Genomic DNA, 115,343 nt, shown 5'->3' on the forward strand with positions numbered 1-115,343 from the left:
GTTTTCATTGTAAATCTACAAATAGATATTACAATAGATTTTCTTGAGTGTTTTGCTAAGAGTGACAGACCTAAAGGAAGAATTGAAAACCATATGATAAGAGAAATCGTAGACAATGACTCACTAACATATTGGGAAGGTATTGACGAGAACGAACCAGTAATAACAATTCCAGTCAAGAGAGGATAATACCTCTCTTTTTTGATTTCCATTAAATGTAAATCGTTGCTTATATTCCTAAGAAATATATACACCAATATAAAGGAGTTGTATAAATGAACAACCAATTAAATTCTTATAATTATCACAAAGCTATTCAACAATCGTTAGAGTATTTGCTACTAAATGAGTTAGACAGATCAAAGGGGAGAAACACCTCATTCATCATGACATTAAGAGACGCTTTGACTCATCACAATCGTATGATTAATCATTATCAACAACTATTAAGTGGGTAAGAGCTTTAAAAAGAATATAAACGCTAAAGGCTGAAAGCGCATCCTAGTGTTCTGAAAACAAAGTCGGTTCAAAAGTTTGAGTTTCCCTGTTGAAACTAGTCATGACAAGGGTTTACAGCATTTATAACATACAAAAATAACCGAAATAATGGGATTTAAATGTGAAAAACAATAAAAAACAATAAAAAACACATAAAAACTTCTGATTTATTCTATCATTCTACCAGTATTTTACAGTATATCATTATAATTCAGTATATGTATGAAACCTTCATACTCACTCCATTCCCTTCGTTTCATTCTCTCCTCTTAGATTTCACTATCTATTGTGATAGTGGGGTCAATAGAGTGGAGACACTCAATCATTTTCATTAAATACATAGCCGTTGTGAAATGGATATGGGCACACTCCTTTTTGTTTTTTAGTTGGTATCAATATAAGACCTCGAAAATTCCACTTTCACTTATATTGGTACCAATTATAAAGACAGATAAGGTTTACTAATTCTTCTTTCTGATCGTATAGAGGCGATTTACAAGAAACCTTCGTTTTGACCGAATTCAAACAAAAAGGAGAATTAAAAATGAACAAAAGTGTGAACTATGATTTTGACATTCAGATTAAATTAACACACAAGCACTACACTGAAATATTACCAGAGGAAAGAAGATTAGGACTCTCTCAGTTAGCCCAAACAATTGAGAATAAAATAAAACCGTTTATCCCCGAGATATATCATACCCAATTTCAACGTGGGAATATGGTCATGCACGACCAACTAAAAACATTTGCTTACAAATTAAATGTAGCTGGACAAGTATTTCACTTTGTTGCTACAGATCGTATGGGTGTTGGAAATATGGGATTTATTGACCATTTTATTTTTACGATTGAATTAGTAGATAAAGAAACTTACGAAAAACACTTACTCATTATGAATAAACAAATCGACCAAATCAAGAGAGTTGAGGAAAGAGAGCGTAAAAAAAAGCTCGAAATTCAACTTCAACAGGAGGAACGAATAAAAGAAATGCAAGAATTGCAATTGCAAGAACAATATCGAATTTATTACGATTCAGAAGGAAATATAGATTATCTAAAAACGCCAATCAGAGCGTTGGAAGCGAAGGGCTTGCTCTAAACGATTACTGGAGCAGAAAGGAAACTGACTTATAATGAATCAATTAAGAAATGGTAGATATATTGAAACACGTATAATAGAAACAAATAAACGAAAGTATTTAACTGATGATGAGATTGAAATGCTTATCAAAATAGAAAAACGTGAAGCTGCAAAGGTTATTCTGGAAAAATACCTCTCATTGAGTATCGAACAACGTATGGAGCTAGACATTGACCGTCAGTTAGATGGAAACACCTCAATTGAAAATCACTTAAATAAAGCTCTTGGAGGTAGATAATTATAGAAGCTTTCAACGGTCAACAAATTGTAAGAGTAACAGATTCTAATGGAACATCTGAACAAGTAGTTGTATTCGATAGTTATTCTTATCTTGAAGCAATGTACCAAGCGTGTGAAATCGGATATTGGATTGTAGAAGAGAACTGGAATGGGACAATTACAAACTGGTTTACCTACACTGGTAGAGGATACAACAAATTTAAGCAGACAAAGAGAAGACCTAGACCGTAAATGGTTTAGGTTATTTTTTTGCTATGCAATCCTTTTTAATAGATAGTTGAGATTTCAATCATTTATTGGAGATGATATTTATTATAAATTTATCTTTGATGAAGGGTGATAAAATGGAATTGGCAATTTTCATTGTAGGTATTGCTTGTGTTTTGTTTATAATCTTTTTTGGATGGATAATTCAAAAACTTGATGATTAAAAAAAGAGAAACCTTGGTAAGGAGTTTCTCTTTAAGTGGATAAAAAATGGTGATAGTAAGCAAAGAATGTGCTTCATACATTATATTAATTTATAAATAAATGTATTAGATTTTTGCCTTAGAATTAGTCTGTTTTTTAAGATTTATTTACAAACAAAAAAGACACCCAGTTATCGAGTGCCTTAATTGTCTGTTACTGTGTGGTGCCTCACAGTAATGAAAGATTAGTTAATAAATCTTTAGTAATTTGAACTAGAAAAAGAGATTCAAGTTACACCTTCAATTAATAATCGTCTTCACTTATATCACTCATTGCTCTCTCATGGTAAAATTCTTGCATTTCACGTTGCATTTCTTCATACTCAGCTTTTGTTAATTCAAATCGTTCAGCGTCTATTTTCCCCATTGTTCCTGGTATGTGTTTCTCAAAAAAATCAAGGGTATTATCATATAATGACTTTAAAATAGTGATGAACTTATGCTCATCATCTGGGGTTAAATTAATTGAGTGATGTGTCAAATCATTTCTATAATCATTTAATAAAAATGTTCCATTCTTAAAATCATCTGGGACATATATATCACATAAAAACTCTACTCTTTCTAATGCTACTTTTAGTGAAATTGTTTCCATTCTTTTATTACCTATTTTACTAGGAGGTACATCAAAAACAGTGGGTTTATATTTGTCTAAAAATGTTCCAAAGCCTTTTACTTTTGAAGGCATATGTTTTAATTGTTTTTTTGCATCTAAATATACTTTTAAATCAGTAAAAATAAGCGATTCATTTCTTTGAGAAAGAATATATTTTAATAATATTTCAATTCCATGATTTAAAAAAATAATGGCATCTTTAAGATGGTGATAACCATGATCCCTATGTAATTCTTCAAACTTTTCAATTGAATCTTTAGCTTTTCTTAAAGAGTCTGTTCCATTTTCTAATAATGTAAATTCCAATTAAGACACTCCTTACCATTTAAAATACACGTATAATTATAACATTCCTTTTTTAACCAATTAATAATTTTTTATATTAACTTTAACTTATTTTTAACTTATTTATTTAATCGGTTATACAACTCCAAACCCTCTGGACTCAGCCAACTTTGTTTAAACTCATCATTATAATACTCAAGAAAAGCTCTCTTTTGTTTCTCTTGATTATTAACAACGTCAATGTAGTGAGCTTGACAATAATACTTTGTTCTTCCAGTAAAGTCCCAACTCTCAACAGGAGCAACCATTGTTTCTTGGGAGCAGAACATACATATTCCCTTTTTGAGCATAAGATCACCTAGTTAATTTTCTATATTTATATTTTAACATACATACAATTGTCAGAATTGTTTATATTGGTCTGTCAGAGGTAATGAGTTTTGCTTTGATGAGTTATGATACATTAATTGTTTTCTGATGAATCTACAAATAGTCAGAAAAATGTCTTATACCCTGACCAGTACCTTGTCTCATTCCCTGTCCTATGAAAAAAGAGTGTTTGAAGAAATATAGTATAAAAAAAGAGTAATGAATTAATTATCATTACCCTTTCAATCTTTCATATTCAGATATAATAAAAGCTATTTGATTAGATACAGTTCTATGATTTTTTTCTGCTTCTTCTCTTAATTTATCAATAACTTCTTTATCTAATGAAATCGTAATAGCTCCTTTTGTTGATTTAATAGCCATTCTTTTCACCTCATTAAGTATTTACTTTTATTATAACACATTAATAGTATTGTTAATCTATTAAAAGTCTGGACTTATATGATAAGTTAGTATAGTATTAATAATATAATCAATGAAAGTGAGGTGAAACACGATGACAAATACTCTTACAGATGTTACTGAAATCTTTGAACAAGGAAATAGACACCTACAAACAAAATTACGTTACTTCTCCAAACAAGCTGGAATGATAGTAAAATACATCATTTCAAAACTACGCAAATATAAAGGCAAATTCTACGAAAGTTACTCCACTATTGCCACTGAATTAAATGTGTCTACTAAAACAGTACAAAGAACAGTTAAACGTATGCAAGAGTATGAAATCATTTGTGTATCATCTCAATTTATTGATGGTAGACGTTCTACTAATGTTATTCGTTTATTGCCTTATAAACCATTTGAAGTAATCAAGAATGTTGTTGAGGTTGTAGTTGAGGTGAGTAAGAAGGTTGTTGAGAAAGTTGTAGAAGGTGTTAAGAAAGCAAGTAATACAAAGCGACCTAGTCAGTCAAAAGGCTCTCAAAAGGCTTATAAAAAGCCATACAACAAGCCAATAAGAAAAGAGATTGAACCAGAGTGGCTAAATAAAAGTTACATAAAACCAGAGGAAACTGACCAAATCAGAAAGCAAAGAGAGGAGTTAGCTAGACAACTTGGAATAACCCTCTAATGTCTCAGTTCATACCAAAAAAGTGGACATAAAATTGATTCAAATTGCTTGTTTATGTCTTAGTACAGACCTATACTATTAAGATAGGTTAGTAATGTACAAAAAGAATAAAAGGTGTGTGAAACGTTGTGATATCAGAGAAATTAGTTGAAGTAAGATATGCAGAAACAGATGCAATGGGTGTAGTTTACCATGCAAATTATTTAGTTTGGTTCGAGATTGGACGGACTCAATTAATCAAAGACTTAGGCTTTAATTACGCAGAAATGGAATCACAAGGAGTGATTTCACCTGTTATTGATTTGAATGTATCGTATAAGAAAAGTCTACGATATGGACAGACTGCTAAAGTTAAAACAAAAGTAAAATCGCTTACACCACTTAAAGTTATATATGAATACGAAATTATAAACGAAGAAGGAGATCTATGCTGTGTCGGGAATTCGACACATGTCCTTGTTCATAAAGAAACATTTAGACCGATTAAATTTAAAAGAATGTTCCCTGATTGGTATGAAGCTTATGAGAAAGCTTTAGAGTAGGGTTAAAAGTAAATAAAGGTAGTAGAGCAATTGGGTTAGTTAAAAAAAGGTAAAATGGCAATGGTTAGGTAATGAAACGGATTTAGAAATATTTACGGTAAAGGGTAAATAAAAAAGATTAGAGATGAAAGGTGTTTAGACCTTTATTTCTCTAATCTTTGAGTTTTTCTTAAGCTTGTGATGAGCTTTTAGAATTTAACTTTTGGTTCAGTTTTGTCTTTGATTCTTTTAATATTTGCGCGATGTCTATATACGACAAAGATTGTTAATACGATTAGGATATAAGTTAGTATGTAGTCATCGCCTTTTTTAAATTCAATGATGAATGATAAAACTGTGGCAATTACTGCTGTTAACATTGAAGATAATGATACATATTTTGATATTTTTAAACTAATCCCGAAGATTATAATTATGGCAACAAAAAGGAGTGGGGATGCGTATAATAAGATCCCAGCTGAAGTCGCTACTGCTTTTCCACCTCTAAAACCGGCAAAAATCGGATACATATGTCCAATTACAGCGATTAGTCCAATGATTAGAGGGTTAATTCCATGATAATGGAATATTACAGGTAATGAAGCTGCTAGTGTTCCTTTTAAAATATCTCCAAGTGTTACAATAATACCTGCTTTTTTACCTAATGTGCGGAATGTATTTGTTGCACCTAAATTTCCACTACCGTGTTGACGAATATCTACTCCGTAAAATAATTTTCCAACTACTAAACCGAATGGTACAGATCCGATTAAATAGGCTAGTACTATAATGACCAAGCTCATGTTCTAGCTCCTTTTCAAACTAATATAAAATAGTGCAGTATCGTATCATTTTATCACAATTTTAAGCGAAATTATAGATAAATAAAATAGAATATTGACTTAAATAGCAGGATTAAGTGAAAGAAAAGGGAAGTAAGGTTATGTAAATCAAAGAAGAAACGCTTATGGCTAGAATCTGTCAATTTTAACACCATAATCCCTGATTCTGTCTTTAATATTATACTTAATGGAAGGAAAAAATTATGAATCCGACAGTTTTATTAATTGAAGATGAAAAAAGATTAAGAGAAATTGTAAAAGATTTTTTTGAAAACGATCAGTTTATCGTCATCGAAGCAGGTGATGGAGAAGAAGGAATTAAGAAGTTTAATGAAAACCAAGTGGATTTAATTATTTTAGATTTAATGCTACCTAAATTAGATGGGTGGAAAGTATGTAAGTTAATTAGGGAGCAATCTAATATACCTATTATTATGATTACTGCCCGCTCAGAAGAAGAGGATCAATTATTAGGATTTGAATTAGGTACTGATGAATATGTGACAAAGCCATTTAGTCCTAAAATACTTGTTGCGAAAGCAAAAAGTGTGCTTAGACGAACAACTGATCTAAAAGAAGACGATAAAGATACGAAAATGATTTGTGGAATTACAATAAACACTTCGTCAAGGACAGCTTCTATTAATAATGAAGCCTTGTTGCTTACAAATAAAGAATTCGAGTTATTGTGTTACTTAATTGATAATAAAGGCATTGTTTTAACAAGGGATCAACTTCTGAATAATATATGGGGTTTTGATTACTTTGGAGATGGTAGAACAGTTGATACGCATATAAAAAAACTGAGACATAAATTGGGAGATAAAGCAAAGCATATAGCTACAGTTATAAGAGTGGGCTATAAGTTTGAGGAGTAGATGATGAAAAAGAGTATTGTTCGTAAGCTTTTTTTATCCATAACTTTGTTGTTAATCATTTTTTTAATCATTGTTTTTGTAGGTCAGTCAGTCTTTATGCAATCCTTTTATACGAATAAAAAAGTAAATATTGTTTCACAAGAATTGACTAAATTTGCAATGGCGTATAAAGCAGGAAAGTATAACAATACCCAGTTTCAACAGGAATTATCTAAGCTTTATTCAAAATATAACACGACTTTAGCGGTATTGGATAAAAGAGGTGTTCTTAAAGCTGAGAATAATTTTGATTTAACGGTACGTACAGACGCAGGGAAAAAAGTATATGTTCCTTTAAATAATCTACTGTATTCTGACCAAATAGATAGTATTTTAAGATTAAATATTAAAGAGAATTCAAGTATTACAATTCGGGGTTTTGTTCAAGACGATTATTTTATTCCGCTTTATATAAAGACGAATATGGGGGTGTGGGAGGAGGAAAATCAACCTACTAATCCTATACAATTATCAACTAAAAACAGCATCCAGGAAATGGTAAATGTTGAAATTAAAGGGAAAGTTGTTACTTTACATCTACCTATTGCAAATCAATATACCTATTCTGCTCAAATGAATTCATTGATGGGTGCAATTACTGATTGGACCAAGAGTGATGAGGATTTTTCCGGCCACACACAAAACGATTATCCATTAATTTATCGCTATTTTGATAAGGCAAATGGATTAGAAAACAAAGTGTTTATTTACCCAATCAATACACATAAGGGGTCTAAGGAAGTTATTTTTGCGATTACATCTCTTCAGCCAGTAGATGAAGCAATGTATGTTTTAAAAGATTTTTATATTTATGCTTTTATTGTTGCTTTATTATTAATTGTGATCATTTCTTTTTACTATTCAAAACTGATTACAAAGCCTTTAATAAAAATGAACGCTGTTACAAATCAATTAGCAAAGCTCAACTTTAATGAGAAAATTGATATTGAATCAGAAGATGAAATTGGACAATTGTCAAAATCGATTAATTCATTATCAGAAAATTTGGCTAGCACAATCGACAATTTACAACAAGCAAATCATAAATTAATGCAGGATATTGAAAAAGAGAAACAGTTAGAAGAAATACGAAAAGAGTTTATAAGTGGTGTCTCACATGAGTTAAAAACTCCTTTAAGTATTGTACAAAGTTATGCAGAAGGTTTAAAAGATGGATTAAATATTGAAAAAAATGGTTATTATGCAGATGTAATCCTTGAAGAAGTTGATCGCATGAACGGTCTTGTAGTAGATATGTTAGAGCTTTCTAAACTTCAATCAGGTACATACACACTTAAAAGTGAACCTTTCTTAATTGTGGATTGCATAGAAAATGTAATTATTCGACTGTTTGAAAATAGTTCGAATGATAATCCGTATAAATTTGATTATAATCTTGATGAAGAAACGCTAGTAATTGGTGAAAAAAGAAAAATAGAACAAGTAATCATTAATATTCTTTCAAATGCAATCCATTATGGTAACCCGGGAAGTGTCATAAAAATAAATTTATTAAATGAAGGTGAATATGTAAAAATTTCAATATTTAATGAAGGCAATCATATTCCAGCTGATAAAATTGATAAAATTTGGGATCGCTTCTATCGAATTGATGAATCTAGAAATAGACAAAATGGTGGGACAGGGTTAGGTTTAGCAATCGTAAAAACAATTCTTGATTTACATCATTCAACTATTAAAGCTCATAATAAAGAAGATGGCGTTGAATTTACTTTTAATTTAAAAATTTATTCAAATTATGTTTAAAAGTTCACAGCAAATACACACGGGTGGGTTAAATTAATATCAATTAAAGATACTTACATATTGGAGGAAAGAATTATGGGATACTATGATGAAACAGATTTAAACAATGAAAATCCAAACAATCATAAAAGGCAAACGAGAAGTAGACGAGGTGGTTATCCGCTTGTAACGGGATTTATCGGAGCTATTATCGGTGCTGTGACGATCTCAATTGTTTCACCCGATGTTTTTAACTTAACAAATAAACCTGCAAATTTATCAAATGATACAAATACAGTACCAACACAAGTTATTAATGTCTCTCGTGAAGACTTAACAACTACAATTCAAAATGCACGCAAATTCGTTGTTGGTGTAAACAATTATCAATCTTCAAATCCATTCTCAATGGAAACTGAAGAAGCTGGATCTGGTTCAGGTGTTGTATATAAAAAAGTTGGAAATAAAGCATTAGTTGCTACAAATAATCACGTTGTAGCTGGTGCAAAACAGTTAAAAGTTAAAATGGCAGATGGGCAGTTAATTGATGCCAAACTTGTTGGTACAGATGAATTATTAGATTTAGCTGTAGTAGCAATTGATGCAAAATACGTAACAAATATCGCTAAATTAGGCGACTCAGAAAAAATTAATGTTGGTGAAACAGCCATTGCAATTGGTAATCCATTAGGATTTTTAGAAAGTACTGTAACAGAAGGTATTGTAAGTAGTAAAGCACGTGAAATACCACAAGATATTGATGGAGATGGAGTTGCTGATTATCAAACACAAGTAATTCAAACTGATGCAGCAATTAATCCTGGGAATAGTGGTGGTGCTTTAATTAATGCTAAAGGTGAAGTAATCGGTATAAATTCAAGTAAAATAGCAGAACAAGCTGTTGAAGGTATTGGATTTGCGATTCCGATTAATATTGCTAAACCGGCGCTAGATCAAATTGAAAAATTTGGTGAAGTAACTAGACCAGTTATGGGTGTTGGCTTAAAATCACTTGATGAAATTCCTCAATACAATATCGAAGAAACATTAAAATTACCGAAATCAGTTACTAAAGGAGCAGTTGTGACACATGTTGATCCAAACACACCTGCTGCAAAAGCTGGTATGAAACAATTAGATGTAATCGTTGCACTTGATGACAAACCAGTAACAGATGTAATCACAGTAAGAGAATACTTATATTCTCACAAAAAAGTAGGAGATCAATTGAAGATTACTTACTACCGAGATGGTAAGTTGAAAAATTCAACTTTAACATTAGCTTCTAGTCAATGATTGACAGATAAATGATTTTAGAAATATGATAAAAGAAGATTAAATAAGCGAAAAGTTGTTCTTTTCGCTTATTTATGTAAATTGTCAAATTGAAAGGGTGATTAGTATTGAGTAAATACCCATCAAGAGAAGAAATTGGACAGATTCTAAAATCAAGTAAAGTGATTGCAGTTGTTGGCTTATCAGGCGATTCATCAAAAACGTCTTATATGGTTAGTAAAGCGATGCAAGATGCTGGATATAAAATTATTCCAGTTAACCCTACCGTAGATACTGTGTTAGGAGAAAAAGCAGTAGCGAGTTTAACAGAAATAAACGAAAAAGTTGATATTGTAAATGTATTTAGAAGACCTGAACACCTGTTACCTGTTGCACAAGAGTTTTTGAAAATTGATTGTGATGTTTTCTTTGCACAGCTTGGCATTGAAAATGAAGAAGCATATCAATTGTTAAAAGAGAATGGTAAAACTGTCATAATGGATCGTTGTATTAAAGTAGAACATGCAATGACCAGATAGTCCGTTAAAAAAACTCACTGTAAAAGCAGTGAGTTTTTTTAACGGAAGGCATGGAGCAGGTATAGAAAGATTAAAGAAATTTTATAACTTCTTCTCCCGTTTTTTCACCAAGCTCTATAAATTTTTTTCGTGTTCGACTTGTAAGTTAGGAAAAAAACCATTAACATGAACGATTAGAAGAAACATTTTATTTATATTATGATATAATGGAACAGATGTTCTTATATAGGTTTTTAGTTAGAAAGGAGAAATGGTGTTGGCAAAGAATGAAACAACATATAATGAAGATGCGATACAGGTACTAGAAGGTTTAGAAGCTGTACGTAAACGACCTGGAATGTATATTGGCAGCACTGATAGTAGAGGTCTGCACCATTTAGTTTATGAAATCGTAGATAATTCTGTAGATGAAGCATTAGCTGGGCACGGGACTCAAATAGATGTGATTATTCATAAGGATCATAGCTTAAGTGTTAGAGACCATGGGCGTGGGATGCCTACTGGTATGCACAAAATGGGAAAACCGACTCCTGAAATTATTTTAACTGTTCTACACGCAGGCGGTAAATTCGGACAAGGTGGCTACAAAACTAGTGGTGGCCTACACGGGGTAGGTGCATCAGTTGTTAATGCGTTATCAGAATGGTTAACAGTAGAAATTCACCGTGAAGGAACAATTTTTAAACAGCGTTTTGAAGATGGTGGGAAACCTGCCACTTCACTAGAAATCGTTGGTAAGACGAAAAGAACTGGTACGACGATTCATTTTAAACCGGATCCAACAATTTTTAGTACGACAAATTTTAACTTTGATACTTTATGTGAAAGACTTAGAGAGTCTGCCTTTTTATTAAAAGGCTTAAAAATAACAATTAAAGATGAACGCCATGATACTTTCGAAGAGTTTTATTATGAAAACGGTATCGAAGCGTTCGTAGCGTATTTAAATGAAGAAAAGGAAGCACTACATCCAGTTGTATTCTTTGAAGGACTGCACCATAAAATTGAAGTTGAATTTTCGTTCCAATTTAATGACGGATATTCAGAAACGATGCTTTCTTTCGTAAATAATGTTCGTACAAAAGACGGTGGTACCCATGAAGTTGGTGCAAAAACAGCTTTAACAAGAGCATTTAATGAATATGCAAGAAAAGTTAATCTATTAAAAGAAAAAGATAAAAATTTAGATGGAGCGGATATCCGAGAAGGATTAGCTGCAATTGTATCTGTACGAATTCCTGAAGAAATCCTTCAATTTGAAGGACAAACAAAGGGTAAATTAGGTACTAGTGAAGCAAGGTCAGCAGTTGATTCAGTTGTGTCTGATCAATTAGCATATTTCCTTGAAGAAAATCCAGATATTGCGACTTCATTAGTTAAAAAATCTATAAAAGCTTATCAAGCTAGAGAAGCAGCAAGAAAAGCGCGCGAAGAAGCAAGAAGTGGTAAAAAGAGAAAGCGTTCAGAAACATCATTAAGTGGTAAGCTTACTCCTGCTCAGTCACGTAATCCACAGAAAAATGAATTATACTTAGTTGAGGGTGATTCAGCGGGTGGAAGTGCAAAACAAGGACGAGATCGCCGTTTCCAAGCAATTTTGCCTTTACGTGGTAAAGTAATCAATACTGAAAAAGCGAAATTAGCGGATATAATGAAAAATGAAGAGATTAATACAATTATTCATGCAATTGGAGCAGGAGTAGGTAGTGATTTTGAAATTGAAGATGTTAATTATGACAAAATTGTCATTATGACCGATGCTGATACAGATGGAGCGCATATACAAGTACTTTTATTAACATTCTTTTACCGTTATATGAAGCCATTAGTAGAAGCTGGTAAAGTTTATATTGCCTTACCTCCTTTGTTCAAAGTAAGTAGAGGTACTGGAAAAAAAGAAGTAATCGAGTATGCTTGGTCTGAAGTAGACCTACAAGATGCAATCAAAAAAGTTGGTAAAGGGTATATGATTCAACGGTACAAAGGTCTTGGTGAGATGAATGCTGACCAACTATGGGATACAACAATGGATCCAGAAACTAGAACGCTTATTCGAGTGAAAATTGATGATGCAGCAAGAGCGGATCGTCGTGTAACTACTCTAATGGGTGATAAAGTTGAACCAAGACGTAAATGGATTGAATCAAATGTAGTATTTGATTTAGATGAAGAGGATAAAATCTTAAACAATGAGCAAGTTGAGGTAGAATCAGAAGGGAGCAATGTCTGATGCAATCATCGGAAAAATTATATAATATCCCTTTAGAAGACATATTAGGTGACCGTTTTGGTCGTTATAGTAAATATATTATTCAAGAGAGGGCTTTACCTGATGCCCGTGACGGATTAAAGCCTGTACAAAGACGTATATTATATTCAATGCATGTTGAAGGTAACTTACAAGACAAACCATACCGTAAATCGGCTAAAACAGTCGGTAATGTTATTGGTAATTATCATCCGCATGGTGACACATCTGTATATGATGCAATGGTAAGACTCAGTCAAGATTGGAAATTAAGAAATGTTTTAGTCCAAATGCATGGAAATAACGGTAGTATTGATGGAGACCCACCAGCGGCTATGCGTTATACCGAAGCTAGATTATCAGCAATTGCAAGTGAATTGTTAAGAGATATTGATAAAGAAACAGTCGAATTTGTACCTAACTTTGATGACACGAGTATGGAACCAGTTGTTTTACCATCTATGTTTCCAAATTTACTAGTTAACGGTAGTACAGGAATTTCAGCCGGTTATGCAACTGAAATACCTTCGCACCATCTTGGTGAAGTAATCGATGCGACAATTATGCGTATTGAGAATAAAAACTGTTCAGTAGATGATTTAATGACCGTAATCCACGGACCTGATTTTGCTACTGGTGGTATTATTCAAGGTGTAGATGGGATTAAAAAAGCATACGAAACTGGAAAAGGTAAAATCATCATTCGTAGCCGTGTTCACACTGAAGATATTCGCGGTGGAAAACAAGCACTTATCATTACAGAAATTCCTTCAGAAGTTAATAAAGCGAATTTAGTAAAGAAAATGGATGAAGTTCGTCTTGATCGTAAAGTAGATGGAATTACTGAAGTGCGAGATGAAACAGATCGTACTGGTCTACGCATTGTTATCGAATTAAAGAAAGATGCAAATAATGAAGCAATTTTAAATTATTTATATAAAAATACGGAGCTTCAAATACCTTATAACTTTAATATGGTTGCGATTTATAATCGTACACCTAAACAAATGTCGTTACCTGCTATACTCGATGCTTATATTGAGCATCAAAAAGAAGTAATTACAAATCGTTCAAAGTTTGATTTGAAAAAGGCGAAAGCTCGTCAACATGTTGTAGAAGGTTTAATGAAGGCACTATCAATTTTAGATGAAGTTATTTCAACAATCCGTTCTGCAAATGACAAACGAGATGCAAAAGACAAGTTAATCGTTCAATTCGATTTTACTGAACTACAAGCTGAAGCAATTGTCATGTTACAGTTATACCGTTTAACAAATACTGATATTACTGCATTGCAAGAGGAAGCTGACGAGTTGGATAAGAAAATTAAACAACTTGAAGCAATTCTAAACAGTGAAACAAAGCTATTATCCGTTATAAAAACAGACTTAAAAAAAATCAAATTAAAATATGCAGACGACAGACGTTCTACAATTCAAGGAGCGATTGAAGAAATTAAAATTGCAAGAGAAGATATAATTGCTCAAGAAGATGTCATCGTAACAGTAACTAGCGAAGGATACGTTAAACGAACAAGCCCAAGATCTTTTTCTGCCTCAAATGGAAAAGATTACGGTATGAAAGAAGGCGACCGTTTAATATATCAAGTGGAAAGTACAACAACAGATACGCTGATTCTTTTTACTTCAAAAGGTAATTATTTATACTTACCAATTCATGAAATGCAAGATATCAGATGGAAAGATATGGGGCAACACGTTGCGAACATTATTCCAATTGAACGCGACGAATCAATACTTTCTGCAACAGTTGTGAATAATTTTGAAGAAAATAAAGAGTTTATTCTATTTGTAACAAAAAATGGAATTGTAAAACGTACAAGCATTCAACAGTTAAAAGTTCAACGCTACTCGAAACCACTAGTCGGAATGTCGATTAAATCCGATGATGCATTAATTTTTGCAGGAGTTACCTCGGAAACAAACCGTGTATTATTAGCGACTAGCGCTGGATACACATTGATATTTAATGTAGAAGAAATAAGTATTCAAGGCTTAAGAGCTGGCGGAGTTAAAGGAATTAACTTAAAAGAAAATGATATTGTTATATCAGCAGACATTATTAGTGAAGAAGTGAAAGAAATATTCTGTGCAACACATCGAGCAGCCATTAAAAAAATGAAACTCGATACAATTCCTCAAAGTTCAAGAGGTACACGAGGAGTAAAAGTTTTAAGAGACTTAAAAAACAATCCACATTTATTAATTGGCGTATACGCAGTTAATCAAAATGATATGTTTGCATTGTTAAGTAAGTCTGGACAATTTGAAACGATAGACCCAACTGATCTAAGAAACAGTGATCAGTATAGCAATGGATCATTCATTATGGATACAGATGATTCTGGTGATATAAAGACCATTATTCGCTACAAAAAAGAAGAAAATAATTAGATAAGAAGAGGATGTCCTAGAAGTGTTACTTTGGGACATCCTTTTTTTATTTGTAGATTCTATTTAAAGGAAGAGTAGATGACATAATGGTCGGAGTGCAAATAAAACTGTGAAAAGTGCAAATAAAATTAGCGAAACTGCAAATAAAATTAACAAAACTGCAAATAAAATTAGTGAAACTGCAATTAAATTGACTATCATCTCAAATATGATAAGAAATTACCTATACCGGTAAGGGTATTCTACCTTACAAATGCTTCAAATGCAGATGCACAAAATATAAAATTAATAAATTTGCTCTAATTTTTTCAAAACCGGATAAAAAAAGGAAGAAAACTATTAACTATTTAATGAAGTTGATCAGAAAATCTACTCTAAGTGAATCCCCCACTAAAATACCCCATTGCTGTTTATAGAGAGTTATAGACCAGCAATCTGCCTTAATTTAAAGAATGTGATCGCATATTTGTCAATTTTAATGACTACAAACTACTACTTTTTTTGTCGAATTTGTCGAAATATAGAAAATGATTTTAGAAAAACAATTTTATCTTAGTAAACTAGCAAAACACATTAAAGGCTTTTGATTTTACGTTATGAAAATAAGAAAAAATCAATTTTAATGAAATTTTAATGGTAATAATTGTCTAAAAAAATAGTTAATCGACAGAATTGTCGAAATATTTTGAATCAAAAGAACTTGTCTAACGAAAAAATATAGCTTACTATTTTCTTAAGTATTTTAAATTTTCAAAAAAATAGGTTATTAAGGGGGCGTACATATGGTTTTTAAGAAGGGTTTTGCAATTTTAGCTTCAGTTTCGTTAACGGCTGGTATTTTAGCAGGTTGTGGGAATAGTTCAAAGGATGGGAATCAGGTTATTAAAATTGCGACAAATACCCCATTATCTGGGAATAACGCAATTTTAGGGGAGTCTATTAAGCTTGGAGCTCAACTTGCTTTAGAGGATCAAAAAGCAGCTTTCAAAAAATTGGGCTTTGATTTAAAGATTGTTCCTTATGACGATCAAGGAGATCCAAAGAAAGGTGTAGCGAATGCAGAGCAGTTAGCTTCAGACAATCAAATCCTTGGTGTTGTTGGACACTTAAACTCGGGTGTAGCAATTCCATCTTCTTTAAAGTATGAGAAAGATCATATCGTAATGGTTTCACCTTCAAATACTGCAAATGAAGTAACTGACCGTGGATTAGGAGTAGTTAACCGAATTTGTGCTCGTGATGATTTCCAAGGTCCTGCTGGTGCAAATTTTGCTGTGAATACATTAAAAGCTAAAAATATTTTCATCATTCAAGATAAAACGCCTTATGGAACAGGTTTAGCAAATGAATTTAAAACTGCTGCTCAAAAATTAGGCGCGAAAATCTTAGGTGAAGAGGGTATCTCAGTTGGTGATAAAGATTTTAACGGTGTATTAAATAATGTGATTGCGAAAAAGCCTGATTTAGTATTCTTCGGTGGACTTTATGCTGAAGGAGGAATTTTATTAAAACAAGCTCGTGATAAAGGATTAAACATCCCATTCATGGGTGGCGATGGAATGGACTCTTCAGGTTTAGTTGATATTGCTGGAGATGCAGTTAAAAACTTCTATTATACTTCAGTAGCTGGTGACACGTTAAAAACAGATAAAGGGAAAGCATTTGCAGATGCTTATAAATCTAAATTTAATAAAAATATTGAATCTTTCTCATCATACGGATATGATTCTGCTGGCGTATTATTGGAAGGATTAAAAAATGCAATCAACGATAATAAAGGAAAAACTCCATCTCGCGAACAAGTTGAAAAAGCCGTACGTGCGATCCAAGATTATGATGGTGTAGTAACAAAGGTTGGTTTTGACGATAAAGGTGACAACAAATACGCGAAAGTATTTATCTATACGTTTAAAGAAGCTAAATATCCTGGTACTCAAGAAGGCGAAGTAACTAAACCATAATTAGTAACATAGCCTACTAATACTAGGGAAGCAAAGTGGTAAAAAAAAAGAAAAGAGTATCACGTTTTACGGGATACTCTTTTCTTCTCAATAAGATGAGAAAATTGTAAGATTTTGGAAGTTAATAAGAATTAAACTACATTATTTATAGGAGGTCTCATACATGAATGAAGTAATCCAAACACTCCCTCAAGTACTAATAGACGGTCTTGTTTTAGGAGCAGTTTACGCAACCGTTGCACTCGGTTATACGATGGTTTATGGGATATTAGAACTAATTAATTTTGCACATGGTGAAATATTCATGGCGGGTGCGTTTATTGGTACTGCGGTATTAATTACTTTTACTGGATTAGGTTTATTAAGTAGTTTACCTGCAATTATCGTATTAGCAATCGTTTTAATTATTGCATCTGTAGCAACTGGATTTCTAGGCATGGGGATCGAGAGAGTGGCGTATCGCCCATTACGAAAAGCACCAAAGTTAATTACATTAATTACAGCAATTGGTGTTTCATTTTTACTTCAAGATATCGTCCGTTTTATTGCTGAATTAAAAGAAGGAAATTACATTATTACTGGCCCATCACTATTTTCAGGACAACACCAAATTAAAACTAGCTCAATCTTTTCTTCATTTGGGAATGCACAAATTAAATCAGCATCAATCATTATTTTAGTCGTTGCAGTAGTAATGATGATTTCATTAGATTACTTCATCAATAAAACAAAATGGGGTACAGCAATGCGTGCAGTTGCTCAAGATCGTGAAACTGCATCATTAATGTCTGTAAACGTAAACAAAGTCATCTCGTTAACATTCTTTTTAGGTTCTGGATTGGGTGGTGCAACTGGTGTGTTATTCGCATTACAGTACAACACAATTGATCCGTATATCGGTTTTATTTTAGGTCTAAAAGCATTTACAGCAGCAGTATTAGGTGGTATTGGAAATATCCGTGGTGCAATGTTTGGTGGTTTATTAATCGGTGTAATCGAAGTATTTGCAGCAACAAATTTATCAACTTTGACACATGGCATTTTCCCATCAGAATATAAAGATGTATTTGCGTTTGGAATTTTAATTCTAGTTCTAATATTCAAGCCAGAAGGTTTATTAGGTAAACCTGTAGCTGAGAAAGTGTAGGTGAATTAGATGAAGAGCTTATTAGAAGGGTTAAAACAATCAAATAAACTACAAGGAATTTTCTTAGGAGCGTATATCGTTGTTACATCATTAGGACTTTACTTTTTGCAAGAATCCGTAACAGCATTTCTATTAATCCTGTTCTCACTTTATTTATTATATAAGACTAATTTTCCAGTCAAATTGAAGTGGAGCATTGGAATACTAGTATTAACTGTGATTATGCCATATGTTGCATCACAAGGTACAGCATTTGAATCATATATGGGTGTAGCCACTTTAGTTGGAATCTATGTTGCAATGGCACTCGGATTAAATATAGTAGTTGGTTTAGCAGGTTTATTAGATTTAGGATTCGTTGCATTCTTTGCAATCGGTTCATATACTTATGCAATTTTTTCTACAAAACAAGTAACGAATTTCTTACATTTTGATTTTCTTCCTTTTTCAGGAAATTCATTTTGGGTGTTCATTCTAATCGGCGGAATTATTGCAGCAATAGCGGGTGTATTATTAGGTATTCCTGTACTTCGAGTAAAAGGTGATTACTTAGCAATTGTAACACTTGGTTTTGGAGAAATTATTCGTATTGTATTTAATAACTTAGATCGACCAATAAATATTACTGGAGGAGCACAAGGTATATCTTCTATTCCAGCACCTACTATTTTTGGATTTGAGATTAATAATTCAGGACAATTTTATTATGTCGTACTAGTTGTCTTAGCAATCGTCATTTTAGCTGTTACTAGATTACAAGATTCTAAGCTTGGACGTTCTTGGAAAGCAGTACGTGAGAATGAAATCGCAGCACAAGCGTCTGGTATCCACTTAGTACGTACGAAATTAATTGCATTTGCAATTGGAGCATCTTTCTCAGGAATGATGGGTGTAGTATTCTCTGCAAAGCAAATGTTCATTGACCCTACAAGCTTTACATTACTTGAATCAATTACGATCCTAGTAATGGTAATTCTGGGCGGAATGGGTAGCGTTCCAGGCGTAATTCTTGGAGCAGCACTTGTTACAATTTTAAATCTACAAGTTTTAACAGAAGTTACAAACTATTTAAACCAATTAACATTAGATGGAGTAATTAACCTACCACCTGCTCTATCACCTTCTAAAATGCAACGCATGATTTTCGGGCTAATTTTAGTACTTGTAGCAATCTTTAGGCCTAAAGGATTATTACCTGCCAAAAATAAGATTGTTCCAAAAGAGGATGTAGTAGATCTAAATCAAAAAGTAGTCGAAGAAAATCAACGCTCAGTTTCATTTTAGGAAGGAGGTTATCAAATGTTAAAAACAACGAATTTAACGAAAAACTTTGGTGGTTTAACTGCTGTTAATAATGTAAATATTGATATAAAAGAGGGTTCAATAACAGCTGTAATCGGGCCAAATGGGGCTGGAAAAACAACATTTTTCAATATGATTACAGGTGTATATACTCCAACAAGTGGTGAAGTTTTGCTAGGTAATGAGAGTTTAGTAGGGTTAAAACCACATAAAGTAAATAAAAAAGGTATAGCTCGTACATTCCAAAATATTCGTTTGTTTAGTAGTATGACTGCTTTAGAAAATGTTATGGTCGGGATGCATCAGCATTTAAAATATGGTGTTTTTTCAACACTATTCCATTTACCTAGCTTTAAAAAAGCAGAAAAATCGGCGATGAAAGAAGCATATAAATGGTTAGAATACGTTGGATTGGCTGATGTTTATAATGAGGAAGCATCAAGTTTATCATACGGTGCACAAAGACGACTTGAAATTGCTCGTGCATTGGCATCTCAACCAAGAATCTTGCTTTTAGATGAGCCGGCTGCAGGTATGAATCCGAAAGAAACGAAAGAATTGACTGATTTAATTTATCAAATGAGAGATGATCTAAACTTAACAATCGTATTAATCGAGCATGATATGAAACTTGTTATGGAAATTTCGGAATATTTATTCGTACTTGATCATGGCGAAAAAATCGCTGAAGGCAAACCATTAGAAATTCGAAATAATCAAAAAGTAATTGAAGCTTATTTAGGAAAAAGTGCAGTGACTAATGCATAGTGAAAGGAGTAAAGAAAAAAATGACGCTATTACAATTAAAAGATATTAACTCTTTTTACGGTGGTATTCAAGCACTGAAAAATATTAACATAGAAGTAAATGAAGGTGAAATTGTAACATTAATCGGAAGTAACGGTGCTGGAAAATCTACTACTTTAAAAACAATATGTGGGCAAGTTAAACCAAAATCAGGAAATCTGATTTATAAAGGTGAAGAAATTGTAAAGCTACAATCTCATGAAATCGCTTTAAAGGGGATTGCACATGTACCAGAAGGAAGAAGAATCTTTTCTAAACTAACTGTAAAAGAAAATTTAGAAATGGGTGCCTTCTCAGTTAAAGACAAAAAACTAATCGCAGCCCGTATGGAAATGGTATTTGACTACTTCCCAAGACTCAAAGAACGCCTAAGTCAAAAAGGTGGTACGATGAGTGGTGGAGAACAACAAATGCTTGCAATTGGTAGGGGACTTATGATGGGACCATCATTACTAATGCTTGATGAACCTTCAATGGGCCTTGCACCAATTATCGTTGAACAAATATTTGAAATCATTGAGCAACTAAACAAACAAGGAATGACCATTTTACTTGTTGAACAAAATGCTTACCAAGCTTTACAAATCGCACATCGAGGCTACGTAATCCAAACAGGTGAGATTCAAATGGTTGGTGAAGGCAAGACATTAATGAATAATGAAGAAGTGAAAAAAGCTTATTTAGCTTGATAATAAGGTGAAATAGAAGGAAAAGGGGCTATCTCAGGTAAACTGATAAAGATAGCTCTTTTTTGTTTTGAAAATGAAACAATCATTTGTTGATAGTTTGAGTAAGTAGCGATCTAAACTAAAATTTAGTCGTTTTTATGAAAGTGTGGTTGTAAGTATGATATTTAATATTTGTATGCAAAAAAAGCGGTCATTTTGATAGAGAATGACCAGATGTTTATTTAATTTAGAAAGAATTATTGCCATTTCGCTAGTTTTCAATTAAAGTCTACCAATTTTGGATCAAATATAAGTGTTGAATACCACAACCGGTATGGGGAATGTTTTATTTTATTTGCGATTCTTAGGGTTTTAATTGCAGATTTACTAATTCTAATTGCAGTTCAAAGTTTATTTGCAGTTATATAAGTCTTATTTGCACTGCAGACATTATTAAACTCCAGCACATAATTGCAGTTTTTTGTTTTTACAGAAAAATAAAAAAGAGGATATCCTAAACATATCATGCTTAGGATATCCTCTTCTTACTATTAAATATTATTTGTTCGAAATAAATTCCGAAATTTTTAATTGATCTTCATTTGAAGCATTGTTAATTGAAGATTGAAGTGATTCCTCTAGTAAACTACGATTCTTGTAAAAATCTTCATGTTTACTATTATAATAGTACTTCACTGCTTCTAAATCTGAGAAAAACTCTTTTCCAAGCTTTAGAAGAAATGTTACTGGAAGTCCTTCGATCACTACATTACTTACATTTTCAGAAATTTCATTTACCGTACTGTTTGAAGTTGAAATCATTTCTTCGTTTAATTCTTTAACTAATAACTGTTCGAACCCTTTTATTTTGTTATTTCTTTTGTTCACGATTCGTTTTTTGTTCGTCTTTAATAAACGAATGGAATGATGTTTATCAAGCAATACTGCTGAACGTTTCTTTGTCTTTAGAAAAATGCTGCTACTCAAAACTAGCACTCCCTTCTGGTAGTATAGGTATATAAATAAAACAACTTTTCTATCATACCAATTATTGTTCATACTGTAAAGGTTTTATCTTTACATGAATATTCCTAAAAATATTCAAAAAATTCGACGTATTTTTTAATACTAAATTGATCATAATAATATTTGACTTACTAGTAGTCACTTTGTTAAAATAACAACATATTATTTATTACATATAACGTTGACGGAAAGAAGTAACTAAAGATTATTTTGCTTAGCGAATTGAGGATAGTGGGAGCTCAATCAAAACCTTTGGCGAAAGGCATTCCTGAGTTAATTCTTAAAGTGGACAATTTTTTTAATTGTCAACTAGGGTGGAACCGCGGGTGCATATACAGCTCTCGTCCCTAGGCTGAAAATGCCTAAGGATGAGAGCTTTTTTATTTCATTCTTACATTTTCAAAAAAACAATTGAAAAATGGAGGCAAATGAAATGTCAGAAAAATCGATGGATGTCGTAGTAAGTCATGCTAAACACAGAGGATTTGTATTCCCAGGTTCTGAAATTTATGGTGGCTTAGCAAATACGTGGGATTATGGTCCACTTGGTGTAGAATTAAAAAATAACGTAAAAAAAGCTTGGTGGAAAAAATTCGTTCAGCAAAGTCCATATAACGTTGGATTAGATGCTGCAATTTTAATGAATCCACGTACATGGGAAGCTTCAGGACATATTGGTAACTTTAATGATCCAATGATCGACTGTAAAAATTGTAAAGCTCGTCATCGTGCTGATAAATTAATTGAAAATGCACTTGATGAAAAAGGAATGGAAATTATCGTTGATGGTCTTCCATTTTCAGAAATGGCGAAGTTAATTGTAGAACATAAAATCGCATGTCCTGATTGCGGTAGCCATGACTTTACAGATATTCGTCAATTTAACTTAATGTTTAAAACATTCCAAGGTGTTACTGAATCTAGTACAAATGAAATTTTCTTACGTCCTGAAACAGCTCAAGGTATTTTCGTAAACTTTAAAAATGTTCAACGTACAATGAGAAAGAAAGTTCCATTTGGTATTGCTCAAATCGGTAAAAGCTTCCGTAACGAAATCACTCCAGGAAATTTCACGTTCCGTACTCGTGAATTTGAACAAATGGAGCTTGAATTCTTCTGTAAGCCTGGTGAAGAGCTAGAGTGGTATAACTATTGGAAAGAAACTGCTAATAATTGGCTTTTAGCTTTAGGTATGAATGAAGAAAACCTTCGTTTACGTGAACATAGTGCAGATGAATTATCACATTATAGTAATGCGACAACTGACTTTGAATATAAATTCCCATTTGGTTGGGGCGAACTATGGGGCATCGCGTCTCGTACAGATTATGATTTAAAACAACATATGGAATATTCAACTGAAGATTTCACTTATCATGATGCTATCACAAATGAAAAATACGTTCCATATTGTATCGAACCATCATTAGGTGCTGACCGTGTAACATTAGCATTCTTAATTGATGCTTATGAAGAAGAAGCATTAGAAGATGGTACGTCTCGTACAGTAATGCGTTTACATCCTGCATTAGCACCTTATAAAGCAGCGATTTTACCATTATCTAAAAAATTATCTGAAAATGCACAAGAAGTATTTGCTGCTTTAGCAGAAGACTTTAATGTTGACTTCGATGAAACTGGTTCAATTGGTAAACGCTATAGACGTCAAGATGAAATCGGTACTCCTTTCTGTATCACTTACGATTTCGAATCAATTGAAGATGGAAAAGTAACAGTTCGTGACCGTGACACAATGGAACAAACTCGTGTTGCAATTAGTGAACTACAATCATTCTTAGCAAATAAAGTTAAATTTTAATTTAATTAATTGAAATCTGATGTCCTTTTGGGCATCTTTTTTCATATATTTTACTAAAGCTTGTTTAAAGTTTAAGAAATTTACTAAAAATGGTAAAATAAAGGTATAAAATAAAGGAGGACTTTAAATGAGGAGTTCAAATCCTATCTTAAATTCTGAACGTTTATCAAAATCAAGATATTCAGCACAAGCAATGACACTAGGCGGGACAATTAGTAAAACAATCATTGCATTAGTATTATTAATCGCAACAGCTGGATACTCTTTTTATTTAACTTCTACAGGTACACTTAATTCAAAAGTGTTTATCGGTTGTTTAATCGTTGGACTAATACTTGGATTCGTAACATCTTTTTCACCAAGAATTGCGCCAATTACTACACCAATTTACGCAGCAGTTGAAGGAATATTAATTGGAAATATCTCAGCAGTCTATGAAGCAACTTACGGAATGATAGTATTACAAGCAGTCTTATTAACGATTGCGATCATTGCTGGAACGTTGATCTGTTACGCTACTGGACTTGTAAAAGTAACACATCGCTTTAGATCAATTGTATTTGGCCTAACGATTGGTGTTCTATTATTTTATTTAATGACAATGGTTCTACAGCTTTTCCATGTTCCGATTCCATATATCCAACAATCTGGACCAATTGGAATATTTGTAAGTTTAGCTATTCTTGTGATTGCTTCACTTAATTTATTTTTAGATTTTGATTTAATTACGAGTAGCGTTAAACAAGGTGCACCAAAAGAATTTGAATGGTACTGTGCATTTGGTTTATTAGTCACTGTAATTTGGGTTTATATTGAAGCACTCCGATTTATATCAAGGCTTCGCGATTAATTGTAGTCATATTAAACCTTACTCTCAAATGAAAGTAAGGTTTTTTACTATATTAAAAGTCTGATGTTTAATATGATAAGAAAGTAGGGAATTAAATGAGTAAGAAAAAATTTGAAGTATTTGAAAACGAAACAATTAATGATTGTATAGAAAGAATGCAAAAAGAAGGGTATACACCGGTTAAAAGAATGGAAGTTCCAATCTTTTCAGAGCAAATGGTAAATGGAAAAGTAGAAATTGAACCAACCGGAAGAAGAATCGTATTTGAAGGAAAATTAAGTGCAAATTAAAATGCATAAAAAAAGTAAATTATTGGAAAAGTAACCTTATATGAATAAAATATGAGGTGAAAAATATGCATAAATTAGCATGTCCACGCTGTAAAACAAACAAAAGTAGATTTTATTTAATCGAACAAAATCCAAAAGCAGTAAAATTAAATGCTCAAAGCGGAGACATTGAACAAGAAGAGTATATTTCAGGTGGACTTGATCCATTTTTTGTTCCATATAAAGGACCTGAGTATTTAGTTCAATGTGGAGCATGTGGTTTAATTGAGCAAAGTGTAATGTTTGAGAAAACTGCTGATTCACTGTAGTTAAATTGTAAAAATGACAAAACTTAAGTATCCTGAAGAAATTTCCTGCTTTTTAATAAAAATGCAAAAGAGTTATTCAGACTATTTAAGAAAAATGCCCTTGAAAAATTAAGCAATGATATAAAAGCTTCGCAAGTGAAGAAGAGGCTAGTAGATTTTACTTTTAATGTCGGCATGAGACAAGATTATTTAGATGTTTTAATGGCATCAATCAATGAGTAAAAGTAGACTTCAGCTTTAAAGTAAAAAGACGCAAGAATACTGTTAAGTCAGCATTCTTGCGTTTCTAATTTGATGATTTTTAATCAAATAGGGCTATTGAGACAGAACTCATTTCGTCATTTTTTTGGCTTAAACAATTGTGGATCGATAATAACGAAATAATCTAATCAACTATTTCAAAATCTCCTTCACCAAAACTTTTGCCATCTATTTTTATTCTTACTGAATACAGTCCTTTCTCCCACTTACGTATGTCATTATAGCCCCAACCATCAGCATACCAGGCATTGTCCCATCCTCTTTCTAAATTGAAGCTGGATTTCCCTCTAGCAAGTACGGTATTATCAGATTTTAGATAGTCAAATTCCAAGTCAATCCTTTTTCTCTTTGAAACCGTAGTCATAGAAAATTGTAATTCCCAGAATATAAAAGAAGCAGTTTCCCTTGAAAATTCCCTTTTGTAAATGCGATTCTTTTTTTCTACACCATCGATATTAGTATTGTAAAAGCGTAGTGAATTAAATGTAAGCGTTGGAAGGTTTACTACGTTTGTGTTTATTATTTCAAATTCTCTTTCACCAAAGATTTTACCATTAAGAAAAATTACCATTCTATATTTTCCACTTGCCCATCTTCCTTTTTTGCCGGATCCCCAATTTAATTCGAATTTTGAAGTATTTGAACCCTCTAATAATATTTTTTCGTGTTGTTCTTTTGCCAATACTTCACCATCTGAATAATAGATCAACTGCTCAATAATGACTCGCTTGTCTATTTCTAATGTTGGGTATGAGAAATCAATTTCACAAGTAATTCCACCTGTATCTAGTTGTGGGAATTGCGTTATATATTCCCTATTTTCTTTTTCAGTTAGATTAATAAAACTAGATTGAAATAATCGTATGGGAGTCATGTCCACTTTGTCTAAAAAATTTTCTTTAGGTTCTACTATTGAAAATGATTTTACTGCAATTTTTTTCTCATCTAAAAACATGACAACTTTATACTCACTATGTTTCCATCGATAAAATTTGTCTAATCCATTTCGAAACGACACGGTAACGGTACTTATCCCTTCTTTTAACTCTACTTTTAAATTCTTTTTATCAATGACCGTTCCATCTTGGGAGTGGTATTCATATTTTAAATTAACAAAACGAGTTTGATCTGTAATAGGGTACGTAAGTATAACATCTGCATAAACAAATCTAGTTTCATCAATTAAAAATTGTGATCGATACTGTTTATTTTTATTTGGTTTTGTAAATCCACCCTCATAAAATAGTATTGAATTAATATTTATTCCCGGTTTTACTAGTCTTAACATTACTGTTCACACCCATCTAGAAAATGAAAAAAGTCTTTACTATAAAAATATCATTAACTGACAAATTTGAATACAGCATTTACGACTGAATCTAAATCTAAAAATACAAGCGGTAGTTGCGTAAGATGAAAAAATGGGAAAGGAGTACCCAATGCGTTGGTTATTGTTTTTTATATTAATTTGACACTTTTTATTGAAGTTCATATTGAAACTGTAAAGTGGAGTATGTTTTAAGAACAGCTTATATTTCCAAGTAAAAGTAGAACTTTTTTAAAGATAGTGGGTTTAAGGGTAAAGTGGTAATACTTCAGGTAGATTTTCTTTTTGAATTACTACGCAGGTGCCAAGGGGATTAGGGAAGTCTTTAATATTGGTAGTCACTAAATAATCAGCTGCTTCTTTTATTGAAGAAACCATGATGTGTAAATCGTATATATCACCTTCGTTTCGATCAAATCTAGCAAGGTCTATTCCTTTGTTTCTTAAGTATTCCAGGCATTGCCGAATATCCATTTGATAAGCTGAATGTTTTACTTCTTGTAAAAGTTGGGTTTTATAAGTTGACGGATCATCCAATTTCGCTCCGTCCAATTTGTTCATATAATCTAAATTAAATATTTCTTTATAGACAGTAGCGATTTTCAATATCTCATGGTGTTCTAACACGAGAGGCACTTTAGTTCCGTTTTTTAGTTTCCTTTTCATACGACCTGAGCGTAATACGCCATAAATTTCGGCTTGTGTCGTTGTTGGTAGTGAGAGGGTAATGATATTCTTACTTTGCATATAAATCAAAGTATCGAGCCAATTAAATTTATTTTTTGATTTACTGCCATGTAGAATACACGGTGCAACAAAATTCGTATCTAGAGCAAATTTTGGATTTATCATTTTAGAAATACTCCTATTCGTCATCTAGTTCAAATTCTGCATCATCTTGTGCGTCATCAAATTTGTTGTTTAAGATTTCATCAACTATCGTATTTCGAGCTTCGCGTTGCGTTTTGAAAAACTCAAATGCATCACGAGGGATTTGAAACTTTCCTCTTGATCCAGCGATTTGTTGACCTGGAAGAATCTTTTTATGAATCCAATCCCGAACAGTTTCCGGTGTGATACCAAAATAGTTTGCGACTGTTTTTGTATCGACAAATTCACTTTCGTTCATATTCTGGATCGATTGAATGGGTTCGATTGAATCTTCTGGTAATAGAAAGACAAATTTCCCGTCTAATTCAGCAGTTCCTTTAATGGAATAAATAATTTTTTGAATAATTTCCTTTCCTTCGCCTTTAGATAACAAAGGATACGTTGCACTAATTTGTGCAATTAAGTCATCTTTTGTGAAATATACGTTTGACTGATTCGCTGGCATTGAAAACACCTCCTATTTTTATTATAGCTTGTTTATTACAAGTTAAACAAGATTTGCAAGATTGATTTCGTTATACAAATTTCGCGGTTCAAAGTAAGAAGTAAAAAAAGGGAATATAACCGTTTGGTTGGAAGATCGTATTCTTTGATACCTAGTTTACATTTAGATACACAAAAAAGATGAACTCTNNAGAGTTCATCTTTTTTGTGTTGGATAACCTTTTTCTAGAGTGTGGGGATAGCTTAAAACTTGCTTTTCGATCCCCTTTATGACCTTCTTAATAACCTCAAGCAAATCTTAGAACCAATCTTTTTTCTTAAACCACATCACTAATCCAATCACGATAATTAGCATGATTGCCCAACAGTAATAATAACCATATTTTAACTGAAGTTCAGGGATATGAATAAAATTCATACCGTAAACACCAACGATGAATGTTAATGGCATGAAAACAATTGAGACAGATGTTAACATTTTCATCGTTTTATTCATTTTGTGTGAGTTCGTGGAAATATAACTTTCTCTGATGTCATTTGCCATTTCTCTGTTATCTGAAATATCATCTAATAATTTCAATAAGTGATCGTAGACAATACGTAATTTCTTTGTCGTTTCTTTGTCTATTTCAACATGTGTTGAATTTAAAATACGGTAAATTAAATCCTTTGTTGGTTTAACAGTTTTTCTGACTTTAGATAATTTACTTACTTGTGTTTTGATTCCATCGATCATACTAAGGTCGGAATTTGTTCCTAATTCATCAATGTCTTCAATGTCATCCTCGATTTTTTGGACAATTGGAAAGAATTTATCTGCTATTTCATCGCAAATGTGGTATAGAATTTGTTCTGGCTTCAGTCCTTTTATACTCTTTAATCCTTTTATTTTGTTCCACACAATTTGCAATACACTTGTCGTTTCCCAACAAAATGAAACGATGTACTTGTGAGACAAAAAGAGATCAATTTCAGTTTGTTCCATGTTCTCGTTCAATGATTGTAGAACGATAAAACGATAGCCTTCATAATAGTCCATTTTTGGTCTTTCTTTATAGCTTACACAATGTTTAATTGCTATTTCATCGAAGTGGAATTTGGTTCGCAATAAGTCAATTTCTTCTGTTTTAGGATTTTCAAAATCGACCCAAACCCAATCAATTCGTTCGGAATTTAATTCTTCAATTGATACATCAAATGCAATTGTTCCGTCTTTATATACAGCCATTGTTTTGATCATATCTCGCACTCCCTATTTCTCGTTAACTTTCTCCAAAAACAGTTTAACACAATATTTCTGTTTCGTTTTGAAAAAAATTATGAAGAAGTTTTCACGATATAAACATGACAACTAAGTTTGAAATCAAGTAATTAGAAACAGCATAGAATAATTAAAAACAGTTTAAGATTGAACGTTATTTTAGCATTTTTAGCGTTCTCACATTAAAAAAGTATAAGAAAAGTTATATCAATGATCTAAAATAACCGAATTTGAATTAACTAAAAAATAAATTTAAGTAAACTTTGACTTTTTATTTGTCGATGGATATAATAAATAACAATAAAAGCACACAAATTAATTCAATGACGAGATAAGTAATTTTCGTAACTGTTCTACAGAGAGCTGGGGTAGCTGAAAACCGGTGAATAGTACTTAAATGAAGATCCTCTCCGAGAAGTCAAACTGAAATTAAAGTAGGTTTGAACGGGTGTCTACCGTTAAAAGGAACGCGTATGATTGTACGTGACTGAGTGCTATTGAAGAACGGACTTTTTCAATAGAATTAGGGTGGTATCGCGGTTAAACCCGTCCCTTACTATAGGGACGGGTTTTTTGTGTGCTTTAAAAAAATAAGAGAGGCGATATCAATTATGAAAGAATCAGTTCAAAATCGTGAAAAAAGAATCAGTGAATATTGGTCAAGAAATAACACATTTTTAAACTCAATTGAACAAAGAGAAGATCATCAATCATTTGTTTTTTATGAAGGCCCCCCAACTGCAAATGGCTTACCACATGTTGGTCATGCTTTAGGTCGTACAATTAAAGATGTTGTAGCTAGATATAAAACAATGGCTGGTTACCAAGTGATTCGTAAAGCCGGATGGGATACTCATGGATTACCGGTTGAACTTGGCGTTGAAAAGATGCTTGGAATTTCAGGGAAAGCAGAAATTGAACAATATGGAGTAGAAGCCTTTCTTGCTAAATGTAAAGAAAGTGTATTTACTTATGAGAAACAGTGGCGTGAATTTACTGAGCAATTAGGTTACTGGGTAGACATGGATGATCCTTACGTAACATTAGACAACTCATATATAGAAAGTGTTTGGAATATTCTTGGGACAATACACGAAAAAGGGTTATTAGTAAAAGGGCATCGTGTTTCTCCTTATTGCCCTAGCTGTCAAACTTCCCTTAGCTCACATGAAGTAGCGCAAGGTTATAAAGACGTGAAGGATTTATCAGCAACGGTTAAATTCAAATTGCTTAATGAGGAAAATGTCTCTTTTCTAGGTTGGACGACAACTCCTTGGACACTACCTGCTAATGTAGCATTAGCTGTTAATCCACAAATGGAATATGTCCGTGCCAAAAAAGGAGAAGAAGTATTTATTCTTGCTAAAGCTTTAGTAGAAAAGGTATTAAAAACTGATTATATGATCCTATCTGAATTTTTAGGAGCGGAATTAATCGGGATAGAATACTTAGCACCATTTAATTTTGTACGTGTTGAAGTCGGTCACAAAGTCATTAAAGCAGATTTTGTTACTGAAAATAGCGGTACTGGAATTGTTCATATCGCACCTGCATATGGAGAAGACGACTATAAAGTTGCTCAAGAAAATGGTTTATCATTTGTAAACGTAGTGAATGAAAAAGGTCAATATACTGAAGAAGTGACTAATTTCAAAGGAAGATTTGTGAAAGAATGTGATGTAGACATCGTAAGGTATTTAGCAGAAAATGAGCTTTTATTTAGTAAAGAAAAATATGAGCACAGCTATCCTCATTGCTGGCGATGTGATTCTCCATTACTTTATTATGCAAATGAAAGTTGGTTTATCAAAACTACAGCATTAAAGGATCAATTTATTAAAAATAATGAAGAAGTAACATGGCATCCAGATCATATTAAACATGGCAGATTCGGTAATTTTTTAGAACAAATGGTAGATTGGAACATTAGTCGTAAACGATATTGGGGTACTCCATTAAATGTTTGGGAATGCGATTCGTGTAATCATCAATTAGCACCAAAAAGTATAAATGAATTATGTAGCTATTCGGAAAAAGAAATTTCGGATTCAATTGAATTGCATAAACCTTATGTTGATGAAGTCAGTCTAAAATGTCCAAAATGCAGTGGCAAGATGAAAAGGACACCTGAAGTCATTGATGTCTGGTTCGATAGCGGATCAATGCCATTTGCTCAGTATCATTATCCATTTGAAAATCATGATAAATTTGAAAAACAATTCCCTGCTGATGTTGTAATTGAAGGTATCGATCAAACAAGAGGATGGTTTTATAGTTTATTAGCAGTATCTACTTTATTTACTGGTAAAGTACCATATAAACGTGTTTTATCTCTAGGTCATGTATTAGATGAAAATGGACAAAAAATGTCTAAGAGTAAAGGAAATGCACTAGATCCAGTAGAGTTAATTCAAAAATTTGGAGCAGATTCTTTAAGATGGGCTCTCTTAGTAGATAGTGCTCCTTGGAACCCTAAACGTTTTTCTGAAAGAGCTGTCCTAGAGGCAAAGTCAAAACTAATAGATACATTTGATAATGTAAATAGTTTTTACAATTTATATGCAAATTTAGACGGATTTGAAGCGAGTAAACAATATGAGTATGAAACAAATGCGTTAGATAAATGGATAATTTCACGTTTGCATAGCACAATTAAAAATGTAAATCACAATTTAGATGGATATCAATTTACAAATGCTGCCAGAGACATTGCTAAATTAGTAGATGAAATTAGTAATTGGTATGTAAGAAGATCACGAGAACGCTTTTGGTCAAATGGAATGAATAAAGAAAAGGCTGCTGCTTACTATACACTGTTTGAAGTTTTAACGAAAGTAAGTCAATTATTGGCTCCATTTACGCCATTCTTAGCTGAAGATGTTTATTTTAATTTAACAAACGAAAGTGTTCACTTATCTGATTTCCCAATTTTCAATGAAGCACTAATTGATCTCGAGCTAGAAAGAGAAATGGATGCCGTTTTAAAAGTTGTGGAGCTTGGAAGAAGCATTCGTAATACAAATTCATTAAAAATTAAACAGCCTTTATCAAGTTTAACTGTAGTAAGTAATAATGAAGAAATCGAATGGGATTTATATAAAGAAATTGTATTAGATGAGTTAAACGTAAAATCATTCCTACAAGTAAACAACGAAAACGAGTTTTCAACTTTAAAATTGAAATTAGATTTTAAAAAATCTGGTTCGAAATTTGGAAAGAACTCTAATCTAATTAATAAATCACTGCAAAAATTAACAAATGAAGAAGCGAAAAGTGTAATCGATAATGGAAGTGCTGATTTATTACTTGATTCAGGTGAAACGGTAAAGGTCGATGCAGAGGATATTTTAATCGAAAAAAGTGCAAAAGAGGGCTATGCATCTGCAACCAATGGTGAATTTACGGTTACTCTTGATACATTATTAACCGAAAATCTTGTTCAAGAAGGTACCGTAAGAGAATTTATTCGAGCAATTCAAGAATATCGAAAAGAATTAAATTTACCAATTAATATGCGAGTAGATATTGGAATAAAAGCCGATACAGAATTTATTGAAATCATTGAAAAGTTCAAAGGAATGCTTGAGGAAAACTTATTAATGAGGAATCTAGTTGTTAAAAATCAATTAAATGGAAAAGAAATTCAAGTTGGTGACAATAAAGCTGAAATTGAATTATTTGCTTCAAATTAACTTGATTTTTAGATGGTTTTTATAAGGTAAAAATTGATATGAAAAAATAAAGAAACCCCACAAAGTATGAAATTTACTTGTGGGGTTTTGTTTTGTAAAATAGTTAGCTCGATTCAAGTTCTAAGGAAGGATGTTTATCAGATTGCACCGTCATGTCGAATGGATTATGCAAAAAATGCATGTAAAATGACGCACTAATGTACTTCACGGACGAAAAAATTGGTTTATGAACAGAATAAAGTACTTTATGCACGAAAAAGATTAATTTATGAACATAACAGAGTACTTTACGCACAAAAAAGATTGTTAAATGATCAAAACTCTATGATTTACGCACAAGACCAAAAAATAAGGAATTCTAGTGGTTCATTGAATAGTCGCTTCAAATTTCAAGCTTTCAAATCCACGAAAAGCAACGTTTGCCCGTCGAGTCGGCTCCTCTATGAGAACAGGATTAATTAAATGTTTTGTCAGTTTTTCAAATGCAATTTGGCCTTCTAATCTAGCAAGCGGGGCACCTAAACAAAAGTGCGGGCCCGAGGAAAAGGATAAATGTTTTATATTCTTTCGAGTAATATCAAATGTTGCTGGATTTGTAGTGACTTTCGGATCGTAATTTGCTCCTCCTAAGGAAATCATAAAATAATCGCCTTTTTTAATCGAATTTCCAGCGAACTCAAAGTCTTCTCTAGCCCATCTAGACGTAAAAATAACAGGTGATTCATATCTTAATATCTCTTCAACTGCTGCAGGAATAAGCGATAAGTCATTTTTTAATAATTCAAATTGCTTTGGATGTTTTAATAATAAATAATATCCATTTGTAATTAAGTTGACGGTCGTTTCATGGCCAGCAATTAATAAAAGCAGGCAGCTTGCAATCATTTCATCTTCGCTTAATTTATCACCAGATTCCTCGGCAACTATTAAATTAGTGATTAAATCTTCTTTCGGTACAGTTCTTCTTTCAGTTATAAGATTTCTAAAATAATTAGACGCATCAACAATATGCTTCGTAACTAATTCTAAGTCCTCTATAGTCGTATTAAAATCAATGAATTTAATAAATGCATCAGACCAATTACGAAATAAGTCCCGATCTTCTTTAGGAACACCTAAAAAATCGGTTATGACAAATACAGGTAATAAATATGAAAAGTCACCTATTAGTTCATGGGTAGATTTTCCCTTCATTTTTTCGATTAAATAATCTGCAATTTCATTTACCGTAGCCCGTAAATTTTCAACCATTCTTGGAGAAAAGGCTTTGTTCACAAGATTTCTCAATCTTGTATGATCAGGTGCATCTCGAAAAAGCATCATTTTTCGATTTAAAGTAACTGCAGGCATAATACTTTCTGGTAATTTCTCAGGTGGTGTCACTTTCGTTTCTTCTTTAATAAAGCGGAGGTCTTTTAAAATTAGTTCAGCTTCTTTATAACCCGTCACTAACCAACCCGTCCTCTGAAAAAGCTCTGTGTAAAGTACAGGGCTTATTTTTCTGGCGTTACTAAAATACGAGTATGGGTCTTTGTAAAAATCCAGTGGATTAATTTTTAATTGATTGTTCATTTAATTATTCTCCCTTTTGTAAATGAGTCTATTTATTTCTATTACAGTGAAAATGGATTATTCCCAATTTCTGGATAGTACAAAAAAAGAATACTTTTGTTTAGAAAAGATTTCATGAGGAATACGTATAAAAGTCGAAGAGGTAAATCGAATGAATAGTAAGAAAAAAAGATTAGATTATGGTAAAATAAGGTATTTCAAATTATCGATATTAATTTGATTCACTTATAAAGAAAGGGGTAAGTTTATGGAATTTCCGATTTTAGAAACAGAACGATTATTTTTAGTACAAATTACACAAAAAAATGTGGATGAGATTTATTCAATCTTTTCCAATAAAGAGGTAATTAAATACTATGGTATGGACCCCTTTACTGAAAAGGACCAAGCGGTTAAAATGATCGACTCATTTCAAACTAGATTCGAAAACCAACAAGGAATGCGTTGGGGAATTGTTGAAAAAGAATCAAAAAAATTAATCGGAACAATTGGATTAAATAATTTAGTTTTACATGCTAGAAGAACTGAAATTGGATATGATTTATTACCAACTTTTTGGAGAAAAGGATATATGTCTGAAGCAATAAAAGAAATTACAGCTTATTGCTTTGATAAACTAGGACTTTATCGAATTGGAGCGAATATATTTCCGGATAATACAGGTTCATCAACTTTAGTTGAAAAGTTAGGCTTTAAAAAAGAAGGTTTACTTAGAGGGTACTTAGTACAAAATGAACAGTCACATGATTTAAACGTATTTTCTCTGATAAAACCTGATTGGGTAAATTGAAGATCCAAAACTAAAAATAACTTAAACTTAAAAAATTATAAATTAGTAAATTAAAAAGGAGAAATGGAATGATTAAAGCAGTAATATTTGATTTTGATGGATTAATAGTGGATACAGAGTCGGTTTGGTATGAAGCATATAAAGAAGTTTTAAATCGGTATAAAGTAGAGTTAACCCTTCAAAAGTTTTCGGAGGTAGTCGGAACGAGTGATGAAATTTTATTTGAATATATCAATTCAAATTTAAAAGAACCAATTGAAAAAGAAATCATCGAACAAATGGCTAAGGAACTAGTTGATGAAAAACTACTAGAACCAGTTCTAAGAGAAAGTGTAGAGGACTATTTAATTTCAGCCAAAAACGCGGGATTACAAATTGCTTTGGCTTCTAGCTCTTCAAGAGAATGGGTTCAAAGCTTCTTGGAAAAATTAAATATTTATGATTACTTTTCAGTTATTAAGACGAAAGACGATGTGGCGAAAGTGAAGCCAGATCCTGAATTATATTTAAAAGCAATTGAGGAAATAGGCGTTGATGTAACTGAGGCGATCGCATTTGAAGATTCACTAAACGGATTAATTGCTGCAACGAAAGCAGGCTTACAATGTGTAATTGTTCCAAATAGTGTAACTTCACATTTAGCGTTTGAGAATCATAGTTTAAGAATATCATCAATGGCTGAAAAGTCTTTAGAGGATGTAATTGAGCAATTATCAAAAAACTAGATTAGTTTTTTAGATTAAGTTAAAGAGGGGTATTTAAGTGACACCCTCTTTTTTATCGGGAAGGCAGAACTGCAACTATGGATTAGAGAATCCAAATAAACAGTATATCTGTGCATATAAACAGTGAACTGCAAATAAAATTCGAGAATAGCAAATAAAATTAGCCTAATCGCAATTATTTTTGTAAAACAGCAAATAAAATCTTAAGAATCGCAAATAAACTAAAATGATACCCATACCCGTTATGGTATTTTGGGGTAATATTGATAAATTCATACAATAATACTAGTAAAATATGCTTTAATTTATTTCAAACAGAAAAAAGTAGATGAAATTGGCTAATATTTCATAAAAAAGTTCAATTATTTCTACTAGAAATGAAAGAGATGTTGAGATACCCTCGATATGTAAGGGGAAGCGACCACCACGCTTTTTTCATGAACCGTTTATGATTCTAATCGTTTTTAATCTACAAGCATGTTCAAATTGTATATTAAAAAAAGGGCGTCCATCTGTCAGTTACCTGACCTATGAGACAGCCCTTTTTTAATTAAATAGAGGTTACTTCCTTAACTTCACTTGTTTCATCCTTCTTTATAAGAATCTCTTTTTTCAGACCCCAACAGATTAAAAATGTTAAAATTGCTAGAACAAGAGATACCCAATATAAATCTTGAAAAGCGTGAGTGAAGACTGTTTTTACTTTTTCAAGTAAAGTAGGCTCAAGATTAGTAGGAATCGTACCGTTTTGTACATTTTTTAATTGAAGTAATTGATCCATCGTAAGACTGCCAGATAGTGATTTCATCCCTGATGTAATTTTAGAGGCTAATAGAGAACCAAATAAACTAAAGCCAATTGTCATACCAATGGATTGAAATAGCATAACAGCAGATTGGGCAATTCCTACATTATCTTTTTCAACAGATTCCTGTACGATTAATGCATTGTTAAATAGTGCACCGAATCCAAGGCCAAGAATGATGAAATAAATAATAAATGTAGTAACTGAAGTGTGCGCCGATATACCTGTAAGTAAGTAGAAACCAATCATTGGAATGATAAATGAAACACCATAAATATTTCGATACGGGAATTTATTCATTACTCGACCAGCTATGACACTTGCACCGATTGCCCCAACCATAATTGGTAAATTTAAATAACCAGATTCAGTTGGTGTAAGACCCATTACGTTTTGTGAAAAGAATGGGAACGATGAAAGTGAACCCATGATCGCAAGAACGAATACAAATACTAGTGCGGAAATAACAACAAAATTTCTATTTTTAAATAAGTGTAAAGGTATAATAGGCTCTTTTGCTTTTGATTCTACAAATATAAATAAGCTAAGTAATATGGTTCCTAATATTAATAGTCCAATCATTTGAGGTTCACTCCATGCATATCCTTCAGTTTGATGTAGTACCGGAGTGAGTAGATAACTGATTAATGTTGTGACTAATAAAATTCCACCAAACCAGTCAATACTAATCTTTTTATCTACTTTCGTTTCGTTCAAGCCTAAAGCAAGTAAGATTGCCGCTAAAACGCCAACTGGAATATTGACTAAAAAGATCCAATGCCATGAAATATTCTGTACAAAATATCCACCAATTAATGGGCCCAGTAACTGAGGAATAAACATGACTGCTCCGAAGATTCCTTGTAGTTTAGCACGTTGTTCTACTGGGAAACTGTCGCCGAAAATAACCATCGCTAGTGGCATTAGACCACCTGCACCAATTCCTTGAATCCCACGACCAATTAAGAGAACTTCCATCGAATGGGCTGTACCACTAATAATGGAGCCCGCCATAAATAAGCCCATGCTAAATAAATATATTTTTTTTCGGCCATACAAATCCGCAAGCTTGCCGAGTATCGCCATAAAAGAGGTCATCGAAAGCATATAAACTCCACCAACCCAGCCGTAAAGAGCTAAACCTCCTAAATCCTTAATTATTGTTGGCATGGCTGTGGAAACGACTGTTTCATCTAGTTCTGAGAAAATGACACCAATCATTAGTCCTATTAAAATAAGAGTTTTGTTATTTTCTTTCATTCATTCTTTGCCTCCTTATGACCTTTCAATATTATTCAATTCATTCATTGAATACCTTTTCTTACTGAACATCTAAACTCTTGAATAACACTCAATAACCGAGCATAGTCTTTATAAATATGAATAACTTCATCATACTAATAAGCCCTTTTTTGATTTTTAATTTCTAAAATGAAGTAATGAAAAATGTTCTAAATAAATAGGCTATTTAATTAATTCTTTACTTCAATTAAAAATCCTTTAGGCAGTCAATATCTTCTTTGATTGTATGAAATATTTTAATGAATATTCACGAGCATGCATCAAATCGAAGTATTATAAAAAATTAATATTGTTTATTATTGAATATTCAGAATTTATCTTGTATTATCAAATTAACAAACATACCGACTGGTTAGTATCATCTAAATGTTGGTTAAATGATAGGTGAAGTTTAAGTAAAAATATCAATTTATAAATAATTACAAACTTTAGGAGGATTTTGCCATGCATGTAAAGGAATTATTTAATCTAACAGGAAAGGTTGCAATTGTAACTGGTGGGGGACGAGGTCTTGGTGAACAAATTGCAAAAGGATTCGCTGAAGCAGGAGCAAATGTTGTACTTTGTTCTCGGAATGTAGAAGCCTGTCAAGAAATAAGTGAAGAATTGAAAAGTTTAGGTGTCGATTCTTTGGCATTTAAGTGTGATGTGACTAATAAAGAAGATGTACAAAGAGTTGTAGACTTAACAAAAGAGAAATTTGATCGAATTGATATTTTAGTAAATAATAGTGGTGCTTCTTGGGGGGCTCTTGCTGAAGAGATGCCGTTAGAAGCATGGAATAAAGTGATGAATGTTAATGTAACAGGTACGTTTTTAATGACTCAAGCAGTAGGGAAAATCATGTTAGAACAAAGGTCCGGAAAAATTATTAATATTGCTTCAATTGCTGGTTTAGTTGGAACGAATCCAAAAGTGATGAATGCAGTTGGATATAGCGCAAGTAAAGGTGCAGTGATTAGTTTGACGAAAGATTTAGCTGCGAAATGGGGTTCTAGTGGTATTTATGTAAATGCATTAGCGCCTGGTTTTTTCCCTACTAAAATGTCTAAGGATGTTATTTCTCATGGAACGGATGAAATTTTAGATTCGATCCCATTAAAGAAATTTGGAAATGAGGACGAGCTAAAAGGAGCAGCTCTATTTTTAGCAGCACCTGCTTCTAATTATGTTACGGGTACTGTTTTAGTAGTAGATGGTGGAGCATCAAGCGTGTAATATTTCAAATTTTGCAATCAAAAAGGAGTTAAGTAGATGGGCAAACTTCATCTTTTGATGAAAAAAGAAGAAATTGATGATCAAAAATTAAACGATGAAAAGATAGTAATCGTTTTCGATGTATTACTTGCTACTTCAACAATTACAGCGGCCTTAGCCTTCGGTGCTAAAGAAGTTATACCTGTTATGAATGGACAAGATGCACTTCAATTCACAAATGAAAATAAGAAGAAAGAATATGTATTAATTGGCGAATATGAAGGAAATACAATTGAGGGTTTTTTAGCCCCAAATCCATTAAATTTAAAAGAAATTGTTGCGGGTCATTCGATTGTTTTATCAACAACAAATGGAACCGTCGCATTAAAAAAATCTCAAAATGCTAAGAGAGTATATGCTGCATCGATTTTAAATGCTAGTGCAGTTGCAAATCATTTAAGTCAATTCTATAAGGACGAGTCGATTATTTTAGTATGTTCGGGATCGTCAGGACAATTTAATATGGAAGATTTTTATGGAGCAGGTTATTTTATTGATTGTTTATTAGATGAATCATGCAATATTGAATTATCAGATGCAGCTAAATCTGCACATTATTTTTATTTAGGATTAAAAGAGAAATGTAATGTAGTACTTGAAGAATCAAATGTTGGTAAAATGTTAATTCGCTATGGTTTTGAAGAGGAATTAAAATTTGTATGTAATAAAAGTATCTTTCAAGTTGTACCAATTTTTGAAGAAGGTAAGAGCGTAGTAAATGCCACAATTTCTTTAGAAAGCTAGCTAATTAGTATACTAAAAAATAATTTACTTGCTAAATGAAAATTAAATAAGTGAAAGGGATGATTGGATGGATTTTTTATATTCTCCGAAAGTTCAAGAGCTTCAAGCTAAATTAACTAAATTTATGGAAGCTTATGTATATCCTAATGAACGAATTTATGAGGAACAATTGAATGCACAAGAAAATCGTTGGAGTGATGTTCCTCCAATTATGGAAGAATTAAAGCAAAAGGCAAAGCAAGCAAGATTATGGAATTTATTTTTACCTGAAAGTGATTTAGGAGCGGGATTAACCAATTTAGAATACGCTCCATTATGTGAAATTATGGGACGATCATTAATTGGACCTGAAGTATTTAATTGTAGTGCTCCAGATACAGGGAATATGGAAGTGCTAGAAAGATATGGTACGACGGAGCAGAAGGAAAAATGGTTAGTGCCACTTTTAAATGGAGAAATTCGCTCATGCTTTTCAATGACTGAACCAGATGTTGCTTCTTCTGATGCTACAAATATTGAAGCGAGTATTAAAAAAGACGGAGATTATTATATCATTAATGGACGGAAATGGTGGTCATCAGGAGCAGGCGATCCTAGATGTAAAATTGCTATATTTATGGGGAAAACAAACCCAGATGGACCAAAGTATGAACAGCAATCTATGATTCTAGTACCATTAAATACACCTGGCGTAAAAATTGAAAGAGTATTACCAGTTTTCGGCTACGATCATGCTCCACATGGACATGCAGAAATTACATTTACAAATGTAAGGGTACCTGCAACAAATATTATGTGGGGAGAAGGTAAAGGATTTGCCATTGCGCAAGGTAGACTAGGACCGGGGCGAATTCATCATTGTATGAGATTAATAGGTGCTGCTGAACGTGCTCTTGAAGAAATGTGTAAGCGTGTTCAAAGTCGAGAAGCATTTGGGAAACCGATTGCAAATCAAGGCGTTATTCAAGAATGGATTGCGAATTCTAGAATTGAAATTGAACAAGCTAGACTACTAACTTTAAAGGCAGCTTATATGATGGACACGGTTGGAAATAAAGAGGCAAAAGCTGAAATTGCAATGATAAAAGTAGTAGCACCGTCTATGGCTTTACGAGTAATTGATCGAGCTATTCAAGCTTTTGGTGCTGCGGGTGTTTCTAATGATTATTCATTAGCAGCACAATGGGCAAATGCCAGAACGTTAAGGTTAGCTGATGGTCCAGATGAAGTACATCGAGCACAATTAGCAAGATTAGAATTAAAAAAACATATAACGGAAGAATTCTCTACAATAAAAAACTAATGATATGAAATCATTTATAGATTGAGAGAGGATAAAAATGAGATTAAAAGAAAAAATCGCAATTATTACAGGCGGTGGTAGTGGTATTGGGCGAGCGACAGCGATTCGCTTTGCGAAAGAAGGCGCAAAAATTGTCATTGCTGATCTAAACGATAAAACGGGTGAAGAGGCACTAGGTTTAATAAAAGAACTAGGGGCAGAAGCAATTTTCGTTAAAACTAATGTTGCCGACAGTAAAAGTATTCAAAATTTAATAAACAAAACTGTTAATCATTTTGGCGGAATCGATATTTTATTTAATAATGCCGGTATTGGTAACTCAGAATTAAGAAGCGTTGATTTAGATGAAGCTGAATGGAATTCTGTTATCGATACAAATTTAAAAAGTGTATTTTTAGGGATTAAATATGCAATACCAGAGCTAATTAAATCAGGCAATGGAGTAATTATTAATACAGCTAGTTTACTAGGTTTAAAAGGCAAAAAGTTTGTTAGTGCTTATAATGCGTCAAAGGGTGGAGTAATCCTATTAACGCAAAATGCAGCACTTGAGTACGGTAAATATAATATTCGAGTAAATGCTATTGCTCCTGGCATAATTGATACAAATATTATTGAACGATGGAAAAATGATGAACGAAAATGGCCGATTATGTCTCGTGCAAATGCTCTAGGTAGAATAGGCAGTCCTGATGAAGTCGCATCAGTAGCTTTATTTTTAGCATCTGAAGAAGCATCATTTGTCACTGGAACAACTTTATCAGTAGATGGTGGAGGATTAATATTTTAATCAATTAAATTTAAAGAATAGTTTAACACAATATATATGATAAGAAATGGAGAGTTAATTATGTCAACAAATAAAGTTTGGTTATCTCACTATCCAGAATATATTGCAAAAGAACTATTAATCCCAGCAAAATCAATTCCAGAAATGTTCAACGAAGCTGTAGAAAGTTTCCCAAATCATAATTGTTTATCATTTTTTGGTAAAAAAAAGACATATAAAGAAGTTCACTCCGCGGTAACATGCTTAGCTTCTGCTTTACAGCTAAATGGAATTCAAAAAGGTGATCGAGTAGCAATTATGCTTCCAAACTGTCCACAATATGTTATTTCATTTTATGGAATACTTACAGTAGGAGGTATTGTAACGCAAGTAAATCCAATGTCTGTTGAAAGAGAGCTAAAAGATTTACTAAATGACTCTGGAGCAGAAACGATTATTGTTTTAAATAGCTTGTATCCTACAGTTAAATCAATAATGGATGAAACGAAGTTACAAAACATTATTGTGGTGAGTTTTACAGAATCACAAGAAAACTACGATTCTGGTATATCATTTGAAAAATTTTTACAAAGTGGTAGTCCAGATGTGAAGAAAGTAAATATTAACTGTGAAGAGGATGTTGCAATTCTACAATATACAGGTGGAACTACTGGGCGATCTAAAGGGGTAATGTTAACGCACAGAAATTTGTATGCAAATATTTTGCAGCAAAAAGAATTTTTTAAAGGTGCATTTGATCAAGGACGTGAGCGCGTCTTATCAATCATCCCATTTTTTCATGTTTATGGTATGACAGTATGTATAAATTTAAGCGTTTTCATGGGGAATGAAATGATTATTCTTCCTCGCTTTGAAGTACAAGAGGTATTAAACACAATAAAAAGTGAACAACCTACATTATTTCCTGGAGTTCCAACAATGTATGTTGCATTAATAAACCATCCAGATTCAGAAAAGTACGGGATCGATACAATGAAAATTTGTAATAGTGGTAGTGCACCAATGCCAGTAGAGTTAATGAAACAGTTTGAAAATAAAACAGGTGCGATGATTTTAGAAGGATACGGTCTATCTGAAGCGTCCCCAACAACACATTGTAATCCAGCGTTTGCAGTAAGAAAGCCAGGAACAGTTGGGATTCCATACCCATCGACTGATTCAAAAATCGTTGACCTAGCAAACGGTGTAGATGAAGTACCAGTTGGTGAAATTGGCGAATTAATTATCAAAGGCCCTCAAGTGATGAAAGGATATTGGAATTTACCAGAGGAAACAGCTAATACAATCAAAGATGGTTGGTTATATACAGGCGATATCGCAAGCGTCGATGAAGATGGATATGTCACGATTTTAGATCGAAAAAAAGATATGATCATAGCAAGTGGCTTTAATATATATCCTCGTGAAATAGAAGAAGTAATATACGAGCACCCCTTCGTGAAAGAGGCAGTTGTAATAGGTGTACCAGACAATTATAGAGGGGAAACTGTTAAAGCTGTAATTGTATTAAAAGACGGTATGAATGTTAGTTCAGTAGAAATGATCGAATACTGCAAAAGTAATTTAGCGGCTTATAAAGTTCCTCGAATGATTGAATTTAGAAATGAACTACCTAAAACAAATGTTGGAAAAATATTAAGAAGAGCGATTAGAGAAACCGAAAATCCGATTCACCAGCGGTAAGTAAGATCCCTGTTCAGAAATAATTAATATTTTTCTTTTTTTTAAGTTGACCCAAGCAAGGATACTCGACTTCAGGAGGCATAGAAGCTTAAAGGCCTCACAGGTGATCCAAAAAGATTCAAGTCCCGCCCCAAGAAAATCGAGTATCCTGTAATAGAAATTGGCAAACACATAGATTTATTAATTACTTTATTTAAAATCAATCATTTTTCTAAAGGAAGGTCTATATATTTTGTAAGATGAGATGTCCTTTTACTTAATTAATTAGATTATTATAAAATCTTCCTTTTAGCTATGATATAATTCTATTGAATTTTTAAGATTGCGAGGACATCTAATGAAACAAAAAATAAAGGAATATTCAATCCAGCTATTTGACCAAAAAGGATTTAAAAGTACATCTATTCAAGATATCGTCGAATCGATTGGCGTTACGAAAGGAACATTTTACTACTATTATACGAGTAAAGAACAGCTTCTAATGGATATTCATCTTCATTTTATTGATGAAGTGCTAAATGAGCAGGAAGAAGTTATTAATGATTCTGAAAAAAGCTTTTCTGATAAGCTTTTTGAAGTAATCTACTTAAGTTTATTAGATATTAAAAAACAAGGTGCCAGTGCAAAAGTGTTTTATAGAGAAATGAGACATTTAAGCCCTGAAAGTTTAACTGAAATTAAAGCCAAAAGGGATTTATATCGATTTAATATTGAAAAGCTTCTATATGATGGAATTAAAAATGGAGACTTAAGATCCGATTTCGACGTACCGATTGTCTCATTTGCTATATTAGGTGTGATGAACTGGAGCTATGAATGGTATAACCCAGAAGGTACAAAAAAAGCATTAGAAATAGCGAAGACATTTCAAGAAATGATTTTAAAAGGGATTAATTTAAAGTAAGGAGAATTAGTTTAACTCTCCTTACTAATTACATACCGACTAGTTAGTATATGTGAGCTGCAAAAATTTGAATCATAAAGGTAGGTAGTTCTATGATGAAATTCACAGTTACTCCAAGATTTTGTGAAACCGATGCATTAGGTCATATAAACAATACTAGTTACTTCATTTATTTAGAGGAAGCTCGAATAAAATTCTTCGAGTCACTTGGTTATTCTATGAATCTAGAAGACTGGAAGTTTATTTTGGCATCAACTAAGTGTGATTTTATTAATCAAGGTCGTTTTAACCAAAAATTGATTGTATCAAGTTATATTTCAAAGATTGGAAACAAAAGCTTTCATCTTGAACATGAAATATGCTGTGAAGAGACAAACAAAAAGATTGCTACTGGTAATGCAATAATTGTATTTTTTAATTTTAAAGAGCAAAAAAGTGAAGAAATTCCTGAATTATTTAGAGAACAGTTAGAGAGACATTTAGTTGTAAAATAAACTGAATTTTCATAATAAAGGAGGGGCAAAATGGCTGAAAAAATAGAATTAGAAACGAAACGAGTTCGCAAAGGTGAAGAGCTAGACCATCTCGTACTACATAAATTTTTAAAAGAAAATATAGTAGACCTCCCTGATGGAGAATTAATGATTCGCCAGTTCTTTGCAGGTCATTCAAATTTAACCTATTTACTAAAAATTGGGGAGTGGGAAGTTGTGTTAAGAAGACCACCACTTGGCCCAGTTGCTCCTAAAGCACATGATATGAAAAGAGAATTTCGTATTTTATCAGAAATACATCCTCATTTTTCAGCTGCACCAAAACCGATTTTATATTCACAAAACGAAGAAATCGTTGGTAGTCCATTTTTCATTATGGAAAGAAAAAATGGCGAAGTATTTGACTCATCATTCCCTCCACATTTAAACGTAACGGTTGAAGATCGAAGAAATATATCGAATGTAATGGTAAATAAGTTAGTTGAATTACATTCTATTGACTATTCAAAAACAGCACTCCTTGAAATAAGTAAACCTGAGAATTTTATGGAAAGACAAGTTAATGGTTGGATTGGACGATATAACAGAGCTAAGACTAGTGAAATTGCAGAAGTTGATTGCTTAATGAGTTGGTTAATAAATAATGTACCAAAAAAACATGACTCATCCATTATTCATTATGATTTTAAATTAAATAATTCAATGTTTAGCAGTGATTTAAAAGAGATGATTGGACTATTTGATTGGGAAATGACAACGATTGGTGATCCTTTAGCTGATTTAGGAGTTGCTTTAAGCTATTGGATTCAAAATGAAGATCCCGATTTATTAAAAAATGGATTAGGTAAGCCTCCAGTTACGATTCAAGAAGGATTTTTTACAAGACAACAATTTATTGAAGCATATGCAAAAAGAAGTGGAAGAGATTTATCAAATATAAACTATTATATGGCTTTTGCTTATTTTAAATTGGCTGTAATTGTTCAACAAATATTTTATCGATTCAAGGCTGGACAAACAAGTGACGAACGTTTTTCAAAATTTGATCAATTTACAGAAAATTTGATTAGGATTGGCCATAATTTAGCAGTTAAATAGATTCGCATAAAAGGAGTGGATTATATGAGTAATCAACACTTATTAGTGGAAGTTAAGGACCGAATTTTAACATTAACGTTAAATAGACCTGAAAGTCTTAATTCATTTAGTCATGAAATGTTAAATGGAATCGTTGAAGCACTTAATCAAGCTAGAAATAATCCGGAAATAAAAGTAATTGTATTATCTGGTGCAGGTCGTTCGTTTTCAGCAGGTGGAGACGTTAAGACGATGGGACAGGTTTCTCCAAATGATGTATACGAACATATTGGGGTATTAAATACAGTGATCAAATCGATTCGAGAACTAGAAAAGCCCGTCATTGCTTCTGTTCATGGTTTTGCTGCAGGGGCTGGCTTCAACTTAGCTTTAGCATGTGATTTATTGATAGCGGCTAATGACAGTAAGTTTGCATTAAGTTTTTCTCAAGTTGGTCTAATTTCAGACGGTGGAGGGTCGTATTTTTTACCGAGGTTAATCGGTCCGTATTTAGCAAAACAGTTTTTCTTTACTGCAGAGCCTGTATCAGCTGAACGAATGTATCAATTAGGGGTCGCGAATTCACTTGTACCCGTTGAAAATTTAGCAGAAGAAACAATGAAGTTTGCAAACAAAATTGCAGCAGGACCTGGCAAAGCAACTGGAATGATGAAAAAACTAATTGATCAGTCCTTTACGTCAACATTAGACGAAATGCTTGAACTAGAAAGAATTACACAGCCGTTAATGGTTGCAACTGAAGACCATCAAGAAGGCGTTACAGCTTTTAAAGAAAAAAGAAAAGCTATATTTACTGGAAAATAAAAATTGAAAGGAAGAATAGAATGAAATCAATTCAATTCAAACAATTTGGCGGACCAGAAGTACTAGAAAAGGTTGAATTAGAAAGACCTGTTCCAAAAGGGAAAGAAGTATTAATTGAAGTACATGCTGCTGGTGTTAACTATGCAGATACTGCACGACGAGAAAATCAATATGTTGTTAAGACCACTTTGCCTTATGTCCCTGGTGCTGAAGTAGCTGGAATAGTCGTTGAAATTGGAGAAGAAGTTACTTCGGTTAAAGTTGGAGATCGTGTAGTTTCAATGCTGGAATGTGGTGGTTACTCAGATTTTGCCATTACTGATGAGCGATCTATTATTCATTTACCAAAAAATATGGACTTTAAAATAGCTGCAGCATTACCCGTTCAAGGGCTAAGTGCTTACCATATTTTAAAAACAATGGGTATGTTAGAGCCTGGTGAAACGGTGTTAGTTCATGCTGCTGCAGGTGGGCTAGGTACTTTAGCTGTGCAACTAGCAAAACTTTTTGGAGCCGGAAAAGTGATTGCTACAGCAAGTACTACGGAAAAATTAAATTTAGCTAAAGAAATGGGTGCAGATGTACTCATTAATTATACAGAAGAAGGCTGGCATAAAAAAGTTATTGAAGCAACGAATGGTAAAGGGGTAGATGTTGCTCTGGAAATGGCTGGAGGAGATGTTTTTTATAAAACATTAGATTGTTTAGCATATTTTGGTAGATTAGTCATTTATGGTGTAGCAAGTGGTCAACAAAGTAAATTTTACCCTTCTTCCTTAATGGCCAAAAATCAATCTGTCATCGGATTTTTCTTACCACCGCTATTAAGAAGAAAAGCTTTAATTCAACAAAGCCTTGAAGAATTGTTCACATATCTAGCTGAAGGAAAATTGAAAATCACGATTGGAGAAGTTTTTCCATTAAGTGAAGCAGCGAATGTTCATACGATCCTACAATCAAGAAAGACAGTAGGTAAAGTGATTTTAGAGCCGAAAAACTAATCAACTTTAAAAGTGAAAATATTGATGATCGGGAAACTAAAAACGGGGGAGATTATATGCATTTACGCCTGACTGATGAACAAAAAATGATTCAAAAAACAATTCGAAAATTTGTTGAAAAAGAATTAATTCCGTTAGAGAATGATGTACTTCGAAATGAGCGTGAAGGTAGACCGAGTTTAGATCCTGCAGTTTTAGAAGAACTCCAATTAAAAGCTAAAAAAGCTGGGTTCTGGGGAATAAATACGCCTGCCGAATACGGTGGTGCTGATTTAGGACAGATGATGCTTGCGATTATTTACATGGAAATTTCAAAAACATTTGTTCCTTTTAAATTTGGAGGTTTTGCGGATAATATATTATTTTATTGTAATGAAGAACAAAAAAAGAAATATTTAATTCCAACAATTAATGGCGAAAAGAAATCATGTTTTGCCATGACAGAGCCTAATGCTGGTTCTGATACTCAAAATATTAAAATGACTGCTGTGAAGGATGGAAATGAATGGTTATTAAATGGTGAAAAAACATTTATTACAGGCGGAAATGAAGCGGATTTCGTAATGGCCATTGCAATTACCGATAAAGAAAAACATCAAAAAACAGGTGGTCGTGATGGGGTAACTTGTTTTATTGTCGATCGTGAAATGGGATGGAAATCTGAATATATTCATACAATGGGCGAATGGGGACCTGCTGGTTTAGTTTTTGATAATGTACGAGTACCTGAAGAAAATATTTTAGGTGAATTACATGGAGGATATAATTTAGGACTTGAATGGATTGGATTTGCAAGATGGATCGTTGGGGCAAATGCGGTTGGAGCAGCTGAGCGATTATTACAAATGGCAATTGACTATTCAAAAGAAAGAGAGACATTCGGAAAACCAATTGCCGAGCGACAGGCGATACAATGGCAAATTGCAGATTCAGCTGTCGAAATTGAAGCAGCAAAATGGCTCGTTTTAAATGCAGCATATACGCTTGATCAAGGAGAAGATAATAGACATTTAGCGTCGATGGCTAAACTATATGGTTCAAATATGGGCAATCGTGTCGTTGACCGTGTACTTCAAATTCACGGAGGTATTGGTTATACAAAAGAACTTCCAATCGAAAGATGGTACCGTGAAGCTAGACTTTGGAGAATTTATGATGGCACTGATGAAATTCAACGACTAATCATTTCACGTAATTTATTAAAAGGTCATGTGAAATTAGGCCAATTCGTATAAATTAGACAAAAAGGGGCGAGGAAAAATGGCTGGAAGATTTGAAGGAAGAGTAGCCTTTATTACAGGTGGTAGTCGTGGTATTGGAAAAGGAATCGTAGAATTATTTGCAACAGAAGGAGCAAAAGTAGCTATTATTGATGTAAATGAAGAAGCACTCAAGCAAACGGCTACAGAATTTAAGCAATATGAACTCTACACAAAAGTTGCCAACGTAACAAATGCGAATGAAGTTGAAACGGCGATGAAAGAGGTTAATGAGACTTTCGGTTCAATAGATATTGTCGTCAATAATGCTGGCGTTATTCGTGATAATTTACTATTTAAAATGACTGATTCAGACTGGGATACAGTCATGGATGTTCATTTAAAAGGTTCATTTAATGTCGTACGTGCTGCTCAAGTATTTATGGTAAAACAAAAATATGGAAGAATTATTAATATTTCTTCTACATCTGCACTTGGAAATCGTGGACAATCAAATTATGCAACTGCTAAAGCAGGGTTACAAGGATTAACGAAAACGCTAGCAATCGAGCTAGGTAAATATGGTATTACATCAAATGCTGTAGCACCAGGTTTTATCGAAACTGAAATGACAAAAGAAACAGCACAGCGGATCGGGATTACATTTGAGCAATTAGTTGAAGCAAGCTTAAGCCAGATACCTGCTGGAAGAACTGGCAAACCTGAAGATATCGCAAATGCTGTTGCATTTTTTGCTGATGAAAAATCATCTTATGTTAACGGTCAAGTTTTATATGTTGCTGGTGGTCCTAAATCTTAAAAAAATGAGGTGAATGATATGTTTCAAGCTTTTATTGGAAAAAGGTCTAAACATGTAAAAAATATTGTTGAGCGTGGTGCAGTAAAAAAATTCGCTGAAGCAATTGGAGATTTGCATCCAATCTATCTTGATGAAGACTATGGAATGAAATCGAGATTTGGACAAAATATTGCTCCACCTACATTTCCAAGAGTGTTTGATTATGGGAAAATAGAAAATTTTAACTTACCAAATGTCGGTTTGATTCATGGAGAACAGACGTTTGAATACAAAAGACCACTTTTAGTAGGTGAAACAATTAACTGTTATACAGAAATAAAGGATTATTATGAAAAACGTGGTGGTCAAGGATATATGGGTTTCTTAGTTCTTTCTGATCATGGTGAAGACCAATCTGGAAATAGTATATTTTCTGCTAAATCAGTTGTCATTATTACTGAAGAAGTTAGGAGAGTGTTGACTGTATGAGTGTTCTTTTAGACTTACAAACAGGTGATTCTCTAAAACCAGTTGTACTTGACCCAGTTTCACGAATTGATCTGATTAAATATGCTGGTGCTTCAGGAGATTTTAATCCGATTCATACAATAGATGATGAAGCGAAAAAAGCTGGCTTACCAGGCATAATCGCACATGGTATGTGGACTATGGGGAATTTAGCGAAACTTTTTTCGGATTATTATGAAGTTGGATTTATTGAAAATTACTCGATTCGATTTAAAAATATGGTATTTCTAAATGATGTGATTACATTAAGTTCAATTCTAGAAAAAACAGAAGAAAACAGCTTGTATTTTAAAGTAAATGCAAAAAATCAGAATGATGTAACAGTACTTACTGGTAAAATTTTATTTAAAATACATGAATGATAATAGTTGTAAAAGGGACTTCTAAGAGGAGTCCCTTTTATTTTTTGTTAAATTTACATTAAGGAGCAAATAGAAGCTTATGTTTTTAGATGATTTACACATAATAGTAAAAAACGAAATAGGTGAGGAAAATGGATCTTTCATTTGATAAATTATTAGAGCAATTTGATTTGAAAAAAAATGAACATCAAAAAAATATGCATAAAGTTAATAAAAGAATAGATGAAATTGAGTCTCATATGGAGAAGATCAAAAAGCAATTACATAATTTTGATCATCAAATTGTTAATATAGAAAAAGAACTTAAAACTACTTTATCGATGATTAATGAAAATGAATCAAATTCAAATCATCATGAAAATCACGAACGTCAAGAACACCAGGCACATCACGAGAATCAAGGCCATCATGAAAATCACGAAGGTCATGAACACCAAGTACACCAAGAACACCAAGAACATCCCGAGCAAAGTGAACAAAAAGAAAATAGAGAACATCATGACCATAATTACGCTCATAATTGGGCTCAAAATCTTTTAAATAATGTAGAAGAATTTTCAGCAAGTATTTTTGAAAGCAATCACAAAGAGCATGATCATAATGAACATGATCATAAAGGGCATAATCAAAATGAACATGATCATAAAGAACATAGAGATCATAAAGAAGAAAATGAACACGAAGAGGCAAATACGAAAAACTCTAGAGTTGCTGCGAATAGGAAAAAGTATAATAATCAAAACAATGATAAAATGGATCAGCTTACTGCTAGTGTAATCGATGAAAGTCAATCGCTATATTCCTCAGCAGATATAACGAGTTTAAATCAAAAAAATTATACAGAATTAGCGTCTTCAGATACACATAAACATGTAGCGGAACATCAACAATACGAACATGAAAACAACACTACGCAAAAAACATCTGAACAATTATTAGAAACAAATTTTTCAGATTTATCAATTGATGACTGGGAAGACAAGACGACAAATTTATCAATGTCAGAATGGTTTGAAGTCGACCCAAATAATGAGAGATAAATATCCTATATCAAAATGTAAATGCATTACTTCTGTAAAAAGAGGTAATGCATTTTTTATATGGTTTATACAATTTATTGATCGTGAAATTAGAAACACGATACTTTATCAAAATAAGCATTTTTTAACTAAAAAGAAACATAAAGATAGTTAGGAGATCTATCGAACGACGAATAAAAGAGGTGCAGAAATGATCATAAGAGAAGTGAAAGAAACAGATGTACAAGATCTATCTAGTCTTATGAACCAATTTGGTTATCCGACTACAGAACAGGAAATGAGAGTCCGATATGAGAAAATAAAGAATAATCCGCATTATTTTACTATTGTAGCTGAAGTAGATGATACAATAGTAGGGATTGTTGGATTATTTAGAGGGCATTTTTACGAAAGAAATGAAGTAAGTGTACGAATTGTTGCATTTGTTGTTGACGAGCGGTACAGGAAAATTGGAATCGGAAAACAATTAATCGCAAAAGCTGAAAAATGGGCTAAAGACGTTGGTGCTTTAGGAATTGGATTAACTAGCGGTAAAAGAGATGAAAGGGAAGTAGCTCATCGTTTTTATAAAAGGTTAGGATATGTAGATAGCAGTATTGGGTATGTAAAAAAATTTGACTAAGTTATTAGTAAATAAACGGACTTATTTACTAGATTGGAGTTATTATGTCTAAAGAAACGATTGTATTTACTGGTGGTGGCTCAGCTGGGCATGTAACACCTAATATTGCGATTATTAATGAATTGAGTAAAGATGAATGGGATATACGCTACATCGGATCTAAAAAAGGAATTGAAAAAGAGTTAATTAATAAAATTGATGTACCATATTATGGCATTTCAAGTGGTAAACTAAGAAGATATATTGATTTTGAAAATGTTGTTGATCTATTTCGTGTACTAAAAGGTTGCCTTGATGCTAGAAAAGTTTTAAAAAAACTGAAACCAAGTCTAGTTTTTTCAAAAGGTGGTTTTGTTTCTGTCCCCGTCATAATAGCAGCTAGTACATTGAAAATTCCAATTTATATACATGAAAGTGATATGACTCCAGGGCTTGCTAATAAAATATCACAACGATTTGCCACAAAGATTTTTACTTCATTTGAAGAAGCTAAAAATTATTTTCCAAAAAGCAAGACGACATCAATTGGTTCACCAATCCGAAAAGAACTTTTAAATGGTTCGCGAAAAAAAGGGATCGACTATCTCAATTTTAAAAGTTATCTACCCATTATAACGGTAATGGGTGGGAGCTTAGGTGCAAAAAAAATAAATGAAACTGTTAGAGATTCATTAAAGGAATTAACGAAAAATTATCAGATTGTTCATTTATGTGGTAAAGGTAATGTGGACGAAAGTTTACAAAATATTGAACGATATAAGCAGTTTGAATACGTTCATGATGAACTTGCAGACCTATTAGCAGCATCTCAAATGATTATTACTAGAGGTGGCTCAAATGCAATATTTGAATTTTTAGCATTACATAAACCTATGTTAATCATCCCCCTTACGAAAAATCAAAGTAGGGGTGATCAAATATTAAACGCTAAATCCTTTAAAGAAAAAGGCTATGCATTAATGTTAGAGGAAGAAGATTTAACAATAAAAACACTTCAACAATCAATTGAAGAACTTCAAAACAAAAGGGATGTCTTTATTAATAATCTGAAAACATCGAATCAAAGTAATGCTCTAGAAGTACTTCTTGAAGAAATAAAGAAAATTTAAAGGGCATTACTGGGAATCGAAAAAATTGTTGAATAATTGCTTTTGAAATAATTTAAGAAAAGGTGAAAAAAATTGATTACTGAAAAACAATTAATCGAAATTAAACATTTACAAGATGAATGCGAAAAATTTGAAGAAATAAATTTAAAGTTAAATTGGGAGATGCTAAGAAATCGGAAGAACGATTTAAAGGAAGATTTCTTTTATTATGATAAAGATCAACTAGTAGGGTTTGTAGCAACTTACTATTTTGGTGAAAAAGTTGAAATCTGTGGTATGGTTCACCCAAACTTTCGCCGAAAAGGAATATTTTCCAACTTAATAAATGAAGCTTTAAACAATTTAGCACCAGTTAGTACAATATTATTAAACGCTCCAGAAGTATCAAAAACAGCAAAAGAATTTATTAAAAAACAAGAAGATTGTACATATTCATTTTCTGAATATCAGATGGCTTGGAAAGAACAAGAACTAATAGAGTGTACACCGATTGTTAATTTCACTAAAGCAGTACAACAGGATTTTGCATTTATATCAAATTTAGATGTTGTATGTTTTGGATTTGAAAAAAATGATGCAGAAAAATATAATCAACGCATTTTAAATGAGCCTGATCGTGCACTATATATAATAGAAGTAAATAATGAAAAAATCGGTAAATTGAGCCTTTTACGTGAAAATAATGAAAGTTGGATTTATGGTTTTGCAATTCTTCCAGAATATCAAGGTAAAGGTTATGGTAAAAATGCATTACTTCAAATCATCGAAAAAGAAAATAAAATTGGAAACGAAATCCATCTAGAAGTAGCGCTTGAAAATAGTAATGCGAAGAAATTATATACAGGTTGTGGATTTAGACAATATAATACACAGGATTATTATGTGATTAAACGATAATAGCATTGCAAAAATGAATAACAGGTCCGGTGCTTTACCAAAAGGAGAGACTATTAAGGGCATGTGTATGGAGAAAAGACCATCCATTCCCTTCTTTTCCTTGAACCTGCTTAATTCTATGTTACACTAGTATTGGAATAAATGGTAAAGGGTGAAAGTATTGGAAAAAGTAAGAGGATTTGAAATAGCAAAAGGATTTGAAGACTGCGGAGTAAATTTACCAAAAAGAGCAACTACACATGCAGCTGGGTATGATATTGAAAGTATTGAAGAAACAATTATAAATCCTAATGAAATAAAATTAATTGCAACAGGACTAAAAGCATATATGCAAAGAGACGAATTCTTAGCATTATTTGTTCGATCGTCTACACCATTAAAAAAAGGATTAATGAAAGGAAATGGGGTAGGAGTGATCGATTCAGACTACTACAGTAATCCTTCAAACGATGGACATATCATGATGCAATTAATCAATGTGTCAAAAGAGGCTGTTATCATTCAAAAGGGAGAGAGAATTGGACAAGCAGTTTTCCAAAAGTTCTTATTAGCTGATGATGATATCGCAGGTGAAGACAGAGTAAGTGGTTTTGGTAGTACTGGTAAATAAAGAAAACTCCCCGATTGGCGAGCCCTTAGGCGAAGACAGAGGGGTAGTTGCACTTATACTTCTACGTCTTTTTTTCTTCTCCGCTGCCAATTTATACTTACTTAATGTATAAAAAAAAGCACTCGAATTTTCGAGTGCTTTTTAATTTTATTAATTAGTCTAACATTTTTGCAAGTTTTGGTGATAATGCAAGTAAGATTAAACCTGCTAAGATTGCAGCTCCACCTACTACTAAGAATACTTGTAACATACCTAAAGTTGTTGTAAATGCAGCTAATTGACCACCAACTAAGTTTGCAATGAAACTTGATGATAACCATACACCCATTAATAATGAAGCAAGTTTAACTGGTGCATAACGAGATACTGCTGATAAACCAACTGGTGAAAGTACTAATTCAGCAATTGTATGGAAGAAATATGTCATAACCATGAACATCATGTTTGCTTTTACAGTAATATGATTTGGATCTGAACCAGTTTTCATTACTGCCATAATTGTGAATGCGAAACCAACACCTAATAGGATAAGTCCCATTGCCATTTTCGCAGGAACACTAATGTTTTTACCACTTCTTGCTAATTTAATCCAGATAGCTGATACTACTGGAGCGAAAAGCATGATGAATAATGGGTTAACAGATTGGAACCATGCAGATGGTACATTGAAGCTACCAACTTTAAGATCCAAGAAGCGTTCAGTATAAAGTGTTAATGAAGAACCAGCTTGTTCAAATCCAGCCCAGAAAAATACTACGAATGCAGCTAAGATAAAGATAACTGTAGTACGTTGTTTTTCTTTCTTTGTAAGAGGAACATCCTTAACTGAAGCTTTGTTACCCTCTTTGATCACCTTAGCACTAGGTTTTGTACCTAAATCACCAAGATATTTTGAAGCTAATAAGTTGAAAATAATTTGTCCAATAATCATACCAATCGCAGCTGCTAAGAAACCATAACGGTAACCAAATATATCAGCACCAGCAGCATTTTTAGACACAAATAAAGTTTGAGCTAAATAACCAGTTACGAATGGCGCAAAGAAAGCACCTAAGTTGATTCCCATGTAGAAGATTGTGAATGCACCATCACGACGTGGGTCATCTCCTTCATAAAGTTCACCAACAATTGTTGAAATGTTTGGCTTGAAGAAACCATTACCGATAATCATTAAAATTAATCCAAGGTATAAACCAGTTGAAGAATGAATACCGAATAAAGCGATGTTACCAGCTGCCATAATAATACCACCAAGAGTAATAGCACGACGTTTGGCAAGGAAATTATCTGTAATCCAACCACCAATGATTGGAGTGAAATATACAAGTCCAGTAAATAATCCATAAAGTTGAAGTGCCCAAGCATCTTTAAATCCTAGTCCACCTTGAACAACAGTTGTTGTTAAATAAAGAACTAAAAGTGCACGCATTCCATAGTAACTAAAGCGCTCCCAAGCCTCTGTTGCAAATAATAGGTAAAGGCCAGGCGGGTGTTTCGTTTTCGGTTTTTGCTCGTTTGATGAAACGTTTTTTTGTTGTGTTGCTACGCTCATTCAAATTCCTCCCTCATAAGTGCTATTTTGTGTAATTCTCTGTATGAATATTTATTGTCGCAAATTCATGTACTATTCTGTCAATTTAGTCTAAAAATAAATTACAAATTCTACAAATTTCGACAATTTAAGTTAAAAAAATTTTAACTATTTTTCAACAGCGCAATTCTACTAAATTTATATATGATTCCTCAAAAAAAATCGCGGAATCAATTTACTATTTTAGTATAACACATAACAGCTTATCTCTGTAAAGTTTTTTATATTGTCAGACAAATCTTGCAATACTGATTTTTCTCATTAAATCAATATTTTAAAGACTGTGTCTAATGACCGGATTTTTTTGGGTCTAAACAAAAAGACCTATATTTAAATAATAATAAGTTTTTGAAATATTTCAAGGGTTTTTATTATTTTTTCTTTTAATATTATAAAAGTTTAATTAACCTAAAAATTGGTAATTGTCTAAATATGTCGAATCAAATAGAATGTTATGTCCTTTGCTAATATTCAATTAATTCATATGGACGATTTTCAAAATTTTGGATATACTGAAAGTACTATAAATGAAACGGAGTGATGAATTATGGGAAAGTTAACTAATTTATTTCAAAAACAGGTGAAAATGAAGGGACAAAAACTGAAGTAAATCTTCACTATTGTCCTTATATAATTGGAGGACATACATGAATTTAGAACAATTAGGTTGGAAAGAATCGTTCGGCGAAATGGATCAAAATACAGTTGTTGCTAGAGTAATATCTGAGCAAAGACAAATTTATAAGTTACATGATGGAGAAAATGAATTAACTGGAGAAGTATCAGGGAAATTTCAATTCCAAGCAAATGTAAAAAGTGATTATCCGTCAGTTGGAGATTGGGTTGTGATCGAACCTTTAAATGGCGAAAATAAAGCAATTATTCAAAAAGTGTTACCAAGATTAAGCCAATTTTCAAGACAATCTGCCGGTATTAAGATTGAAGAACAAGTAGTAGCTGCAAATATAGATTATGTGTTTTTAGTAATGGCATTAAATAACGATTTTAATATAAGAAGATTAGAACGATATTTACTTGTTGCATATGATAGTGGAGCAAGTCCAATTATCGTATTAACAAAAAAGGATTTATGCAATGATCTACCTGGTAAAATGGCAGAAGTAGAAGAGATTGCCTTTGGAGTTCCGATTTTCTCAGTTAATAGTACAAACGGTGAAGGAATTGAAGAACTGAAGCAATTGATTTCACTCGGAAAAACTGTTTCATTACTTGGTTCTTCTGGTGTCGGTAAATCTACATTATTAAACGCGTTAATTGGTGAGTTAAAGCAAATCACCCAAGATGTTCGTGAAGGTGATGACCGCGGTAAACATACTACAACACATCGTGAATTATTCTTCCTACCATCAGGCGGGATGGTAATCGATACACCAGGAATGCGAGAGTTACAACTTTGGGGTGGAGAAGAACATATTAGCTCAACATTTACAGATATCGAAGAACTAGCTAAATCATGTAAATTCTCAGACTGTACACATTCGAAAGAACCTGACTGTGCAGTAAATCGAGCAATTGAAAACGGCGATATAGAACCCGAAAGACTCACAAGCTACCGCAAACTTATGAAAGAACTAGCATACGCTGAACGCAAACAAGACGCATCACTCGCTAGACAAGAAAGAGAAAAGTGGAAAAAAGTTAGCAAAATGATGAATAGTAAGTCTTATAAATAAGAGGAGAAGAGTATTTATACTCTTCTTTTTCTTTGAGAAGTTTTTCTGTTTATTTTGAGTAGTGATAGGATGTTTTTATTATCACTTTTGAGATAGTTTTTTTGACAAAAAAGTAGATCGGAGCGGATATTGCGAAGACTAAAGGCCTTGCAGAAACGAATAGACTAATATCTCTCCATAGATATAAAGAGTATCCAGGAGAGGAAATAAACTTTACGTATACATAACAAACTTAAATATGTAGATTAGTAAGAAAAAATGAGGAAATCTCACTCATAAATGGTTTATGATTTAAATCTTACTAAGTTTAGATATAGTAAATTTGTAATCACTTGAAGCTGTAATTAATTTGTTTTTATCGTTAATAAGTTAGTGGAAAAAATATACAAATTTTTATTGATTGCACTTTTAGAATATAAAGAATTGAGATGCTAATTGTTTGAAGAACAAATTTAAATTTTAGTTTATAAGTAGACGATTTATCTAATTTAAGTAATATAATCGAATATTTAATTTCTATTTTTCTCTAATTAAAGGGGATTTATTGAGTTCTTTTTATATGCTTTTTTAATATGAAGAAGTTGATTGGAACGGAAGGATTCTCGACTCCTATGGGAAATGCGGGAAGGCTGAGACCCCGCAGGCGCGCCGCCGAGGAGGCTCAGGTCTCGCCCCATGGAAAGCGAGAATCCTGTAGTGGAAATCAACCACACACTGCTTCGTTTAAACTGATAATATAGCTGATTGATTGACAAGTTCTTTTTCAACACGTGAATCTCAGTCTTAAGACCGAGAAAAGACAATACTTAAGTTTGTGTCATAATTAAGAAAAAATAGATAAACTACATAGTAGAATAGTTAATAACAAAGGCTTCAATTGCTATTAACAAGTTAGTTTAGTGAATAGAGGAGAACTATATGAAGCGTCTTAGACGGTTGACTAGCAATGAATTAACCGGATTATTGTTCATAATCGCAGGAATAGGATTGTTATTTGATTTATTTATGAATCCTTTTGCGATAATTGCAGCTGCAGTAGGGATTTATTTATTCCAATACGGGGCTAAAAAACGCAAAGTTTACCCTTCTACATCAGCGAATATTGCATTTTTTGGTGGGATCATTTTATTCATCAGTAATGTTTTTCAATTAAAATCGATACTAGGAGTACTATCATTCATCATTATATATATTGGATACTTAATCTTTGTTAATTCGAAGTTTAATGAAAAAGTAATCGTACCAAATATTGTTGAAACTACAAATACAGGTGTTTTTCAAACAAATACGCTTATTTCAAATCGTTTTTTCTCAAATATTCATTTGAAAAATGACACGTTTGAATTGGACGATGTGGATTATTATTTTGGCATTGGAGATGTCACAATTGATCTTTCTGAGTCTTTTATTCCAGAAGGTGAAACAGTTTTAGTATTAAATGGGATCATAGGCAACATTAGTTTGTATGTACCTTATGACTTAGAAGTTTCAATTCACCATGCAACTTTATTTGGTAAAATTAATATACTTAAAAATGAAATAAGTGGATTTAATAAAAATTGTAAATTTACTTCTAATGATTATAAAGAAGCTTCTAGAAAGATTAAAATTGTTACTTCTTTAGCGATCGGAAATATAGAGGTGACAAATAAATGAAAATCGATAAAGGTATCTTTTTATCAATTTGTCTTGCCGCATTTACGTCTTGTATTTTAATTTGTGGAATCGTCTATTATTTCATTGATCATACTTTTCTAGATAAATTATTTTTGTATAAAATTGGAAATTTCCCTTTAATATTAATTATTTTTGTAGCAATTATTATTATATCAATTGTCTATAGTACAGCGGTTTTAAGTACAATACGTCATAATGAAAAAGCCTTATTAAAAGGATTAACAAAGGCAGAAAATGGAATTTATCATAAAGAAACTGAACAACCGATTCGTTCAATTGATAATGAAATCGAATTAAAGATTCAAAAAATTTCAAAACAAATTGAGGATTCAAGAAAGACTGTTCAAAAACTAGTTGATGAAAAGAAATTAATGGAATCTCAAACAATTGAAGATGTTGTAACGAAAGAAAGACATAGACTCGCTAGGGAATTACATGATTCTGTTAGCCAACAATTATTTGCGATTTCCATGATGATTTCAGCCATAAATGAACTTGGTGAAACAACGTTCAAAGAACAACTACAGTATATTGAAAAAATGGCCATTAATGCTCAATCAGAAATGCGTGCACTTTTACTACATCTAAGACCAGTTCAGTTAGAAGGGAAAAGTTTAAAAGAAGGTGTTGAAAAGCTTTTAACTGAACTAACAAATCGTCAAGCACTTCAACTAAAATGGAAAATTGATGATATTTCACTGTCAAAAGGTGTGGAAGATCATTTGTTTAGAATTATTCAAGAAGCTTTATCAAACACGTTGAGACATGCAAAGGCAAAAACATTTGAAATACGGATTAGAAAAATTGAGGATTTTGTGTTAGTACGAATGATTGATGATGGAATCGGATTTAACGTTGAAAATCGTAAAACTGGTTCATATGGATTGCAATCAATCAGTGAACGTTCTTCAGAAGTTGGAGGGACTGCAAAAATTGTTAGTATCCCAAATAGAGGAACACAAATTGAAGTGAAAATTCCGGTAATTGAATAGAGGTGTGCAAAATGATTAAAGTAGTATTAGTAGATGATCATGAAATGGTACGTATGGGTGTTTCTACATATTTAAGTACTCAATCTGATATTGAAGTTGTTGGTCAAGCTAGTAATGGAAAAGATGGTGTCGAACTTGTACTGGAAAAACGCCCTGATATCATATTAATGGACTTAGTGATGGAAGGAATGGACGGGATTGAAGCAACAAAGTCGATCATTTCTAAATGGCCTGAAGCGAAAATAATTATTGTCACAAGCTTTATAGATGATGAAAATGTATATCCAGCAATTGATGCAGGAGCAATTAGTTATATGCTAAAAACGTCAAGAGCTAGCGATATCGCAAACGCAATTCGAACAACTCATAAAGGTGGAGCGGTTTTAGAACCAGTCGTTACTGGGAAAATGATGAATCGAATGAGAAAGTCTGTTCAGCGTGAATTACATGATGATTTAACGGCTCGAGAACAAGAAGTGCTCCACTTAATGACAGAAGGTAAATCGAATCAAGAAATCGCAGATGCCTTATTTGTTTCTTTAAAAACAGTTAAAACACATGTGAGTAATATACTGACAAAATTAGAAGTAGTAGACCGAACACAGGCTGTTATTTATGCTTTTAGGCATGGAATTGTAGAACAAAAATAAGGATGATTACAAAAAGAAGTCATAAAAATGGCTTCTTTTTTTGTTTATTCAAAAGCAATTTTTTAGAAAAATAGACAATAAATGATAAAATAGATGTATTAGTTTAGCAAAAGAAAAGGAGCAATTGTTTGGATATATTGATTAGTCATAAAATAATTAAAGAACGATGCGGAATTGTCTCCTTCAAAAGGGGAGACTCTTTTTATCGCTCAAACAAAGTTTTCATCGAAAAATATACTAAAAATACATGTACAGCAAACGTAGAAGGATCTGAAAAGTTTACTGTTAATGTTATTAAAGAAGAAAATGGGAATTTTTATTGCACATGTACCTGCCCCAAACTAGCATCAATTAAAACAGATTGTCAGCACATAGCTGCTGTTCTCATTTCAATTTATGAGAACCAGAAAATAGATGTTTTTCCTGCAGATATTCAGAAAGAAAATAACAATATGAGTATGTCGAATGGTGTTTTAACTTTATTTAATGAAAAGATGGTTCGAAATACAAAACAACAAAGACATTTTGAAAATAGACAGATTGTTGATTTTGAATTCGTTTGTGAAGTAGTTGAGATTAAAAATGGCTTAAAAATGATTGGTATTTCAATGATTTCTAATACGAAAAAAGTAGAAAATATACGACAGTTTATATGGAGCATAAAAGAGGGAAAACCAAGTGAAGTATCAACTGAGTTTATATTTGATCCTCTTTTTCATTGTGTGAATGATGAAGTAAATTCGATATGGGAACAATTAATAAAATTATTAGATGATGAGATGATGTTTATTGATTCGTTATATATGAATAAAACGACAATATTTTCGAATGATTATATGATCATATCCCCATCCATTTTTAATCAATTAATCAATTTATTATCAATTACCAATAATGTAAAAGTAATTGAAAACGGCAATATTTATCATGGAATTTCGTTTTCTGAAGAGGAATTACCTTTAAACTTTGAATTTGAACTCTTAAATGGCCAGTACACATTAACTGCAAATGGGATCAATCAATTAACCATACTAGAGGCCTATTCTAAAGTCTTATATGATGGAAGAATATATAATTTAACCATTGAGGATTTTAATCGACTTGTGGAATTAAAACAATTAGTTAATAAATCAACTTCTGAAATAATTCATATTACACCTGATCAAATTCCGTTATACTTCGAACAAGTTATTCCTGGTCTAAAAAAGCTTGGCAAAGTTAATATTCCGCCGACTCTATCAAATCAATTTTCAAATACGCCACTAATCTCAAAGCTATATTTAGATCGAGTAAAAAATAAGTTTTTAGCAGGTCTTGAATTTCATTATGATCGAATTGTGATTAATCCACTTGATAAAAGGGAACCAAACCTTAGTAAAACTTTAATTAGAGATGAGGAAAAAGAATTAGAGATTTTACAGTTAATGGAGGATAGTTCTTTTTCAAAAACAGAGGGTGGCTATTTTTTACAAAATGAAGAATTGGAATATGAGTTTTTAAGACATATTGTACCCAAACTAGAAAAACTAACCGAAATTTATGCAACAACTGCAGTGAGAAATAGAATTTTTAAAGAAAATAAGAAGCCACAAATACGAGTTAATTTAAAAAGAGAACGAACAAATTGGTTAGAATTTAAATTTGAACTAGATATACCTGAAAAACAAATTAAAGAAGTAATCTTAGCATTAAAGGAAAAACGAAAATACTTCCGATTAAAAGATGATACATTATTCTCTCTTGAGACTAGAGAGTTACAGGAAATTCAACGTTTTTTAAATGCCGTTCCTTCTCAAGAATTAGATTATGAAAGTGTATTGAACGTCCCATTAAAACATGGACTAAATCTATTAAATACTATAGAAGAAACTAATTTATTTAAAACTGGGAACGAGTTCAATCAATTTTACGAAAGCTTAGTAAATCCGAATGAAGTAGAGATAGAGGTTCCAAATACTCCACATTATATTTTAAGAGACTACCAAATATATGGATATAAATGGATGAAAACTTTAGCTAAATTCGGATTCGGTGGTATTTTAGCAGATGATATGGGCTTAGGTAAAACACTACAAAGCATAACTTATATTCAATCGGTGTTAAATGACATCCGTTCAAATAATGCACCAATTCTTATCGTTTGTCCAACGGCAGTAACGTATAACTGGCTAAGCGAACTCATCAAATTTGCTCCAGAAATAGAAGCAATCGTAATAGACGGAAATAAGAATAGTAGATTGAAATTACAAAATGAAATAGAGCGTATTGATGTCATCATTACCTCGTATTCGCTTCTAAGAAATGATATTAAATGGTACGAAAAACAAAAGTTCCATACGGTGTTTTTTGACGAGGCTCAGAGCTTTAAAAATCCTTTTACTCAAACAGCGAAGATTGTTAAAAAGATAAATGCTGATCAAAGATTCGCACTAACAGGAACTCCAATTGAAAATTCACTTGAAGAACTTTGGGCGATTTATCATGTTGTCTTTCCAGAGTTATTTGGCGGTTTGAAGGAATTTAGTAATCTTACGAGAAAAACGATTTCTAAAAAAGTTCGACCATTCCTACTAAGGCGACTAAAAGTGGACGTACTTAAAGAACTTCCAGAAAAAATCGAATCGAATGAATCTGTTGAATTGCTTCCAGAGCAAAAGAAGTTATATGCAGCATATTTAGCAAAACTAAGACATGACACCTTAAAACATTTAGCAGTTGATAAGTTTACATTAGGAAAAAATCATATAAGAATTTTAGCTGGATTAACTCGTTTAAGGCAAATTTGTTGTCATCCGGCTCTGTTTATTGAAGGATATGAAGGCAGTTCAGCAAAATTTGAACAGTTATTTCAAATTATAGAAGCGTCAAAAACGTCAGGTAGAAGAATATTGATTTTCTCTCAATTTACTAAAATGCTTGAATTAATTGGTAGAGAGTTTGCTAAAATGGGTGAACCATTCTTCTATTTAGATGGCCAAACGCCCTCAGAAGAACGACTTGCTATATGCGATCGATTTAATGCTGGTGAAAATGACTTCTTCCTTATTTCGTTAAAAGCAGGTGGGGTTGGACTGAATTTAACAGGAGCAGATACCGTTATTTTATACGATAATTGGTGGAATCCTGCCGTTGAAAATCAGGCAACAGATCGAGCATATCGGTTTGGTCAATTGAATGATGTTCAAGTAATAAAGCTGATCGCAAAAGGAACAATTGAGGAGAAAATGACTGAACTTCAAGCGAAGAAAAAACAGTTAATTGAAGAAATTGTTGAGACAAATTCATCAACTTCATTAACTGAAGAAGACATACGCGAACTATTGATGCTATAACAAGCTCTACTTCTTCATTAACTTAGATTAATTTCATTCTTAAATGGTTAAATGCGAGTATATTAGTAATGAAGCTAAAAATTTTAATCAGTTAATATATGAAGAGGGAGAGCAAAACATGAGCAAAAATCGAAAATTTGTTAATGTCCTAGCTGGAGTCCCGGGACCAAAAGGGCGAGAGTTAATTGAATTACGCAATCAATTTGTTCCAAATGGAGTTGGTAATAATACTCCGGTTTTTGTAGAAAAGGCTAATGGTACAATCGTTGAGGATGTTGACGGAAATAAATTTTTAGATTTTGCTGGAGCAATCGGAACATTAAATGTAGGTCATACTCCAATGAATGTTGTACAAGCGATTAAAAATCAAACAGATTTATTAATACACTCATGTTTTCACGTTGGGATGTATAAGCCATATATTGATTTAGCAAAAAAATTAGCAGAAATAACGCCTGGGGACTTTGCCAAAAAAACAATTTTATTAAATAGTGGTGCTGAAGCCGTTGAAAATGCTGTTAAAATTGCAAGGAAGTATACAGGTAGGTCAGGTATCGTTTCATTTACAAGAGGGTTCCATGGAAGAACTTTATTAGGGATGTCTCTAACTAGTAAAGTAAAACCATATAAATATAAAATGGGTCCATTTGCCCCTGCTACATTTAAAGCTCAATTCCCTTATTTATCGAATCGTCCAAAAGATTTATCAGAAGACGAATATATAAACTTTTGTATTGCACAGTTTAAGGATTTTCTATTAACTGATGTTTCCCCAGATGAAATCGCAGCAGTCATTATGGAGCCTGTTCAAGGAGAAGGTGGGTTCATCGTTCCACCAAAGAAATTCGTTAAAGAAATTTATACTATTTGTAAATCCTATGGAATCTTATTTATTGCAGATGAAATCCAAACAGGTTTTGGTCGAACGGGAGAATTATTCGCTTCAACTTATTTTGAGATTGAACCAGATTTAATGACAATGTCAAAATCATTAGCTGCCGGAGTACCAATTAGTGCGGTTACCGGTCGTTTGGAAATTATGGATGCTGCTTCACCTGGTGAGTTAGGCGGAACTTATGGTGGTAGCCCATTAGGATGTGTAGCAGCACTTGCAGTAATTGAAAAAATTCAAAATGAAAAACTTTGGATTCGAGCGAAAGCGATAGGTGAAAAAATTAAATTGTTTTTCAGTGGACTAAAGGATGACTATCCGATTATTTACGATATTAGAGGATTAGGGGCCATGGTAGGGATCGAATTTATAGACCATGCTACTGGCCAACCAGCAAAAGAGTTTGTAGCAGCTCTAACAAAAAGATGTTGTGAAAATGGAGTCATTATACTAAGTGCAGGTGTTCATAGTAATGTTCTCCGTTTTTTAACGCCTCTTACTATTTCAGACGATGAATTAGAAGAAGGACTAGATATAATCAAACAATCAATACATCAAGTTGTAAGTCAGCTTGTATCTGAGGTGAAGTAATATGAAAAAACAATTTTATATAAATGGTAGCTGGGTTGAGGGGCTAAAACATGAGAAGCTTTATGCTCCACATTCAGATGAAATTTTGGCTGAAATTCCAATTGCTACTATTGAAAATTTAGAAGATGCGATCATAGCGGCTAATAACGCAAGATCAAAAATGGATAAACTAACATCTTATGAAAGAAGCCTGATTTTGGAGCAATTAGTTGAACAATTTAAAGAAAATCGTTCACAGCTTGCTGAGATTTTAGCATTAGAAGCATCTAAACCATTAAAAGCGGCTTTAGGTGAAATTGATCGTACGATTGCTACTTATAAAATTGCCGCTGAAGAAGCAAAAAGAATATACGGAGAAACGATACCGCTAGATGCAGTCGCAGGTGGTGAAGGTCGAGTTACTTACACTGTTAGAGAACCAGTAGGCGTAATCGGTGCAATTACTCCATTTAATTTTCCATTTAATCTAGTAGCGCATAAAGTAGGTCCAGCAATTGCTGCAGGTAATACAATCGTCTTAAAACCAGCAAGCCAAACCCCATTGTCAGCGATTGCATTAGCAGAAATGATTGATAAAACAGATTTACCAAAAGGAGCATTTAATTTAATTACTGGAAAAGGCTCAGAAATTGGTGATGCATTAGTTAAGCATCCTGAAGTGAAAGCAATAACATTTACTGGTAGTCCTGAAGTAGGAATATCTTTAAAAAATAAAGCCGGATTAAAGAAAGTAACATTAGAGCTTGGATCTAACTCAGCATTAATTATCGACGAAGGAGTTAATTTAACGGATGAGCTAATTAATCGTTGCGTATGGGGAGCTTTTATATATAACGGTCAAGTATGTATTTCGTTGCAACGCATATTTGTACATCATACCCTATATAAAGATTTCATAGTGAAAATGAAAAACGCGACTGAACGATTAAAACAAGGTTCACCATTAGACCTTCAAACAGATATTAGTGCTTTAATCTCGAAAAAGGATATTGCTAGAATAGATGACTGGGTAAAAAATGCAATAAAAGATGGAGCCGAATTAGTAACTGGAGGCAATGTAGTAGATGACCGCCTTTTCACACCAACGATCTTAACAAATGTTCAAAATAGTAGTGAGGTATCATGTAGAGAAATATTCGGTCCAGTCGTTGTTATTAATTCATTTGAAAATTTTGATGATGCCATAAATGAAGTAAATAATAGTCGATTTGGATTACAAGCAGGAGTGTATACAGATAACTTACAAAGGGCATTATACGCTACTAAAAAATTACATGTAGGTGGAGTGCTCGTAAATGATGTTCCAACTTTCCGAGTTGATTTAATGCCATATGGTGGAGTAAAAGAGAGCGGTTATGGAAGAGAAGGAATTAAATATGCAATTCAAGAGATGACAGAATTGAAACTTGTCTCGATCAAACTTTAATCTGTTTAAAAGGACTTATCATGATAAAAATGATAAGTCTATTTGTATTCATAAACTTCAGAATTATATGTTATATTTGAAATTGACAAATATTAAAAGTTTAATAGTTTGAAGGGAGAAAAACAGATGGAAATTCGCAAGCTTACACTTGAAGATTTACCCGAATTTATACGCTTAAGAAAAGAAGGACTAATACTCTCGCCAGAAGCATTCGGAGAAAGTATTTCTGAATATGAACTAAAAACAATGGAACAACATACAAATAATTTTCCTAAAACCTTTGATAATTTTATCGTAGGAGCATTTGACGAGAAAGAACTTGTTGGAGTTGCTGGTTTCTACCAAAAACGCTCTGAAAAAATGAAGCATAAAGGAACAGTTTGGGGCATGTACGTCAATCCAAATTATCGTGGAAAAGGAGTAGGCAAAAAAGTTTTAAGCCAAGCAATTCAGCATGCAACTCAAATTGAAGATATTTTACAAATTGAATTAGCAGTCATTTCAGCAAATGTTTCTGCAAAAAAACTTTATGAATCTGTCGGCTTCGAAAGCTTCGGAACTGAAAAAAGAGCTTTATTTGTAAATGGTGAATTTTATGATGAAGACCATATGGTTAAGATCATTAAATGATTCTGTAGGAGACGTTCTAGTTTTAAGTTGAACGTCTTTTTTTTATTTTGTTGATGATTTAGCGGGATATTAACATAGAAAAACTAAATTTAACTGTCTTATTGATTAATCATCCAATAGTTTAGGCCCATTGAAATTATGTAATTAACAGAATCTTAATTGTTAATGGGTATATCCATTTCAATGAAGAATAAAATAGAAATATAGATTCATAGGAAATGGGAGTTGGAGTATGAAAGATCGGACAGAAAAAAAATTCAATGTTCCAGTTGGCTCTAAAAGTGCAATGACGTTTGGTTCTGCTTTAGCTATTACAATTTCTTGGAGTATTCATAAATCAGTTCTCTGGGCAATAGTTCACGGATTTTTTAGTTGGTTCTACGTTATTTACTATGTTTTGAATAGGTAGTATTTGAATTTTACATAATGATTGGAGGCTAAATCCTGGGGATTTAGCCTTTTTTGTATATTGAAAATTAAGTAGTAAAAGAAGAGTAGTTGAAATTAAAGTTTAAGTGCAAATAAAACTGTGAAATGTGCAAATAAGAAATTAGAAACTGCAAATAAAGTACGAACTGCAAATAAAAATAGAGAAACTGCAATTAAAATCAATAAAACTGCAATTAAAATTAAGAAAACTGCAATTAAATTTAGAGAAACTGCAAATAAATTTAATTGGATCCCACTTTAGATAGAATAATACCTATACCTGTTGGGGGATCTAGCCTAAATAATTGTTCAAAAGTAGCTATCCACAACTGGAAAATGAATAAATTTGCTTTAATTTAATCAAAAACGATTAAAAAAGTGAAGGAATCTATTCAATCTGTCTTAATGGAAATCATAAACTCAGCTAAAATTAAAAAACTCCAATAAGATACCCCCGCTGATAGAATGAGGACGACCATATTTCTCGAAATTTAATGCTAACTCACCTCTATTTGAACGCTCACTTATACATATATTAAAATTGGCAACTACGTCAAAATACATTCTAAAACTGAAATATAAGCCGCCTATTTGTCAGATACCTTGCCTTAAGACGGCCTCTTTATTTAGTATTTTTCTGCCTCCAGCATTTGTACAGTAATGTCATATAGCTTTTGAGCGAGTTCTTTATCAAATGTTTTCATAGTTAGACTAACTTCTTTTTCCATTTTAAAAGCTGTTAAAGAAGATTTTGGAGGATTTTCTACTAATTTTATGATTGGTTTAATTCCTTCTTCAATCGTTTTCCCAATTATTTTATACGACATTTTCATTACATTTTTCATCAATGGATTTTTAACCATATCAAAAACGCCAGAGGTCTGTACTGCCCAAGGGTTATAAAGTACATATTTTATTTTATGAGCAGGATCATTTTCAGCAAAAGCAACACCAAGTAAATCGTTTAAACGGCTGCCATGAAAAGAGACATTTTTAAAGCTTTTTTTATGCTGAAGGTCCTCCCAGTTTACTTCACCCTTCATACCGGGAGCGCAAACATTTATGATCGTAGGATTTTTTGATGTTTCTAAACACTCTTTTAATCCGTAGCTAAGTATAAATCTACTCAAATAATATAGCGCAAAGGTAAATTCAAATCCTTCTTGCGTTTGAATATAAGAGTGATTATGTTTTATGGCACAAAAAACGACTAGATCAAGTGAATTAAAGCGTTCTTTTATTTCTTGTAATAGTCGTAGATTTTCTTTTACCAAGCTTAAGTCTGCTTGTAGAAAAATTGCTCTTTCTCCCATTCCTAACTTTTTAGCTTCATTCTTGAATAGTTCGCCTTTCATGGCTGAACTACCGACAACAATTACACGGTCGCCTTCTTTTAAGTAATGCATTGCAATACCTTTTCCTATTCCATCTGTTCCACCCGTTATTAGTATTGTTTTCATTTTCATCATTCTCCTAAAAGTATTATATTTAACGCAACAACAGTTACTTATAAAATAACTTTTGATATTAAATTAATCATTACAGATATATACTAAATCCACAGTCACAATTTTAAAAGTAGGCATTTTTTTATGACATAGTCACAAAAATAGTACCTTTATGAAGGAGAGGGGAATTACGGATATGGCTCGATTTAATTTTGAGGGAGGACCTCCTCAACAACAAGATGTAGTTTGTCCTTTAACACTTACACAGAATGTAGTTGCAGGGAGATGGAAAATCGTCATCTTATGGCATTTAAGCCAGAAAACAAGAAGGTTTAACGAACTTCAAAGATTGTTACCTGGTATTTCAAAGGGAATATTGACGAGACAATTGAGAGAATTAGAAGAGGATGGAATGGTTCACAGGGAAGTCTATAAAGAAGTTCCTCCGAAAGTGGAATACTCTTTAACAGATCTAGGTAAAAATTTTAATAGTGTACTCGATGCAATGAAAGATTGGGGTACGGAATTTATGAAGATAAAGCTAGAAGAACATCATAATTCCACTCAAAACCAACAGCAGTAATACTTAAGGATGTTTTACGTAAGAAAAGACTACTAATCATGTTAACAGACCTCATTTTTACTAAATAACTTAGAAATGAAGGATGAATGTTCACAATTATAAACATAATAATGGTGATTCTAATGATAAGATAATGATAATTTAACTTTGTAGTAGGAGATCTTTGATTGAAATCTAAAAAAATAATTCCTTCATTATCATCAAATTCAGTTTATCTTGGCGTTTTGTTAGCTTTAGTCGGTGGCTTTTTAGACGGATATACATTCATTAGTAGAGACGGCGTATTTGCTAATGCACAAACAGGTAATCTTGTGCTACTAGCAATCAATTTATCATACGGGAATTGGAAGAATTCGGTTGATTACATACTGCCAATCATCGCATTTATTCTAGGCGTATTGGTGGCTGAATCTGTTAAGCATCCGCGCTTAAGGGAGCTTTTATACAGCTATAGACGCTCAATTTTAATTTTAGAATGTGTAGTATTAATAATAGTAGGGGTATTACCAAGTAGTATACCTAATATCGTTGTAACTGTTTGCATCTCATTTGTATCTTCATTGCAAATTTCAACATTTACTCATTTAGATAAGTGGACATATAATTCGACAATGACAACTGGTAATATAAGAATTGCTTCACAGGCCGCGTATACCGCTTTTGTAAATCAAGACGAGGAAGCAAAAACAAAGTTTAAGGAGTTTTTAGTGATTATCCTTTCTTTTTCGTTTGGAGCTTTATTCGGAAGTATTTCAACAAAATATATTGGGAATCAGTCGGTTTGGCTTGCTGCAGGAGTCTTATTAATCGCCTTAATTTTATATCATAAAGATAAAGGTTATTTTAAGAAAAAGTACATCTACATAAATGAAAAATGAGCCCTTAAAATGGGCTCATTTTTTGTGAATAAAATATGTAATTTCTATTTAAAAAATTGAATGATACATACAATAATAAGTGCAAATAAAACTGAAGGTAACATATTTCCTATTTTTATTTTTACTACACCTAATGAATTCAATCCTAGAGCGATTAATAAAATACCGCCTGTACCTGAGATTTCGGCAATGATTGAATTGAGTAAGTGCTGTGTGACTAAGTTTGGAACAAATGATGCAAAAATAGCAATAAAGCCTTCATAGATTAAAACCGGTAAAGCGGAAAATAACACGCCAATACCAAGAGTTGATGTTAAAATGATTGATAGAAAACCGTCCATCATTGATTTTGTATATAAAATTTCGTGATTGTGGCGAAGACCGCTGTCTAACGCACCTAGTATTGCCATCGCACCAACACAAAATAATAAAGTTGAAGTAACAAAACCTTTTGAAATGGATCCTTCATTTTTAGAATGAAATTTACTTTCTATAAATAGACCTAATTTATCTAATTTACTTTCGATATCTAACCATTCTCCGACTACCGCACCTAAAGAGAGGCTAAAAACAACGATTAGAATTTGATTTGTTTTCATTGCTAATGTAAAACCGATTACGATGATCACTAATGAAATTGACTGAGTTACTAAGTTTTTCATACGATCTGGAATTCTTTTAATAAATACACCTAGTAATGAGCCAAAAATAATTGCTGCTGCGTTGACAATTGAACCAAGTAAGACCATTTTTATCCCCTTTTATATCTCTTTAATTTAATCTATTTTCAAGACTATTTTTCCAATGTTTAAATTGTTCTCCATTCGACTATGAGCTTCATTTACTTCATGCCAACTATACACTGAATCGATAATTGGTTTTATTTTATTGTTCGTAAAAAGTGGTAAGACAAATTTTTTGAATTGATTCGTTAAATGGATTTTTTGTTCAAGCGTTTGTGAGCGCAAAGTACTTCCAATAATCGAAATTCTCTTCGTCAAAAGTGGTAATAAGTTCACATCATTTACTTTAATTCCACCCATTGTTCCAATTAAAATCAGTCTACCATTTGTTGTTAATGATTGAAGATTTTGGTGGAAATAGGATGCACCAATAAAGTCTAGAATAACATCGACTCCGGCATGAACAGTTATTTCTTCAACTTTCGTTTTAAAATCCTCATTTTTATAATTTACAACATAGTTCGCTCCCAAATCAGTACATGCAGCTAACTTCGATTCATTCCCTGCAGTAACGATTGATTTTGCTCCGAGTTCTCTCGCAAGTTGAATTGCTGCAGTTCCAACTCCACTAGCTCCTGCATGAATTAACACCGTTTCATTTTCTTTTAATTTACCTAACTCAAATAAATTTAAGTATGCTGTCAAAAAGACCTCAGGTATGGCTGCAGCATCTTCGAATGAAAGATGATCAGGAATTGGAATTACTAAATCGGCAGGGATGGAAACATATTGTGCATAACCTCCACCTGGTAATAATCCACAAACGCGATCACCAATATTCCAATTCGTTACATTTGGGCCGATTTGTTCAACAATGCCAGACATTTCTAATCCTAAAATTGGAGAAGCACCTGGAGGTACGGCATACTTACCGTGTTTTTGTAATAAGTCAGCGCGATTAATTGCTGTTGCATGAACTTTTACAAGAAGTTCATTTTCTCCTAAAGCAGGCATTGGATAATCGTCAATAAATAATTGCTTTGCTTCATCAATTTGTACTGCTTTCAAATTCAAAACCACCTTTAATTTTAGATAATTCTTATCATACTATATAAATAATCGAAAGAATATTTTAAAAACTGAGACAGGTTAAGTTGTACAGAATATATTGTTATATGGAAAATGTAACAAAGTGAAAATAACAATAAAGTGAATGTTATTTGAATGAACATACAGTTTTCTTTATTAACATCTTTTAATTGTACAAAAGAAACTCTAAGGTTTATTATTAGTTTATAAAGTAAACAGTTTATAATGTGAACTAATATAGGAGATGGTATACGTGTCAGAACTGCAGCAAGCAATTGAATTAACGAACTCATTATTCTCAATTGCACGCCAACTAAAAAGGTTAAGCTTTCAAACGGCTACTAAACTAGGGTTAACGGTTCAACAGTTAATTATATTGAATTCAATTCGTAATAAGGAAGGTTTAACACAAAAAGAATTAACTGAAAGATTACTATCTGCAAAAAGCAGAGTTAGTCTTAGTATAGATGAGTTGGAGAAAAAGAATTACGTAAAAAGGGTAACTTCGGCTGTAGATCGACGAGAAACTCAATTATTTTTAACCTCTGAAGGTATACTTATTTGCCAACGTTATCGCGAAGAGTCAGAGGCTTATAAGAGTTTAGCAAACTCTATGGAACAATTTTCCGAAGAGGAGATTAATTCGCTTATTAGAATGCAAAAACAAATCTTAACTCATTTAGTAAATGAGCAAAATACACTTTAGAAATTAGGAAGGATTGAAAATTATGTCAGGATTTGGTGGAGGACCTCCAATGGGTCCCCATGGATTTGGTCGAATGCGATTTGATGAAAATGCACAAAAACCGAATATTACAAAAGCACTGCTGCTAAGAATTGGGAAATATTTTATGCCTTATTGGAAGCAAACTTTACTTGTGGTGCTTATCTTACTAGTAACTTCGGTGCTAGGCATTTTACCTCCAATTATTATTCAACATATTGTTGATACCGCATTACCAAATAAGAATTTAAGTTTACTAGTTTATCTCGTACTCGCCTCTCTTAGTACGACAATTATTTCAGGTTTGTTAGGCGTATGGCAAAATTATTTAAATGCCTATGTTGCTCAAAATATCATTTACGATATGAGAAACCAAATGTATGTTCATTTGCAGCAAATGCCACTACAATTTTATTCAAATGTAAAGCAAGGTGAAGTAATCACTCGAATGACGGCTGATATTTCTGGTGTTAAAGCAGTTTTTGATAGTACGATTGTAAGTTTTGCTAATAATCTATTCATTCTTATTTCTACTGCTGTTACCTTACTAGTAATGAATTGGAAGCTAGGGATATTAGGATTAATCATCGTGCCACTATTTATTCTTCCAACTCGAAAAATGGGAAGTGTCAGATGGAGTATTGCAAAACAGACACAGGAAAAAACGAGTGAGCAAAATCATATAATACAAGAAACATTGAGTATAAGTGGATACTTATTAATGAAGCTTTTTACAAAGGAAAAAAGAGAATTTAAAACGTTTGATGAAATCAATGTACAGTCTACAACTCTTAAAATAAAGGAATCTATGGCAGGGCGCTGGTTTATGATGATTCTAAGTACATTTACTAGCATCGGTCCAATGTTAATCTATTTATATGGTGGGTATTTATATTTTCAAGGTGAAATAACAATTGGGGCAATCATCAGCTTTGTCGCTTTACTAGGACGTTTATACGGACCTGTTAGTCAATTAACAAATTTATACGTCAATATCACAAGCTCAGTTGCTTTATTTGAACGTATTTTTGAATATTTTGATATGAAATTAACGATTAAAGATCGAGATAATGCAGTTGAAATGAATGTTATGAATCTAGATATTGAGTTTGAAGACGTTTCTTTTAATTATCAAAAAGACAAAACCGCATTACGAAACATTTCCTTCAATGCCCCATCTGGTACAATGACGGCTTTAGTTGGACCAAGTGGCGCAGGAAAGACGACGATTACAAATTTAATACCTCGGCTTTATGACATGACTTCTGGTTCTATAAAAATTGGAGGTCGAGATATTAGGGAATTCACAATCCAATCGTTACGATCTCATATTGGCCTCGTAACCCAGGATAGCTATTTATTTAATGGAACGATTAAAGAAAATCTATTATATGCAAAAGATGATGCGTCAGGTGAAGAAATCATTGAAGCATGTAAAGCTGCTTATATACATGATTTTATCATGGAGTTACCAAATGGATATGATACGGTTGTAGGAAATAGAGGAATCAAACTCTCAGGTGGAGAAAAACAAAGACTATCAATTGCTCGAGTTTTATTAAAAAATCCTGAAATCATCATTCTTGACGAAGCAACATCTTCATTAGATACTTTATCAGAGTTTTATATTCAAAGTGCAATTCAAGGATTATTAAAAAATAAAACATCAATTGTTATCGCACATCGTCTTTCTACAATTATGGCTGCTGATCACATTATTGTGCTTCAGGATGGAGAAATAGTTGAGGAAGGCAAACACGAAGAATTATTGATGGAAAACGGTTTATATAAAGAATTATACAAAAAACAATTTGGTAAAAAAGCAATCGCATCGATTGAATAAAGAGAACAAGGATGAGCCATTCGGAAATGAACGAATGGCTCATTTTTTTGTATAAATAAAGGTTTATCTTTATAATTGTTGAATTTATGTCTTCATAAGAGTCGTACCTAGGTGGATTAACGTATTATAGTCTATTGATAAGCGGGTTGAATCATTAGATAAAAAACCAATCAAAAAAGATAACGTGGAAAAACGCATTATATCTTTATGAAATTAAGGAGATTATGCAGAATGATTAAAAATATCTTTAAAATTTTAGCGATCATAAGTGCCATTAGTTTGTTAATTTATGTTGGTTTTACTTGGAATGACAGTTCAAAAATAAGCGAGTTATATCAGCAATTACTTCTCATGAGTATGCTCATTTTCAGTGGAATTGACAATTTACTAAGTATCGACAAAAAAAAGAAGCTTCTTGGAGTTTTGTACTTTGTAGTGGCATTTTTTATAACATATGTTGTTTTTACGAAATATGTATAAAAGTATTTATGCTTTCTATTAACCGATTTCGCAAAATAGGAATAACTCTTCACCTGTCCTTTATAGATTATTAAGGAGACTTAAAGGATTTTATCTTTTGAAATGGAATAAAATACTAATTAACTATGCAATTAACTTCAAAAAGTAGGTGAATTTCTATGAAAAAAATTTATGAAACTCAAAAACCCGAAAGCAAAGTGATGGTTGATGATGACAAAATCTTTTCACCAATTGAGGATTTGCAAAAAATGCAAGGAGTCATTCCTTTTAAACGAAATAGTTTAGAATTAGGTAAACAGCCAAGGGCAATCAGGTTTATAGGATATTTTTTTATTGGATTCATTGTAGTTTCGACTTTAGTCCTTTTAATTGCAAATTTATTATATAATTAATAGTTTTTTTACCGATAAGTAATTGAACGATTTAAATAAAATTAAAAGGGCATGTTTTGAAAATACAATCAAAACATGCCCTTTCATTATCTTCATATTTATTTAATCTTCTACAGGTTCTTTAGGGCCATTAAGTTCTAATTGATAAAAAGCTAGGTCAAGCCAGCGATTGAATTTATATCCTGCTTTATTTATAGTACCTGAATGGACAAATCCAAAGTTTTTATGCATAGCAATACTTTTTTCATTTTCAGCATCTATACCTGCTATTAATGTCATGTATTCTCTTTTTGTCGCAATGGCAATTAATTCCTTCATTAAAGAAGTTCCGATGCCTCTTTTTCTAAACTCACCATTTACATAAATAGAATGTTCAATCGAATATTTATAGGCTGGCCACGCTCTAAATGGGCCGAATGTAGCAAATCCAGCCACTTTTTCATCTATTTCGAAAACGATGATTGGAAAACCTTCTTGCATCTTTTGGTCAAACCAAATTTTTCTATCTTCTAGTGTTTGAGATTTATAGGAATACACCGCCGTTGTATTAAGTATTGCATCATTATAAATCGCTAAAATGTCTAGTAAATCCTCTTTAGTTGCTTCCCTAATCATTTTTTTCTTCCTCTCATATGTAATTGTTTGTTATTACATATTTTAAAACTTTTCACCCAAACCGTAAAATTGAAATTTTTAATCATTTGCTATAGATTAAAGTTATAGCAAAAAAAATCGACAAAATATATATAAAGACGGTGAATACATGAAACTCCAGCAATTTCGATATATAGTGGAGATTGCAAAGCACAATTCGATTAGTAAAGCAGCGACTGCACTTTTCGTAACACAACCTAGTATTAGTAAAGCTGTGCGTGATCTTGAAACTGAGTTAGAAATCATGATTTTAGATCGAACGAATAAAGGTGTTGTCTTTACAAAAGATGGCACTGAACTATTATTTTACGCTAAAATGCTGTTAGAACAAATGGAATCTGTTGTCCATCATTTTCACAAAGAGAAAACAACTGACTCAACTAAGCTATCCATTTCATCCCAACATTATGGTTTTGCAATCGAGGCATTTGCAAATTTAATGAATTATTTTGATGAACAGAAATATGAGTTTGCGATTCGAGAAGGAAAGACGACTGATGTAATTGAAGATGTTCATTCTTGTAAAAGTATTCTTGGAATTTTATCGCTAACTGAGTTAAATAAACATATTTTTGCACGTTATTTTACGTCAAAATCACTAACATTTAATCCGATAGCTACTTTGCAACAACGCGTCTTTTTGCGAAAAGAACATCCATTAGCCCATCTTGAATCGATTAAATTAGATCAGTTAACTGACTATCCATATTTGACATATCAGCATGATGATATGTTATTGCATTTTGCAGAAGAAGCACTCGATGTAGACAATATTGGAAAACTTGTTTATCTCCAAGATCGAGGGGCAATGAATAATCTTCTTTCAAATACAGATAGCTATAATCTAGGAACAGGCTGTATTGTTCACAACTATATGAATCCAAATATTATCTCAATTCCACTTGAAGGAGCAAACCAAGTTCAGATCGGCTGGGTGAAGAGAAATGATGTGTTTTTACCAGCAGAGGCACTTGTTTATATTGACTTTTTAAAATTAGCATTAAAAAAATCTATACCTAAGCAAAGTGAATGAACAAGTGGAGTATAGGTTCAAATTTTTTAAACTAGTAAGGTGAAATAGATGCTTAATAAACTAAGTGACGTAAATAATTTAATTACAGAATGGCAATCAGCAATTGAAGCAGAACGAAATTACCTTAAATTTCATGGTGGAAGGAGCTATACCCTTACAAAAGGAACTCCTTTATATCAAATTGGACAAAGTACGGTAATCTTATTTACGATTTATGCAGAAATTTTTGTTCCAGAAGGCACACCTGTTCGGATCAAAATAGAAAATCAAGAATATCAAGGTGAGATGTTATCATTTAAGGGATCACAAGTCGAAATAAAAATAAATGAAAGTTTCCAAACGACAATTCCATATGCAGAACTTTTTAATGAGCCATGGGAGTTATTAGATCAGTTAATTGATCGACTTGAGGAGATTAAAGATTATCGAGGTAAACAAAAAAAAGTACTGAAATTAATGAATGCTGATTCGACTGCTAAGCATTTAACGAAAATGAAAAAGGATACTTCAGTTTTGCAGGAGTTAATTTACCGTTCCTTTTATAATGCAACAACTTATATTTGGGGACCGCCTGGTACTGGAAAGTCTTATAATTTAACGAAGATTATTTTAAAGCATTACGAAAAAAATAAATCTGTATTAGTTATTGCTCATTCAAATGCGGCAGTGGACGTTTTAATGAAGAATGTTATACATGAATTAGAGCAGAAAGAAAAATGGAAAAGTGGAGAAATCGTCCGATACGGCTATACAAAAGATGAAGTATTGCTACAGCATGAAGACATTCTTTCGTCAAAGCTTGTTGAAGTAAGTGGTGAGATAAACCATGATGAATTGGAAAATTTGGATGAACGAAAGCATTCAATGTTAAAAAAAGCAAGAAGGGGAGCGGCTTCGAAACAAGAATTAAATGATTTGAGTAAAATTCAAAATAAGTTAAATAAAATTCGAAGTGAAATCCGTGAAAAAGAAAAAGAGTTAATCGATCAAGCAAAAGTAATTGGAACTACATTATCAAAATGTTCAATTGATCCATTAATTTATTTAAGACAATTTGATTTAGTAATTGTTGATGAAATCAGTATGGCATATACACCACAAATTGCATTTGCTGCAACTTTAGGAAAACGAATTGTCGTATGTGGAGATTTTAAACAATTGCCACCAATTGCGTCTTGTTTTCATAATGATTATGTAAAGAAATGGCTTCAAGAAGATTTATTTCATCATACGGGGATTGTTCAAAGAGTTGAAAACGGTGAACCATTACCTAACTTAGTTTTGCTAAATAAACAAAGAAGAATGCATCCTGCCATATCAGGATTTACGAATAAAGAAATTTACCAATCATTAGTATTTGACCACCCTTCAGTAAAAAGAAGACAAGAAATTGCAAAGCATAGACCTTTTCCTATGAAAGCAAATAGTTTAATTAATTCACAATTTCTAAAAACCTATGCTTTAAAAGATTCAAATACAAATTCAAGATATAATTTAGGAAGCGCGATTATTGCCATCCAATGCATTCTTACAAGTATAGTAGATGGAGTTAATTCTATTGGTATTGTCACACCATACAGAGCTCAAGCAAAATTACTTTCTGCTCTACATAAAGAGATTATCGGTAAAACAAAATATAGAGAATTGCCAATACAAATCGCAACAGTCCATCGATTTCAAGGAGCGGAATGCGATGTGATTATTTTTGATTCTGTTGATACTTATCCACAATATTCACCTGGATTATTACTAACAGATCAAAATAGTGAGAGATTAATAAATGTTGCACTAACTAGGGCGAGAGGCAAATTTATTCATATTGCAGATATTCCTTTTGTCAAAAATAAAACAAAACCAAATAAAGCGATCAATAAATTAATTCAATATCAAGTTAATCATGATCACAAAGTGGCTAAAGAAGAATTCAATAAACTATTTACGAAAAGTATTTCTAAGAGGTTGAAATTATTTTTTAATGATTCAACTGAGGGCATAACTGAATTAGTGAATGATTTAAAAAATGCAAATAAAAATATAGTTGTTTCAATGCCTAATTTATCAACTATGTCTTTGGAAATTCGAAAAATTATAAACGAAATCGAAATTCCAATTTTATTTATAAGTGAAGCTCATTTTGAAAAACAAAAGAATAGAAGATTTATTAAAAAAGATCAAGTTCAACCGTTTATTATGATTGACAATGAAGTACTTTGGTACGGTATTCCTATGTCAAATGTGAGCTTAAATCAATCAATTAATTCAGTAAGATTGCAAAGTACTTTAACTATACAAGTATTAAAAGGGTTTATCGATTTTTAAAAATTACATGGAGCATATTCTATGTAATTTTTTTTATTCTTATTAAATCAAGTTTCGCATAAATTAATAATAAAAATGCTAAGGGATAGGGACAGGTGAATAAATGGTCGATCGATCGGTTTTTACTAAAATGTCTATGCCATGTGCTTTTTTAGATTGGGATGCTTTTGTTAAAAATGTTGATGATATTGCAAAAAAATCAAACGGTAAAAAAATAAGGATTGCCACAAAGTCGATTCGTAGTGTACAAGTATTAAATTATATTTTAGAAAGCGATGAATGTTTTGAGGGATTAATGTGTTATAGCCCACATGAGGCAGACTTTCTTGCCGAAAATGGTTTTGATAATTTGTTAATTGGCTATCCAACGGTTGATGTAAGTGGCTTAAATAAAATTGCCTTACAAATAAAAAAAGGTAAAAAGATTATTTGTATGGTAGATGAGACGGAACAAATCGGCATGATTGAAAAAGTTGCAGCAAAAAATGAGGTTGTCATTCCTCTTTGTATTGATGTAGACATGAGCACTTCTTATTATGGGTTTCATTTTGGAGTAAGAAGGTCACCGATAAAAAATACAAGAGATTTAGTTCCAATACTCACACATATTTTGCAATCATTGAATGTTCGATTAGAAGGAATTATGGGGTATGAAGCCCAAATTGCTGGGGTTGGTGACGATGTAAAAAATAGGTTTATAAAAAATAAAGTCATTCAATATCTTAAAAAGAAATCCTTAAGTGAAATTGCAAAAAGACGAAAGGATATTGTTAAATATATTGAAAAAGATGGATATCAACTTGATTTTGTAAATGGTGGTGGGACAGGAAGTCTTCAATCAACTTCGAATGAAAAGGTAGTTACAGAAGTTACAGTTGGGTCTGGATTTTATTCACCAACTTTATTTGATGAGTACAGGAGCTTTCAATACGAACCAGCAATTGGTTTTGCTTTACCAATTATTCGAAAACCAGCAGATAAAATTTTCACATGCACAAGTGGAGGGTTTATAGCATCAGGAGCAGTAGGGCAAGAGAAATTGCCAACCCCATATTCTCCTACTAACTGTACATTATTGCCATTAGAAGGTGCGGGTGAAGTGCAAACACCAGTTTATTACTCAGGTCATGAAGACTTAAAAATAGGCGATGCAATTTTATTTAGACCAAGTAAAGCTGGTGAAATTGCTGAGCGATTTTCAGAGCTATATGTTGTCAGTAAAAATAAAATAATTGACCGTTTCACAACATACCGAGGAGATCGGGGGTGCTTCCTATGAAAAGTATGTTGTGGAAAAACTGGTCTGGAAGTGTCAAATTTAATCCAAAACAAGTAATGTACCCAACAACGATTGAAGATGTTGTAAACATCGTTAGCATGGCTAACTCGGAAAGAAAAAAAATAAGAGTAGTTGGATCAAGTCATTCATTTACACCACTTATAGCTACAAATGACTATTTAATTTCACTAGACAACTTAAGTGGCGTTATTTCAATTAATAAAGAAGAACAAACTGCTGAAGTTTGGGCGGGTACTAAATTAGAGCAACTTGGATTTGAATTGTATGAATCAGGTTACTCACAAGAAAATTTGGGTGACATAAATGTTCAATCGATTGCTGGAGCTTTTTTAACTGGTACGCACGGTACAGGCGTTAATCACGGAATATTATCAACACAAATTGAAGAGATGACAGTAGTATTACCGTCTGGGGACATACTAGACTGTTCAAAAACAAAAAACACAGATCTTTTTAGGGCAATTGGTGTATCACTAGGTTTACTAGGAATCGTTGTTAAATTTAAAATTAGAATAAAACCTGCTAAAACTTATCGTTATGAAAGCAAAAAAGTAAATACTGATGAAATCTATAGTAATCTATCAAATTTGAAAAAAGAAAATGAACATTTTGAATTTTACTTATTTCCATATTCAAATAATGTTCAAATTAAGCTGATGAATGAAACAAGAACGAAGAAGCATTCATTTAAGTTTGAAAAATGGAAAGTAGCAACACTTGAAAATAAAGCATTTTGGTTTTTAAGTGAATTTAGTAGAAACTTCCCAAAAAGTAGTCCTCAAATTAGTAAAATAAGTGGTAGTAGTGTTCCAAACACTAATATGATCGGTCCTAGTCACGAATTATTTGCAACAACACGCAATGTGAAATTTAACGAAATGGAATATAATATTCCTGCTGAAAAGATGGATGAAGCAATTTTAGAAATTCAGGAAGAAATTCAAAATAAGAAATTTAACGTCCATTTCCCAATAGAATGTCGCTTCGTAAAAGAAGACAATTTTCTAATTAGTCCAGCTTCAATGCGGGATTCAGCATATATCGCAATCCATATGTATAAAGGCATGCCACATCAAGAATATTTTAATAGAATAGAAGAAATTCTCCAAAGTTATAACGGCAGACCGCATTGGGGTAAAATGCACTCAATGAATCTTGAAAAATTAAACGAAGTATATCCTCAACTTTCTAACTTCCTAAGTATTCGCGCTCAACTAGATAAGAATGATATTTTTGCTAATGCTTATTTGTCTAAATTATTTCAGATTGGGTAGTTAACGGGTTTTGGACTATATTTGAGTATGGTGCCTTCTTTATAATTCTTTTTATCTTACTCATGAAGCCTTTATGAGTAACGCTTTTTCGGATTTGTGTTCTTATAGTTACTCATGAACCTTCTATGAGTAACTATTTTTCAAATTTGAGCCTTTTTAGTTACTCATGAGCCCTCTATGAGTAATACTTTTTCATAATTCATCCGTTTTAGTTACTCATGAACCTTCTATGAGTAACATTTTTGTAAATTTTAGCTCATTTAGTTACTCATGAATCCGCTATGAGTAACTATTTTTTATATTTCAGCCATTCTAGTTACTCATGAGTCCTCTATGAGTAACACTTTTTCATAATTCATCCATTTTAGTTACTCATGGACCCTTTATGAGTAACTATTTTTCATAATTCATCCATTTTAGTTACTCATGAACCCGCTATGAGTAACTATTTTTTATATTTCATCCATTCTAGTTACTCATGAACCTTCTATGAGTAACACTTTTTCATATTTCATCTATTATAGTTACTCATGAACTCTCTATGAGTATCTATTTTTCATAATTCAGCCGTTTTAGTTACTCATGAACCCTCTATGAGTAACTATTTTTCATAATTCATCCATTTTACATACTCACAAGCCATACTTGAGTAAGCAAATTTCATTTTCACATTATATTACTATCGCGTGAATGGATCATGAGTGACTTCGATTCATTTTTCAATATTGACTAGATTGTATTTCAACACCGAGAAATGACTGAGCTATACTTCAGTCATTTTTCATTTGTAAATAGGTAAAAGTTATCGATTTAATAATCTAGGTTGGGCCAATACATAACTCTCAAATAACTAAAATTGTATTTTTTATTAATTTCTAATTGAAAATTTTTATCAATTGTATTATGATAATAACTGATAATAGTTATCAATATCACTTACATATACTTAACTTAGATTTTTCGGGGGTATTTTTATGAAGAAGCAAACTACAATAATCGCAATTTCACTTGCTACAAGTTTAATGATGGCAGGTTGTGCACAAAAAAGTGAAGAAGCTAGTAATGTTAAAAAAGATTCAAAGGTAGAAGCAAAAATTAACTTAGATAAAGAGATTAGTAATTATAGAGAATTTGTTGTATCACAAACAGAGGAGTTCGTAGCGAATACTCAAAAATTTGTAGACGCAGTAAATAAAGGAAACATGGCTGAGGCAAAACGATTATATCCGATTAGTCGTTCATATTACGAAAGAATTGAGCCAGTAGCAGAATCATTCGGTGATTTGGATCCAAAAATCGATGCTCGTGAAGGTGATGTTCCTGCTAATGAGTGGACTGGATTCCATAAAATCGAACAAGTACTTTGGGTTCAAAATACTACAAAGGGACTTGAAAAATATACAGAACAGTTAATGACGGATGCTAATTATTTAAGAGCAAAAGTAGAAACGGCTAAAATTGATCCAGTATTATTTGTAACAGGTCCAGTAGAACTATTAAATGAAGTATCATCTTCAAAAGTAACTGGTGAGGAAGAAAGATATTCTCATACAGATTTAGCTGACTTTGCTGCAAACGTAGAAGGTTCAGATAAAATTGTTCAATTATTATCTGAAAAATTAAAAGCAAAAGATGCTGATTTAGCTTCAACGATTGAAAATCGTTTTAATGATTTAATGACAACGTTAAATACTTACAAAAAAGGTGATCAGTACGTTGATTACAAACAGTTAAAAGAAGATGAAGTGAAAAAATTAGCTCAACAAGTAGATGCATTAGCAGAACCAATTTCTCAAGTTGGGTCAACATTAGGGGTAAAATAATATGAAAAAATTAGAAACGAATAAAGTTTCTAGAAGAGATGCATTAAAATTGATTGGAGTAGGAGGGGCAGGCTTACTTATTGGTGCTACAGGAATTGAAGCAGCTACTGATAAAGTAACTAATTTCTTTTCACCTGCAAAAGCGGATGCAAAGGAGATTCTTCCCTTTTATGGAAAACAACAACAAGGGATTACAACTCCTGCTCAAGATTTTATGTATTTGGCGTCATTCAAACTAGAGACTACATCAAAAGCAGATGTCAAAACAATGTTTAAAAAATGGACTGAAGCAGCTTCATTAATGAGTGAAGGAAAAGAAATTGGTGATTCTGAATTTCCGACATCTCCTCCAGTTGATACTGGTGAAGCAACAGGTCTACAACCAATGAAGCTTACGTTTACATTTGGTGTAGGTCCTTCATTTTTTGATCGACTATCAATTCAATCAAGAAAACCATCTCAATTAAAAGATTTACCTCATTTCCCTGGTGATGACTTAAGAGAGGAATGGAACGGTGGAGACATCGTTGTTCAAGTTTGTGCAAACGATCAACAAGTTGCTTTCCATGGCGTAAGAAACTTGATTCGCATTGGTCGTGGAACTGTAAGCTTGAAGTGGATGCAACATGGATTCCAACGTTCATCAGGTGCTGATCCATCTGGTAGTACGCCTAGAAACTTAATGGGTTTCAAGGATGGTACTGGAAATCCAGATACAAAAGATGAAAAAGAAATGAATACTCATATTTGGGTACAAAATGGCGATGGACCAGCTTGGTTATCAGGTGGTTCGTATCTTGTTGCAAGACGTATCCGTATTCGTGTTGAAGAATGGGATCGTAGTTCTTTGCAAGATCAAGAACAAACATTTGGACGTCACAGAGCAACTGGTGCACCAATTGGTGAAAAGAATGAATTTGCAAAACTAGATTTAAAGAAAACAGATGATAACGGGAAATTATTAATTCCTGCTGATTCACACGTTGCTTTAGCTAAAGGAAAAGGAAACATTAAAATTTTAAGAAGATCTTATTCATATACTGACGGACTTGATATTCAAACAGGAAAACTAGATGCGGGCTTACTATTTGTTAGTTTCCAAAGAGACTTAGAAAAACAATTTATTCCATTACAGGATAAGTTAGCAAAAATGGATTTATTGAATGAGTATATTGAACATAATGGTAGTGCAGTTTTTGCATGTTTTCCAGGAATCAAAAATGGTAGCTATATTGGCGAAGGATTACTTTAGGTGAATTGCATGAAAAAAAATATACTTTTAATTATAAGTCTACTATTTTTAAGTTTGATCGTTAGTCCGTTTAATAAAGCATTCGCTGAAACTGATGTACAAGAACAAGTACTTTCACATATTGGTAATTCATTAACAGAAGTTAAAAATGGTGAAAAAGATAAAGTAAAAACAGATTTATTAGCAATTAAAGATTTAATTAAAAATGAAAAGAAAACGTCAAAATTAAATAAACTTGTTGATCAGGCGATTAAGGATATTGATCAAAATGATTTAACAACAGTAAAAGATGATGTGCGTTCAATCGCTTTTGAAACAGAAAATTGGATCGAAAATACGAATGATAAAAAAGATCTTTCACAAATTAATCTTAGTAAACTAGTCGCTCATTTAAATAATGTTAAAACATTATCAAATGAATCAAAATGGGCTGATGCACAATCAGAGTATAAGCTTTTTGAAATTGAATGGTCTAAAGTAGAAAACGATGTTAGAAAAGCAAACAGCGGATTTTATGGTTCAATTGAAGCGAATATGATCACTTCCAGATCGGTTTTGTTTACAGATCAACCATCAACGACAAAAGTAAACGATTCTTTTACTAAATTAATTGATGTATTGAATAATCCAAGTAGCAAATCATCAAAAGAAGTTAGCATTGAAAAGGCAATTAATCTATTAAATCAAACAATCAGTTCTTTAGAGTCAAATAATGTAAAGAAAGCACAAGCTACATTTAATCAATTTATTCAAGACTGGCCTTATGTAGAGGTAATGGTTCAAGCAAATTCAATGGATTTGTATAAGCAGATTGAAAATGATACATCAATTGCTTTAACTCAGTTAACTGAAAAGCCTAAATCGGCTACAACGATGAAAACATTAAAACAAATTCAGACCAATTTAAACTCAGCAACTAAAAAAACATCATATACGATGTTTGATGCTGGAACAATTGTCTTTCGTGAAGGTTTAGAGGCATTAATTATTATTTCTGCTTTACTTGCATTAGTATCAAAAGGAAAGCAAGAATCAGCACGTAAATGGATTTTTGTTGGTGGTGCTTTTGGTATTTTAGCTAGTTTAGTAGCAGGTTTACTATTCCAATTCTTATTATCTAAAATATCTGCTGGTATTAGTAATCAATTAATTGAAGGAGTTTCTGGACTCATTGCTATTATCTTTATGTTAACGGTTGGTTTATGGCTACATAAGCAATCTCGTCAACAAGAATATGGTAATAAGATGAAAGAAAAAGCAAAGGCAGCTATTGCTGGTGGGGGAATACTTTCACTAAGCTTACTTTCATTCTTTGCAGTATTTAGAGAAGGTGCTGAAACGGTTGTATTTTATATCGGTATGAGCTCTTCAATTACAGCGAAAGAATTAATTGCTGGTTTTGCTGGCGGAATCATTTTACTAGTCATTATTGGAGTATTCATCCTTAAAGGTAGTAAATTCATTCCATTAAAACCATTTTTCACAATTGCAAGTTTATGTATTTATTACTTAACGTTTAAATTTATTGGTCAAAGTATACACGCATTACAAGGAATCGGCTATTTACCTGACCATATGAGTACAATTTTTCCAACAGTGCCTAAACTAGGGATCTATCCATCATTAGAAAGCATCATTCCACAACTTATTTTATTATTATTTGTAATTTGGTTGTTTGTTGGAACTAGAATCATAAAGCATAATAAATCAATTGCTGCGTAAAATTGGTAAGAAAACAGACATAATTGTCATTTGTAACGACAATTTATGTCTGTTTTTTTATCGTTTTTTTAGTAAAGCATTCTCTTAGTGTTGGATCTTGTTTCATTTTTGTTCAAGGAAAATTCATCTAATCATCACAAAACTGTCAATAGCTAGCCGTCTCTAATTACCAATAATAAATTACCATAAATATGTATTGTTGGAAAAAATGAGAAAGCAGGTATTTGATAGTGGAAAAAGTATTAGTCAAATCAAAAGTAATTCTACTTTTCCTTGTAATGTTTTTGTATTTTAATGTGTTTGTTCCTAAAGGAAGTGCTGTAATTGCAACTCCTCCTACAGGTGGATCATTAAATGGTGCTTTCATCCGTTCGAACTATGGCACAAATCAGTATAGTATGCAGATTGAAGATTATTATATGAAACCAATAGAAGCAAGTGTTTTAGCAAAACAATATGATTTTTCCTCAAAATCAGGATTTAAATGGTTAGTTATTTCATTTATTAAATACAAGGGGCCATATAATTCAGTGTCTGGAAATCTAACTAATGCACGTGCTACTTATGCAGCAAAAGACATCCGAAAATTAACTAATCAAAATAAATCAGTTCATATTACTATTTACAAAGATAAATTTGGAACATTTTATAGTGTAGAAGAGTGGGACAATAAAATAAGTTCTATTAAACCATATTCAAACGTTAATCAATCGTATCTTATTGTTAAAGACAAATACTATAAATAAAAACATAAAAACCGTAGTCACATTATTGACTAGGGTTTTCTTGTTTTTTATCTTTATTTTTCCAAACATAGCAATGATTCAAGAAACAATCCTAAAGTCTGTAGTCTAAATTCCTATTTTTTATTTCGCCGGACCTACTTCTACTTGACTTGTTATGCAATTTAAATAATAAAAATAACGAATGATTTATTTCTATCTTCTACATAAACACTCCATACTTCGTCTCCTGTAGATTTAATGTCGAAATAGGCTTTTATTGTTTTTATATCTTTCGCTTAATTCTCTTTCATTAATCAAATTCTTTTCAACTGCATTTTTTGTTTCATTTAAGCCATTATTCTTCTTATTTTTTTAAAAGCCTAAACATTTTTTGCTATTGTTCTAGTTTATCCAGGTTTAACTGTAAAATATACGAATACTTATGTAAGAAAATGGCAGTTTGGTTTGCTAAAAACTAAAATACCCCCAATTACACTAATTGATATATTATGAGATAATATTTGATGATTAATAACGCAATAGTTGAAGAAAACAACGGTTAAAATAACAAATAATCAAATTGACACTAAACTTTTAAACCAAGTAACAACAAAGCTGGGCGAGATTTGCCTAACTTTTTGTTCTCTCAAAAAGGAAGGGAAAATTTATAATGTCTAGAAAAAAAACACATGAAGAATTTGTTATAGATGTTTTTAATTTTGTTGGAAATGAATTTGAAATAATTGGTCAATACAAAACATCGAAAACGAAAATAGAAATAAAACATGTAACATGTAATCGTCATTTTGAAAAAATTCCATATGACTTTATGAGAAGTGGAAAATGTCCATTATGTAGCGGGAACATGAAAAAAACTCAGGAACAATTTGTAAAAGAAATAGTTGAATTAGTTGGAAATGAATTTTCAGTTATTAGTCAATATAAAAACAGTAAAACCAAAGTACAAATGAAACACCATAAATGTGGTGAAATTATTTCCATTACTCCAACTGATTTTTTTCGAGGAAATAGATGTAGAAAATGTGGAATAAAAAATAGAACCGAGAAACAAACAAAAACACATTACCAATTCCTTGAAGAGGTGTTTCGTTTAGTGGGGAATGAGTATGAAGTACTGAGTCAATATGTGAATACGGAAACAAAAGTAGAAATCAAACATACAAAATGTGGAACCATTCATTTAACCACTCCACATAGTTTTTTAAGTGGCACTAGATGTAAAAAATGTTTCAAAGAAAAAATGGTAAAAAAATATACCAAATCACATGAACAATTTGTTTCAGAAGTGAACATGAAAGCCGGAAGTGAATATGACGTTTTAAGTCAATATGAAAAAAGTAATAAAAAAGTTCAAATGAGACATAACACATGTGGAGAAATCTTTTCCATCAATCCAAATGAATTCTTAAGAGGTCAAGGTTGTAAAAAATGCGGGAGAAAAAGAGCAGCTGAAAAAAACACAAAATCACATGAAAGATTTATCCGAGAAATCTATCAACTAACTGATGGCGAATATGAAGTTTTAGGTGAATACAAAAATAATAGAACAAGAGTAAAAATGAAACATAATGTATGCGGTTATGAATTTGATGTTTTACCATCAAATATTTTATTTGGTACACGTTGTTATAACTGTGCCAGCAATTCAAATAAAGGGCATGCACAATTTGAAAAAGAAGTTTTTGCTTTAGTAGGATATGAATTTGAAATTGTAGGAGAATATGTGAATGGTCACACTCCCATTGAAATGAAACATACGAAATGTAATCGAAAGATAAAAGTTCGCCCTTCTTCTTTTTTACACAATAGTCAACAATGTAAACTGTGTTTAATAGACCAACGAAGCATTTCCCATGATGAATTTGTTGATAAAATTTATAATATCGTTAAAGATGAATATGAAGTGGTGAGTAAATATAAAAACACGTTTACAAAAGTGACATTGAAACATAAGATTTGTAACAATCTGATAGAAGTTAATCCACTCGATTTTTTAAAGGGAAGTAGATGTATTAAATGTAGTGGAAAAGCTAAAAAGACTAATGAGGAATTTTTAGAAGAGGTTTACAAGCTTGTTGGAAATGAATATGAAGTGATCAGCGAATACAAAAATGCATTAACCAAAGTTGATATGAAACATAATACGTGTGGTTATTTGTTTTCAATCGTTCCCAATAGTTTTTTAAATGGTACGAGGTGTATAAAATGTTTCGCTTCAAAAGGTGAAAAGGCTATTAATAAATGGTTAGACGAAAATAGAATCAAATATATCAAACAATATAGATTTGATGATTGTAAAAATAAAAAAACATTACCTTTTGATTTTGCCATTTTCATAGGAAATCATTTATTATTGTTAATTGAATATCAAGGAATCCAACATTATGAAGTGTATTTTGCCCATAAATATGACAAGGAAAAAGGAGAAAGAATTTTAAAAGGTGTACAAAAACGTGACCAAATTAAACGCGACTACTGCCAAGCCAACAACATTCGCTTACTGGAAATTCCCTATTGGGAATTCAAAAACATTGACCAAATTCTAAATAAAGAGTTAATTGAAAAATGCTAGTATTCCTACCTTTTTTTATTTCCCTTCGTATAACAACCAGAAAAATGGATATTAACTAAGAAATTTTATGTAATAAAATGTTATCTCTTATAAAACTAACACATACTTTAATTGAAGAAAAAGATCGACTTATCGTCTATCTTTTTCTTTGAGTTATACGGAACTCAGTTACGTGGGTGATAATTAAAATTACATCCTGTATAAATAATTACTTATAAACTTAGGTACAGGCTTTATTTTTCAATGGCTCTGTTAAAGAAAATTGTTGATATTTAGCCAAATAAAAATAGAGCGACGTTTATAGCCGGTCTACTGAGCTTTATATTTCGTACTGCGAAAAATTACAATTTTAGTTTTAGATAGGGAGGTAGTCGCAGTATGACACCAGAACAACAAATCGGAGTTGTCTAGAAAATAATCAATGCTATAACTAAGGGTTATAAACCTTTTATGTTACTTTTTAGCATTATCATGATCTTTGTAATCTTCATGTCTATTTAAGTTATGGGTTATGTTTGTAGTGTTAGTTAGTCACAAAGACCAAATTGCAGCTATGAACGACAACATAGAGAACACCGTGAAGACCATTATAAAATGGTTGCTGAAGATTGTCTTCGTTCCGACAATGGTGAAAGAGAATTGTACGTGAAGTTAGAAACAAATACAAATCAGTTAGTAGGTATTGCTACGACATTTAAAGAAGTTCAATTCAATTTCACTAGTCTAAAAATAAAGTTACACAAAACTTTGATTACCTAGAAAAAGAAATCGAAAGTGTAACAATAAAAGCAATCAAAAAAGAAGCAATGGGTAACACACTGCTTCTTTTTTATTTTGTAAACAAATCTTCAATATTAAACACTGCTCTATTATAACGACTAGCTATGACTTGCATCTGAATCTCATCCAGCACAAATTCTCCATCATTCCCTGGGACAGAAACAGGTTCTCTTTTTGCAATCTTCTCAAGTATTTGTTGATTCTTATTTAGTTTTTCTTGCGTAATAAGCCCTTCTCCTAACATTATGGACTCATGATCTTTTCTTTTATTTGAAATAAACGGCTCTTTACTATTTAATGAGATAATGGCATCCTCATAAAAATACCCCATTTCTGTTGTAGCACTAATATATGGTTCTTTTATAACATCTATCTGGTTCTCCGATAATTCACCATGACTTTCTAAAATATCCCAAAATTCTTTATGAACCTCTTGTGTTAAAAATGATGGGTCATTCTGTTGTATCCCAATGATGATTCTCTCAATTCTACCTTTTTCTAAATCTCTAAATTCTACAGATTTTTGAGATTGCTCTTTCTGTAACTCTTTATCTGTTTCTTTCTTTGTCTCTTTTTTTGATGTAATACTGTTAATAAAACTTTTTGTATCGAATGATTTATAAAACTGAACAAAAGAAGATAGAAGAGCTAGGGATAGAGCACCAAGTAGAACTTCTTTTCGATGCTTTTTAAAGATTAAACAAATTAGCCATGCAATTAATAGTATTGGTATGGCTGCTATAACAAAGTCTATTAAAAATGTAAGTAGCTCTACTTTCACATTTTCATCTCCTTTAAATCGTCTATTTAGTTAATTTCCATATACTTTTAACTATATACATTGGGCACATATAGAAAAATTTTATAAATAATGAAAAAGTAAAAATCAAAAAACTTAATAACAGAGCCATTTCAATAAGTAATTGTCCTTATACATATTTATTGATAGCTAAATGTTTTCACTAAACTTCAAATACGAATAAAAAAACGGATTTTATTTTGAGCTAAAATATTTAAAAATTCATTTAAAAGAGATAAGATAAGATTAAAGAAATATGTGGGTTTTACATAATAATATTATGTAAACTAGGTATTGTAAGGAGGATTTAAAATGATTCAAAAAGCTACATTTGCTGGTGGTTGTTTTTGGTGTATGGTAACACCGTTTGAGGATTTACCTGGTATACATGGTATTGTTTCAGGTTATATGGGTGGAGAGTTAGAAAACCCAACGTATGAAGAAGTTAAAAAGGGAACTACAGGTCATTATGAAGTAGTTCAAATTACTTTTGATGATGAATTATTTTCATACAACAGACTGTTAGAATTATTTTGGCCGCAAATTGATCCAACAGATCCAGACGGTCAATTCCAAGATAGAGGTTCACAATACAAAGCTGCAATCTTTGTTCATAATGAATCTCAGCTTAATGAAGCAATGGAATCAAAAGAAAAATTAATTCAAAGTAATATTTTTAAGAAACCGATTGTCACTGAAATTTTACAAGCATCTACTTTTTATGAGGCTGAAGATTATCATCAAGACTATCATAAAAAAAATCCAAAACACTATAAAGAAGACAGAGCTATGTCTGGTAGAGATGAATTTATAGAAGAAAATTGGAAAAAGTAGGCTAAGAAATAATAGAAGCTCCATTAGAGCTTCTATTATTTTTAAGGCAGTATAGGGAAAGGGCTTTTCTGATCACTGCTTTAGAACGGGGGTATATTATGGAAACCAATCGAAAGTTGGTAACAATAGGGTTGCTTGTAGCTGTTACCCTGTCTGCTATTGAAGGGACAATAATTACAACTGCTACACCAACCATTACGACAGAATTATCTGGTGTTAAGCTGATGAGTTGGATTTTTGCGGCTTATATGTTGGCAATGACTGTTACGACACCGATTTATGGGAAGCTATCGGATTTATTTGGTCGTAAAAATTTATTAATGTTTGGGATTATTCTATTTATTTTTGGTTCAGTATTATGTGGTTTTTCGCAAAATATGGGGCAATTAATTTTATTTCGCACAATTCAAGGACTAGGTGCAGGAGCTGCATTACCTTTAACGATGACAGTAATAAGCGATCTGTATCCTTACCAGGAACGAGCTAAAGTTCAAGGGTATATTAGCGCGGTGTGGGCAGTTTCAAGTGTAATTGGGCCATTAGTAGGTGGCTTTTTCGTAGACTTCATTTCTTGGCGTTATATCTTTTTTATTAATTTTCCATTTGGTATCATTTCTACTATTCTATTTTGGAAATATTATCATCAAAAAATTGAGCGTAAAAATGCTATTTCGATAGATTATTTAGGTTCAATACTTTTTATCTTAAGTACTTTATCTGCTTTATATGCTTTAGTAGTAGGCGGAGAGCAACATAACTGGACTTCTCCAAATCTAATGTTTCTATTTGCATTTGCCATTATTTTATTTGCATTATTTCTTTTTGTTGAAACAAGAGCAAAGGAACCATTATTACCACTTTCTCTTTTCAAAATCCGAAATTTAGTCGTTACATATGCAGCTATGTTTATTGCACACGCACTTCTAATATCGATTGAAGTATATTTACCTGTTTATAATCAAAGTGTGTTTGGATTAAGCGCAACGGAATCTGGTTTAATGTTAATTCCACTTTCATTCGCTTGGACATTAGGTTCATTTTTATCTGGTCGTTTAATAAAGAAAATGAAAGCAAAGAGTATCATCTTATTAGGTGCTTTTTTATGTATAATCGGTGCATTAGGGATGAACATTTTCCACGATTCAAAAGTATTACTTTATCCATTTAATGCATTTTTAGGCCTAGGCTTTGGATTATCCTTCCCAATCTATATGATTCTAATTTCTTCTGCTGTCGAAATGAATCAAAGGGGGATAGCAATTGCTGCAAATTCATTTTTAAATACTTTTTCTCAGACAATTTCGGTTGCTGTTTTAGGTACCATTTTTACGATAAAGACATCCGAAGTATTGAATGGCCATAAATTAGTTTTAGGTGCTCAAAATCAAATCAATCATTTATCAACGGTTAAAGCAGTAACAGCTGGTTTTGAAATCATTACTTTATTTATGGTGGTCTTTAGTATCATTACGTTTATTTTCGTCTTTTTTCTACCGTCTGAGCAATCAGAAGAAAAAAAGGTTGATATAGCACATTAATAATGAATAGAAAGCTGGGAGAGAATGAACAACACACTTAAAGGGATTTTGTACGGTGTACTTGCATACGTGGTTTGGGGAGTATTACCAATTTATTGGAAACTAATTCAAGATATTTCACCTTTTGAAATATTAACACATCGTATTATATGGTCTTTTGTAACTTTACTACTTTTCATTCTTCTTACAAAAAAATTAAAACAATTTAAAATTACTTGGAAACAAGTTGTAAGTAATAAAAAAGTATTAGTTTCAATGATTGCTATTTCATTATTAATTAGTTCAAATTGGTTAATTTATATTTGGGCTGTCAATTCAAATCATATTCTTGATGCGAGTTTAGGCTATTATATTAATCCATTAGTTAGTATTATACTTGGTGTAATCGTTTTAAAAGAGTCATTATCAATTTGGCAAATTGTTTCAGTTTGCTTAGCAACAATTGGAGTAGTCTATTTAACAATTATGTCAGGGACTTTACCAATCATTGCGATCGTTTTATCATTAACTTTTGCATTTTATGGTTTATTAAAGAAAATCCTTAATATCGATGCTTTTTTAAGTCTTACAATTGAAACACTATTAGTTTTTCCTGTTGCCTTATTTTACTTTGGATATCTATCATCTAAAGGACAGGCGGGACTGATTCATAGTGCCCCAGCCGAGCAATTATTAATAGTAGGTGCAGGTTTAGTAACAATCATTCCATTATTATTTTTCGGGAAAGCTGCACAATTGATCCCGTATACTTATGTAGGATTTTTGCAATTTATCTCGCCAACTATTAGTTTGATAATAGGGGTTTTATTATATAATGAAAGTTTTTCAAAGAAAGATTTTGTATCATTTTCATTTATTTGGCTAGCATGTATCGTATTTGCTGTGTCAACTACGCCGTTTATGAAATCAATTGAACAAAAGCTTAAAAAACGAAATAAAAAGCAATCAATCTCTGCTTAAAATTATGTTGAAGCTTTGAAAGGAGTAAAAATGGCTGTAAGTAAAACAAATGCAATGAGAATTTTAGATTCAAAAAAAGTAATTTATACAACGTTAAATTACGAATCGAATGATGGTAAGATTGACGGTGTTTCAGTTGCATCTAAAATAAACAAAGATCCAGAATTAGTTTTTAAAACACTTGTTTCAATTAGTCAATCTAAAGCAATTTATGTATTTGTCATTCCTGTTGAAAAAGAATTAGATTTAAAATTAGCTGCAAAGGCTGCTGGAGAAAAGAAAGTAGAATTATTACCGGTTAAGGATCTTTTAGCTAATACGGGATATGTTCGAGGTGGTTGCTCACCAATAGGAATGAAGAAGCAATATCCTACATTTATTGAGGAATCTGCTAATAATTTAGAAGAGATTATTGTTAGTGGAGGAAAAATAGGTATACAACTCCAACTGAATGTAAATGATTTAATACAAACAACCCGTAGCAAAACAGCAAAAATTTCAAAATAAACGTGGGTTTGAGAGGTCCATATGGTAGGGTATTTTAATTTTTATTTAGTAATAGTTAGCATCGTTTCATTTGCGATCATGGGTATCGATAAATCTAGGGCAAAAAGAAAAGCATGGCGAATTCCTGAACGTATTTTATTTTTATTTGCTATTATAGGAGGATCAATCGGTTCAATATTAGGGATGTATTATTTTAGGCATAAAACAAAACATCCAAAATTTGTTTTCGGTTATTGGATTATCCTATTTATTCAATTTGTTATCTATTTTTTCTTACTTTAATTTCATGGGATAGTCCTCTTTAATTTGTATAAAATATTTTTATGACAATTTAAGGAGGCGAATGAAATGGGTCGTGGGAATGGTGGAAGAAAAAATAACTCAAGTCAAAAACAACCGAACTATGAAGATAAGTCAAATTTATCTGAATCAAAAAAAGCACAAAAGTAAAACAGTTAGCCTGTTATCACTTTGTTGATACAGGCTTTCTTTTTTGGAAATGAGGAGTAAAAATGCAAAACGAATGGTATTCAAGAATTCAAGGTCTTGGCATAGAAGAAGTTTCTAATGAAAATATGACAATTTATTTTATTAAAGAAGAAGATGTAAGCGAAGCAAAAAAAGACTTAAGTAAAAAAATACAATGGAATGACAATTGGTTAATAATCGGTTTTGACGATGAGACTGATGATGTAATCTTTATTAATGAGGAATCAGGGGAAGTTTGTACAGCCTATGAATTTGAACGAAAGTGGGAAGTAGTGACTTTGTATTCAAGCGTGAATGAATTTTTAGCTACATATGGTTATTAAAAAAAAGTATGAATTCAACTTGAATTCATACTTTTTTCAATTATACAGATATTTTTTGATCCTTATTAATAAATTCTGTTTTAGATTTTTTCTCAACATATAATAATCTAGTAAGTATGATTAACGAAATAGTTCCAAAGATTAAAACCATATAGCGTAAACCAATCGTATCTAAAAATAAGCCAGTGCCTAAAAGTACGATTTGAAAAGTTACTCGGTCATACATACTTCTAAATGAGAAAAGTCGTCCATGATATGATTTATCAATTGATGTTTGGAAAACTGTTGAACAAACAGGAAAGAAGCATCCAACTGAGAATCCGAAAATTGCAAATGAAATCAATGTCATATAATGGTGATTCGCAAAAAATAGTGTAAGTTGTGCAAAGGCTACTAAAAATGTTGAAAAGTATAATAGCTGTTTATTAGTAAACCTTTTTGTTAAGCGTTTAATGACAAATGCACCAATCATGAAAGAGATACCTTCAGTTGTATAGATCAGGCTCTTAATTGAAGGGTCATGCTGAAGATCACTTATTTCAATTACAATTAAATTAAATCCACCAAGGAATAAAACAGGAATCAGATTCAAAATAAATAAATTTAATATTGTTGGACTTTTTCTAATAAGTGCAAATACTTCTGAAAATCCTTTATCTTCTTTCGATTTTTTTTGCTTATTCACATTTATTGGTTTACTAGTTGGTTCTTCAATTCGTAAAAAGAAGGTCATTAAAAATAAAAATGCGTAAGCGATCATGCTCATACCGTACATATTTGATAAACTCGTAGATACAACTAAAACCCCACCAATTGATGTTCCAGCTATTCTAGAAATTGTAGAAATATTCATATGAATCCCATTTAATGTCAATAATTGTTCGTTTTTCACAATCATTGGAATAACCGCTTGAAGCGCTGGGAAATAAAAAGCAGCAGAAATTTGTAGCATAATTAAAAATAAAACCATGAAAATAATACTTTCATACTTTAATGCAAAAAACATAAGAACGACACTTAAAGTACGACCTAATCCACTAATTAATAAAATCTTTTTCTTTGAAAATTGATCAATTAAACGGCCTGATAATGGACCAACTAATACACCAGCTAACAAACCGAAAAATAAAATTAACGATTTAAAGAAATCAGAAGGTACATGTTTTTGCATAAATTCTAAATTTCCGATTATTCCGAACCATAGACCTATACCAGCCCCAAATTCACCGAACAACACAATCCATACGTTGCGGTTTTTCCACATATAAATTTCTCCCCATCTACCCTAAATATTATTCGACAAATTCTATTATCGCATCAATAGTATAAAAAGACTATGTAAAATCTAAATAAAAATAAAAAAGTAGAAGCGATTGCTTCTACTTAAATCTCACTTATGCGTTTACTTGAGGATAAAGAATACTTTTTATTAAATTTTCTGCATCATTTAATAGAAGTGAAGTTTCAAATGTTGCTTGTGCTTGTTGAGAACCCCCGCCACCTTTACCTTCAACTTGTTTTAGTAAATTTTTGATTAGCTCACCACAATGAACATCATTTTTAAGCTGATTAATTACTAATAATTTATTCTCTTTTAGGCTTGATAAAACAAGTAATGACGGTTTTTTAGCTTGGATTGCTTTTGCAAGTAATTGTAAGTCTTTTACTGACTCTTCTTTAAAGGACTTCATGACAATATCATTTGTTGCACTTAATAGTAGCTCATTAGAAATTGACTCAAAAATAGTCGCTTTCATTTTTTCGATTTCTTTTTGTGCTTCTTTTAATTCGTTTATCGTTTGCTCAACTTTATCGACTAAGATTTCAGAATGTGAATTCAATAATTGATTAATATTTGCTAATGTTTTACTAGTTTTTTGAATTTCTTCTAGTGCTCTGTAGCCACATTTAAAATGAAGTCGTGTTGTTTGTCTAACTTTCTCAGTCTTAATTAGTTTTATTAAGCCAATTTCACCAGTTTGCTTTACGTGAGTACCACAGCATGCAGATAAATCGGTATGTAAAATCTCAACAATTCTTATGTTCTCTTCAACCTTAGGCAATTTGCGTAGCTGAAGCGAGTTTAATTCATCTTTATTAACAAAGTAGGTTTTAATTTTTTCGTTAGCCAGAATCTTTCCATAAACTGCTCGTTCAATTTGAATTAATTGATCAGCAGAAAGAGAAGGAGTATCTAAATCAATCGTAACGGTCTCTTTTCCTAAATGAAAACTAACTGTAGGGATATCAAATAATTCGATAATTGTAGCAGAAAGTAAATGCTGGCCACTATGATGCTGCATATGATCAATTCTGCGATCCCAATTTATTTCACAATTTACTTCCAGTTTAGTTGGTTTTTCTTTTAAAACATGAATAACTTCCTCATGATCCTCTAATAATTCAACAATTTCAAATCCATCAATTGTACCGAAGTCTGAAGGTTGCCCTCCGCCCTCAGGATAAAATGTAGAATCCTCAAGCTTAATATGAAATAATGAATCAACTTCTTTTATTTCTGTAATTTTAGTAATCCAATTTTTTAATGTTGGTTGTTCATAATATAGTTTATTTGCCATTTTAAACCCTCTAATCTTTTAATTTCTTATTTTATATAGAAACCATTTAAAAACAAAATAATATAGTACTAATTTTAGCATAATTGACAATTGCATAAATAGATTTTAGTATTTAGTTAATTAACTAAATACTAAATCTTATTTGAGGTGTGAAATGTGAATGAACTATTTAAAGCACTTTCGGATCCAACGCGAAGGAAAATTTTAGATTTATTAAAAGAGAACGATTTAACTGCCGGAGAAATCTCAGAACAATTCGATATGTCAAAACCAAGTATTTCTCAACATCTTAAAATTTTAAAGTCGGCCCAGTTAATCCAAGATGAAAAGAAAGGGCAGTTTATTAACTATTCTTTAAATATGACAGTTTTTCAAGAAATTATTAGTTGGGCGTATAGTTTTAAAGAAAAATAAATGGGAGGAGACTTATCTTGAAAAAACATATAATAGCAATTTTACTTTTTATTTGTTCACTAGTATTATGGATCGTTAACTTTCATGATCTACCAAGTCAACTTCCTGTTCATTGGGATTTTTCAGGTCATGTTAATAATTACGATTCGAAAATACAAACTTTTATTGAGTTGCATATCATTATGATTTTTGTTTATTTACTACCAGTATTTACACCAAAGATCGATCCTAGAAAAGAGAATTATAAATTTTTCCAAAAAAGCTTATCCTTTATGGCAACAGGAATCTTATTTATTTTCTTTTTAATTAATATGAGTGTTTTATTTTATGGTTTAGGTTATAACATTCGTATTGGGCAGATGAGCTTTTTATTTATTGGATTTTTGTTTATGTTTCTTGGAAATTATATGCCACATGTTCGTTCGAATTATTTTATAGGCGTTCGTACACCGTGGACATTAAGTAGCGAAAATGTTTGGAAAAAAACACATCGCGTTAGTGGTAGATTATTTATGATCATTGGACTATGTTTCTTATTGCTTTATTTGATTCCGGTGGGCAACAAGGGAATGGTTGTGATTCCATTGATTATTTTATTAGTCGGGGTTCCGACAATTTATTCATATATCACTTTTAAGAAAGAGATGAAAAACTAATGAATGTATGTTTTTTGTAAAAAATGGATATTGTTTTTGAAATTATTTTAGAAAAAATTTAATTTCTTATTAAAATATGGTATTGTAAAGAGTAGAGCAAAAGAGTTGGAGGAATAAAATAAATATGATTACTGTTTCTAATGTTAGTTTGCGTTTTGCGGACAGAAAATTATTTGATGATGTTAATATAAAATTTACGCCAGGTAACTGTTACGGTTTAATTGGTGCGAACGGTGCGGGTAAATCGACGTTTATTAAAATTTTATCTGGTGATATCGAGCCTTCAACAGGCGATGTAATTGTAACACCAGGTGAGCGTCTTGCAGTATTAAAACAAAACCAATTTGAGTATGAAGAGTTTGAAGTTCTTCAAACTGTTATTATGGGTCATACTCGTTTATTCGAAGTAATGAAAGAAAAAGATGCAATCTACATGAAGGAAGACTTCACTGAAGAAGACGGCATGAAAGCTGCAGAACTTGAAGGTGAGTTTGCAGAATTAAATGGTTGGGAAGCTGAATCAGAAGCTGCCATTTTATTAAAGGGTCTTGGTATTACTGAAGACTTACATTATAAAAAAATGGGCGAATTACAAGCTGGAGAAAAAGTAAAAGTTTTACTTGCTCAAGCATTATTTGGTCAACCAGATATTCTTTTACTAGATGAGCCTACGAATAACTTAGATCTTAAAGCTGTTCAATGGTTAGAAAACTTCTTAATTAACTTTGAAAACACAGTTATCGTAGTATCCCATGACCGTCACTTCTTAAATCAAGTTTGTACACATATGGCTGATTTAGATTTCGGTAAAATTCAACTTTATGTTGGTAACTATGATTTCTGGTATGAATCAAGTCAATTAGCTCAAAGATTAATGTCTGATGCTAATAAGAAAAAAGAAGAGAAAATTAAAGAACTTCAAGGATTCATTGCACGATTTAGCTCAAATGCTTCTAAAGCAAAACAGGCTACTTCACGTAAAAAACTTTTAGATAAAATTACTCTTGATGACATCAGACCTTCATCTCGTCGTTATCCATTCGTTGGATTTACGCCTGAGAGAGAAGTTGGAAATGATTTATTAACTGTTGATGGAATTACAAAAACAGTTGATGGTGAAAAAGTATTAGATAATGTGCGTTTTACAGTAAATAAAGGTGATAAAATTGCTTTCGTTGGTAAAAACGATGTTGCAATTTCAACTTTATTTAAAATTTTAATGGGTGAAATTGAGCCAGATTCTGGTTCATTTAAATGGGGTGTAACAACTTCGCAAGCATTCTTCCCTAAAGATAACTCTGAGTTCTTTGAAAAAAGTGATATGAACTTAATCGAATGGTTACGTCAATTCTCTCCACAAGATGAGTCTGAAAGCTTCTTACGAGGATTTTTAGGACGCATGCTATTCTCAGGAGAAGAAGTAATGAAAAAAGCTTCTGTACTTTCTGGGGGAGAAAAAGTTCGTTGTATGCTTTCAAAAATGATGTTAAGTGGAGCGAACGTATTAGTATTAGATGATCCGACTAACCACTTAGACTTAGAGTCAATTACAGCATTAAATAATGGTTTAATTGCATTCAAAGGTACTGCATTATTTACATCACATGACCACCAGTTCATTCAAACAATTGCAAACCGTATCATTGAAGTAACACCGAACGGTTTAGTTGATAAAGAGTGTACGTATGATGAGTTCTTAGATAATAAAGATTTACAAAAGCAAGTAGAATCTTTATACAAAATGTAATTACGAATTTTAATAACTGAAACCACTAATCCTTTGATTAGTGGTTTTTTTCGTACTTTTATCTTCTATTCATATTTGATAAAATAGAAAAAAGGGAGGAGAAAGAATGTCTGAGTTAAATAAAAATAAATTTTTTCAAAAATACTTCAAGAAGGCTTCTTCCTATTTAGGAAATAAAGAAAAATCCACTCATTTATTGAAAAAAGCAGCAAAGTTAGCACCTACTAAAAAAGGAGCACTTGGTGAAGCTTGGGAAAAAGTCAATTTGTTTATTGATTTATTTAAAGCATATATTAATGGCAGCTATCGAGATATTTCAACGAAATCAATTTTAACTGTAATTGGTGCATTAATCTATTTTGTAAGTCCGTTTGATTTAATACCTGATTTTATAGTAGGGTTAGGTTTTCTAGATGATGCAACAATTTTAGCTTATACTTTTAAACAATTAAATAAAGATATTGAAAAGTATAAAATATGGAAAGAGATTGAGAAGGAAAAAGTTGATTCTTTAAATTTAGTGGAAATTGAACCGACAGATCAAGACCAAAAATTAGACTAATATTTGCACAATTTTATAAACCAAAAAGGTTGCCATTAAATGCTAATAGGCAACCTTTTTGAATTTTATTTAATAATTTACATGGATATCATCATTAGCCCAAACTTTGAAAGGGTTTTCATCATCTTTTACACTAATTATTATTTGTTCACTTGGAATCGTTCGATCTTCATAAGGAAGAGAAAGTTCGTTGTAAATATGTGCATCATCAAATCCAATTTTCGCAGCATCATTTTTAGTGAAAAAATAATATATTTTTGAAATTCTAGACCAGTAAGCAGCACTTAAACACATTGGACATGGTTCACAGCTAGTATATAAAACAGCATCCTTTAAGGAAAATGTTCCTAAATTCTGACATGCATTTCGAATGGCTTGCACCTCAGCATGTGCAGTTGGATCATTTAAAGTTGTTACGCCATTAACACCGGCACCAATTACTTTCCCATCTTTTACAATTACTGCCCCAAATGGCCCACCATTTTTATTTAATAAATTTTCGTAAGCTAGTCTAACACTTAGTTTTATCCAATCGGAGTGCTTCAAACTAACACCACCTTAGTATTTTAATATCCTAAAAAATAAAAAGGTTTGATTGTTATTTATTAAAATTTCTCTACAATCTCTCCTATTAAATAAGAACTCTTATAAAATGTATTGATAAACCACAATCATTCCAAGATCCTTATATGTTAAAAAAATTAACTTATTCTATTTGTACACGAATTTACAATATTTAAGAACAAATTAATCATTCAAGCGTAAGAATTTACTTCTTAATTAACTGGAATTTGTGATTGTTTTTTACTTTGCTAAGAGATGGAGAGGTGAGTATAGGCCGATTGTAATTATACTGCTTAAAGAACAAATTAAAACATCTGTTTTATGGCAAAGATCTTTTACCTTTATTCACTCTTGAAATGAAAAAAGATATTAGCCCTAAAATGACGCATGTATACTTATTTTATTTAAAATTGTAAATTAAAGGATTAATGCAAGTTTTGTAGATTTGTAATGTGAAAAAATAGCGCTTCAAGTGATCTTAAACAAACAGATGAAAGAGCTATTTTACAAATTACATAAAATGTCGAATGGTTTATTACGAAAATTAAAGGATTTATCAGATATAAATTAGAATATGTAAACGGTTACAATATTTTTTAAGGATGTGTTTCGAATTAATAATTTCGGAAATAATATTCAATTGCAAGTATATAGTAGTGGAAAGAAAAGTGAGATACCTGTTAGATTCGAAGATTTAGAGAGGTTAGCTAAAGAGAAATTAGCAGAGGAGCCTTTTTATTATATAGCGGGTGGCGCGGGTAGTGAGCGATCGATGAATGATAATCGATTAGCATTCGATAAGTGGAAAATTGTACCGAGAATGCTACGAAATGTAGCTGAGCGTGATATTAGTATAAATTTATTTGGTAAAACATATAATTCGCCTGTTTTATTTGCTCCAATTGGGGTGCAATCTATTGCACATCCAGAGGGAGAACTTGAAGCTGCTAGAGCAGCAGCTGAATTGCAAATTCCTTATATAACTAGTACAGCATCAACTTATTCATTGGAAAAGGTGTCAAATGTATTAGGAGATGCTCCGAAATGGTATCAATTATATTGTAGTAGTGATATGGAAATTGCAGCAAGTATGATTAAACGAGCTGAAGCTAATGGGTACGAAGCAATTGTTATTACACTTGATACTTCAATCATGGGTTGGAGAGAGAAAGATATTGAAAATGCCTATTTACCGTTTTTACAAGGACAAGGTATTGGTAACTATTTAGAAGATCCTGTGTTTCTCTCAAGATTAAAGAGTACACCTGAGGAGGATCCACAATCTGCCATTCTATTATGGACAAAATTATTTGGTAATCCTTCATTAACGTGGGATGATTTATCATTTTTACGAAGTCAAACTAAATTACCTATTTTATTAAAGGGAATTTTACACAAGGATGATGCGATGCTTGCGCTTGAATATGGTATGGATGGCATTGTCGTTTCGAACCATGGTGGAAGACAGGTTGATGGAACAATTAGTACTTTAGATGCATTGGAAAATATATGTAATGAGTTAAAAGGTAGATTGCCAATATTAATGGATAGTGGCATTAGAAGAGGATCAGATATATATAAAGCATTAGCAATTGGTGCTGATGCAGTTTTAATTGGCAGACCATATATGTATGGCTTAGCACTTGCGGGTAAAAATGGAGTAGTGCAAGTAATGAAAAATATTTTAGCTGATTTTGATCTAACGATGGCTTTATCGGGACAAAAAAATATAAGTGAATTGAAACCGTCTATTTTAGTTAAACAGTTTTAAAAAATTAAAAAGAGCGTTCTCAAAAGTAGTTTGACTTTTGAGCCGCTCTTTATTTTAGAATATAAAATTTAAGATGCGCCTTTTATATCAGCATTTCTAATATTCCCCATTATAAAACAATAATTACCCAACAAAATCCTTTACTTTGCAGAGGTATGATTGACGTTATCACTTAGACTTAAAAAATTTGAATTAGTTACTATTAAACTATAAATTCCATCCATTGAACTACGCGACTACAAATCCTCACAAATTTCATATGTCCTAATTTTTTCTACTTAAAGCATAAGAAAACTTGTCCTCTAACTATATATATTAATAAGTATCTTAAAAAGGGAGGACTAGAATGATTCAATTTCATGACGTATCTTTTAAGTTTTCAAATGGAAATTATGCAGTTCAAGATTTATCATTTTCAATTCAAGCAGGTGAATGTTTTGTTTTGATTGGACCAAGTGGATGTGGAAAAACGTCAACCATTAAATTAATAAATAGATTAATTAGGCCGACAGATGGAGAAATTTTTTATAATGATAAAAATATTAAAGATTATGATGAACATAAGTTGAGGCGAGATTTTGGATATGTACTTCAACAAATTGCTTTATTTCCACATTTGAATGTCGAAGAAAACATTTCAATAGTGCCGGAATTGAAAAAATGGAGTAAAGCGCAGATTAAAGCTCGAGTTGTAGAATTACTTGAATTAGTAAAATTAAATCCGCGGGAATTTAGTAAAAGATCAGTTTCGGAATTATCAGGTGGGCAGCAACAGCGTGTAGGTGTAGCGAGAGCTTTAGCAGGAAATCCAAACCTATTACTAATGGATGAGCCGTTTAGTGCATTAGATCCAATTACAAGATTGCAATTACAAAAAGATTTGAATCTATTAAAAACTAAGATCAATAAAACAATCCTATTCGTTACACATGATTTGGATGAAGCATTTTATTTAGGAGATCGGATAGGGATCATGCACGGAGGTGAATTAGTTCAAGTAGGTACGAAGGATGAAGTGTTAAATAATCCAATTAACCCATTCGTCGAACAATTTATAGACAACTATCGTAGTAAAGCTGTATTGAAGGAGGGGATTTAAGATGATTCTCTCTTCATTTACAACGACTCTTGCAAATAGAAAAGAACAATTATTAACAGCTTTGTTAGAGCATATTCAAATTTCAGTATTTGCATTAATCATTGCAATTCTTTTAGCTGTACCGATTGGAATTTACTTAACGAAGAAAAAGGGTCTTGCAGAATTTGTAATCGGAACTACAGCGGTTATCCAAACAATCCCTTCGTTAGCTTTGTTAGGGATATTAATTCCATTAGTCGGTATTGGAAAGATTCCAGCTGTAATCGCGTTAAGTGTATATGCATTATTGCCGATCTTGAGAAATACATATACCGGTATTAAGGAGATTGATCCAATTTTATTAGAGGCAGCTACCGGGTTAGGAATGAATAGTAGGCAGAGGCTTTTTAAAGTAGAATTACCGCTAGCTTTGCCAGTTATGATGGCTGGAATTCGTACTGCAATGGTAATCATTATTGGAACTGCCACAATCGCAGCACTAATTGGAGCTGGGGGCTTAGGAAGCTTAATATTACTCGGAATTGACCGAAATGATATGAATCTAATTATTTTAGGGGCAATTCCATCAGCACTTTTAGCAATTTTATTTGATTTTATTTTAAGATTAATTGAGAAATCGAGTTTTAAGAGTTTTTCTTTAAGAATAATTACGATTTGTTTTATTTTATTAGCATTATTATTTTCCCCATTAACCATTAAATCTTGGAATAAAACAGATCTTGTTATCGCTGGGAAATTAGGTGCTGAACCAGAAATTATTATGAATATGTATAAATTAATGATTGAGAACGAAACAAATTTAAATGTTGAAGTTAAGCCTAATTTTGGTAAAACGACATTTGTTTTTAATGCATTAAAAAAAGGCGATATTGATATTTATCCAGAATATACAGGTACTGTCGTTTCTACATTTTTAAAAGAAAAGGCCGTAAGTAATGATGCAAAAGCAGTGTATGAACAAGCTGCCAAAGGTTTAGCGAAAAAGTATAATTTAATTTATTTAGAACCTATGAAATTTAATGACACATATGCATTAGCAGTACCAGAAAACATTTCAAAACAATTGGGTATTAAAACGATATCAGATGCAACCCGAGTTGAAAATCAATTAAAGGCAGGATTCACTTTAGAATTTACAGATCGTGAAGATGGTTATTTAGGTTTGCAAAAACTATATGGACTGAAGTTTCAAAATTTAAAAACGATGGAGCCAAAATTAAGATATGAGGCCATACAGAGAGGTGATCTCTCAATAATCGACGCGTATTCTACTGATAGTGAACTTCAAAGTTATAACATGAAAGTGTTAGAAGATGATAAAAACTTATTTCCACCATATCAATGTGCTCCACTCTTAAGACAAGAAACACTTGAAAAATATCCTAAAGTGGAAAAAATACTAAATAAATTAAACAATAAAATAACAGATGATGAAATGAGAGAAATGAATTACAAAGTAAATGTTGAAGGAAAGTCTGCTGAAAGTGTTGCCAAGGAGTTTTTGAAGGATGAAGGCTTGTTGAAAAAATGATTTTAGTTGGGGATTCTCATAAGTCAGCGGAACTGATCTATGAGGGTTCCCTTTTTTGAATCAAGAAAGTTAGTTATCTATTATTCGGATAGTTCAAATGTACTATTAGTTTCCATTTCTTTTAAACTAATAAAAAAGAGGGTTCCCTTAATTTTTGGGATCCCTCATTTTGTTATTATATGATAAAATAATTGCTGTTTAATCGTTATAAGCTCCAGTTAACATCTCGCTTACAAAAGAATCATTTTCCCATTCTTCGTTTAAGAAATCGACTGAATACTCCTGATCGGATTTTTCGTCTCTAATTTGAATGTCAAAATGATTACTCATTACCTTCAACACTTCATTGATTTCGTTAACAGTTCCATTAATTTGTAAAGTAGCCATTTTACTCGCCTCCGATTTTTAATTTACAGAAAATTCTGTTTAAATTAACCATATGATAATCCTTTTGAAAAAATGTTTCAAGTGAAAAATTTTGTCGAAAAATTATTTTGAAAAAATGTAAAGGTTTTCATTGTTGATTTATCAATATTTAAACTGTTTTTGAATAAATTGTGAATTTTAAATTTTCTAAAAACTTGTTGATTAATTTCTGAGATTGGAATAAAGTAAGTACAAATATTTTAACTCTTGAGGAGGATTAACCGTGACAGCCCAGCAGATTTTTCTAAATGGTGAATTCGTTCAAAAGCAGGATGCTAAAGTTTCTGTATATGATCATGGATATCTATATGGAGATGGAGTATTCGAAGGAATTCGCGTATATGAAGGTAATGTATTTCGCTTAAAAGAACATCTAATTCGATTATACGAATCAGCAAAATCAATTTTATTAACGATTCCTTATTCTTTGGAAGAATTAACTCAAATTGTTGTTGAAACAGTCAATCGTAATAACTTACATAGTGGTTATATTCGACTCGTAGTCTCAAGAGGTGAAGGAAATTTAGGATTAGATCCAGCTTCATGTTTAAGAGCAAATGTAGTTGTCATTGCAGAACAACTAGCACTTTTTCCACAAGAACTATATGACAATGGGATGGAAATTGTAACAGTAGCAACGAGAAGAAATCGAAGTGATGTATTAAATCCACAAATTAAGTCTTTAAATTACTTAAATAATATATTAGTAAAAATTGAAGCTAAATTAGCAGGTGTTCAAGAAGCGCTAATGCTAAATGATCAAGGCTTCGTAGCTGAAGGGTCAGGAGATAATGTTTTCTTAGTAAAAGGAAATAGGTTAATAACTCCACCAAGTTCAGCAGGTGCATTAGAAGGAATTACAAGAAATGCAATTATGGAACTAGGCGACACATTAGGTTATGAGGTAGAAGAAAAATTATTTACTAGACATGATGTTTATATTGCAGATGAAGTTTTCTTAACAGGAACAGCAGCCGAAGTAATTGGTGTATCTAAAGTAGATGGTCGAGTGATTGGTAATGGTAAACCTGGTCCAAATACACAGCGTTTATTACAAGCATTTCGTCAATTAGTAGTAGAAGACGGAGAAAAAATTTACGTAAAACAAGGGTGATGAATTGTGCGAAGTGACATGATAAAAAAAGGAATCGATCGAGCGCCGCATCGTAGTTTATTATTAGCGGCAGGCGTCAAAGAAGAAGATTTTCATAAACCGTTTATTGCAGTTTGTAATTCATATATTGATATAGTACCAGGTCATATTCACTTAAGAGAAATGGCCGATGTAGTAAAACAAGCGATTCGAGATGCTGGTGGAGTACCATTTGAGTTTAATACGATTGGTGTCGATGATGGAATCGCAATGGGGCATATTGGAATGAGGTACTCTCTCCCTAGTAGGGAAATTATTGCTGATGCTGCTGAAACAGTCGTTAATGCACATTGGTTTGATGGAGTATTCTATATGCCAAATTGTGATAAAATCACACCGGGAATGCTGATGGCATCTGTTCGTACAAATGTACCAGCGGTTTTCGTATCTGGTGGACCAATGGCTGGTGGGCTTTCTAAAGACGGAAAGGCTTTATCTCTTGTTTCAGTATTTGAAGGGGTTGGAGCTTTTAAATCAGGAAAAATGAGTGTTGAAGAATTACTCGATATTGAAAAATCGGCATGTCCAACATGTGGATCATGTTCAGGAATGTTTACAGCAAATTCAATGAATTGCATTATGGAAATGCTTGGTGTAGCACTACCATACAACGGAACAATCCTTGCAACTAGTAAAGACAGACATAAATTAATTCGTGATGCAGCCAATCATTTAATGGACTGTATTGAAAAAGATATTAAGCCAAGAGACATTATTACAAAAGAGGCAATTGATGACGCGTTTGCATTAGATATGGCAATGGGTGGTTCGACAAACACAGTTTTACACTTAATGGCAATTGCAAACGAAGCAGGAATTGAATACGACTTAAAAGATATTAATGACGTAGCGAGAAGAGTACCTTACTTATCAAAAATTAGTCCCGCTTCGCATTACTCAATGCATGATGTGCATTTAGCAGGCGGAGTTCCAGCAATAATTAAAGAACTTACTACAATACCAGGAGCAATTAATAGTGATCGCATTACGATTACAGGAAAAACTTTATTCGAGAATGTGCAAGAAGCTACAATCTCAAATAGTGAAGTAATTCGTAAAAAAGAAAATCCTTATTCTGAGACAGGAGGATTATCAATATTACATGGTAATCTTGCGCCAGATGGATCAGTTATTAAAGTAGGTGCTGTTGACCCTTCAATTCAAACGTTTATAGGCGAAGCAATTTGTTTTAACTCACATGATGAAGCGGTTGAAGCAATTGATGGAGGGCTCGTAAAAGAAGGGCATGTCGTTGTAATTCGATATGAAGGTCCAAAAGGAGGACCTGGAATGCCTGAAATGCTCGCACCAACATCATCAATTGTTGGTAGAGGACTAGGAACAAAGGTTGCTTTAATTACAGATGGTCGTTTTTCAGGTGCTACCCGAGGAATTGCGATAGGACATATTTCTCCAGAGGCAGCTGAAGGTGGACCAATCGCATATATTGAAGACGGTGATGAAATTATTATCGATCTTTTATCAAGAAGTATTACATTATCAGTTTCAAATGAAGTTTTAGAAACTCGAAAACAATCAGTTGAATTGCATGAACCGAAAGTAAAAACAGGTTATTTAGCAAGATATGCAAAATTAGTTACTTCTGCTAATACAGGTGGAATTTTAAAAATATGAAAAAGCATTGAAAGAGAAAAGTAGTTATGAAAAGGATCTTCAGAGAGTCGGTGGATGGTGTGAACCGATGGCCTTGATTAATGAAACTCACTCTTGAGTGTCAGGCTGAAAAATTATTTGTAGGCCTGAACGTTGGCGACGTTATAGCTAGATTTTGGTTATCCAAAATCCCAAAGTTAGGTTATTAACCTAAGAAGAAGGGTGGTACCGCGAAAAGTCTTTCGCCCCTTCAGCATCTGCTGAAGTGTGGAGTCATGGCTTTTTTTATTGCGAATAAATGGATAAATTTTATCCGAAAATGGAGGGAAATTTAGAAATGAGTCATCATTCGATGAGAACTCTGTCAAAACAGAAGTCAGGTGCAAATTTATTAATTGATGCTTTGAAAGAAGAAAATGTTGAAATGATTTTTGGTTACCCTGGAGGGGCAGTATTACCATTATATGATGCACTTTATGATGCTGATATTCCCCACATTCTATCAAGACACGAACAGGGTGCAATCCATGCGGCAGAAGGATATGCAAGAGTAACTGGTCGACCAGGTGTAGTAATTGCTACGAGTGGTCCTGGGGCAACAAATGTGGTAACAGGTCTAGCAGATGCGATGATGGATTCCCTACCTTTAGTTGTTTTCACTGGCCAGGTTGCTACAAATGTAATTGGTACTGATGCCTTTCAAGAAGCAGATGTTATTGGAATAACAATGCCAGTTACAAAACACAACTACCAAGTACGAAATGTAGAAGATGTTCCACAAATCGTAAAAGAAGCATTTCATATTGCTTCAACCGGCCGACAAGGCCCAGTTGTAATTGATCTACCTAAAAATATGATGGCTGAAAAAGGAGTGAAAAAAGACGAAGTAGAAGTTCAATTACCAGGTTATCAACCGACATATGAACCAAATTTTATTCAAATTACAAAGCTCGTAGCTGCGATTGAAAAAGCAAAAAAACCAGTTGTCTTAGCAGGTGCAGGCATTTTACATGCAAAAGCGGCAGAAGAGTTTACTGAATTTATAAAAAAGTTTAATCTCCCAGTAGTTAATACATTGTTAGGCTTAGGTGGATTTCCAGCAAATGAGGAATTATTCCTTGGAATGGGTGGGATGCACGGTACTTATACAGCAAATATGGCAATGTACGAAAGTGATTTGCTCATTAATATCGGAGCAAGATTTGATGATCGATTAACAGGCAATTTAGTACACTTTGCTAAAAATGCAGTTGTAGCACATATCGATATCGATCCAGCGGAAATAAACAAGGTTATTCCAACAAATATTCCAATCGTTGGATGTGCTAAAGAAGTACTAAAGGTTTTGTTAAAACAAGAGGTAGATAAACAGAATCATAGTGAATGGCTTGAGCTCCTTAAAAATCGTAAAGAAGACTTTCCTTTACAGTATGAAGCAAGTAGTGAGGTGATTAAACCACAAACGGTCTTAACTTTACTCCACTCAATTACAAAGGGGAAAGCTACTATTTCTACAGATGTAGGTCAACATCAAATGTGGGCTGCTCAGTATTATCCATTTAAAGAACCACATAAATGGATCACATCTGGTGGACTTGGAACGATGGGATTTGGATTACCTTCAGCAATTGGTGCACAATTTGCAAAACCCGATGAACTAGTTGTAGCAATCGTTGGTGATGCTGGATTTCAAATGACATTGCAAGAAATGAGCATGATTAAGGAACATAATTTACCAGTCAAAATTTTAATTTTAAACAATGCTGCTCTAGGAATGGTAAGACAGTGGCAATCAGCGTTTTATAATGACCGCTTCTCTAGTTCTCTATTAGACTGCCAACCTAGTTTTACTAAACTTGCAGAAGCATATGGCATTAAAGGAATAACGATATCAGATCCAAGTTTAGTTGAAAATCAATTAAGAGAAGCTATTGAATTTGATGGACCAGTATTAATTGATTGTAGAGTACATCAAGCTGAAATCGTTACACCAATGGTTCCACCAGGTAAAGGGATTCACGAAATGGAAGGGGTGAAATAATGAAACGAGTCATTACATCGACTGTATTAAATAACAGTGGCGTACTTAATAGAATTACAGGGGTTATTTCCAGAAGGCGATTTAATATTGAAAGTATTTCTGTAGGTCATACAGAACAAGATCATATTTCGAGAATTACGTTTGTCGTTCATGTAGATGATCTTCAACAAGTTGAACAATTGATTAAACAGCTTCATAAGCAAATTGATGTCATAAAAGTAGCTGATATAACTGAAGATTCAGTTATTGCTAGAGAACTAGCATTAATAAAAGTAAGTACAAATGCTACTACTAGAAATGAAATTTACAGCTTAATTGAACCATTTCGAGCATCCGTTATTGATGTAAGTCGAGATCAGATTGTCGTTCAAGTAACTGGTACCTCTGATAAAGTTGAGGCTTTGATTGAATTATTAAGACCTTTCGAACTAAAAGAAATAGCTCGTACAGGTGTAACTGCATTTACTAGATCTGCTAAACATAAGGAGCATGCTCAAAAGCTACTCTCTTATTAAAATAAAAAAA

105 protein-coding genes, 1 pseudogene and 3 other annotated features are annotated in these 115,343 nt (G+C 32.3%); of the genes and pseudogenes, 85 read left to right on the forward strand and 21 right to left on the reverse strand.

The genetic code is table 11. The features are described from left to right. The 4 genes from CN601_RS26820 to CN601_RS04995 all read left to right on the forward strand — a co-directional run. The coding region (locus CN601_RS26820; protein ID WP_179865443.1) for a hypothetical protein at window positions 1–189 on the forward strand (189 nt) is incomplete at its 5' end. An 86-nt stretch (window positions 190–275) separates the two neighbouring features. Continuing rightward, the gene (locus tag CN601_RS26500; RefSeq protein ID WP_142317306.1) at window positions 276–458 is read left to right on the forward strand and encodes a hypothetical protein; all 183 of its coding nucleotides are present in this window, start codon (window positions 276–278) and stop codon (window positions 456–458) included. A 584-nt stretch (window positions 459–1,042) separates the two neighbouring features. Then, window positions 1,043–1,600 (forward strand): hypothetical protein, encoded by a 558-nt coding sequence (locus CN601_RS04990; RefSeq protein ID WP_098170319.1) that lies wholly within the window; start codon window positions 1,043–1,045, stop codon window positions 1,598–1,600. A 34-nt stretch (window positions 1,601–1,634) separates the two neighbouring features. After that, entirely contained in the window at window positions 1,635–1,880 is a 246-nt protein-coding gene (locus tag CN601_RS04995; protein WP_098170320.1) for a hypothetical protein, read from the forward strand. Window positions 1,881–2,596: 716 nt separating this feature from the next. On the opposite strand, the gene CN601_RS05000 is transcribed toward CN601_RS04995, so the two are convergent. From CN601_RS05000 to CN601_RS05010, 3 genes are all read right to left on the reverse strand, one after another. Then, window positions 2,597–3,274 (reverse strand): hypothetical protein, encoded by a 678-nt coding sequence (locus CN601_RS05000; protein ID WP_098170321.1) that lies wholly within the window; start codon window positions 3,272–3,274, stop codon window positions 2,597–2,599. Window positions 3,275–3,372: 98 nt separating this feature from the next. Then, window positions 3,373–3,582 (reverse strand): hypothetical protein, encoded by a 210-nt coding sequence (locus CN601_RS05005; protein WP_142317307.1) that lies wholly within the window; start codon window positions 3,580–3,582, stop codon window positions 3,373–3,375. Window positions 3,583–3,856: 274 nt separating this feature from the next. After that, window positions 3,857–4,006, reverse strand: a complete 150-nt coding sequence (locus CN601_RS05010) for a ribbon-helix-helix domain-containing protein (RefSeq protein WP_098170323.1) — start codon at window positions 4,004–4,006, stop codon at window positions 3,857–3,859. A gap of 133 nt (window positions 4,007–4,139) precedes the next feature. Between CN601_RS05010 and CN601_RS05015 the strand changes: the two genes are divergently transcribed. Together CN601_RS05015 and CN601_RS05020 are read left to right on the forward strand one after the other, a co-directional pair. Continuing rightward, window positions 4,140–4,718: an HTH domain-containing protein gene (locus CN601_RS05015; protein ID WP_098170324.1), complete on the forward strand. Its 579-nt coding sequence runs from the start codon at window positions 4,140–4,142 to the stop codon at window positions 4,716–4,718. A 128-nt stretch (window positions 4,719–4,846) separates the two neighbouring features. Then, the gene (locus tag CN601_RS05020; RefSeq protein ID WP_257131618.1) at window positions 4,847–5,260 is read left to right on the forward strand and encodes an acyl-CoA thioesterase; all 414 of its coding nucleotides are present in this window, start codon (window positions 4,847–4,849) and stop codon (window positions 5,258–5,260) included. A 188-nt stretch (window positions 5,261–5,448) separates the two neighbouring features. On the opposite strand, the gene plsY is transcribed toward CN601_RS05020, so the two are convergent. Beyond that, window positions 5,449–6,042: a glycerol-3-phosphate 1-O-acyltransferase PlsY gene (plsY, locus tag CN601_RS05025; RefSeq protein WP_098170325.1), complete on the reverse strand. Its 594-nt coding sequence runs from the start codon at window positions 6,040–6,042 to the stop codon at window positions 5,449–5,451. A gap of 242 nt (window positions 6,043–6,284) precedes the next feature. Between plsY and CN601_RS05030 the strand changes: the two genes are divergently transcribed. The 11 genes from CN601_RS05030 (at window position 6,285) to CN601_RS05080 (ending at window position 21,126) form a co-directional block, all read left to right on the forward strand. Then, window positions 6,285–6,959 carry a response regulator transcription factor gene (locus CN601_RS05030; RefSeq protein ID WP_098170326.1) on the forward strand — a complete coding sequence of 225 codons (675 nt, stop codon included), beginning with the start codon at window positions 6,285–6,287 and terminating at the stop codon, window positions 6,957–6,959. A 3-nt stretch (window positions 6,960–6,962) separates the two neighbouring features. Continuing rightward, window positions 6,963–8,765 carry a sensor histidine kinase gene (locus tag CN601_RS05035; protein WP_179865444.1) on the forward strand — a complete coding sequence of 601 codons (1,803 nt, stop codon included), beginning with the start codon at window positions 6,963–6,965 and terminating at the stop codon, window positions 8,763–8,765. Window positions 8,766–8,840: 75 nt separating this feature from the next. Next, complete coding sequence (locus CN601_RS05040; RefSeq protein WP_098119756.1) at window positions 8,841–10,040, forward strand: S1C family serine protease; 1,200 nt, start codon at window positions 8,841–8,843, stop codon at window positions 10,038–10,040. 107 nt (window positions 10,041–10,147) lie between these two features. Further along, window positions 10,148–10,558 (forward strand): CoA-binding protein, encoded by a 411-nt coding sequence (locus tag CN601_RS05045; protein WP_098170328.1) that lies wholly within the window; start codon window positions 10,148–10,150, stop codon window positions 10,556–10,558. Window positions 10,559–10,814: 256 nt separating this feature from the next. Beyond that, complete coding sequence (gene parE, locus CN601_RS05050) at window positions 10,815–12,788, forward strand: DNA topoisomerase IV subunit B (RefSeq protein ID WP_257131619.1); 1,974 nt, start codon at window positions 10,815–10,817, stop codon at window positions 12,786–12,788. After that, window positions 12,788–15,220: a DNA topoisomerase IV subunit A gene (gene parC / locus CN601_RS05055; RefSeq protein WP_098170329.1), complete on the forward strand. Its 2,433-nt coding sequence runs from the start codon at window positions 12,788–12,790 to the stop codon at window positions 15,218–15,220. Before parE ends, parC begins: the two co-directional genes overlap by 1 nt. Before the next feature lie 782 nt (window positions 15,221–16,002). Beyond that, window positions 16,003–17,181, forward strand: coding sequence for a branched-chain amino acid ABC transporter substrate-binding protein (locus tag CN601_RS05060; protein WP_098119760.1), 1,179 nt, complete (start codon window positions 16,003–16,005; stop codon window positions 17,179–17,181). Window positions 17,182–17,344: 163 nt separating this feature from the next. Further along, window positions 17,345–18,328: a branched-chain amino acid ABC transporter permease gene (locus CN601_RS05065; RefSeq protein ID WP_098119761.1), complete on the forward strand. Its 984-nt coding sequence runs from the start codon at window positions 17,345–17,347 to the stop codon at window positions 18,326–18,328. A 9-nt stretch (window positions 18,329–18,337) separates the two neighbouring features. After that, window positions 18,338–19,612, forward strand: a complete 1,275-nt coding sequence (locus CN601_RS05070; protein WP_098170330.1) for a branched-chain amino acid ABC transporter permease — start codon at window positions 18,338–18,340, stop codon at window positions 19,610–19,612. 15 nt (window positions 19,613–19,627) lie between these two features. Further along, window positions 19,628–20,398 carry an ABC transporter ATP-binding protein gene (locus CN601_RS05075; protein ID WP_098119763.1) on the forward strand — a complete coding sequence of 257 codons (771 nt, stop codon included), beginning with the start codon at window positions 19,628–19,630 and terminating at the stop codon, window positions 20,396–20,398. Window positions 20,399–20,418: 20 nt separating this feature from the next. Further along, window positions 20,419–21,126, forward strand: coding sequence for an ABC transporter ATP-binding protein (locus CN601_RS05080; protein ID WP_098170331.1), 708 nt, complete (start codon window positions 20,419–20,421; stop codon window positions 21,124–21,126). A 537-nt stretch (window positions 21,127–21,663) separates the two neighbouring features. On the opposite strand, the gene CN601_RS05085 is transcribed toward CN601_RS05080, so the two are convergent. Next, window positions 21,664–22,092 carry a hypothetical protein gene (locus CN601_RS05085; protein WP_098119765.1) on the reverse strand — a complete coding sequence of 143 codons (429 nt, stop codon included), beginning with the start codon at window positions 22,090–22,092 and terminating at the stop codon, window positions 21,664–21,666. A gap of 211 nt (window positions 22,093–22,303) precedes the next feature. Then, window positions 22,304–22,483: a binding site (T-box leader), on the forward strand. An 81-nt stretch (window positions 22,484–22,564) separates the two neighbouring features. Here CN601_RS05085 and CN601_RS05090 point away from each other — a divergent pair. From CN601_RS05090 to CN601_RS05105, 4 genes are all read left to right on the forward strand, one after another. After that, entirely contained in the window at window positions 22,565–23,950 is a 1,386-nt protein-coding gene (locus CN601_RS05090) for a glycine--tRNA ligase (RefSeq protein WP_098170332.1), read from the forward strand. 127 nt (window positions 23,951–24,077) lie between these two features. Next, complete coding sequence (locus CN601_RS05095; protein WP_098119767.1) at window positions 24,078–24,800, forward strand: Bax inhibitor-1/YccA family protein; 723 nt, start codon at window positions 24,078–24,080, stop codon at window positions 24,798–24,800. A gap of 95 nt (window positions 24,801–24,895) precedes the next feature. Further along, entirely contained in the window at window positions 24,896–25,090 is a 195-nt protein-coding gene (locus CN601_RS05100) for an NETI motif-containing protein (protein ID WP_098119768.1), read from the forward strand. Between the two features lie 65 nt (window positions 25,091–25,155). Then, complete coding sequence (locus CN601_RS05105) at window positions 25,156–25,398, forward strand: DNA alkylation repair protein (RefSeq protein WP_098119769.1); 243 nt, start codon at window positions 25,156–25,158, stop codon at window positions 25,396–25,398. Between the two features lie 385 nt (window positions 25,399–25,783). Here CN601_RS05105 and CN601_RS05110 read toward each other — a convergent pair whose 3' ends face one another. From CN601_RS05110 to corA, 4 genes are all read right to left on the reverse strand, one after another. Beyond that, on the reverse strand, window positions 25,784–26,947 hold the full coding sequence (locus CN601_RS05110; RefSeq protein ID WP_098170333.1) for a hypothetical protein: 1,164 nt from the start codon (window positions 26,945–26,947) through the stop codon (window positions 25,784–25,786). Window positions 26,948–27,232: 285 nt separating this feature from the next. Then, window positions 27,233–27,838, reverse strand: a complete 606-nt coding sequence (locus tag CN601_RS05115; protein ID WP_098170334.1) for a hypothetical protein — start codon at window positions 27,836–27,838, stop codon at window positions 27,233–27,235. A gap of 13 nt (window positions 27,839–27,851) precedes the next feature. After that, window positions 27,852–28,322, reverse strand: a complete 471-nt coding sequence (locus tag CN601_RS05120; RefSeq protein WP_098170335.1) for a helix-turn-helix domain-containing protein — start codon at window positions 28,320–28,322, stop codon at window positions 27,852–27,854. A 297-nt stretch (window positions 28,323–28,619) separates the two neighbouring features. Then, window positions 28,620–29,561, reverse strand: coding sequence for a magnesium/cobalt transporter CorA (gene corA, locus CN601_RS05125; protein ID WP_098119773.1), 942 nt, complete (start codon window positions 29,559–29,561; stop codon window positions 28,620–28,622). A gap of 335 nt (window positions 29,562–29,896) precedes the next feature. Continuing rightward, window positions 29,897–30,139, forward strand: a binding site (T-box leader). A gap of 54 nt (window positions 30,140–30,193) precedes the next feature. On the opposite strand from corA, the gene ileS reads away from it, so the two are divergent. Further along, window positions 30,194–33,274, forward strand: coding sequence for an isoleucine--tRNA ligase (ileS, locus tag CN601_RS05130; RefSeq protein ID WP_098170336.1), 3,081 nt, complete (start codon window positions 30,194–30,196; stop codon window positions 33,272–33,274). A gap of 366 nt (window positions 33,275–33,640) precedes the next feature. On the opposite strand, the gene CN601_RS05135 is transcribed toward ileS, so the two are convergent. Next, window positions 33,641–34,846 carry a cytochrome P450 gene (locus tag CN601_RS05135; protein ID WP_098170337.1) on the reverse strand — a complete coding sequence of 402 codons (1,206 nt, stop codon included), beginning with the start codon at window positions 34,844–34,846 and terminating at the stop codon, window positions 33,641–33,643. A gap of 247 nt (window positions 34,847–35,093) precedes the next feature. On the opposite strand from CN601_RS05135, the gene CN601_RS05140 reads away from it, so the two are divergent. Together CN601_RS05140 and CN601_RS05145 are read left to right on the forward strand one after the other, a co-directional pair. After that, window positions 35,094–35,636 carry a GNAT family N-acetyltransferase gene (locus CN601_RS05140; protein ID WP_098119776.1) on the forward strand — a complete coding sequence of 181 codons (543 nt, stop codon included), beginning with the start codon at window positions 35,094–35,096 and terminating at the stop codon, window positions 35,634–35,636. 68 nt (window positions 35,637–35,704) lie between these two features. Then, window positions 35,705–36,361, forward strand: a complete 657-nt coding sequence (locus CN601_RS05145) for an HAD family hydrolase (protein ID WP_098170338.1) — start codon at window positions 35,705–35,707, stop codon at window positions 36,359–36,361. A 550-nt stretch (window positions 36,362–36,911) separates the two neighbouring features. On the opposite strand, the gene CN601_RS05150 is transcribed toward CN601_RS05145, so the two are convergent. Continuing rightward, window positions 36,912–38,426 (reverse strand): MDR family MFS transporter, encoded by a 1,515-nt coding sequence (locus tag CN601_RS05150; protein ID WP_098170339.1) that lies wholly within the window; start codon window positions 38,424–38,426, stop codon window positions 36,912–36,914. Between the two features lie 486 nt (window positions 38,427–38,912). On the opposite strand from CN601_RS05150, the gene CN601_RS05155 reads away from it, so the two are divergent. The 19 genes from CN601_RS05155 (at window position 38,913) to CN601_RS05245 (ending at window position 55,712) form a co-directional block, all read left to right on the forward strand. Continuing rightward, entirely contained in the window at window positions 38,913–39,686 is a 774-nt protein-coding gene (locus CN601_RS05155) for an SDR family oxidoreductase (RefSeq protein ID WP_098170340.1), read from the forward strand. Between the two features lie 36 nt (window positions 39,687–39,722). After that, entirely contained in the window at window positions 39,723–40,469 is a 747-nt protein-coding gene (locus CN601_RS05160; RefSeq protein WP_098119780.1) for a 2-phosphosulfolactate phosphatase, read from the forward strand. Between the two features lie 67 nt (window positions 40,470–40,536). Further along, window positions 40,537–41,772: an acyl-CoA dehydrogenase gene (locus CN601_RS05165; RefSeq protein WP_098170341.1), complete on the forward strand. Its 1,236-nt coding sequence runs from the start codon at window positions 40,537–40,539 to the stop codon at window positions 41,770–41,772. Between the two features lie 37 nt (window positions 41,773–41,809). Next, entirely contained in the window at window positions 41,810–42,562 is a 753-nt protein-coding gene (locus CN601_RS05170) for an SDR family NAD(P)-dependent oxidoreductase (RefSeq protein ID WP_098170342.1), read from the forward strand. 60 nt (window positions 42,563–42,622) lie between these two features. Further along, entirely contained in the window at window positions 42,623–44,245 is a 1,623-nt protein-coding gene (locus tag CN601_RS05175; protein WP_098170343.1) for a long-chain-fatty-acid--CoA ligase, read from the forward strand. 337 nt (window positions 44,246–44,582) lie between these two features. Beyond that, entirely contained in the window at window positions 44,583–45,149 is a 567-nt protein-coding gene (locus tag CN601_RS05180) for a TetR/AcrR family transcriptional regulator (protein WP_098170344.1), read from the forward strand. Between the two features lie 92 nt (window positions 45,150–45,241). Next, a complete protein-coding gene (locus CN601_RS05185; RefSeq protein ID WP_373604954.1) occupies window positions 45,242–45,643 on the forward strand; it encodes an acyl-CoA thioesterase in 402 nt (133 codons plus the stop codon). A 30-nt stretch (window positions 45,644–45,673) separates the two neighbouring features. Beyond that, window positions 45,674–46,741, forward strand: a complete 1,068-nt coding sequence (locus CN601_RS05190; RefSeq protein ID WP_098170345.1) for a phosphotransferase family protein — start codon at window positions 45,674–45,676, stop codon at window positions 46,739–46,741. Between the two features lie 24 nt (window positions 46,742–46,765). Continuing rightward, on the forward strand, window positions 46,766–47,545 hold the full coding sequence (locus CN601_RS05195; protein ID WP_098170346.1) for an enoyl-CoA hydratase/isomerase family protein: 780 nt from the start codon (window positions 46,766–46,768) through the stop codon (window positions 47,543–47,545). Window positions 47,546–47,565: 20 nt separating this feature from the next. Beyond that, window positions 47,566–48,546, forward strand: a complete 981-nt coding sequence (locus tag CN601_RS05200; protein WP_098119787.1) for a quinone oxidoreductase family protein — start codon at window positions 47,566–47,568, stop codon at window positions 48,544–48,546. 56 nt (window positions 48,547–48,602) lie between these two features. Then, the gene (locus CN601_RS05205; RefSeq protein ID WP_098119788.1) at window positions 48,603–49,781 is read left to right on the forward strand and encodes an acyl-CoA dehydrogenase family protein; all 1,179 of its coding nucleotides are present in this window, start codon (window positions 48,603–48,605) and stop codon (window positions 49,779–49,781) included. Between the two features lie 25 nt (window positions 49,782–49,806). Continuing rightward, window positions 49,807–50,565, forward strand: a complete 759-nt coding sequence (gene fabG / locus CN601_RS05210) for a 3-oxoacyl-ACP reductase FabG (protein WP_098170347.1) — start codon at window positions 49,807–49,809, stop codon at window positions 50,563–50,565. Between the two features lie 18 nt (window positions 50,566–50,583). Continuing rightward, window positions 50,584–51,033 (forward strand): MaoC family dehydratase N-terminal domain-containing protein, encoded by a 450-nt coding sequence (locus CN601_RS05215; protein WP_098119790.1) that lies wholly within the window; start codon window positions 50,584–50,586, stop codon window positions 51,031–51,033. After that, complete coding sequence (locus tag CN601_RS05220) at window positions 51,030–51,434, forward strand: MaoC/PaaZ C-terminal domain-containing protein (RefSeq protein ID WP_098119791.1); 405 nt, start codon at window positions 51,030–51,032, stop codon at window positions 51,432–51,434. Before CN601_RS05215 ends, CN601_RS05220 begins: the two co-directional genes overlap by 4 nt. A 131-nt stretch (window positions 51,435–51,565) precedes the next feature. After that, window positions 51,566–52,474 (forward strand): hypothetical protein, encoded by a 909-nt coding sequence (locus CN601_RS05225; RefSeq protein ID WP_098170348.1) that lies wholly within the window; start codon window positions 51,566–51,568, stop codon window positions 52,472–52,474. A 190-nt stretch (window positions 52,475–52,664) separates the two neighbouring features. Further along, window positions 52,665–53,096, forward strand: coding sequence for a GNAT family N-acetyltransferase (locus CN601_RS05230; RefSeq protein ID WP_098170349.1), 432 nt, complete (start codon window positions 52,665–52,667; stop codon window positions 53,094–53,096). A gap of 44 nt (window positions 53,097–53,140) precedes the next feature. Continuing rightward, a complete protein-coding gene (locus CN601_RS05235; RefSeq protein WP_098170350.1) occupies window positions 53,141–54,205 on the forward strand; it encodes an undecaprenyldiphospho-muramoylpentapeptide beta-N-acetylglucosaminyltransferase in 1,065 nt (354 codons plus the stop codon). A 72-nt stretch (window positions 54,206–54,277) separates the two neighbouring features. Next, on the forward strand, window positions 54,278–55,102 hold the full coding sequence (locus CN601_RS05240; protein WP_098170351.1) for a GNAT family N-acetyltransferase: 825 nt from the start codon (window positions 54,278–54,280) through the stop codon (window positions 55,100–55,102). 160 nt (window positions 55,103–55,262) lie between these two features. Further along, entirely contained in the window at window positions 55,263–55,712 is a 450-nt protein-coding gene (locus tag CN601_RS05245) for a dCTP deaminase domain-containing protein (RefSeq protein WP_098119796.1), read from the forward strand. A 154-nt stretch (window positions 55,713–55,866) separates the two neighbouring features. Here CN601_RS05245 and CN601_RS05250 read toward each other — a convergent pair whose 3' ends face one another. Then, window positions 55,867–57,264 carry a peptide MFS transporter gene (locus CN601_RS05250; RefSeq protein ID WP_098119797.1) on the reverse strand — a complete coding sequence of 466 codons (1,398 nt, stop codon included), beginning with the start codon at window positions 57,262–57,264 and terminating at the stop codon, window positions 55,867–55,869. Between the two features lie 686 nt (window positions 57,265–57,950). Between CN601_RS05250 and rsgA the strand changes: the two genes are divergently transcribed. The 10 genes from rsgA (at window position 57,951) to CN601_RS26830 (ending at window position 69,878) form a co-directional block, all read left to right on the forward strand. Next, entirely contained in the window at window positions 57,951–58,997 is a 1,047-nt protein-coding gene (gene rsgA, locus CN601_RS05255) for a ribosome small subunit-dependent GTPase A (protein ID WP_098170352.1), read from the forward strand. A gap of 918 nt (window positions 58,998–59,915) precedes the next feature. Further along, window positions 59,916–60,653, forward strand: a complete 738-nt coding sequence (gene liaF, locus CN601_RS05260) for a cell wall-active antibiotics response protein LiaF (RefSeq protein WP_098170353.1) — start codon at window positions 59,916–59,918, stop codon at window positions 60,651–60,653. Continuing rightward, entirely contained in the window at window positions 60,650–61,666 is a 1,017-nt protein-coding gene (locus tag CN601_RS05265) for a sensor histidine kinase (protein ID WP_098119800.1), read from the forward strand. Before liaF ends, CN601_RS05265 begins: the two co-directional genes overlap by 4 nt. Before the next feature lie 11 nt (window positions 61,667–61,677). Beyond that, complete coding sequence (locus tag CN601_RS05270) at window positions 61,678–62,316, forward strand: response regulator transcription factor (RefSeq protein WP_098119801.1); 639 nt, start codon at window positions 61,678–61,680, stop codon at window positions 62,314–62,316. Window positions 62,317–62,444: 128 nt separating this feature from the next. After that, entirely contained in the window at window positions 62,445–65,648 is a 3,204-nt protein-coding gene (locus tag CN601_RS05275; protein WP_098170354.1) for a DEAD/DEAH box helicase, read from the forward strand. Window positions 65,649–65,766: 118 nt separating this feature from the next. Further along, complete coding sequence (gabT, locus tag CN601_RS05280; protein ID WP_098170355.1) at window positions 65,767–67,131, forward strand: 4-aminobutyrate--2-oxoglutarate transaminase; 1,365 nt, start codon at window positions 65,767–65,769, stop codon at window positions 67,129–67,131. A 1-nt stretch (window position 67,132) separates the two neighbouring features. Then, window positions 67,133–68,557, forward strand: coding sequence for an aldehyde dehydrogenase family protein (locus CN601_RS05285; protein ID WP_098170356.1), 1,425 nt, complete (start codon window positions 67,133–67,135; stop codon window positions 68,555–68,557). 126 nt (window positions 68,558–68,683) lie between these two features. Then, window positions 68,684–69,187 (forward strand): GNAT family N-acetyltransferase, encoded by a 504-nt coding sequence (locus CN601_RS05290; protein WP_098170357.1) that lies wholly within the window; start codon window positions 68,684–68,686, stop codon window positions 69,185–69,187. 232 nt (window positions 69,188–69,419) lie between these two features. Further along, window positions 69,420–69,596 carry a hypothetical protein gene (locus tag CN601_RS26825; RefSeq protein WP_179865442.1) on the forward strand — a complete coding sequence of 59 codons (177 nt, stop codon included), beginning with the start codon at window positions 69,420–69,422 and terminating at the stop codon, window positions 69,594–69,596. A gap of 120 nt (window positions 69,597–69,716) precedes the next feature. Further along, window positions 69,717–69,878, forward strand: a complete 162-nt coding sequence (locus CN601_RS26830) for a hypothetical protein (protein WP_179865445.1) — start codon at window positions 69,717–69,719, stop codon at window positions 69,876–69,878. A 364-nt stretch (window positions 69,879–70,242) separates the two neighbouring features. Here CN601_RS26830 and CN601_RS05295 read toward each other — a convergent pair whose 3' ends face one another. Beyond that, window positions 70,243–71,076 carry an SDR family NAD(P)-dependent oxidoreductase gene (locus CN601_RS05295; RefSeq protein ID WP_179865446.1) on the reverse strand — a complete coding sequence of 278 codons (834 nt, stop codon included), beginning with the start codon at window positions 71,074–71,076 and terminating at the stop codon, window positions 70,243–70,245. 184 nt (window positions 71,077–71,260) lie between these two features. Here CN601_RS05295 and CN601_RS05300 point away from each other — a divergent pair, with 184 nt between their 5' ends. Both CN601_RS05300 and CN601_RS05305 read left to right on the forward strand, forming a co-directional pair. Next, on the forward strand, window positions 71,261–71,647 hold the full coding sequence (locus CN601_RS05300; RefSeq protein WP_098170359.1) for a winged helix-turn-helix transcriptional regulator: 387 nt from the start codon (window positions 71,261–71,263) through the stop codon (window positions 71,645–71,647). Between the two features lie 167 nt (window positions 71,648–71,814). Continuing rightward, window positions 71,815–72,525: a YoaK family protein gene (locus tag CN601_RS05305; protein WP_098119808.1), complete on the forward strand. Its 711-nt coding sequence runs from the start codon at window positions 71,815–71,817 to the stop codon at window positions 72,523–72,525. Between the two features lie 44 nt (window positions 72,526–72,569). Here CN601_RS05305 and CN601_RS05310 read toward each other — a convergent pair whose 3' ends face one another. Beyond that, window positions 72,570–73,274 carry a DUF554 domain-containing protein gene (locus CN601_RS05310; protein ID WP_098119809.1) on the reverse strand — a complete coding sequence of 235 codons (705 nt, stop codon included), beginning with the start codon at window positions 73,272–73,274 and terminating at the stop codon, window positions 72,570–72,572. A 27-nt stretch (window positions 73,275–73,301) separates the two neighbouring features. Then, complete coding sequence (locus tag CN601_RS05315) at window positions 73,302–74,276, reverse strand: NAD(P)H-quinone oxidoreductase (protein WP_098170360.1); 975 nt, start codon at window positions 74,274–74,276, stop codon at window positions 73,302–73,304. Between the two features lie 274 nt (window positions 74,277–74,550). On the opposite strand from CN601_RS05315, the gene CN601_RS05320 reads away from it, so the two are divergent. From CN601_RS05320 to CN601_RS05335, 4 genes are all read left to right on the forward strand, one after another. Continuing rightward, a complete protein-coding gene (locus CN601_RS05320; RefSeq protein WP_179865447.1) occupies window positions 74,551–75,003 on the forward strand; it encodes a MarR family winged helix-turn-helix transcriptional regulator in 453 nt (150 codons plus the stop codon). A gap of 22 nt (window positions 75,004–75,025) precedes the next feature. Then, complete coding sequence (locus tag CN601_RS05325) at window positions 75,026–76,864, forward strand: ABC transporter ATP-binding protein (protein ID WP_257131620.1); 1,839 nt, start codon at window positions 75,026–75,028, stop codon at window positions 76,862–76,864. 231 nt (window positions 76,865–77,095) lie between these two features. Further along, window positions 77,096–77,344 carry a hypothetical protein gene (locus tag CN601_RS05330; protein ID WP_098170362.1) on the forward strand — a complete coding sequence of 83 codons (249 nt, stop codon included), beginning with the start codon at window positions 77,096–77,098 and terminating at the stop codon, window positions 77,342–77,344. A 158-nt stretch (window positions 77,345–77,502) separates the two neighbouring features. Beyond that, a complete protein-coding gene (locus CN601_RS05335) occupies window positions 77,503–77,736 on the forward strand; it encodes a hypothetical protein (RefSeq protein ID WP_098170363.1) in 234 nt (77 codons plus the stop codon). 102 nt (window positions 77,737–77,838) lie between these two features. Here CN601_RS05335 and CN601_RS05340 read toward each other — a convergent pair whose 3' ends face one another. Then, entirely contained in the window at window positions 77,839–78,351 is a 513-nt protein-coding gene (locus CN601_RS05340; protein ID WP_098170364.1) for a GNAT family N-acetyltransferase, read from the reverse strand. 148 nt (window positions 78,352–78,499) lie between these two features. Between CN601_RS05340 and CN601_RS05345 the strand changes: the two genes are divergently transcribed. The 9 genes from CN601_RS05345 to CN601_RS05385 all read left to right on the forward strand — a co-directional run bounded on the left by CN601_RS05345 (window position 78,500) and on the right by CN601_RS05385 (window position 92,431). Beyond that, complete coding sequence (locus CN601_RS05345) at window positions 78,500–79,423, forward strand: LysR family transcriptional regulator (RefSeq protein ID WP_098170365.1); 924 nt, start codon at window positions 78,500–78,502, stop codon at window positions 79,421–79,423. Window positions 79,424–79,471: 48 nt separating this feature from the next. Beyond that, entirely contained in the window at window positions 79,472–81,742 is a 2,271-nt protein-coding gene (locus tag CN601_RS05350; RefSeq protein WP_098170366.1) for an AAA domain-containing protein, read from the forward strand. Between the two features lie 103 nt (window positions 81,743–81,845). After that, window positions 81,846–83,021, forward strand: coding sequence for an amino acid deaminase/aldolase (locus CN601_RS05355; protein ID WP_098170367.1), 1,176 nt, complete (start codon window positions 81,846–81,848; stop codon window positions 83,019–83,021). Then, window positions 83,009–84,316: a D-arabinono-1,4-lactone oxidase gene (locus CN601_RS05360; RefSeq protein ID WP_098170368.1), complete on the forward strand. Its 1,308-nt coding sequence runs from the start codon at window positions 83,009–83,011 to the stop codon at window positions 84,314–84,316. Before CN601_RS05355 ends, CN601_RS05360 begins: the two co-directional genes overlap by 13 nt. Window positions 84,317–85,290: 974 nt before the next feature. Continuing rightward, on the forward strand, window positions 85,291–86,139 hold the full coding sequence (gene efeO / locus CN601_RS05365) for an iron uptake system protein EfeO (protein ID WP_098120845.1): 849 nt from the start codon (window positions 85,291–85,293) through the stop codon (window positions 86,137–86,139). Between the two features lies 1 nt (window position 86,140). Next, window positions 86,141–87,391, forward strand: coding sequence for an iron uptake transporter deferrochelatase/peroxidase subunit (efeB, locus tag CN601_RS05370; protein WP_098120844.1), 1,251 nt, complete (start codon window positions 86,141–86,143; stop codon window positions 87,389–87,391). A 9-nt stretch (window positions 87,392–87,400) separates the two neighbouring features. Beyond that, the gene (locus CN601_RS05375; protein WP_098170369.1) at window positions 87,401–89,113 is read left to right on the forward strand and encodes an FTR1 family iron permease; all 1,713 of its coding nucleotides are present in this window, start codon (window positions 87,401–87,403) and stop codon (window positions 89,111–89,113) included. Between the two features lie 230 nt (window positions 89,114–89,343). Beyond that, complete coding sequence (locus tag CN601_RS05380; RefSeq protein ID WP_098170370.1) at window positions 89,344–89,859, forward strand: hypothetical protein; 516 nt, start codon at window positions 89,344–89,346, stop codon at window positions 89,857–89,859. A 649-nt stretch (window positions 89,860–90,508) separates the two neighbouring features. After that, the gene (locus CN601_RS05385; RefSeq protein WP_098170371.1) at window positions 90,509–92,431 is read left to right on the forward strand and encodes a PDDEXK family nuclease; all 1,923 of its coding nucleotides are present in this window, start codon (window positions 90,509–90,511) and stop codon (window positions 92,429–92,431) included. An 829-nt stretch (window positions 92,432–93,260) separates the two neighbouring features. On the opposite strand, the gene CN601_RS05395 is transcribed toward CN601_RS05385, so the two are convergent. Next, entirely contained in the window at window positions 93,261–93,992 is a 732-nt protein-coding gene (locus CN601_RS05395) for a hypothetical protein (protein WP_098170372.1), read from the reverse strand. A gap of 333 nt (window positions 93,993–94,325) precedes the next feature. Between CN601_RS05395 and msrA the strand changes: the two genes are divergently transcribed. From msrA to CN601_RS05425, 6 genes are all read left to right on the forward strand, one after another. Further along, window positions 94,326–94,844, forward strand: coding sequence for a peptide-methionine (S)-S-oxide reductase MsrA (gene msrA / locus CN601_RS05400; protein ID WP_098170440.1), 519 nt, complete (start codon window positions 94,326–94,328; stop codon window positions 94,842–94,844). Between the two features lie 98 nt (window positions 94,845–94,942). Beyond that, entirely contained in the window at window positions 94,943–96,382 is a 1,440-nt protein-coding gene (locus tag CN601_RS05405) for an MDR family MFS transporter (protein ID WP_098120840.1), read from the forward strand. A 24-nt stretch (window positions 96,383–96,406) separates the two neighbouring features. Next, window positions 96,407–97,342 (forward strand): EamA family transporter RarD, encoded by a 936-nt coding sequence (gene rarD, locus CN601_RS05410; protein WP_098120839.1) that lies wholly within the window; start codon window positions 96,407–96,409, stop codon window positions 97,340–97,342. 30 nt (window positions 97,343–97,372) lie between these two features. Next, window positions 97,373–97,849 carry a Cys-tRNA(Pro) deacylase gene (ybaK, locus tag CN601_RS05415; RefSeq protein ID WP_098170373.1) on the forward strand — a complete coding sequence of 159 codons (477 nt, stop codon included), beginning with the start codon at window positions 97,373–97,375 and terminating at the stop codon, window positions 97,847–97,849. A gap of 21 nt (window positions 97,850–97,870) precedes the next feature. After that, window positions 97,871–98,131 carry a DUF1294 domain-containing protein gene (locus tag CN601_RS05420; RefSeq protein ID WP_098120837.1) on the forward strand — a complete coding sequence of 87 codons (261 nt, stop codon included), beginning with the start codon at window positions 97,871–97,873 and terminating at the stop codon, window positions 98,129–98,131. Window positions 98,132–98,361: 230 nt separating this feature from the next. Then, the gene (locus CN601_RS05425) at window positions 98,362–98,661 is read left to right on the forward strand and encodes an SMI1/KNR4 family protein (protein ID WP_098120836.1); all 300 of its coding nucleotides are present in this window, start codon (window positions 98,362–98,364) and stop codon (window positions 98,659–98,661) included. Between the two features lie 40 nt (window positions 98,662–98,701). Here CN601_RS05425 and CN601_RS05430 read toward each other — a convergent pair whose 3' ends face one another. Further along, a complete protein-coding gene (locus CN601_RS05430; RefSeq protein ID WP_098170374.1) occupies window positions 98,702–99,925 on the reverse strand; it encodes an MFS transporter in 1,224 nt (407 codons plus the stop codon). A 130-nt stretch (window positions 99,926–100,055) separates the two neighbouring features. Then, window positions 100,056–101,240, reverse strand: a complete 1,185-nt coding sequence (locus tag CN601_RS05435; protein ID WP_098170375.1) for an alanyl-tRNA editing protein — start codon at window positions 101,238–101,240, stop codon at window positions 100,056–100,058. 156 nt (window positions 101,241–101,396) lie between these two features. On the opposite strand from CN601_RS05435, the gene CN601_RS05440 reads away from it, so the two are divergent. The 4 genes from CN601_RS05440 to CN601_RS05455 all read left to right on the forward strand — a co-directional run bounded on the left by CN601_RS05440 (window position 101,397) and on the right by CN601_RS05455 (window position 104,619). Further along, entirely contained in the window at window positions 101,397–101,654 is a 258-nt protein-coding gene (locus tag CN601_RS05440) for an autorepressor SdpR family transcription factor (RefSeq protein WP_098170376.1), read from the forward strand. A 17-nt stretch (window positions 101,655–101,671) separates the two neighbouring features. Then, window positions 101,672–102,310 carry an SdpI family protein gene (locus CN601_RS05445; protein ID WP_098170377.1) on the forward strand — a complete coding sequence of 213 codons (639 nt, stop codon included), beginning with the start codon at window positions 101,672–101,674 and terminating at the stop codon, window positions 102,308–102,310. A gap of 124 nt (window positions 102,311–102,434) precedes the next feature. Next, a complete protein-coding gene (locus tag CN601_RS05450; RefSeq protein WP_098170378.1) occupies window positions 102,435–104,057 on the forward strand; it encodes an ABC-F family ATP-binding cassette domain-containing protein in 1,623 nt (540 codons plus the stop codon). Between the two features lie 106 nt (window positions 104,058–104,163). Continuing rightward, entirely contained in the window at window positions 104,164–104,619 is a 456-nt protein-coding gene (locus CN601_RS05455) for a YkvA family protein (protein ID WP_098170379.1), read from the forward strand. Between the two features lie 69 nt (window positions 104,620–104,688). Here CN601_RS05455 and CN601_RS05460 read toward each other — a convergent pair whose 3' ends face one another. Next, entirely contained in the window at window positions 104,689–105,165 is a 477-nt protein-coding gene (locus tag CN601_RS05460; RefSeq protein WP_098170380.1) for a nucleoside deaminase, read from the reverse strand. Between the two features lie 658 nt (window positions 105,166–105,823). Here CN601_RS05460 and CN601_RS05465 point away from each other — a divergent pair. The 3 genes and pseudogenes from CN601_RS05465 (at window position 105,824) to CN601_RS05475 (ending at window position 109,584) form a co-directional block, all read left to right on the forward strand. Further along, complete coding sequence (locus CN601_RS05465) at window positions 105,824–106,954, forward strand: alpha-hydroxy-acid oxidizing protein (RefSeq protein ID WP_257131621.1); 1,131 nt, start codon at window positions 105,824–105,826, stop codon at window positions 106,952–106,954. A 346-nt stretch (window positions 106,955–107,300) separates the two neighbouring features. Beyond that, window positions 107,301–108,011, forward strand: a pseudogene (locus tag CN601_RS05470) (ABC transporter ATP-binding protein); the annotation flags it as partial. A gap of 43 nt (window positions 108,012–108,054) precedes the next feature. Further along, entirely contained in the window at window positions 108,055–109,584 is a 1,530-nt protein-coding gene (locus CN601_RS05475; RefSeq protein WP_098170382.1) for an ABC transporter permease/substrate-binding protein, read from the forward strand. A 198-nt stretch (window positions 109,585–109,782) separates the two neighbouring features. On the opposite strand, the gene CN601_RS05480 is transcribed toward CN601_RS05475, so the two are convergent. Further along, window positions 109,783–109,971, reverse strand: a complete 189-nt coding sequence (locus CN601_RS05480) for a hypothetical protein (protein ID WP_098120825.1) — start codon at window positions 109,969–109,971, stop codon at window positions 109,783–109,785. A 262-nt stretch (window positions 109,972–110,233) separates the two neighbouring features. Here CN601_RS05480 and ilvE point away from each other — a divergent pair, with 262 nt between their 5' ends. The 4 genes from ilvE (at window position 110,234) to ilvN (ending at window position 115,333) form a co-directional block, all read left to right on the forward strand. Then, window positions 110,234–111,124 (forward strand): branched-chain-amino-acid transaminase, encoded by an 891-nt coding sequence (ilvE, locus tag CN601_RS05485; protein WP_098120824.1) that lies wholly within the window; start codon window positions 110,234–110,236, stop codon window positions 111,122–111,124. 6 nt (window positions 111,125–111,130) lie between these two features. Next, the gene (gene ilvD / locus CN601_RS05490) at window positions 111,131–112,798 is read left to right on the forward strand and encodes a dihydroxy-acid dehydratase (RefSeq protein ID WP_098120823.1); all 1,668 of its coding nucleotides are present in this window, start codon (window positions 111,131–111,133) and stop codon (window positions 112,796–112,798) included. Further along, window positions 112,797–113,030, forward strand: a binding site (T-box leader). (Overlaps the previous gene by 2 nt.) 99 nt (window positions 113,031–113,129) lie before the next feature. After that, a complete protein-coding gene (gene ilvB / locus CN601_RS05495) occupies window positions 113,130–114,818 on the forward strand; it encodes an acetolactate synthase large subunit (RefSeq protein WP_098170442.1) in 1,689 nt (562 codons plus the stop codon). After that, entirely contained in the window at window positions 114,818–115,333 is a 516-nt protein-coding gene (gene ilvN / locus CN601_RS05500; RefSeq protein WP_098120822.1) for an acetolactate synthase small subunit, read from the forward strand. Before ilvB ends, ilvN begins: the two co-directional genes overlap by 1 nt. The last annotated feature ends 10 nt before the right edge of the window (window positions 115,334–115,343 follow it).

The sequence above is a fragment of the Bacillus sp. AFS017336 genome (genome assembly GCF_002555445.1).
GTDB lineage: Bacteria > Bacillota > Bacilli > Bacillales > Bacillaceae_G > Gottfriedia.

Excerpts from the sequence above, each read along its gene's own strand:
- CN601_RS26500 (WP_142317306.1), top strand. The coding sequence starts at position 276 with ATGAACAACCAATTAAATTCTTATAATTATCACAAAGCTATTCAACAA.
- CN601_RS04990 (WP_098170319.1), top strand. The coding sequence starts at position 1,043 with ATGAACAAAAGTGTGAACTATGATTTTGACATTCAGATTAAATTAACA.
- CN601_RS04995 (WP_098170320.1), top strand. The coding sequence starts at position 1,635 with ATGAATCAATTAAGAAATGGTAGATATATTGAAACACGTATAATAGAA.
- CN601_RS05005 (WP_142317307.1), bottom strand. The coding sequence starts at position 3,582 with ATGTTCTGCTCCCAAGAAACAATGGTTGCTCCTGTTGAGAGTTGGGAC.
- CN601_RS05010 (WP_098170323.1), bottom strand. The coding sequence starts at position 4,006 with ATGGCTATTAAATCAACAAAAGGAGCTATTACGATTTCATTAGATAAA.
- CN601_RS05015 (WP_098170324.1), top strand. The coding sequence starts at position 4,140 with ATGACAAATACTCTTACAGATGTTACTGAAATCTTTGAACAAGGAAAT.
- plsY (WP_098170325.1), bottom strand. The coding sequence starts at position 6,042 with ATGAGCTTGGTCATTATAGTACTAGCCTATTTAATCGGATCTGTACCA.
- CN601_RS05030 (WP_098170326.1), top strand. The coding sequence starts at position 6,285 with ATGAATCCGACAGTTTTATTAATTGAAGATGAAAAAAGATTAAGAGAA.
- CN601_RS05035 (WP_179865444.1), top strand. The coding sequence starts at position 6,963 with ATGAAAAAGAGTATTGTTCGTAAGCTTTTTTTATCCATAACTTTGTTG.
- CN601_RS05040 (WP_098119756.1), top strand. The coding sequence starts at position 8,841 with ATGGGATACTATGATGAAACAGATTTAAACAATGAAAATCCAAACAAT.
- parC (WP_098170329.1), top strand. The coding sequence starts at position 12,788 with ATGCAATCATCGGAAAAATTATATAATATCCCTTTAGAAGACATATTA.
- CN601_RS05060 (WP_098119760.1), top strand. The coding sequence starts at position 16,003 with ATGGTTTTTAAGAAGGGTTTTGCAATTTTAGCTTCAGTTTCGTTAACG.
- CN601_RS05065 (WP_098119761.1), top strand. The coding sequence starts at position 17,345 with ATGAATGAAGTAATCCAAACACTCCCTCAAGTACTAATAGACGGTCTT.
- CN601_RS05070 (WP_098170330.1), top strand. The coding sequence starts at position 18,338 with ATGAAGAGCTTATTAGAAGGGTTAAAACAATCAAATAAACTACAAGGA.
- CN601_RS05075 (WP_098119763.1), top strand. The coding sequence starts at position 19,628 with ATGTTAAAAACAACGAATTTAACGAAAAACTTTGGTGGTTTAACTGCT.
- CN601_RS05080 (WP_098170331.1), top strand. The coding sequence starts at position 20,419 with ATGACGCTATTACAATTAAAAGATATTAACTCTTTTTACGGTGGTATT.
- CN601_RS05090 (WP_098170332.1), top strand. The coding sequence starts at position 22,565 with ATGTCAGAAAAATCGATGGATGTCGTAGTAAGTCATGCTAAACACAGA.
- CN601_RS05095 (WP_098119767.1), top strand. The coding sequence starts at position 24,078 with ATGAGGAGTTCAAATCCTATCTTAAATTCTGAACGTTTATCAAAATCA.
- CN601_RS05100 (WP_098119768.1), top strand. The coding sequence starts at position 24,896 with ATGAGTAAGAAAAAATTTGAAGTATTTGAAAACGAAACAATTAATGAT.
- CN601_RS05105 (WP_098119769.1), top strand. The coding sequence starts at position 25,156 with ATGCATAAATTAGCATGTCCACGCTGTAAAACAAACAAAAGTAGATTT.
- CN601_RS05110 (WP_098170333.1), bottom strand. The coding sequence starts at position 26,947 with ATGTTAAGACTAGTAAAACCGGGAATAAATATTAATTCAATACTATTT.
- CN601_RS05115 (WP_098170334.1), bottom strand. The coding sequence starts at position 27,838 with ATGATAAATCCAAAATTTGCTCTAGATACGAATTTTGTTGCACCGTGT.
- CN601_RS05120 (WP_098170335.1), bottom strand. The coding sequence starts at position 28,322 with ATGCCAGCGAATCAGTCAAACGTATATTTCACAAAAGATGACTTAATT.
- corA (WP_098119773.1), bottom strand. The coding sequence starts at position 29,561 with ATGATCAAAACAATGGCTGTATATAAAGACGGAACAATTGCATTTGAT.
- ileS (WP_098170336.1), top strand. The coding sequence starts at position 30,194 with ATGAAAGAATCAGTTCAAAATCGTGAAAAAAGAATCAGTGAATATTGG.
- CN601_RS05135 (WP_098170337.1), bottom strand. The coding sequence starts at position 34,846 with ATGAACAATCAATTAAAAATTAATCCACTGGATTTTTACAAAGACCCA.
- CN601_RS05140 (WP_098119776.1), top strand. The coding sequence starts at position 35,094 with ATGGAATTTCCGATTTTAGAAACAGAACGATTATTTTTAGTACAAATT.
- CN601_RS05145 (WP_098170338.1), top strand. The coding sequence starts at position 35,705 with ATGATTAAAGCAGTAATATTTGATTTTGATGGATTAATAGTGGATACA.
- CN601_RS05150 (WP_098170339.1), bottom strand. The coding sequence starts at position 38,426 with ATGAAAGAAAATAACAAAACTCTTATTTTAATAGGACTAATGATTGGT.
- CN601_RS05155 (WP_098170340.1), top strand. The coding sequence starts at position 38,913 with ATGCATGTAAAGGAATTATTTAATCTAACAGGAAAGGTTGCAATTGTA.
- CN601_RS05160 (WP_098119780.1), top strand. The coding sequence starts at position 39,723 with ATGGGCAAACTTCATCTTTTGATGAAAAAAGAAGAAATTGATGATCAA.
- CN601_RS05165 (WP_098170341.1), top strand. The coding sequence starts at position 40,537 with ATGGATTTTTTATATTCTCCGAAAGTTCAAGAGCTTCAAGCTAAATTA.
- CN601_RS05170 (WP_098170342.1), top strand. The coding sequence starts at position 41,810 with ATGAGATTAAAAGAAAAAATCGCAATTATTACAGGCGGTGGTAGTGGT.
- CN601_RS05175 (WP_098170343.1), top strand. The coding sequence starts at position 42,623 with ATGTCAACAAATAAAGTTTGGTTATCTCACTATCCAGAATATATTGCA.
- CN601_RS05180 (WP_098170344.1), top strand. The coding sequence starts at position 44,583 with ATGAAACAAAAAATAAAGGAATATTCAATCCAGCTATTTGACCAAAAA.
- CN601_RS05185 (WP_373604954.1), top strand. The coding sequence starts at position 45,242 with ATGATGAAATTCACAGTTACTCCAAGATTTTGTGAAACCGATGCATTA.
- CN601_RS05190 (WP_098170345.1), top strand. The coding sequence starts at position 45,674 with ATGGCTGAAAAAATAGAATTAGAAACGAAACGAGTTCGCAAAGGTGAA.
- CN601_RS05195 (WP_098170346.1), top strand. The coding sequence starts at position 46,766 with ATGAGTAATCAACACTTATTAGTGGAAGTTAAGGACCGAATTTTAACA.
- CN601_RS05200 (WP_098119787.1), top strand. The coding sequence starts at position 47,566 with ATGAAATCAATTCAATTCAAACAATTTGGCGGACCAGAAGTACTAGAA.
- CN601_RS05205 (WP_098119788.1), top strand. The coding sequence starts at position 48,603 with ATGCATTTACGCCTGACTGATGAACAAAAAATGATTCAAAAAACAATT.
- fabG (WP_098170347.1), top strand. The coding sequence starts at position 49,807 with ATGGCTGGAAGATTTGAAGGAAGAGTAGCCTTTATTACAGGTGGTAGT.
- CN601_RS05215 (WP_098119790.1), top strand. The coding sequence starts at position 50,584 with ATGTTTCAAGCTTTTATTGGAAAAAGGTCTAAACATGTAAAAAATATT.
- CN601_RS05220 (WP_098119791.1), top strand. The coding sequence starts at position 51,030 with ATGAGTGTTCTTTTAGACTTACAAACAGGTGATTCTCTAAAACCAGTT.
- CN601_RS05225 (WP_098170348.1), top strand. The coding sequence starts at position 51,566 with ATGGATCTTTCATTTGATAAATTATTAGAGCAATTTGATTTGAAAAAA.
- CN601_RS05230 (WP_098170349.1), top strand. The coding sequence starts at position 52,665 with ATGATCATAAGAGAAGTGAAAGAAACAGATGTACAAGATCTATCTAGT.
- CN601_RS05235 (WP_098170350.1), top strand. The coding sequence starts at position 53,141 with ATGTCTAAAGAAACGATTGTATTTACTGGTGGTGGCTCAGCTGGGCAT.
- CN601_RS05250 (WP_098119797.1), bottom strand. The coding sequence starts at position 57,264 with ATGAGCGTAGCAACACAACAAAAAAACGTTTCATCAAACGAGCAAAAA.
- rsgA (WP_098170352.1), top strand. The coding sequence starts at position 57,951 with ATGAATTTAGAACAATTAGGTTGGAAAGAATCGTTCGGCGAAATGGAT.
- liaF (WP_098170353.1), top strand. The coding sequence starts at position 59,916 with ATGAAGCGTCTTAGACGGTTGACTAGCAATGAATTAACCGGATTATTG.
- CN601_RS05265 (WP_098119800.1), top strand. The coding sequence starts at position 60,650 with ATGAAAATCGATAAAGGTATCTTTTTATCAATTTGTCTTGCCGCATTT.
- CN601_RS05270 (WP_098119801.1), top strand. The coding sequence starts at position 61,678 with ATGATTAAAGTAGTATTAGTAGATGATCATGAAATGGTACGTATGGGT.
- gabT (WP_098170355.1), top strand. The coding sequence starts at position 65,767 with ATGAGCAAAAATCGAAAATTTGTTAATGTCCTAGCTGGAGTCCCGGGA.
- CN601_RS05285 (WP_098170356.1), top strand. The coding sequence starts at position 67,133 with ATGAAAAAACAATTTTATATAAATGGTAGCTGGGTTGAGGGGCTAAAA.
- CN601_RS05290 (WP_098170357.1), top strand. The coding sequence starts at position 68,684 with ATGGAAATTCGCAAGCTTACACTTGAAGATTTACCCGAATTTATACGC.
- CN601_RS26825 (WP_179865442.1), top strand. The coding sequence starts at position 69,420 with ATGAAAGATCGGACAGAAAAAAAATTCAATGTTCCAGTTGGCTCTAAA.
- CN601_RS05295 (WP_179865446.1), bottom strand. The coding sequence starts at position 71,076 with ATGAAAACAATACTAATAACGGGTGGAACAGATGGAATAGGAAAAGGT.
- CN601_RS05300 (WP_098170359.1), top strand. The coding sequence starts at position 71,261 with ATGGCTCGATTTAATTTTGAGGGAGGACCTCCTCAACAACAAGATGTA.
- CN601_RS05310 (WP_098119809.1), bottom strand. The coding sequence starts at position 73,274 with ATGGTCTTACTTGGTTCAATTGTCAACGCAGCAGCAATTATTTTTGGC.
- CN601_RS05325 (WP_257131620.1), top strand. The coding sequence starts at position 75,026 with ATGTCAGGATTTGGTGGAGGACCTCCAATGGGTCCCCATGGATTTGGT.
- CN601_RS05330 (WP_098170362.1), top strand. The coding sequence starts at position 77,096 with ATGATTAAAAATATCTTTAAAATTTTAGCGATCATAAGTGCCATTAGT.
- CN601_RS05335 (WP_098170363.1), top strand. The coding sequence starts at position 77,503 with ATGAAAAAAATTTATGAAACTCAAAAACCCGAAAGCAAAGTGATGGTT.
- CN601_RS05340 (WP_098170364.1), bottom strand. The coding sequence starts at position 78,351 with ATGATTAGGGAAGCAACTAAAGAGGATTTACTAGACATTTTAGCGATT.
- CN601_RS05345 (WP_098170365.1), top strand. The coding sequence starts at position 78,500 with ATGAAACTCCAGCAATTTCGATATATAGTGGAGATTGCAAAGCACAAT.
- CN601_RS05350 (WP_098170366.1), top strand. The coding sequence starts at position 79,472 with ATGCTTAATAAACTAAGTGACGTAAATAATTTAATTACAGAATGGCAA.
- CN601_RS05355 (WP_098170367.1), top strand. The coding sequence starts at position 81,846 with ATGGTCGATCGATCGGTTTTTACTAAAATGTCTATGCCATGTGCTTTT.
- efeO (WP_098120845.1), top strand. The coding sequence starts at position 85,291 with ATGAAGAAGCAAACTACAATAATCGCAATTTCACTTGCTACAAGTTTA.
- efeB (WP_098120844.1), top strand. The coding sequence starts at position 86,141 with ATGAAAAAATTAGAAACGAATAAAGTTTCTAGAAGAGATGCATTAAAA.
- CN601_RS05375 (WP_098170369.1), top strand. The coding sequence starts at position 87,401 with ATGAAAAAAAATATACTTTTAATTATAAGTCTACTATTTTTAAGTTTG.
- CN601_RS05385 (WP_098170371.1), top strand. The coding sequence starts at position 90,509 with ATGTCTAGAAAAAAAACACATGAAGAATTTGTTATAGATGTTTTTAAT.
- CN601_RS05405 (WP_098120840.1), top strand. The coding sequence starts at position 94,943 with ATGGAAACCAATCGAAAGTTGGTAACAATAGGGTTGCTTGTAGCTGTT.
- rarD (WP_098120839.1), top strand. The coding sequence starts at position 96,407 with ATGAACAACACACTTAAAGGGATTTTGTACGGTGTACTTGCATACGTG.
- ybaK (WP_098170373.1), top strand. The coding sequence starts at position 97,373 with ATGGCTGTAAGTAAAACAAATGCAATGAGAATTTTAGATTCAAAAAAA.
- CN601_RS05420 (WP_098120837.1), top strand. The coding sequence starts at position 97,871 with ATGGTAGGGTATTTTAATTTTTATTTAGTAATAGTTAGCATCGTTTCA.
- CN601_RS05425 (WP_098120836.1), top strand. The coding sequence starts at position 98,362 with ATGCAAAACGAATGGTATTCAAGAATTCAAGGTCTTGGCATAGAAGAA.
- CN601_RS05430 (WP_098170374.1), bottom strand. The coding sequence starts at position 99,925 with ATGTGGAAAAACCGCAACGTATGGATTGTGTTGTTCGGTGAATTTGGG.
- CN601_RS05435 (WP_098170375.1), bottom strand. The coding sequence starts at position 101,240 with ATGGCAAATAAACTATATTATGAACAACCAACATTAAAAAATTGGATT.
- CN601_RS05450 (WP_098170378.1), top strand. The coding sequence starts at position 102,435 with ATGATTACTGTTTCTAATGTTAGTTTGCGTTTTGCGGACAGAAAATTA.
- CN601_RS05455 (WP_098170379.1), top strand. The coding sequence starts at position 104,164 with ATGTCTGAGTTAAATAAAAATAAATTTTTTCAAAAATACTTCAAGAAG.
- CN601_RS05475 (WP_098170382.1), top strand. The coding sequence starts at position 108,055 with ATGATTCTCTCTTCATTTACAACGACTCTTGCAAATAGAAAAGAACAA.
- CN601_RS05480 (WP_098120825.1), bottom strand. The coding sequence starts at position 109,971 with ATGGCTACTTTACAAATTAATGGAACTGTTAACGAAATCAATGAAGTG.
- ilvB (WP_098170442.1), top strand. The coding sequence starts at position 113,130 with ATGAGAACTCTGTCAAAACAGAAGTCAGGTGCAAATTTATTAATTGAT.
- ilvN (WP_098120822.1), top strand. The coding sequence starts at position 114,818 with ATGAAACGAGTCATTACATCGACTGTATTAAATAACAGTGGCGTACTT.